General features: G+C 70.8%; 106 protein-coding genes (1 of these 106 running past the window's edge). 48 read left to right on the top strand and 58 right to left on the bottom strand.

Annotation, left to right across the window (positions count from 1 at the left end):
* Both B0I28_RS09330 and B0I28_RS09325 read left to right on the top strand, forming a co-directional pair.
* Nucleotides 1-1,803, top strand: partial view of a glycoside hydrolase family 2 protein gene (locus tag B0I28_RS09330; protein WP_106363556.1) — the 3' portion only. 279 nt of this gene lie to the left of the window's left edge; 1,803 of the gene's 2,082 nt are visible here — the last part of the coding sequence; the start codon falls outside the window, past its left edge; the stop codon is at nt 1,801-1,803.
* Nucleotides 1,804-1,942: 139 nt separating this feature from the next.
* Nucleotides 1,943-3,979: a beta-galactosidase gene (locus B0I28_RS09325; protein WP_106363555.1), complete on the top strand. Its 2,037-nt coding sequence runs from the start codon at nt 1,943-1,945 to the stop codon at nt 3,977-3,979.
* Nucleotides 3,980-4,033: 54 nt separating this feature from the next.
* Here B0I28_RS09325 and B0I28_RS09320 read toward each other — a convergent pair whose 3' ends face one another.
* From B0I28_RS09320 to B0I28_RS09300, 5 genes are all read right to left on the bottom strand, one after another.
* Entirely contained in the window at nt 4,034-7,348 is a 3,315-nt protein-coding gene (locus B0I28_RS09320) for a discoidin domain-containing protein (protein ID WP_342761203.1), read from the bottom strand.
* A 296-nt stretch (nt 7,349-7,644) separates the two neighbouring features.
* Nucleotides 7,645-9,690 carry a hypothetical protein gene (locus B0I28_RS27190; RefSeq protein ID WP_106363553.1) on the bottom strand — a complete coding sequence of 682 codons (2,046 nt, stop codon included), beginning with the start codon at nt 9,688-9,690 and terminating at the stop codon, nt 7,645-7,647.
* The gene (locus B0I28_RS09310) at nt 9,687-10,430 is read right to left on the bottom strand and encodes a hypothetical protein (protein ID WP_146148029.1); all 744 of its coding nucleotides are present in this window, start codon (nt 10,428-10,430) and stop codon (nt 9,687-9,689) included. Before B0I28_RS09310 ends, B0I28_RS27190 begins: the two co-directional genes overlap by 4 nt.
* A gap of 1 nt (nt 10,431) precedes the next feature.
* The gene (locus tag B0I28_RS09305; protein WP_106363551.1) at nt 10,432-10,755 is read right to left on the bottom strand and encodes a hypothetical protein; all 324 of its coding nucleotides are present in this window, start codon (nt 10,753-10,755) and stop codon (nt 10,432-10,434) included.
* Between the two features lie 294 nt (nt 10,756-11,049).
* A complete protein-coding gene (locus B0I28_RS09300) occupies nt 11,050-11,679 on the bottom strand; it encodes a TetR/AcrR family transcriptional regulator C-terminal domain-containing protein (RefSeq protein WP_106363550.1) in 630 nt (209 codons plus the stop codon).
* Nucleotides 11,680-11,772: 93 nt separating this feature from the next.
* On the opposite strand from B0I28_RS09300, the gene B0I28_RS09295 reads away from it, so the two are divergent.
* The 7 genes from B0I28_RS09295 to B0I28_RS09265 all read left to right on the top strand — a co-directional run bounded on the left by B0I28_RS09295 (nt 11,773) and on the right by B0I28_RS09265 (nt 18,678).
* A complete protein-coding gene (locus tag B0I28_RS09295) occupies nt 11,773-12,225 on the top strand; it encodes a hypothetical protein (RefSeq protein ID WP_106363549.1) in 453 nt (150 codons plus the stop codon).
* A 10-nt stretch (nt 12,226-12,235) separates the two neighbouring features.
* Complete coding sequence (locus tag B0I28_RS09290) at nt 12,236-13,021, top strand: protein phosphatase 2C domain-containing protein (protein WP_106363548.1); 786 nt, start codon at nt 12,236-12,238, stop codon at nt 13,019-13,021.
* Between the two features lie 25 nt (nt 13,022-13,046).
* Complete coding sequence (locus B0I28_RS09285) at nt 13,047-14,051, top strand: LacI family DNA-binding transcriptional regulator (RefSeq protein WP_106363547.1); 1,005 nt, start codon at nt 13,047-13,049, stop codon at nt 14,049-14,051.
* A gap of 244 nt (nt 14,052-14,295) precedes the next feature.
* On the top strand, nt 14,296-15,552 hold the full coding sequence (locus tag B0I28_RS09280; RefSeq protein WP_106363546.1) for an ABC transporter substrate-binding protein: 1,257 nt from the start codon (nt 14,296-14,298) through the stop codon (nt 15,550-15,552).
* A gap of 74 nt (nt 15,553-15,626) precedes the next feature.
* Nucleotides 15,627-16,580 (top strand): carbohydrate ABC transporter permease, encoded by a 954-nt coding sequence (locus B0I28_RS09275; protein WP_106363545.1) that lies wholly within the window; start codon nt 15,627-15,629, stop codon nt 16,578-16,580.
* A complete protein-coding gene (locus tag B0I28_RS09270; RefSeq protein ID WP_106363544.1) occupies nt 16,577-17,422 on the top strand; it encodes a carbohydrate ABC transporter permease in 846 nt (281 codons plus the stop codon). Before B0I28_RS09275 ends, B0I28_RS09270 begins: the two co-directional genes overlap by 4 nt.
* On the top strand, nt 17,419-18,678 hold the full coding sequence (locus B0I28_RS09265; RefSeq protein ID WP_106363543.1) for a family 1 glycosylhydrolase: 1,260 nt from the start codon (nt 17,419-17,421) through the stop codon (nt 18,676-18,678). Before B0I28_RS09270 ends, B0I28_RS09265 begins: the two co-directional genes overlap by 4 nt.
* A gap of 148 nt (nt 18,679-18,826) precedes the next feature.
* On the opposite strand, the gene B0I28_RS09260 is transcribed toward B0I28_RS09265, so the two are convergent.
* Nucleotides 18,827-19,663, bottom strand: coding sequence for a DMT family transporter (locus tag B0I28_RS09260; RefSeq protein ID WP_106363542.1), 837 nt, complete (start codon nt 19,661-19,663; stop codon nt 18,827-18,829).
* Between the two features lie 104 nt (nt 19,664-19,767).
* On the opposite strand from B0I28_RS09260, the gene B0I28_RS09255 reads away from it, so the two are divergent.
* The 4 genes from B0I28_RS09255 to B0I28_RS09240 all read left to right on the top strand — a co-directional run bounded on the left by B0I28_RS09255 (nt 19,768) and on the right by B0I28_RS09240 (nt 21,853).
* Nucleotides 19,768-20,379, top strand: a complete 612-nt coding sequence (locus tag B0I28_RS09255; RefSeq protein ID WP_106363541.1) for a helix-turn-helix domain-containing protein — start codon at nt 19,768-19,770, stop codon at nt 20,377-20,379.
* Between the two features lie 5 nt (nt 20,380-20,384).
* A complete protein-coding gene (clpS, locus tag B0I28_RS27860) occupies nt 20,385-20,690 on the top strand; it encodes an ATP-dependent Clp protease adapter ClpS (protein ID WP_342761202.1) in 306 nt (101 codons plus the stop codon).
* A complete protein-coding gene (locus tag B0I28_RS09245; RefSeq protein ID WP_106363539.1) occupies nt 20,690-21,235 on the top strand; it encodes a DUF2017 domain-containing protein in 546 nt (181 codons plus the stop codon). The genes clpS and B0I28_RS09245 overlap by 1 nt, the downstream gene beginning before the upstream one ends.
* A gap of 102 nt (nt 21,236-21,337) precedes the next feature.
* Entirely contained in the window at nt 21,338-21,853 is a 516-nt protein-coding gene (locus B0I28_RS09240; RefSeq protein ID WP_106363538.1) for a DUF4395 domain-containing protein, read from the top strand.
* An 8-nt stretch (nt 21,854-21,861) separates the two neighbouring features.
* Here the strand turns inward: B0I28_RS09240 and B0I28_RS09235 are convergent, their stop codons facing one another.
* The 10 genes from B0I28_RS09235 to B0I28_RS09190 form a co-directional block, all read right to left on the bottom strand.
* The gene (locus B0I28_RS09235; RefSeq protein WP_106363537.1) at nt 21,862-22,332 is read right to left on the bottom strand and encodes an SUKH-4 family immunity protein; all 471 of its coding nucleotides are present in this window, start codon (nt 22,330-22,332) and stop codon (nt 21,862-21,864) included.
* Nucleotides 22,333-22,339: 7 nt separating this feature from the next.
* Nucleotides 22,340-22,867: an SUKH-4 family immunity protein gene (locus tag B0I28_RS09230; protein WP_106363536.1), complete on the bottom strand. Its 528-nt coding sequence runs from the start codon at nt 22,865-22,867 to the stop codon at nt 22,340-22,342.
* Nucleotides 22,864-23,436, bottom strand: coding sequence for a hypothetical protein (locus tag B0I28_RS09225; protein WP_106363535.1), 573 nt, complete (start codon nt 23,434-23,436; stop codon nt 22,864-22,866). Before B0I28_RS09225 ends, B0I28_RS09230 begins: the two co-directional genes overlap by 4 nt.
* 34 nt (nt 23,437-23,470) lie before the next feature.
* Nucleotides 23,471-24,274, bottom strand: a complete 804-nt coding sequence (locus tag B0I28_RS09220) for a hypothetical protein (RefSeq protein ID WP_146148028.1) — start codon at nt 24,272-24,274, stop codon at nt 23,471-23,473.
* A gap of 5 nt (nt 24,275-24,279) precedes the next feature.
* On the bottom strand, nt 24,280-24,993 hold the full coding sequence (locus B0I28_RS09215; RefSeq protein ID WP_106363533.1) for a hypothetical protein: 714 nt from the start codon (nt 24,991-24,993) through the stop codon (nt 24,280-24,282).
* A gap of 12 nt (nt 24,994-25,005) precedes the next feature.
* Nucleotides 25,006-25,320, bottom strand: coding sequence for a type VII secretion target (locus tag B0I28_RS09210; protein WP_106363532.1), 315 nt, complete (start codon nt 25,318-25,320; stop codon nt 25,006-25,008).
* Nucleotides 25,317-25,724, bottom strand: a complete 408-nt coding sequence (locus B0I28_RS27180) for a hypothetical protein (protein ID WP_106363531.1) — start codon at nt 25,722-25,724, stop codon at nt 25,317-25,319. Before B0I28_RS27180 ends, B0I28_RS09210 begins: the two co-directional genes overlap by 4 nt.
* Before the next feature lie 166 nt (nt 25,725-25,890).
* Nucleotides 25,891-27,504 carry an acyl-CoA dehydrogenase family protein gene (locus B0I28_RS09200; RefSeq protein WP_106363530.1) on the bottom strand — a complete coding sequence of 538 codons (1,614 nt, stop codon included), beginning with the start codon at nt 27,502-27,504 and terminating at the stop codon, nt 25,891-25,893.
* A gap of 78 nt (nt 27,505-27,582) precedes the next feature.
* Entirely contained in the window at nt 27,583-29,103 is a 1,521-nt protein-coding gene (locus B0I28_RS09195; RefSeq protein ID WP_106363529.1) for an alpha/beta hydrolase, read from the bottom strand.
* A gap of 137 nt (nt 29,104-29,240) precedes the next feature.
* Entirely contained in the window at nt 29,241-30,422 is a 1,182-nt protein-coding gene (locus B0I28_RS09190; RefSeq protein ID WP_106363528.1) for a TetR/AcrR family transcriptional regulator, read from the bottom strand.
* A gap of 171 nt (nt 30,423-30,593) precedes the next feature.
* Here B0I28_RS09190 and B0I28_RS09185 point away from each other — a divergent pair, with 171 nt between their 5' ends.
* The 3 genes from B0I28_RS09185 (at nt 30,594) to B0I28_RS09175 (ending at nt 34,975) form a co-directional block, all read left to right on the top strand.
* On the top strand, nt 30,594-31,868 hold the full coding sequence (locus tag B0I28_RS09185; protein ID WP_106363527.1) for an MFS transporter: 1,275 nt from the start codon (nt 30,594-30,596) through the stop codon (nt 31,866-31,868).
* A gap of 14 nt (nt 31,869-31,882) precedes the next feature.
* Nucleotides 31,883-33,640 carry a glycoside hydrolase family 3 protein gene (locus B0I28_RS09180; protein WP_106363526.1) on the top strand — a complete coding sequence of 586 codons (1,758 nt, stop codon included), beginning with the start codon at nt 31,883-31,885 and terminating at the stop codon, nt 33,638-33,640.
* 240 nt (nt 33,641-33,880) lie between these two features.
* Nucleotides 33,881-34,975: a 3-deoxy-7-phosphoheptulonate synthase gene (locus tag B0I28_RS09175; protein ID WP_106363525.1), complete on the top strand. Its 1,095-nt coding sequence runs from the start codon at nt 33,881-33,883 to the stop codon at nt 34,973-34,975.
* Nucleotides 34,976-35,010: 35 nt separating this feature from the next.
* On the opposite strand, the gene B0I28_RS09170 is transcribed toward B0I28_RS09175, so the two are convergent.
* A complete protein-coding gene (locus B0I28_RS09170) occupies nt 35,011-35,532 on the bottom strand; it encodes a GNAT family N-acetyltransferase (protein ID WP_106363524.1) in 522 nt (173 codons plus the stop codon).
* An 11-nt stretch (nt 35,533-35,543) separates the two neighbouring features.
* On the bottom strand, nt 35,544-36,032 hold the full coding sequence (locus tag B0I28_RS09165; RefSeq protein WP_106363523.1) for a hypothetical protein: 489 nt from the start codon (nt 36,030-36,032) through the stop codon (nt 35,544-35,546).
* A gap of 82 nt (nt 36,033-36,114) precedes the next feature.
* On the opposite strand from B0I28_RS09165, the gene B0I28_RS09160 reads away from it, so the two are divergent.
* Nucleotides 36,115-37,263 carry a GyrI-like domain-containing protein gene (locus B0I28_RS09160; RefSeq protein ID WP_106363522.1) on the top strand — a complete coding sequence of 383 codons (1,149 nt, stop codon included), beginning with the start codon at nt 36,115-36,117 and terminating at the stop codon, nt 37,261-37,263.
* On the opposite strand, the gene B0I28_RS09155 is transcribed toward B0I28_RS09160, so the two are convergent.
* Complete coding sequence (locus tag B0I28_RS09155; protein WP_106363521.1) at nt 37,260-37,772, bottom strand: GNAT family N-acetyltransferase; 513 nt, start codon at nt 37,770-37,772, stop codon at nt 37,260-37,262. The two genes, B0I28_RS09160 and B0I28_RS09155, sit on opposite strands and share 4 nt — an antisense overlap.
* 53 nt (nt 37,773-37,825) lie before the next feature.
* On the opposite strand from B0I28_RS09155, the gene B0I28_RS09150 reads away from it, so the two are divergent.
* Nucleotides 37,826-38,587 carry a sulfite exporter TauE/SafE family protein gene (locus B0I28_RS09150; protein ID WP_219926660.1) on the top strand — a complete coding sequence of 254 codons (762 nt, stop codon included), beginning with the start codon at nt 37,826-37,828 and terminating at the stop codon, nt 38,585-38,587.
* On the opposite strand, the gene B0I28_RS09145 is transcribed toward B0I28_RS09150, so the two are convergent.
* Nucleotides 38,577-39,446, bottom strand: coding sequence for a LysR family transcriptional regulator (locus tag B0I28_RS09145; RefSeq protein WP_106363519.1), 870 nt, complete (start codon nt 39,444-39,446; stop codon nt 38,577-38,579). The genes B0I28_RS09150 and B0I28_RS09145 overlap by 11 nt on opposite strands.
* Nucleotides 39,447-39,520: 74 nt before the next feature.
* On the opposite strand from B0I28_RS09145, the gene B0I28_RS09140 reads away from it, so the two are divergent.
* Genes B0I28_RS09140 through B0I28_RS09125 form a run of 4 tightly spaced genes read left to right on the top strand, consistent with a single transcriptional unit; the run spans nt 39,521 to nt 42,608 of the window.
* Nucleotides 39,521-40,048, top strand: a complete 528-nt coding sequence (locus B0I28_RS09140) for a cysteine dioxygenase family protein (protein ID WP_219926659.1) — start codon at nt 39,521-39,523, stop codon at nt 40,046-40,048.
* Nucleotides 40,049-40,056: 8 nt separating this feature from the next.
* Nucleotides 40,057-40,629: a dihydrofolate reductase family protein gene (locus B0I28_RS09135; protein WP_106363518.1), complete on the top strand. Its 573-nt coding sequence runs from the start codon at nt 40,057-40,059 to the stop codon at nt 40,627-40,629.
* Nucleotides 40,630-40,648: 19 nt separating this feature from the next.
* Complete coding sequence (locus tag B0I28_RS09130; protein ID WP_106363517.1) at nt 40,649-41,767, top strand: NADH:flavin oxidoreductase; 1,119 nt, start codon at nt 40,649-40,651, stop codon at nt 41,765-41,767.
* 55 nt (nt 41,768-41,822) lie between these two features.
* Nucleotides 41,823-42,608 carry a hypothetical protein gene (locus B0I28_RS09125; protein ID WP_106363516.1) on the top strand — a complete coding sequence of 262 codons (786 nt, stop codon included), beginning with the start codon at nt 41,823-41,825 and terminating at the stop codon, nt 42,606-42,608.
* Here B0I28_RS09125 and B0I28_RS09120 read toward each other — a convergent pair.
* Nucleotides 42,605-43,444 carry a deoxyribonuclease IV gene (locus B0I28_RS09120; RefSeq protein ID WP_106363515.1) on the bottom strand — a complete coding sequence of 280 codons (840 nt, stop codon included), beginning with the start codon at nt 43,442-43,444 and terminating at the stop codon, nt 42,605-42,607. The two genes, B0I28_RS09125 and B0I28_RS09120, sit on opposite strands and share 4 nt — an antisense overlap.
* A gap of 67 nt (nt 43,445-43,511) precedes the next feature.
* Nucleotides 43,512-43,829 carry a DUF2218 domain-containing protein gene (locus B0I28_RS09115; RefSeq protein WP_106363514.1) on the bottom strand — a complete coding sequence of 106 codons (318 nt, stop codon included), beginning with the start codon at nt 43,827-43,829 and terminating at the stop codon, nt 43,512-43,514.
* Between the two features lie 192 nt (nt 43,830-44,021).
* Between B0I28_RS09115 and B0I28_RS09110 the strand changes: the two genes are divergently transcribed.
* Both B0I28_RS09110 and B0I28_RS09105 read left to right on the top strand, forming a co-directional pair.
* On the top strand, nt 44,022-46,751 hold the full coding sequence (locus B0I28_RS09110; RefSeq protein WP_106363513.1) for a beta-L-arabinofuranosidase domain-containing protein: 2,730 nt from the start codon (nt 44,022-44,024) through the stop codon (nt 46,749-46,751).
* Between the two features lie 94 nt (nt 46,752-46,845).
* The gene (locus B0I28_RS09105) at nt 46,846-47,847 is read left to right on the top strand and encodes a hypothetical protein (RefSeq protein ID WP_146148027.1); all 1,002 of its coding nucleotides are present in this window, start codon (nt 46,846-46,848) and stop codon (nt 47,845-47,847) included.
* 648 nt (nt 47,848-48,495) lie between these two features.
* On the opposite strand, the gene B0I28_RS09100 is transcribed toward B0I28_RS09105, so the two are convergent.
* Nucleotides 48,496-49,596: an alpha/beta hydrolase gene (locus tag B0I28_RS09100; protein ID WP_245888928.1), complete on the bottom strand. Its 1,101-nt coding sequence runs from the start codon at nt 49,594-49,596 to the stop codon at nt 48,496-48,498.
* Between the two features lie 40 nt (nt 49,597-49,636).
* On the opposite strand from B0I28_RS09100, the gene B0I28_RS09095 reads away from it, so the two are divergent.
* Nucleotides 49,637-50,083, top strand: coding sequence for a TetR-like C-terminal domain-containing protein (locus B0I28_RS09095; protein WP_245888927.1), 447 nt, complete (start codon nt 49,637-49,639; stop codon nt 50,081-50,083).
* Between the two features lie 3 nt (nt 50,084-50,086).
* Here B0I28_RS09095 and B0I28_RS09090 read toward each other — a convergent pair whose 3' ends face one another.
* The 4 genes from B0I28_RS09090 to B0I28_RS09075 all read right to left on the bottom strand — a co-directional run bounded on the left by B0I28_RS09090 (nt 50,087) and on the right by B0I28_RS09075 (nt 53,309).
* Nucleotides 50,087-51,412, bottom strand: coding sequence for a hypothetical protein (locus B0I28_RS09090; protein WP_106363509.1), 1,326 nt, complete (start codon nt 51,410-51,412; stop codon nt 50,087-50,089).
* A gap of 105 nt (nt 51,413-51,517) precedes the next feature.
* The gene (locus B0I28_RS09085) at nt 51,518-51,763 is read right to left on the bottom strand and encodes a DUF397 domain-containing protein (protein WP_106363508.1); all 246 of its coding nucleotides are present in this window, start codon (nt 51,761-51,763) and stop codon (nt 51,518-51,520) included.
* Nucleotides 51,738-52,565, bottom strand: a complete 828-nt coding sequence (locus B0I28_RS09080) for a Scr1 family TA system antitoxin-like transcriptional regulator (protein ID WP_106363507.1) — start codon at nt 52,563-52,565, stop codon at nt 51,738-51,740. The genes B0I28_RS09085 and B0I28_RS09080 overlap by 26 nt, the downstream gene beginning before the upstream one ends.
* A gap of 273 nt (nt 52,566-52,838) precedes the next feature.
* Nucleotides 52,839-53,309: a MarR family winged helix-turn-helix transcriptional regulator gene (locus B0I28_RS09075; protein WP_181245726.1), complete on the bottom strand. Its 471-nt coding sequence runs from the start codon at nt 53,307-53,309 to the stop codon at nt 52,839-52,841.
* 158 nt (nt 53,310-53,467) lie between these two features.
* Between B0I28_RS09075 and B0I28_RS09070 the strand changes: the two genes are divergently transcribed.
* On the top strand, nt 53,468-54,655 hold the full coding sequence (locus tag B0I28_RS09070; RefSeq protein ID WP_106363506.1) for an MFS transporter: 1,188 nt from the start codon (nt 53,468-53,470) through the stop codon (nt 54,653-54,655).
* A gap of 31 nt (nt 54,656-54,686) precedes the next feature.
* Here B0I28_RS09070 and B0I28_RS09065 read toward each other — a convergent pair whose 3' ends face one another.
* The 8 genes from B0I28_RS09065 to B0I28_RS09030 form a co-directional block, all read right to left on the bottom strand.
* Entirely contained in the window at nt 54,687-55,442 is a 756-nt protein-coding gene (locus tag B0I28_RS09065; protein WP_106363505.1) for an SIR2 family NAD-dependent protein deacylase, read from the bottom strand.
* Nucleotides 55,439-56,200, bottom strand: coding sequence for an ABC transporter permease (locus B0I28_RS09060; protein ID WP_106363504.1), 762 nt, complete (start codon nt 56,198-56,200; stop codon nt 55,439-55,441). The genes B0I28_RS09065 and B0I28_RS09060 overlap by 4 nt, the downstream gene beginning before the upstream one ends.
* Nucleotides 56,197-56,991, bottom strand: coding sequence for an ABC transporter ATP-binding protein (locus B0I28_RS09055; protein WP_106363503.1), 795 nt, complete (start codon nt 56,989-56,991; stop codon nt 56,197-56,199). The genes B0I28_RS09060 and B0I28_RS09055 overlap by 4 nt, the downstream gene beginning before the upstream one ends.
* Before the next feature lie 60 nt (nt 56,992-57,051).
* On the bottom strand, nt 57,052-57,468 hold the full coding sequence (locus B0I28_RS09050; RefSeq protein ID WP_106363502.1) for an SHOCT-like domain-containing protein: 417 nt from the start codon (nt 57,466-57,468) through the stop codon (nt 57,052-57,054).
* A 22-nt stretch (nt 57,469-57,490) separates the two neighbouring features.
* Nucleotides 57,491-57,751, bottom strand: coding sequence for a hypothetical protein (locus B0I28_RS09045; RefSeq protein ID WP_106363501.1), 261 nt, complete (start codon nt 57,749-57,751; stop codon nt 57,491-57,493).
* Complete coding sequence (locus B0I28_RS09040) at nt 57,748-58,110, bottom strand: DUF2089 domain-containing protein (protein ID WP_106363500.1); 363 nt, start codon at nt 58,108-58,110, stop codon at nt 57,748-57,750. Before B0I28_RS09040 ends, B0I28_RS09045 begins: the two co-directional genes overlap by 4 nt.
* Before the next feature lie 167 nt (nt 58,111-58,277).
* The gene (locus B0I28_RS09035; RefSeq protein WP_106363499.1) at nt 58,278-59,573 is read right to left on the bottom strand and encodes a PQQ-binding-like beta-propeller repeat protein; all 1,296 of its coding nucleotides are present in this window, start codon (nt 59,571-59,573) and stop codon (nt 58,278-58,280) included.
* A gap of 145 nt (nt 59,574-59,718) precedes the next feature.
* On the bottom strand, nt 59,719-62,463 hold the full coding sequence (locus B0I28_RS09030) for an exo-rhamnogalacturonan lyase family protein (RefSeq protein ID WP_106363498.1): 2,745 nt from the start codon (nt 62,461-62,463) through the stop codon (nt 59,719-59,721).
* Nucleotides 62,464-62,672: 209 nt separating this feature from the next.
* Here B0I28_RS09030 and B0I28_RS09025 point away from each other — a divergent pair, with 209 nt between their 5' ends.
* The 7 genes from B0I28_RS09025 to B0I28_RS08995 all read left to right on the top strand — a co-directional run bounded on the left by B0I28_RS09025 (nt 62,673) and on the right by B0I28_RS08995 (nt 71,684).
* Nucleotides 62,673-64,511: a rhamnogalacturonan lyase family protein gene (locus B0I28_RS09025; protein WP_181245725.1), complete on the top strand. Its 1,839-nt coding sequence runs from the start codon at nt 62,673-62,675 to the stop codon at nt 64,509-64,511.
* A gap of 57 nt (nt 64,512-64,568) precedes the next feature.
* Nucleotides 64,569-66,266 carry a DUF2264 domain-containing protein gene (locus tag B0I28_RS09020; RefSeq protein WP_181245723.1) on the top strand — a complete coding sequence of 566 codons (1,698 nt, stop codon included), beginning with the start codon at nt 64,569-64,571 and terminating at the stop codon, nt 66,264-66,266.
* Nucleotides 66,267-66,357: 91 nt separating this feature from the next.
* The gene (locus tag B0I28_RS09015; RefSeq protein ID WP_181245721.1) at nt 66,358-67,647 is read left to right on the top strand and encodes an ABC transporter substrate-binding protein; all 1,290 of its coding nucleotides are present in this window, start codon (nt 66,358-66,360) and stop codon (nt 67,645-67,647) included.
* Nucleotides 67,648-67,829: 182 nt separating this feature from the next.
* Complete coding sequence (locus tag B0I28_RS09010; RefSeq protein WP_106363495.1) at nt 67,830-68,897, top strand: LacI family DNA-binding transcriptional regulator; 1,068 nt, start codon at nt 67,830-67,832, stop codon at nt 68,895-68,897.
* A 91-nt stretch (nt 68,898-68,988) separates the two neighbouring features.
* Nucleotides 68,989-69,564, top strand: coding sequence for a TetR/AcrR family transcriptional regulator (locus B0I28_RS09005; protein ID WP_106363494.1), 576 nt, complete (start codon nt 68,989-68,991; stop codon nt 69,562-69,564).
* Nucleotides 69,548-71,005, top strand: a complete 1,458-nt coding sequence (locus B0I28_RS09000) for a nitrilase-related carbon-nitrogen hydrolase (protein WP_106363493.1) — start codon at nt 69,548-69,550, stop codon at nt 71,003-71,005. Before B0I28_RS09005 ends, B0I28_RS09000 begins: the two co-directional genes overlap by 17 nt.
* A 1-nt stretch (nt 71,006) precedes the next feature.
* Nucleotides 71,007-71,684, top strand: coding sequence for a haloacid dehalogenase type II (locus B0I28_RS08995; protein WP_106363492.1), 678 nt, complete (start codon nt 71,007-71,009; stop codon nt 71,682-71,684).
* 1 nt (nt 71,685) lies between these two features.
* Here B0I28_RS08995 and B0I28_RS08990 read toward each other — a convergent pair whose 3' ends face one another.
* The 6 genes from B0I28_RS08990 to B0I28_RS08965 all read right to left on the bottom strand — a co-directional run bounded on the left by B0I28_RS08990 (nt 71,686) and on the right by B0I28_RS08965 (nt 79,193).
* Nucleotides 71,686-72,153 carry an SRPBCC family protein gene (locus tag B0I28_RS08990; protein ID WP_106363491.1) on the bottom strand — a complete coding sequence of 156 codons (468 nt, stop codon included), beginning with the start codon at nt 72,151-72,153 and terminating at the stop codon, nt 71,686-71,688.
* An 84-nt stretch (nt 72,154-72,237) separates the two neighbouring features.
* Nucleotides 72,238-73,464 (bottom strand): ROK family transcriptional regulator, encoded by a 1,227-nt coding sequence (locus B0I28_RS08985; RefSeq protein WP_106363490.1) that lies wholly within the window; start codon nt 73,462-73,464, stop codon nt 72,238-72,240.
* A 23-nt stretch (nt 73,465-73,487) separates the two neighbouring features.
* On the bottom strand, nt 73,488-76,037 hold the full coding sequence (locus B0I28_RS08980) for a beta-galactosidase (protein WP_106363489.1): 2,550 nt from the start codon (nt 76,035-76,037) through the stop codon (nt 73,488-73,490).
* Entirely contained in the window at nt 76,037-76,954 is a 918-nt protein-coding gene (locus B0I28_RS08975) for a carbohydrate ABC transporter permease (protein WP_106363488.1), read from the bottom strand. The genes B0I28_RS08980 and B0I28_RS08975 overlap by 1 nt, the downstream gene beginning before the upstream one ends.
* The gene (locus B0I28_RS08970) at nt 76,951-77,838 is read right to left on the bottom strand and encodes a carbohydrate ABC transporter permease (RefSeq protein WP_425433440.1); all 888 of its coding nucleotides are present in this window, start codon (nt 77,836-77,838) and stop codon (nt 76,951-76,953) included. The genes B0I28_RS08975 and B0I28_RS08970 overlap by 4 nt, the downstream gene beginning before the upstream one ends.
* 80 nt (nt 77,839-77,918) lie before the next feature.
* Complete coding sequence (locus B0I28_RS08965) at nt 77,919-79,193, bottom strand: ABC transporter substrate-binding protein (RefSeq protein ID WP_106363486.1); 1,275 nt, start codon at nt 79,191-79,193, stop codon at nt 77,919-77,921.
* A gap of 277 nt (nt 79,194-79,470) precedes the next feature.
* On the opposite strand from B0I28_RS08965, the gene B0I28_RS08960 reads away from it, so the two are divergent.
* Nucleotides 79,471-80,634 carry a damage-control phosphatase ARMT1 family protein gene (locus B0I28_RS08960; RefSeq protein ID WP_219926657.1) on the top strand — a complete coding sequence of 388 codons (1,164 nt, stop codon included), beginning with the start codon at nt 79,471-79,473 and terminating at the stop codon, nt 80,632-80,634.
* On the opposite strand, the gene B0I28_RS08955 is transcribed toward B0I28_RS08960, so the two are convergent.
* The 5 genes from B0I28_RS08955 to B0I28_RS08935 are packed head-to-tail and all read right to left on the bottom strand — an operon-like array spanning nt 80,631 to nt 86,332.
* On the bottom strand, nt 80,631-81,491 hold the full coding sequence (locus B0I28_RS08955; protein ID WP_106363485.1) for a carbohydrate ABC transporter permease: 861 nt from the start codon (nt 81,489-81,491) through the stop codon (nt 80,631-80,633). The two genes, B0I28_RS08960 and B0I28_RS08955, sit on opposite strands and share 4 nt — an antisense overlap.
* Entirely contained in the window at nt 81,481-82,434 is a 954-nt protein-coding gene (locus tag B0I28_RS08950; RefSeq protein ID WP_106363484.1) for a carbohydrate ABC transporter permease, read from the bottom strand. Before B0I28_RS08950 ends, B0I28_RS08955 begins: the two co-directional genes overlap by 11 nt.
* The gene (locus B0I28_RS08945) at nt 82,434-83,693 is read right to left on the bottom strand and encodes an ABC transporter substrate-binding protein (RefSeq protein ID WP_106363483.1); all 1,260 of its coding nucleotides are present in this window, start codon (nt 83,691-83,693) and stop codon (nt 82,434-82,436) included. Before B0I28_RS08945 ends, B0I28_RS08950 begins: the two co-directional genes overlap by 1 nt.
* Before the next feature lie 12 nt (nt 83,694-83,705).
* Nucleotides 83,706-85,310, bottom strand: a complete 1,605-nt coding sequence (locus B0I28_RS08940) for an FAD-dependent oxidoreductase (RefSeq protein ID WP_181245717.1) — start codon at nt 85,308-85,310, stop codon at nt 83,706-83,708.
* The gene (locus tag B0I28_RS08935) at nt 85,307-86,332 is read right to left on the bottom strand and encodes a LacI family DNA-binding transcriptional regulator (protein WP_106363481.1); all 1,026 of its coding nucleotides are present in this window, start codon (nt 86,330-86,332) and stop codon (nt 85,307-85,309) included. The genes B0I28_RS08940 and B0I28_RS08935 overlap by 4 nt, the downstream gene beginning before the upstream one ends.
* Nucleotides 86,333-86,503: 171 nt before the next feature.
* On the opposite strand from B0I28_RS08935, the gene B0I28_RS08930 reads away from it, so the two are divergent.
* Nucleotides 86,504-88,813 (top strand): glycoside hydrolase 5 family protein, encoded by a 2,310-nt coding sequence (locus B0I28_RS08930; RefSeq protein WP_106363480.1) that lies wholly within the window; start codon nt 86,504-86,506, stop codon nt 88,811-88,813.
* 59 nt (nt 88,814-88,872) lie between these two features.
* Here the strand turns inward: B0I28_RS08930 and B0I28_RS08925 are convergent, their stop codons facing one another.
* From B0I28_RS08925 to B0I28_RS08910, 4 genes are all read right to left on the bottom strand, one after another.
* Complete coding sequence (locus tag B0I28_RS08925) at nt 88,873-89,715, bottom strand: ABC transporter permease (protein WP_219926655.1); 843 nt, start codon at nt 89,713-89,715, stop codon at nt 88,873-88,875.
* A complete protein-coding gene (locus B0I28_RS08920) occupies nt 89,712-90,638 on the bottom strand; it encodes an ABC transporter ATP-binding protein (protein WP_106363479.1) in 927 nt (308 codons plus the stop codon). The genes B0I28_RS08925 and B0I28_RS08920 overlap by 4 nt, the downstream gene beginning before the upstream one ends.
* 147 nt (nt 90,639-90,785) lie before the next feature.
* Nucleotides 90,786-91,598, bottom strand: coding sequence for a thioesterase family protein (locus B0I28_RS08915; protein ID WP_106363478.1), 813 nt, complete (start codon nt 91,596-91,598; stop codon nt 90,786-90,788).
* A 9-nt stretch (nt 91,599-91,607) separates the two neighbouring features.
* Complete coding sequence (locus B0I28_RS08910) at nt 91,608-92,468, bottom strand: sigma-70 family RNA polymerase sigma factor (protein ID WP_106363477.1); 861 nt, start codon at nt 92,466-92,468, stop codon at nt 91,608-91,610.
* Nucleotides 92,469-92,537: 69 nt separating this feature from the next.
* Here B0I28_RS08910 and B0I28_RS08905 point away from each other — a divergent pair, with 69 nt between their 5' ends.
* Together B0I28_RS08905 and B0I28_RS08900 are read left to right on the top strand one after the other, a co-directional pair.
* Nucleotides 92,538-93,281, top strand: a complete 744-nt coding sequence (locus B0I28_RS08905) for an SDR family oxidoreductase (RefSeq protein WP_106363476.1) — start codon at nt 92,538-92,540, stop codon at nt 93,279-93,281.
* 76 nt (nt 93,282-93,357) lie between these two features.
* A complete protein-coding gene (locus B0I28_RS08900; RefSeq protein WP_106363475.1) occupies nt 93,358-94,224 on the top strand; it encodes an alpha/beta hydrolase fold domain-containing protein in 867 nt (288 codons plus the stop codon).
* Between the two features lie 46 nt (nt 94,225-94,270).
* Here the strand turns inward: B0I28_RS08900 and B0I28_RS08895 are convergent, their stop codons facing one another.
* Nucleotides 94,271-94,927, bottom strand: coding sequence for a PaaI family thioesterase (locus B0I28_RS08895; RefSeq protein WP_106363474.1), 657 nt, complete (start codon nt 94,925-94,927; stop codon nt 94,271-94,273).
* A gap of 75 nt (nt 94,928-95,002) precedes the next feature.
* On the opposite strand from B0I28_RS08895, the gene B0I28_RS08890 reads away from it, so the two are divergent.
* From B0I28_RS08890 to B0I28_RS08880, 3 genes are all read left to right on the top strand, one after another.
* Nucleotides 95,003-95,587, top strand: a complete 585-nt coding sequence (locus B0I28_RS08890; protein ID WP_106363473.1) for a TetR/AcrR family transcriptional regulator — start codon at nt 95,003-95,005, stop codon at nt 95,585-95,587.
* A gap of 205 nt (nt 95,588-95,792) precedes the next feature.
* On the top strand, nt 95,793-97,157 hold the full coding sequence (locus tag B0I28_RS08885; RefSeq protein ID WP_106363472.1) for a hypothetical protein: 1,365 nt from the start codon (nt 95,793-95,795) through the stop codon (nt 97,155-97,157).
* Between the two features lie 11 nt (nt 97,158-97,168).
* The gene (locus B0I28_RS08880) at nt 97,169-97,666 is read left to right on the top strand and encodes an anthrone oxygenase family protein (RefSeq protein ID WP_106363471.1); all 498 of its coding nucleotides are present in this window, start codon (nt 97,169-97,171) and stop codon (nt 97,664-97,666) included.
* Here B0I28_RS08880 and B0I28_RS08875 read toward each other — a convergent pair.
* From B0I28_RS08875 to B0I28_RS08850, 6 genes are all read right to left on the bottom strand, one after another.
* A complete protein-coding gene (locus B0I28_RS08875) occupies nt 97,663-98,580 on the bottom strand; it encodes an ROK family protein (protein WP_106363470.1) in 918 nt (305 codons plus the stop codon). The two genes, B0I28_RS08880 and B0I28_RS08875, sit on opposite strands and share 4 nt — an antisense overlap.
* Before the next feature lie 27 nt (nt 98,581-98,607).
* Nucleotides 98,608-99,672, bottom strand: coding sequence for a tartrate dehydrogenase (locus tag B0I28_RS08870; protein WP_106363469.1), 1,065 nt, complete (start codon nt 99,670-99,672; stop codon nt 98,608-98,610).
* A gap of 97 nt (nt 99,673-99,769) precedes the next feature.
* Nucleotides 99,770-100,654, bottom strand: coding sequence for a LysR family transcriptional regulator (locus B0I28_RS08865; protein WP_106363468.1), 885 nt, complete (start codon nt 100,652-100,654; stop codon nt 99,770-99,772).
* A 119-nt stretch (nt 100,655-100,773) separates the two neighbouring features.
* On the bottom strand, nt 100,774-102,399 hold the full coding sequence (locus tag B0I28_RS08860) for an SLC13 family permease (protein ID WP_106363467.1): 1,626 nt from the start codon (nt 102,397-102,399) through the stop codon (nt 100,774-100,776).
* Between the two features lie 122 nt (nt 102,400-102,521).
* The gene (locus B0I28_RS08855; protein WP_106363466.1) at nt 102,522-103,574 is read right to left on the bottom strand and encodes a LacI family DNA-binding transcriptional regulator; all 1,053 of its coding nucleotides are present in this window, start codon (nt 103,572-103,574) and stop codon (nt 102,522-102,524) included.
* 15 nt (nt 103,575-103,589) lie between these two features.
* Entirely contained in the window at nt 103,590-104,549 is a 960-nt protein-coding gene (locus B0I28_RS08850) for a hydroxyacid dehydrogenase (protein ID WP_181245753.1), read from the bottom strand.
* Between the two features lie 297 nt (nt 104,550-104,846).
* Between B0I28_RS08850 and B0I28_RS08845 the strand changes: the two genes are divergently transcribed.
* The 8 genes from B0I28_RS08845 (at nt 104,847) to B0I28_RS08810 (ending at nt 110,883) form a co-directional block, all read left to right on the top strand.
* Nucleotides 104,847-106,217 (top strand): ABC transporter substrate-binding protein, encoded by a 1,371-nt coding sequence (locus B0I28_RS08845; protein WP_106363464.1) that lies wholly within the window; start codon nt 104,847-104,849, stop codon nt 106,215-106,217.
* Nucleotides 106,214-107,158, top strand: coding sequence for a carbohydrate ABC transporter permease (locus B0I28_RS08840; RefSeq protein WP_219926654.1), 945 nt, complete (start codon nt 106,214-106,216; stop codon nt 107,156-107,158). The genes B0I28_RS08845 and B0I28_RS08840 overlap by 4 nt, the downstream gene beginning before the upstream one ends.
* Nucleotides 107,155-108,009: a carbohydrate ABC transporter permease gene (locus B0I28_RS08835; RefSeq protein ID WP_219926653.1), complete on the top strand. Its 855-nt coding sequence runs from the start codon at nt 107,155-107,157 to the stop codon at nt 108,007-108,009. The genes B0I28_RS08840 and B0I28_RS08835 overlap by 4 nt, the downstream gene beginning before the upstream one ends.
* Nucleotides 108,006-108,668 (top strand): hypothetical protein, encoded by a 663-nt coding sequence (locus B0I28_RS08830; RefSeq protein WP_106363463.1) that lies wholly within the window; start codon nt 108,006-108,008, stop codon nt 108,666-108,668. The genes B0I28_RS08835 and B0I28_RS08830 overlap by 4 nt, the downstream gene beginning before the upstream one ends.
* Before the next feature lie 105 nt (nt 108,669-108,773).
* Nucleotides 108,774-109,118, top strand: a complete 345-nt coding sequence (locus B0I28_RS08825; protein WP_106363462.1) for a WXG100 family type VII secretion target — start codon at nt 108,774-108,776, stop codon at nt 109,116-109,118.
* 12 nt (nt 109,119-109,130) lie between these two features.
* Nucleotides 109,131-109,625, top strand: a complete 495-nt coding sequence (locus B0I28_RS08820; RefSeq protein WP_106363461.1) for a WXG100-like domain-containing protein — start codon at nt 109,131-109,133, stop codon at nt 109,623-109,625.
* Nucleotides 109,618-110,385 (top strand): YwqJ-related putative deaminase, encoded by a 768-nt coding sequence (locus B0I28_RS08815; protein ID WP_106363460.1) that lies wholly within the window; start codon nt 109,618-109,620, stop codon nt 110,383-110,385. The genes B0I28_RS08820 and B0I28_RS08815 overlap by 8 nt, the downstream gene beginning before the upstream one ends.
* Before the next feature lie 27 nt (nt 110,386-110,412).
* Nucleotides 110,413-110,883, top strand: coding sequence for a toxin-antitoxin system YwqK family antitoxin (locus tag B0I28_RS08810; protein ID WP_106363459.1), 471 nt, complete (start codon nt 110,413-110,415; stop codon nt 110,881-110,883).
* A gap of 11 nt (nt 110,884-110,894) precedes the next feature.
* Here B0I28_RS08810 and B0I28_RS08805 read toward each other — a convergent pair whose 3' ends face one another.
* Nucleotides 110,895-112,088, bottom strand: a complete 1,194-nt coding sequence (locus B0I28_RS08805) for an MFS transporter (protein WP_106363458.1) — start codon at nt 112,086-112,088, stop codon at nt 110,895-110,897.
* Nucleotides 112,089-112,283: the final 195 nt, after the last annotated feature.

Genomic DNA, 112,283 nt, shown 5'->3' with positions numbered 1-112,283 from the left:
ATCGACGGCACCGCGGTCGGCGAGCACACCGGCGGCTACGAGTCCTTCGAGTTCGACGTCACCGACGCCCTCGCCCCCGGCGTCCCGGCCGTCCTCGAAGTCGAGGTCCACGCACCCGCAGACAAGCGCGCCATCGCCCACGGCAAGCAGCGCTCGATCCCGCGCGACGACTACGACGGCGTCTCCTTCACGCCCACCTCCGGGATCTGGCAGACCGTGTGGCTCGAAGCCCGCGGCCGCACCTACGCCGAGTCCGTGGTCCTGCGCGGCGACAGCCTCACCGGCATCGACGTCACCGTGCGCCTCGCGGGCGACGTCCCCGCCGGGGCCGCTGTCACCGCGACCGCCGACACCGGCGAGACCGTCTCACTGACCGCCGACGCCGACGGGATCGCCAAGGGCCGCATCGAGATCCGCGACCCGCGCCTGTGGAGCCCCGCGCACCCGCATCTCTACCGCGTCGAGGTCCGCACCGGTGAGGGGGACACCGCCGACCTCGTCGCCGCCACCACCGGCCTGCGCCACTTCGAGACCCGCGGCGAGGAGCTCCACCTCAACGGCGAGCGGATCTACCTGCGCGGCGTCCTCGACCAGGGCTACTGGCCCGACACCGGCCTCACCGCCCCCGACGCCGCCGCGCTCCTGCGCGACCTCGAACTCGCCCGCGGCCTCGGCTACAACCTCGTGCGCAAGCACCTCAAGTTCGAAGAGCCCCTGTGGCTCCACGAGGCCGACCGCTCCGGCATGCTCGTGTGGGCCGAGCCCGCCTGCCCCAGCCGCTTCTCGCCCGAGGCCGCCGCCGCGTTCGAGGCCCAGCTCCCCGCCATGGTCGAACGCGACGGCAACCACCCCTCGATCGTCATCTGGGGCCTGTACAACGAGGAGTGGGGCCTCGACTGGGACATCCCCGGCAGCCCGGCCCGCGCCGAGGCCGCCGTCCACGCCTACGAGGCCCTGCGCGCCCTCGACGCGACCCGCCCCATCGTCGAGAACTCCGGCTGGTCCCACGTGCGCACCGACCTCCTCGACTGGCACTACTACGAGCCGAGCATCGCCGGATGGAAGGACGCCGTCGCGCGGCTCGCCTCCGGCGAGCAGGAGGACTTCCCGGTCCGCCTCGGCCCCGACTTCATCGTCGACAAGTCCCTCTACGGCCACGAGGACTTCCCGCGCGCGGGCGTCCCGATCGTCAACAGCGAGTACGGCGAGGGCTTCACCAGCCTCGAACGGGCCTGGCACCTGCGCTGGGAGACCCAGGAGCTGCGCCGCCACGACCGCTTCGCCGGGTACGTGTACACCGAGTTCGCCGACGTCGAGCACGAGGCCGCGGGCCTCCTCGACGCCGACCGGCGGCCCAAGGACTGGGGCGGGGCCGTCCCCGCCGACGTCAACGCCGACACCGTGCTCGTGCTCGACCTCGTGCCCCTCGCCGCGGGCGCGGACATCGAGCCGCCCGCCGCGCCCTTCGCGCTCGACGTGCACGTCTCGCACCACGGCCCCGGCGCCGCCTCCGGCACCGTCCAGGCCGCGTGGGTCCCCGCCGGGACCCCCGTCGGCACCGCCGTCCCGCAGCCGCAGACGGCCACCGACCCGGTCAAGGCCGAGCCGTTCCGGCTCTCACCGGCCGTGACCCTCACCGTCCCGGCCCGCCCCGGCCCCGGGCGCCTCCTCGTCTGGCTCGCCGACGACGAGGGCCGCACCCTCGCCCGCGCGTACCTCGACGCCGCCGAGACCGAGCCCCCGAACCGCCGCGGCGCCCGCCCCGGCGAATTCCAGGACGCCCCCGTCCCCGGCCTCGCCTGACCCCGACCGGGCCGACGCCGCGGCAGGCGTCGGCCCGGTCCGGACCCTGGGATTGCGTTGACACCCGGCCCCGGGCGACCTAGCTTGTACAGGCAAGGTTGTACCGGTAAAGCAGACCAGGCTCAAGGAGCACCCACCCGTGAATCGACCGATCGTTCGCCACGCGCCAATCGTCGGACGCGTCCCCCACCTCCTGCACGGCGGCGACTACAACCCCGACCAGTGGCTCCCCACCAAGGAAACCACCTGGAAGGAGGACATGCGGCTGGCCCGCCTCGCCGGGATCAACACCCTCTCCGTCGGCATCTTCTCCTGGGCCGCGCTCGAACCCGAAGAGGGCCGCTACGAGTTCGGCTGGCTCGACGAGATCCTCGACCTCATGGCCGAGAACGAGATCACCGCCGTCCTCGCCACCCCCACCGGCGCCCGCCCCGGGTGGATGAGCCGCAAGTACCCCGAGGTCCTGCGCGTCAACAGGGACCGCACCAAGAACCTTCACGGCGGCCGCCACAACCACTGCCTCACCTCGCCGGTCTACCGCGAGAAGACCACCGCGATCAACACCGCGCTCGCGGAGCGCTACAAGGACCACCCGGCCCTCGGCGTGTGGCACCTCTCCAACGAGTACGGCGGCGAATGCCACTGCGACCTGTGCCAAGAGCGCTTCCGCACCTACCTCCAGGGCCGCTTCGGCTCGCTCGACGAGCTGAACGAGGCGTGGTGGACCGGCTTCTGGGCCAAGACCTACACCGACTGGTCGCTCATCGAGTCGCCCTCCGAGCACGGGCGCGGCGAGCAGGACATCCACGGCCTCAACCTGGAGTGGATGCGGTTCACCACCGAGCAGTACGTGGACTTCTACCTCCACGAGACCGCCCCGCTCAAGGCGATCACCCCCGACGTGCCGCGCACGACGAACCTCATGGGCACCTACCCGGGCATCGACTACTACCGCCTCGCGCAGGTCCTCGACGTCGTCTCCTGGGACTCCTACCCCGAGTGGACCGGCACGGACAAGGACGCCGCCAAGGGCGCCCGCGCCTCCTTCCTCCACGACCTGACGCGCGGCCTCAAGGGCAAACCGTTCATGCTCATGGAGTCCTCGCCGTCGGCCACGAACTGGCGGCCCGTCGCCAAGCTCCACCGCCCCGGCGTGCACCTGCTCCAGTCGCTCCAGGCCGTCGCGCACGGCTCGGACACCGTGCAGTACTTCCAGTTCCGCAAGGGCCGCGGCGGCTCCGAGAAGTTCCACGGCGCCGTCGTCGACCACGAGGGCACCGAGAAGACCCGCGTCTTCAAGGACGTGGCCGAGGTCGGCGCCCGCCTCGCGGAGCTCGACGGCGTCGTCGGCACCGACACGCCCGCCGACGTCGCGGTGGTCTACGACTGGCACCTGCGCTGGGCCCTGGACGACCAGAAGGGCATGCTCCAGCAGCGGACCGCCTACGAGCGCACCGTGATCGACCACTACCGCGCGTTCTGGCAGCAGGGCGTCCCCACCGACGTCATCGACTCCTCGCTCATCGCCGCCCCGGGCTACCTGGACCGCTACAAGGTCCTCGTGGCGCCGATGCTGTACATGCTGCGTCCCGGGGTGCCCGAGGCGATCGAGGCGTTCGTGCAGCGCGGGGGCACCTTCGTCGCCACGTATGCGACCGGCTACGTGGACGAGCACGACCGCACCTTCCTCGGCGGCTTCCCCGGCCCGCTCCGCGAGACCCTCGGGATCTGGGCCGAGGAGATCGACGCCCTCTACCCCGAGGACCGCAACGCGATCGAGTGGGACGGCCGGTCCTATGAGGCCGTCGAGCTCTGCGAGCTGATCCACGCCGAGACCGCCGAGCCCTTGGGCGCGTACGGCGCCGACTTCTACGCGGGCCGCCCGGCCCTGACGGTGAACCGCCGCGGCGAGGGCAAGGCGTACTTCATCGCCGCCCGCACCGGGGACGACTTCCTCGCGGACTTCTACGCGCACATCGTGGCCGAGTCCGGTGTGGAGCGCGCCCTCGACGCGGACCTCCCGGCGGGCGTCACCGCCCAGGTCCGCACCGACGGGACCACCGATTACGTGTTCGTCCTCAACTTCACCCCGGAGGCCGTCGCATTCGAGGCCGGCGGCGAGACCGTCGAACTCGCCGCGTTCGGCACCGAGGTGATCGAGCGCCCGCGCGCGTAAGCACCGCGCGAAGGGCCCCGCCGAGGCGACTCGGCGGGGCCCTTCTCCCTTCCGCTAGTTGATGATCAGCTCGAACGTCGTCGTGTTGTTCCTGATGTCCTCGTGGTTCCCGCTCAGTTCGAGGCCGTTGAAGACCGCCTCGCCGACCGCCGGGCCCTGACCCGCCTCGGGCATCTCGTTGACCCAGATGCCGATGCCGGACTTGGACTGGAACTCGTCGCCGCTGAGCTGCGCCCCGGTGATCGTGATGTCGGTGAAGACCGTGTCCGCGACCGGGAACTCAGGCTGGCTGCCGGTGTACTTGGTCTGGAACATGATCCCCGCGTACGTCGGGTCCACGATGTCCACATCGCTCACCCTGATCCCCTGGAACACCTTGGACGCCGAGAACAGCCAGATCCCCGGGAACGTCTGCTGCCCCCAGAAGTGCCCGCCCGCGCGGACGACCGAGATGTTGTCGAAGTCCGTGGTCGGGCTCGACCCGAAGCCGTCCATCGGGTACCCGAAGTCCAGCGAGCTGATCGTGATCCCCGAGTACACGAGCGTGTCGGCGATGTGGATGTCGCGGAACGTGTTCCCGGTCCCGCCGTAGACCGCCAGGCCCGCGGCCCGCCACGTCAGGATCGAGGTCAGGTTCTCGTAGACGTTCCCGCTCTGGAGCCCGCCGCCGGAGTCGGTGGCGGCGAACAGCGCGAAGCTGTCGTCGCCCGAGGCCCGCGACTCGACGTTCTGCACCAGGTTGTCGGTGCTCCCGTTCGTCATGTTGATCGCGTCGGCGAACAGGTTGCGCGTCCTCGAATCCGTGATCCGAATACCGTCCATGTTGGAGCCCCAGAACATGCACACCTGGTGCTCGGTCCACGTGTTGTCGATCGTCATGTCCGACACGTTCTGCCAGTCGAAGACCTTCCCGGGCCCGTCGATGCGGCTGGTGTAGTTCCCGAAGTAGGCGAACCCGGAGAACGTCGAGCCGTTCGCGGTGGCCTCGGCGCGGAAGCCCACGTCGGTGTTCTCCTGATTCGTCGGCGCGTAGAACCTGGTGTACCAGGGCCCGGCGCCGATGACCTCGACCGCCTTGCCGTACACCTGGAACTTCTGCGCCGTCGAGTAGTCGCCCGCGGGCAGGTACACGCCGTCGAGGTTCCCGGTGGTGTCCATGCGGACCTGGTCGAGCGCGTTCTGCACGGCCTGGTGCGTGAACCCGCTGGGCTCGACGTACCGCGCCGGGTCCGGGTTCGCGATCGGCGCGACCTCTTCGAGGCTGATGAAGTCGATCGCGTAGTAGGCCGCGGTGTTCGCCGCGTCCTTCTGGAGCCGGATCGTGCTCCCCGCGGGGATCACGTCGTCGAGCAGCACGTTCGCCTCGTCGTAGATGTGCCTGGCCGGACCGGAGCTCGGCGAGTTGTTCGGGCTCGCCTCGGCCCCGTACAGCCACGCGTACTTCGAGGTGAGCGTGACCGGTTGCAGGTACTGGCCGTTGACGTACAGGCTCAGCGTCGCGGTGATGCCCCCGCCGCCCGCGGCGTCGGGGATCGCGAAGCGGGTCACCAGCGTGTTCGTGTCCGCGGTGGTCGTGAACTGGACGTACTCCCCGGTCCCGTCGAGGACCACGGCCTGGCGCCCGCTGGCCTCGCCCGCGAGGTCGCCGATCTTCCGGTTGGGGGCGAGGATCTGCGCGCCGCCGCCGGGCGTCGCGTGCTCCGCTTCGTCCAGCGTGTACGGCATGTCGGCGCCGCGCCCGACCGACAGGGTCCGGCTCGCGGTGTTGTTGCCCTGCTTCACTTCATGCTCGTTGCCGTCGACGGCCACCGCGACCTCCACGGCGTACTGGCCGTCGGCCGCGGTCCACGAGCCCAGGTCGATCGCCCCGGAGTCGCCGCCTGCCGCGATGACGCCGCTGTACGAGCCGGTGAAGGTCCGCACGACCGCGCCGGTGTCGCTGTTGACGAGCTTGAGCGTGACGCCGTGCGCGCCGCTCGCCGACGCCAGGCTGCCCTGGTTGCCGATCGTCACCGAGAAGTCGACGGTGTCGCCCGCGGACGGGCTGCTCGGCGACCACGTGACCGCCGAGGGCACGAGGTCCGAGGTGGCGATGGCGCTGACCGCCAGCGGGTCCGGGTGCGTGTACTCGTTGTCCTCTTCGTCGCTCTCGACCACGGTTCCGTTCGGGTCCACGGCGGCGCCCACCTCGTGGTCGCCCGCCGTCAGCGAGCCGATCGGCACGCTCACCGTCGCCGCCGCGCCGGCCGCGAGTCCCGGTACCGCTGCGCTGCCGATGATCTCGCCGTCCACCGTGAGGTCCACGGCGGTCGCGGGGGAGGACACCTCGCCGGTGTTCTCCACGCGGGCCGAGAGGGTCACCGCGTCGGTCTCGCTCGGCGCGGCCGGGCTCCACGACATGCCGGTGACGGCCAGGTCCGCGGCGGGCGCGGCCTCGCCGAACACCTGGAACTCGGCGACCTGCCCGTTCGGGGCGCCCGTGTTCCCGGTGAACTGCAACCGGATCTCGCCGTACGTGCCCGAGACGGGGATGGAGACGGTGTTGCCCGAGGCCGGGTCGAACGCGTACTGCGCCGACGCCTTGATCTGCGCGAAGTCCCCGCCCGCGGCGTCGCGTGCGAGCACCGAGAACGTCTGCGTCCGCGCGCCCCAGACCGGATCGGGGTTGAGCTTCACCACGATCCGGTCGAGCTCGGCGTTGAGCCCCAACGAAACCGTGAGGGTGCTCGGGTAGGCCCCGTTCGCGCCCTCCCAGTACGTGGTCACGTCGCCGTCGTTGGCGTTCGCCGCCGCGAACGTGTGCACTGTGGAGGACGCGGTGATCGGCTTGTGCACGGCCAGCTCGCCGGTCTGCGAGGGCGCGCCGGACTCGCCGTAGACCTCGAACTCGCTGATCTGCGCGGCGGGCCAGCCGGTGTTGGCGGTGACCACGAGCCGCACGTAGCGCACGTCGGCGGCGTCGAGGTCGATACTGACGGAGTTGCCGCTGTTCGGGTTGAACGTGTAGCCCTGCGCCGCGGCCAGGGTGGTGAAGCTCGACCCGTCGGCGCTGCCGCGCACCTCGATGGTCTGGGTCCGGGTCTGCCAGGCCGGGAGCGCGGGCAGTTCGAGGACCACCTCGCTCACGTCGGCGGCCGACCCGAGGTCCACCTGGATCCACTGCGGGAAGGCGCCGTTCGCGCTCTCCCAGTAGGTGCCCTGGTTGCCGTCGGCGGCGTTGGCGGCCGCATAGCCCTGCGTCTGGCTGCTGGCGGTCATCGTCCTTCCCGCCGCCAGGTTGTCGCCGCCTGCGGCCTGGACGGCCGCGGCGGGGACGAGCGCTGCCGCCGCGGCGACGACCGCAGTCGCCGCCGCGATGGCGAGGCGCATGAGTTTCATGATGACTCCTTGTTCGGGGGAGGCGCCTCCCGGTCCACTGCGGGCGCATTCCGCGCAGCACGCAATGGATCGACAAGCGTCGATCTCTTCGGGAGTTTGGAGGTATGAATCGGCTGGGTGAGATAGGTTTAGCGCTATACCTATTTCGTGATTCTAATCCGGAGAAATTACGCTTGTCAATACGTCGCTCTCGTCGTCCCCATGGGAGCGATGGGCAGAAATGACCGGGCCCCGGCGCCGCCTGCACGGTGGCGGTTCCGGGGCCCGGTCTGCTTTATCAAGCGGCGCTACGCGAAGGGGTCGTCGTCCTCGTCCTCCGGTCCGCCGCCCCAGGTGTCCTCTTCCTCGGCGAGCCAGTACTTCATCTCGTGGTCCTGGTCGTCGCCGGGACGGCCGCCGGGGGCGCCGCCGCCGACCATGCCGCCGCCGTGCGCGCCCGAAGCTCCCATGCCCTTGCCGCCGGCCGCACCGGCCGCGCCCGCGGCGCCGGCGCCCATGCCGCCGCGCAGGCCGGAGCCCGCACCGGTGCCGCCGACGCCGCCACCGCGCAGGCCCGAGCCGCCGGAGGAGCCGCCGAGGCCGCCGCCGCCCTTGAGGCCCGAGCCGCCGCCGAGGCTGCCGGGCTTGTTCCCGCCGAGCCCACCGGTGCCGCCGGGCTTGGAGCCGCCGGGGCCCGCGTTGCGGATCGAGGTGTAGCCGGGGATCTTGCCCGGTTTGGTGGTGCCGGTGGTCGAGCCGGGCTTCAGGCCGGTGCCGCCCGTGGGCGGGCGCAGGCTGCTGGGCACCAGGCTGGTCCCGCCGCCGTAGCCGCCCGGGATGCCGCCGCCCCCACCGCTGCCGGTGAGGCCGCCGCTGCCGCCGATGCTCCCCGGAGTGGAGCCGAGGCCGCCGCCGCCCCCGGCGAGGCCGCCGGAGACGTCGTCGAGGTCCGGAGGCGTGGGGGAGGAGTAGGACCCGTTGCCTCCGAGGCCGTCGAGGCCGCTGCCGCCGCTGATGCCGCCGGGAGGCGTCCCGGTGCTGCCGTAGCTGCCGAGGTCGTCGGGGTCCTGGCCGGAGTCGAACGGGTTCTCGTCGTTCAGGCCCTGGAGGTCGCTGCCGCCGCCGTAGCCGCCGGGCGGGTTCCCGGACCCGTTGATGGGGTTGCCGTTCGCGTCCAGGCCGCTCCCGTTGAGGCCGCTGCCGCCGGGGGTGTCGCTGAGCTTGGTGAGGTCGGTCGGGCCGGTCTGGCTGCCCAGGCCGGAGGTGTCGACGTCGGGCATCCCGCCCGGGCCGCCGCCGTCGTCGAGCCCGTCGGAGCCGGGGAAGTCGGTGTCCGGACCCTCGTTGAAGGTGGTCTGCTCACCGGGCTTCGAGTCGGGCGCGATCTCGGTGACCTGGGCCTCGACGTTGCTGTGCCGCTCGGTCACCTCCTCGTTGACGCGCGCGGCCTCCTCTTCGAGCTGGCTGGAGCCCTGGGTGCCGAGCGTGTCGAGCCGCTGCGTGGAGTACTCGTCCGCTTTGGACTCGGCCAGCGCCTGGCCCTTGAGGCCGTTCTCCTCGTAGTCGGGGTTGGCGGTGACGTACTCGTTCCACATGTCGTACGTCTGCTGGCGGCCCTCGCTGACCTCGTCCACGATCTGCGGGTCGAACCCGGCCAGCTCCAGGGCCGCCTTGGTCTCGTCGTTCTCGCGGATCTCGCAGTTGCGGAAGAACGGGGGGCGGATGTGGATGCGGTGGGAGCCGCAGCTGGTGCCCTCCATGTAGAACTTCGGCGCGGGGTACACGCACGCGGTGCCGCCCTGCTGCTCGAAGATCTCCGACTGCTTGGTGTCGAGGACCTTGATGACGCCGTCGGCGCCGTCCTCGCCGCCGATGTCGTTCCCGATGGTCTTGCAGTTCTTGAGGACGGTCTCGACCTGCTCCTCGAACGCGTCGAAGTCGTCGCCCTTCCAACCCGAGGCGAGGGTGGCGAGGCCCTGCTCCAGCTTGGGGCCGACGGTCCGGAAGTCCTCGTAGAAGTCGGTCCAGGCGTCGCGGATGGTGTCGAGCGCGTAGTCCGCCTCCGGCTGGGGCCGGATGGACTTGACCATGCTCTGGATCGTCTGGCCCTCGGGGAGCATCATGGTCCCCTCGCGGGCCGCGCGGAGGTTGTTGATCTGGGAGGCCTGCGGCACGGCCGACATGAGCTTGACCCAGGCCGCCTCGGCGGGCTCCTCCACTTTGCACGTGCAGTCGCCGGTCTCGCAGGAGGGCTTGACCAGCAGGCTGTTCTGCGCAGTGGTGAACTGCGAGCCCGACTGGCCCTCCTCGATGTCCCCGTAGTCTTCCTTCTCGATCTCGGCTGCTTCGGTCATGCGCCCGTCTCGCTCTCGGCTCGCTGGAGGATGTCGCTCTGGATCTGGGTGAGGTGCTCGCCGGTGACCCAGGCGACGAGATCCTCGGTGGTGAAGGGGTACACGGCCATCGCCTCGGCGCTGGAGTCCGGGTAGAACTCGGGCGCCGACTCGTAGGCGCTCGCGCCGGGGTCGTGCAGGAAGTCCACGGACAGGTAGACGACCCAGTCGCCCTTGCGTCCGTAGGCGTCCAGGTAGGTCCGCTTCTCGGTCTCGGCGGTGATGTAGAGGCTCTCGTCCCACTCGCCCGCCAGTTCGCCCTCGGTCTCGCCGGTGTAGGCGATCCCGGCGGCGTTCTCGCGGCGCTGGGCGACGCGGTCGGCGAAGTTCGCCTCCGCTTCGGCCTCGTCGTTCCAGGGGGCGAGGCCGCCGCGGATCGCGGCGTCGCCGGTCGAGGAGTACTCGAAGGTGCCCTGGACGTCTTCGAACGTGGCGAGGTCGAACAGCCCCGCGCACCCGGCGGCCTCGGCGTCGACGCCTTCCCCGACGGCGTCGCTCTGGAGCTCGCCGTCGACGGCGGTGACCCCCAGTTGTGCTTGGAGATCGGCGAAGTCCCCGAAGACCTCGCATCCGAGCCAGTCGCCCATGACGGCGTACGACCCGCTCGGCGCGTCTTCGTCGGTTGCAGTGCCGGTGGCCGAGCATCCGGCCAGGGCGAGGGCGGCGAGGGCCGCGGCCGCGCCGCGCATGCGTCGCGACACGCTACAGCTCGCCCTCGTAGCTGGTCATCTCGTTCACGGTGGCGTCGTCGGCCTCGTCGGAGAGGTCGATGGAGGACTGGAGGGTCTCCATCATGCCGCTCAGGGAGACGCGCAGGTTCTGGAGGTTGTCCCAAGTGGTCGAGTGGAAGGTCTCGTAGTTCGTGCGGGCCGTCGCCGAGGCGTCGAGCTGGCCGAAGGCGGGGAGCCGTCCGAGGACCTGGCCCTTCTTCAGCCGCGGGATGATGTCGTCGAGGTGGTCCAGCTGCTCCTGGATCAGGGTCTTGTACTCCTGGAGCGCTTCAGTATCGAGTGTCCGCTCAGCCATGGGGTCGCCGATCTGTGTGTCCGAAAGGGTATGAATACTCGGTATTTGATTACGGTTGTCCACCATACTGATCGACCGCCACACGACCGCGCAGGGGCAGAGAGCGTTCTCTCAGCTCGGCCCCGGTGCGCCCTACTCCGGGCGCGGGCGGGGCCGGATTGGTTGGCAGGCCAATATTATGCAGTCTTTTCGGAAGTATGGGACCGGCGGGCCCTGAAGTCAACGAGGGCGATCATTCGCTCACGGTGCGGTTACCGGAACGTCATCGCCGCTTCACGGGAGAGCGTGATCCGTTCACTCCCGCACCGCGCCTGCGAACCCGTCGAGGAGCGCGGCGAGCGCGAACTCGAAGCGCCCGTCGAGATCCGCGGCCCCGCCCTGCACCGCCGCGGCCAGCAGCGGGAACGCCTCGGCATCGACCGCGTCGGGCCCCAGCGGATCCGGTCCGGCGCCCGCCTGCACGGCGGCCTCGCCGATCGCCAGGCCGGTGATCGCGTGGATCATCCGCAGTCCCTGCGCGGGGGAGAAGCCCGCCTCCCGCAGCGTGCCCAGGACCGCCTCCACCGTGGACATGGTGTGCGCCGTCAGGGCCGGGCGGCCCGCCAGGAGCGGCACGACCTCGGGGTGCGCGAGCAGGGCGCGCCGCATCGCGAGCGCGTATCCGCGCAGCGCCTCCCGCCACGTGCCGCCCTCGGGTCCGGCATCGACCGCGCGCTCGACGACCCGCTCCACGAGCCCGTCGAGCAGGGCGTCCTTGTTCGGCACGTAGTGGTAGAGCGACATCGCCTCGATGTCCAGCTCGGCCGCGAGCCGCCGCATCGTCAAGGCGCCCAGGCCGTCCCGCTCGACCAGCCCGAGCGCCGCCTCCAGCACCCGCTCGCGGCTCAGGCCCGCGCGCTGCCCCCGGGTCCGCTTCGCGCCCATGTGGCTCCCGTCGCGTTGACGATTCTTACGTTGTAAGTCTAGCATTGCCCACAGAAAACTTACGTTGTAAGAATCCGGATTCCGGGAGGAACCATGACCACCGCGACCGCCCCCGCCGACACCCGCATGCGCCGAATTCGCCTGGCGCTCTGGACCGGCCTCGCCCTCCAGCTCGCCCTCGCCGCGCTGCCGCTGCTCGACCTCGCCACCCTCGACACGATCACCGGCCACGTCGAGGCCGCCTACCCCGACTGGAGCGCCGGAGACGTCGCCCTCGACCGCGACGCCATCACCTGGTCCCTCACCGGCATCGGCGTGCTCGGCGCGATCGGCTGGCTCACCGCGCTCGCCCGCGCCCGCCGCGGCGCCCCGCGCATCGCCGTGACCGTCCTCTTCGCACTCGGGCTCCTCACCTCGCTGACCGTCCTCTCCATGGGCGGCGAGCAGTACGACCTGATCGTGCCGCTCGGCTACGGCCTCCTCGGCCTGCTGCCGGTGCTCGCGGGGCTGGCGGCTCTGGTCGCGGTGTGGCGCAAGGACCGATAGGCTGGCGGCCATGATCGTGGCCGGAGCCGAATCCCGCCCGGGCTCGGCGGCGCCGAACGAGGACCTGCTCCTCGTCGCCGACGCCTGGGCCCTCGTCCTCGACGGCATCACCCGCTACCCCGACGACGGCTGCGTCCACGACGTCCCCTGGTACACCGCCGCCCTCGCCGAGGCCGTCGCCGTCCACATGTCGGGCCCGCCCCGCCCGCTCACCGAGGTCCTCACGGCCGCAATCGAAGCGGTGAACGCCCGCCACGCGCCCACCTGCGACCTCGCCAACCCCGTCACCCCCGGCGCCACCGCCGCCCTCGTCCGCTCCCGCGGCGACGCCCTCGACTGGCTCGTCCTCGGCGACTGCGCGATCACCTTTCGGGATCGGGACGGCAAGTGCCGCACCGAGACCGACGACCGCCTCGCGGCCGTCCCCAGCGCCCCCGCCGCGGACCTCGCCGGGGTCCGGCGCTGGCCCGTCGACCACGTCGCCCGCTTCCGCAACCGTGACGGCGGCTTCTGGGTCGCCGCCGCCGACCCCGCCGTCGCCTCGATGGCCCGCACCGGCACCGCCGAAGACGTCGCCGACCTTCTGCTCTGCACCGACGGCCTGACCCGCCTCGTCGAGCGCTACGGCCGCACCTGGCCCGATCTCATGTCCCTCGCCGCCGACCGCGGCGCGGGCGCCCTGCTCGATCTCGTCCGCGACTGCGAGGACCGCGACCCGAGCCCCCCGACGAAGCGCCACGACGACGCCACCGCCGTCCTCCTGCGCTTCGCCGACCACCGCTTTGCATCGTTGTAGAATCGCCACCGACTGAGGAGGTGCCATGGCGGTGACCCTGCGCGACGTCGCGGAACTCGCGGGCGTGTCGTTCAAGACGGTCTCGAACGTCGTCAACGGCTACCCCCACATCCGGCCCGCGACCCGCGAGAAGGTCGAGCGCGCCATCGCCCAGCTCGGCTACCAGCCCAACCTCAGCGCCCGCAGCCTGCGCTCGGGCCGCACCGACACGATCGCGCTGGCCGTCCCCGAGCTCAACCTGAGCTACTTCGCCGAGCTCGCGAGCTTCGTCATCGCCGCCGCCGAGGAAGCCGGGCTCGTGACCCTCGTCGAGCAGACCGGCGGCGACCGCGACCGCGAGCTGGCGCTCCTCCAGAGCCCCCGCCTCAACCGCACCGACGGCCTCATCCTCTCCCCGCTCGGGCTCGGCGCCGAGGACGCCGCGGCGCTGGCCGGGCCGCTCCCGGTCGTCATGCTCGGCGAGCGCACCTTCGAGTGGCCCTGCGACCACGTGACCATGCAGAACGTCGCGGCCGCGCGCGCCGCCACCGAGTACCTCGTCGACTCCGGCCGCCGCCGCATCGCCGTCATCGGCGAGAACGAGGCCGAGGTCATGGGCTCGGCCCGGCTGCGCCTGCGCGGCTACCGGGAGGCATTGGCCGCCAAGGGCATCGAGTACGACGAGCGCCTGGTCGCCCGCGCGACCCTGTGGCACCGGGCCGACGGCGCGCACGCCATGCACGACCTGCTCGACCGCGGCGTCGAGTTCGACGCGGTCTTCGGCTTCAACGACACCCTGGCCCTCGGCGCGATGCGCGTCCTCCAGGAGGCGGGCCTGCGCGTGCCGCAGGACGTGGCCGTGCTCGGCTTCGACGACCTCGACGAGGCCGCGTACGCGATCCCCTCGCTCACCACCGTCGACCCCGGCCGCGAGTGGATCGCCCGCACCGCGGTCGCCACCCTGCTCGCCCGCATCAGCGCCGACGGCGCCGACGCCGAGCCGCAGACCCGCGCCGCGGACTTCTCGGTCGTGGCGCGCGAGTCGGCCTGATCCGGGCGCGGAATCCCGTTTACAACGTTGTAGAAACACCGCCCGGGTTTAGCCTGTTCTGGTGTATCCGCAGGTGGCCGCCATGATCACGAAACGGGAAAGAATCGCGCCGAGTGCCCGCGCGGCGTTGACATCCGGAGGAGGATGTTCCTACGATCCTGAAGTTACAACGTTGTAGAACGAAGGTCTCCGGCGTTGGACCACGCGCAGACAGCGCAGTCTCGCTTTGAGAGGGAACTCCGAAATGACACGCAAGCGAATCCTCGCGGGGGCCGTCGGCGCGGCGCTCGCCATCACCGGCACGGCCGCCTGCTCCGGCGGCGACGACGGCGGACCCGTCGAGCTGACCTTCTGGCACGGGTACACCGAGGCCGACGGCGACGTCCTCCAGGGCATCGTGGACGACTTCAACGCCGCCCACGACGACGTCGAGATCAAGACCGAACTCAAGACCTGGGCCAGCATCGACGACACGCTCCTGACGGCCCTGTCGGCCGGCGAGGGCCCCGACATCGTCGCCATGCCCGCCGAGCGCCTCCCCGTCTACGCCGACAAGGGCGCGTTCGCCGAGCTCGACGACTTCTACGCCGACGAGTCCAGCAACACCGCGAACCTGAACCCGGGCGCGGTCGACATGGAGACCGTCGACGGCGTCAAGTACGGCGTGCCCACGGGCTTCGTGCCGCTCGCCGTCTACTACAACCAGGCGCTCTTCGACGCCGCGGGCGTCACCGAGTTCCCGCAGACGTGGGACGAGTGGGTCGCGACCTCGCAGCAGCTCACCGTGGACGAGGACGGCGACGGCACGCCCGAGCAGTACGGCGTCGTGCTCCCCGACCACGCGACCGTCGCGAACGGCCTGTGGCCGTCCTTGTTCTACGGCAACGGCGGCGGCATCGTCGAGGACGGCCAGGCCGTGGTCGACTCGCCCGAGAACGCCGAGACCCTGGAGTTCTGGAGCAACGCCATCGCCGGCGACCGGATCTCGCCCACCGGCGTCGACGGCGTCGGCGCGGACGAGCTGTTCAGCGGCAGCCAGGCGGCGATGACCGTCGGCGGCCCGTGGATGGCCTCGATCGCCACCGAGAACAACATCGACTACGGCATCGCCGCGCTCCCGGCCGGGCCGCAGGCCCAGGCCGCCTCCGCGATCGGCGTCTCCATGGCCGTCACCGTGGACACCTCCAGTGCGGAGCAGGAAGCCGCCGAGGAGTTCTTCTCATTCTTCCTCAACGACGACAACTCGGTCGCCTGGTCGCTGGGCTCCGGCTGGCCGCCGCTGCGCACCGACATCCCGGCCGAGGCCGTCGCGGAGAACCCGGTCGTCGCCTCGCTCACCGAGATCGCGGGCACCGGGCAGCCGCTCCTGCCGGGCGTCGTCAACACCACCGACGTGCTCAGCGCGGTCGACGAGCTGACCCAGCAGGCGGTCGCCGGAGGCGACATCGACGCCCTGCTGGCCGAGGCGCAGACGAAGGTCCAGGAAGCGCTCGACGAATAGCGGTCCGGCGGAGGCGCGTCCCCTTGGCGCCTCCGCCGCCCCTTCCCGCCTTCGTTCCGTCCGGAGAGGAAGCCATGTCCACCGAGAACCCGACCGCCCGCCGGTACCGGCCCCCGGCGCCGCTCGGCGGGCGCCGCCGCGCCACCGGCAGCCCGCTGGGCCGCAACGCGAAAGCCTGGGCGTTCCTGGCGCCCGCGCTCATCATCCTGGCCCTGTTCGTCGTCTGGCCCATGATCTCGGCCCTCCGACTGTCCTTCATGGACGCCAGCGGCTTCGGCCGCGAGGAGTTCATCGGCCTGGAGAACTACGTCACCGTCTTCACCGACCCCGACGTGCGCGACGCCGTCCTCAACACCCTGCTCTACACCGTCCTGTTCACGCCCACCGCCGTGATCGCCGCGCTCGCGCTGGCGCTGCTGCTCAACAGCCCGCGCATGCCGTTCCGGTCGTTCTTCCGCACGGCCCTGTTCGTGCCGTTCGTGGTCTCCTTCGCCGTCGCGGCGTTCGCCTGGAGCTACCTCATCGACCCGCAGGTCGGGCTCCTCAACTACTGGCTGCGCGGCATGGGGATCCAGATCGGGAACGTCCTCGAAGACCCCCGGCTCGCCATGCCGGCCGTCGCGCTCGTCGCCGTCTGGAAGCTCTTCGGGTTCTACTTCGTGATCTTCCTCGCCGGGCTCCAGGACATCCCGACCTCGCTCTACGAGGCCGCGCGCATGGACGGCGCCGGGCCCTGGAACCGCTTCCGGAACGTCACGCTCCCCTTGCTGTCCAACACGATGGCGTTCGTGCTCATCTTCGCGATGATCGCCGCGCTCCAGGCCTTCGACCAGATCTACGTCATGACCGGCGGCGGCCCCTACGGCCACACGCAGACCCTCGTCATGGAGATCTACGAGTCCGGCTTCCGCAAGCTCGACCTCGGGTTCGCGTCCGCACTGTCGTACGTGCTCCTCATCGCGACCCTGCTGCTCAGCCTCGTGCAATTCCTGTTCTTCGGCCGCAAGGAAAAGGACCTGTCCTCATGAGCGCCCTCCGCCTGCGCCTGCGCGAGACCAGGCCCTCCACCGTCCTCGCCGTGATCGCGCTCGTCGTCGTCTCCGCGATCGTGCTGCTGCCCATCGCGATCATCGTCCTCACCGCGTTCAAGCCCGCGGCCGAGGTCAACGCCTACCCGCCGAGCCTCCTGCCCGACCAGTGGACCCTCGACAACCTCAAGGAGGTCACCTCCGAGCTGCCGTTCGCGCGGCTGGTCGGCAACAGCTTCCTGTTCGCCGGGGGCGTCACCGCGTTCGCGCTCGTCTTCGACTCGCTCGCCGCGTACGCCCTGGCCCGCATCGACTTCGCCGGGCGCAAGGTCCTCCTCGTCGCGATCATCGCCACCCTGATGATCCCGTTCCAGGCCACCCTGATCCCGCTCTACCAGCTCGTGGCCGACTTCGGCTGGGTCAACACCTACGCCGGGCTCATCGCGCCCCGCGCCGCCGACGCGTTCGGGATCTTCTTCCTGCGCCAGTTCTTCCTCTCCCTGCCCCGCGACATCGACGCCGCGGCCCGCATCGACGGCGCCTCCGAGTTCCGGGTCTTCCGCTCGGTCGTGCTCCCCAACGCCGTCCCCGCCCTGCTCACCCTGGGGCTCTTCACGTTCGTCAACAACTGGAACGACCTGCTGTGGCCGCTGGTGTTCACCACCGACGCGGACATGGGCACCATCACCTCCGGCCTGACGCTCCTCACCGGACCCAGCGGCATCGTCCCCCACGGCGTGATGATGGCCGGATCGCTCATCGCGATCCTGCCGCTCGTCATCGCGTTCCTCCTCATCCAGCGCCGCTTCATCGAGAACATCGCAACGACAGGACTCAAATGACCTCCCACCCATGGCACCGCGACGGCAGGCTCCACTTCGCGGTCGGCGTCGAGGACACCTTCGTGCCGCAGTCGCGGCCCGGCGAGCGCGCGATCGACGAGTACGCGCTCACCGAGCACTACGACCGGTGGCACTCGGACCTCGCGCTGGCCGCCGACGCGGGCGCCGAGCTGGTGCGCTGGGGCGTGCCCTGGCACCGGATCGAGCCCGAGCAGGGCCGGTGGGACTGGGGCTGGCTCGACGCCGTGATGGACCGCTTCGCGGAGCTGCGGCTGCGGCCCGTCGTGGACCTCATGCACTACGGGACGCCGCTGTGGATGGAGCAGCAGTTCGCGAACCCCGACTACTCGAAGCGGGTCGCCGAGTACGCCGCCGCGGTCGCCGAACGCTATGCGCACCTTGGCGTCACGGACTACACGCCGGTGAACGAGCCGATGATCCACGCGCTGTTCACGGGGGAGTACGCGTACTGGCCGCCGTACCTGTCGGGTCCGGAGGGCCTGAGCGCCATGGTCGGGCAGCTCGCGCGCGGGTTCGTGCAGACCCAGCGCGCGGTCGCCGACGTCCTCGACGGCGCCGTGTTCGTCCACGTGGACGCGGGGATGCGCTTCACCGGCGACACCGACGCGCCCGAGCACCGCGAGCACGCCGCCCGCCTCAAGGAGCAGGTGTTCCTCGTGGAGGACCTGGTGACCGGCCGGGTCGGCGACGCGCACCCGCTCGCGCCGTTCCTGCGCGGCCACGGCTGGACCGACGCCGACTTCGCGTGGTTCGCCGAGGCGCCCGTGCACCCCGATGTCGTGGGCGTCAACTACTACCCGCTGCACTCCACGGAGGTCTTCGAGGCGGGCGTCTTCCACACCGGAGGCTTCCCCGACCCGCGGCCGGTCCAGGACGACGGCACCGCGGGCCTCGCCGAGCTGCTGCGCGGCGCCGCCGAGCGGTACGGCGCCCCGGTGATGCTCACCGAGACGTGCGTGACCGGCACCGTCGAGGCCCGGCTCGCCTGGCTCGACGAATCGGTCGCGGCACTGCACGACCTGCGCTCGTCCGGTGTGGACGTCGTCGGGTACACGTGGTGGCCGCTGTTCGACATGTACGAGTGGACCTACCGCCACTCAGAGGCCCCGCGCGAGGCCCACCGGCTCACCATGGGCCTGTGGGAGCTCCGGGAGCGCGAGGGCGGTCTCGCCCGGGTGCGCACCCCCATCGCCGACCGGTTCCGGTTCCATGCGCAAGCGGCGCAAAGAAACTGAGATAATTCGGCGTCCCCGTGCATAGTCCCGCGGGAGGCGGGTAGTCGCTTGTCGGAAGGACTTGCGTCCAGGGGACGAGGCCGTCGACCCGGCACCGGGGGGATTCGGGTCGGCGGCCTCATGTAACTGTCCCTCACGTAACAGCGCCTCACGCGACCGCGAGGAGCCCCACGGCGACCGCCGCGACCCCCAGCCCCGCGAGTTGACTGCGCTGCAACCGCTCCCCGAGGACGCGCCGTGCGAGCAGGACCGTCCCGGCCGGGTACAGCGCCACGATCACCGCCACCACCGCGAGGTCGCCGCTGCGCGCGGCCAGCAGGAACAGCAGGTTCGCGATCGAGTCCAGCGCGCCCGCCGTCGCCGACAGCGCGTATGCGGGCTTCTCGTCTCCGAGTCGCCGGTGCAGCAGCGCCGCGGCCGACAGCGTCAGCGCCGACGCCACGGCGCGGCCCGCGATGAGCGGCGCGACCCCGCTGTCGGCGGGCGCCTGGTGCAGGAACACCAGTTGCAGCGCGATGGCCGCGCCCGCGCCGACCGCGAGCAGCAGCGCTTTCCTTGCGGGCCTTGCCGACCGCGCGCCCGGCCCGGCGCTCACCAGGACCACCGCGGCGAGCGCCAGCGGCAGCCCGGCCAGGCCCGCCGCGCCCAGGTGCTCGCCCTGGACCAGGCCCACCGCGACCGGGAGCATTGCCGAGACGAGCGCGGTGACCGGCGACAGGACGTTCATCGGCCCGATCGCGAGCGTCCGGTACAGCAGCAGGAACGCCGCTGCCGACGCGACGCCCGAAGCCGCGCCCCACCCCAGGCTCGCCGGGGTGAACGTCGCGCCGAGCAGCGGCCACAGCGCCAGCTCCACGACGAGGCTCGCCGGGGCCGCCACCATCACCGTGCGCAGCACGTGCGCCTTCCGCGCGCCGAGCCCGCCGAGGAAGTCGGCGGCGCCGTACGCGAGGGAACTGCCCAGCGCGAGCACGAGTGCGATCAAGGCGACCTCCGGGTTGTACTATCGAAACGACCGGAACGAATACTAGACCGACCGAGGCGGTTCATCAAACCGACCGCACGGACCATTCGAGCGAGGAACGCCACATGGCCGATGCCGACGCCGCGCTGCGCACCGTCGCGCACAACGTCAAGACCGCCCGCACCCGCGCCGGGCTCTCCCTCGACGAGCTCGGCCGCCGCGCCCAGGTCAGCAAGGGCGCCCTCGTCGCCCTCGAAAAGGCCCAAGGGAACCCCAACCTCGCCACCCTCGTGCGCCTCGCCGACACCCTCGGTCTGTCCGTCTCCGCGCTCATGCAAGGGCCCCAAGCCGACCGCGTGCGCATCGCCGACGCCGCCGACACCGCGCCCCTCTGGACCGGCGCCCACGGCGGCGAGGCCCGCCTCATGCTCACCACCCCCGGCCCCGCCCCCGTCGAGGTCTGGCGCTGGCGCCTCGAACCCGGCGACGCCTACCCCAGCCACCCCCACCAGGCCGGCGTCCACGAAACCGTCAACATCCTCACTGGCGCCATGACCCTCGTCCTCGACGGCGCCGAGCACCCTCTCCGCGCGGGCCAGACCGCCGCGTTCCCCGCCGACGTCCCCCACGCCTACCTCGGCGCCGGCACCGGGACCTGCACGCTCCTCATGACCGTCCACCTCCCTCCGGGGCCCGCCTCCGCCCCGGCCGCTCTCGATGGCAGCATTGGGGAGTGATCAACTTGCCGCAACTCGGCGGCGCCGGGGCCCCGGCCGAGACGGCCGGCACGGCGACGCACGAGGCCGCCGCGCCCGACGTCCCGTGGACGACGATCGTGCACAACGACCCCGTCAACCTCATGAGCTACGTGTCGTACGTCTTCCGCACCTACTTCGGCTACACCGAGTCGATGGCCGAGAAGCTCATGCTCGACGTCCACAACAAGGGCCGCGCCGCCGTCTCCAGCGGCAGCCGCGAGGAGATGGAGCGCGACGTCCACGCCATGCACGGCTACGGCCTCTGGGCCACCCTGACGCAGGACAAGTGATGCAGGGCTTCGAACCGTTCCCCGGCGGCGCCGCGATCCGCCTCGGCGACGCCGAGACGAGCATCCTCCGCGGCCTCGCCGACCAGCTCACCGACCTCCTCGCCACCCGCGGCGAGCCCGCCGACGACCCGATCGCCGCGATCTTCGAGCCCGGCCCCAGCCGGCCGCCCGCCGACCCCGTCCTGGCCCGGCTCTTCCCCGACGCCTACGACGGCCACAGCGAGTACTCGGCCGAGTTCCGCCGCTTCACCGAGAACGACCTCCTCGCCCGCAAGCGGGCCGACGCCCGCGCCCTCGTCGCCGACATCGACGCCCTCGGCCCCGGCGGCGGCGTCCTCAGCCTCGACGCCGACGACTGCCGCCACTGGCTCGGCGCCCTCAACGACCTGCGCCTGGCGCTGGCCGTGCGGCTCGGCATCGAGACCGAGGAGGACGCGGACGCGCTGTTCGACCTGCCCGAGGACGACGACCGGGTGCCCACGGTGATCGTCTACTCCTGGCTCAATCTGCTCCAGGACACGCTGGTCGAGACGATGACGCCGTAGGCCGTCCCAGATCCCGGACCAAGATTGCTTTAAACCTATCGAAGACGTAGGATTCGCAGGCTGCCCCCTATGCCCGAGCCGAATCCAGGGAGTGACCGCCCGATGCGCCGACTCTTCAGCTTCCCGAACCCGGTGAACGAGGTCGCCGCGCGCCTCGTCGCCGCGGGCGTCGTCCTCATGAGCGTCGCCGCCCTGGTCTTCCAGGCCGAGTGGCTCGTCGTGGTCATCGCCCTGGGCTTCATCGCCCGCGTCGCCACCGGCCCCACCCTGAGCGTCCTCGGCCAGCTCGTCACCCGCGTGATCGTCCCGCGCCTCCCGGTCGAGCCGAAGCCCGTCCCGGGCCCGCCCAAGCGCTTCGCGCAGGGCATCGGCGTCGCCTTCTCGGTGGCCTCGGCGCTCCTGCTCCTCGTCTTCGACGCCGACCTCGCGGGCTGGATCGTCCTCGCCGCCCTCGCCGCGGCCGCGACCCTCGAATCCGCCTTCGCGTTCTGCCTCGGCTGCAAGATGTTCGCGCTCCTGACGAAGGCCGGCCTCATCCCCGCCTCGGTCTGCGAAGCCTGCAACGACATCACCGCCCGCACCGAAGCGAACCTCCGCCGCAAGGCCGCGGCCGTCTGACGCCGGTCCTAACCGCCGATGGTGCTGAACACCTTCGGCCACCAGGCCCCGTCCTCGAACGCCCGCTCGTCCACCGCGCGGAGGGTGAACCGCATGCCCTGGTTGAAGACCGCCCTCGCGTCCCGGGCGCCGGTCGCCTCGACGGCCGCGCCGATCCGGCGCAGGAACTCCACGAACCACCGGTAGTTCGAGTTCACCCCGCGGACGGCCGTGTTCGCGGCGTCGAACTGGAGGACTTCGGCGGTCCCCGGATCGAGCACGTACAGGAGGCCCGACCCCGGCCCGACGGCGCCGAGCACGATGAACCGCACGTCGAGGTCGGTGCCGTCGGCGCTGAGCCGGATCTGGTCGAACACCTTGAGGCCGTCGGGCAGCTCGGTCGAGAACACTTCGGGGAGGCTTTCGGGGACGTCGAGGTCGTCGGGGAGCGACGCCGCCGGTATCCCCTTCGCGATCCAGGCGTCGCGCGGGTACTTCATCGCACGCTCACCTCAGGGTTCCTTCGAGCTGCATGAGGGCGATCGACCACCAGGACTCCCGGTCGGCGAGGGCCGCGGGGTCGACGGCGTGCAGGGCGGCGCGCAGGGCCTTGGCCCGCGCGGGGCGCCCGGCGGCGCCGGAGTCCGCGTCCACGAACCGCGCGAAGTGGTACAGGAACTCGGTCAGGGCCTTGAACGTGGAGTTGACGAGTTCGAGCGTGCCCTCCGCGACCCCGAGGAGCAGGACGCGCCCGGAGGCGGTGTCGAAGCAGAACAGCATGTTGTCCCGGTCGGAGGGGACGCCGCCGATCACCTTGAGCTGCAACGCGCCGTCGCCGCCGAGGTTGACCGTGTCGTAGAGCTCGAACCTGCCGGTGAGGTAGGCCGTGTACACGGCCGACATCTCGACGGGGAGGAAGTCCACGTCGGGGTAGGCGGCCGCCGGGGCGGCGAACTCCCGCATCCACTGGTCCCGCGGGAAGCGGATGATGTTGTCGGGCTCCCACGCCCGCACGTACGCGCCGCGGTCGGTCACTGCCCCTCCTCGACGAATCCGGCCTCGACCAGGTACAGGTACCAGGGGTCCGTCTCCCACCAGGGCTCGCGCTGGCGGTCCACTGGGCCGCGGATCTCCTTGTGGCGCGGGCCGATCGCCACCGTGTCGATGAACTCGGGGACGTCAGCGCAGGTGAGCGCCGCGGGTGAGTCCCAGCCGTACTTGAAGTACGAGCCGACGTACACCATGACCTCGCCGGACTCCGCGTCCATGAGGAGGGCGTCCTCATAGCCGATGTCGCCGATCCGCACCCACTGCCGGTCGTCGATCGGCTCGCCGGCCGAGTCGACGGGCCGCTGGGCGGCGATCTGGTCCTCGGGCCTGACGTCGACCCCGCCGAAGCTCGCCGCGGCCGTCAGCCGGTAGAAGTCGCCCAGGCCGCCGGGCCACTCCCGCTCCGGCTCGGCGCCCTCCGCGATCTCCACGACGACGTAGGTCGCGTACGGCGGGTCCTCGTCGGCGTCCTCCCAGCGGCGTTCGAGCTCCTCGACCGCCCCGGTCGAGCGCAGCAGCCCGATCTTGCGCGCCATCGCGTCGCGGTGGTTCATGTTGCGCCTCCTTCAGGGTTCGCGGCTCCGGACTTCACTCTACGATGTTGATTCTGATCTTCGCCCCGTCCGGGACCTGCCGCAGCTGCGAGTTGATCTGCCCGCCCATCCCGTGGTTGGTGACCGAGTCGATGGCCCACATGTTGGCCTTCTCGTCCTTGCCGCCGAGCTGGAGCTCCTGCGCGTGGTCGATCTGCTGCTGGTCCAGTTCCTGGAGCCGCCGGTTGACCTCCGCCTGGTTCTCGGAGGTGTGGAGGATCTCGTACTCCTTGTCGCGGCGCCACTGGTCGACGGTGCTGCCCCGGTCGTCGCCGTCGCCGGTCTTCTTGGTCAGCTCGCCGCCCTCGCCGAGCTGCTGGAGGTGGTTGGCCTTCGCGTCGAAGTCGGCCTGGTCCCAGTCGTCGTGCTTGCGCAGGTTGATGGTCCACGAGCCGTCGTCGTTCTTCGTCGGGGCGTCGAGGCCGTCGGTGAAGCCCGAGGAGTAGTCGGGGGTCTGCTTCGGGCGCTCGGGCGTGCCCTTCTTCGGGATCTCCAGGACGGTCCCGTCGTCCAGCTTGCGCTTGCGCCGGTGGGGGTGCGCCTCCGGCGCGCCCGGCTGCTTCGGCCGGGCCGCGGTCGCCCGGGTGCGCGTGTCGGCGGCGTCGGAGGCGTGGCCGCGCCCGGCCAGGGGGCTGCGGCGGCGGGTGCCGCCGCCGTCGGAGTCCGAGTCGGAGTCCGTGCGGGGGCGGCTGGTGTCCACGTCGACGTCGACGTCCACATTGGTGTGGTGGCGGGTGTGGAGCCCGATGAGCCCGAACAGGATCGGGAGGAGGACGGCTTGGCGGAGGAGTCGGCGCAAGGGGATCACCCGAACAGGAGGTCGCGGAGGGCGGAGATGGAGTCGATGAGGCCGGTGATCCAGCCGAAGATCTTGCCGACCCACTCGGTGATCTTCATGACCGCCTTGGGGATGACCCAGGCGGCGCCGATGCCGACGGTGAAGGCGACTTCGGCGGCCCAGGCGATGAGGGAGCCGATGCATTCGGCGACGAAGTCGCGCACGAACTCGCGGACCATGGTGACGAGCTGGCCCGCGCCGCGGGTGGCGGTGGCGAGGGAGAGGGCGGTGCCGCCGACGCAGGCCACGACGTCGGCGTTCGCGTCGCCCATGCCGTGGTAGGCGGTGGAGGCCGCGCCGGTCCAGGTGGTGAGGTCGGCCTGGACCGCGGCCGCGAGCTGCTCGGACATCTCGAAGCACGCGTTGGCGACGTTGTCCCAGGTCATGGCGTGGGACTCGACGAGGGTGGGGTTGCCCGCGAGCATGTCGAGGGCGTCCTGGAGGGGCTGGACGTGCTCGATGAGCCAGCCGACGCCCGCGGAGGCGAGGGTGCCGATGGGGTCGATGACGGCGCCGACGGTCTCCAGCGCGACGCCGAGGCCCGCGACGGACGCGTCGATCCAGGAGCCGGAGTCGATCGCCATCGCGAGCCCCGCATAGGACTCGACGATGCCCGCTCCGGCGAAGGCGGCGCCGGGCTGGGCCGGGACGTCGCCCTCGGTCGCAACAAGGTCGTTCACGGAAGCCGCCCCCTAGATCTCCGCTTGGATGGTGCCGTAGTCGCCCGCGACCGCCTCGTCGGCGGCCTCGTAGTCGTCGGCGGTGGCGCGCACGGCGTCGGCGAGCAGCTGGAGGTTCTCCTCGGCCATGGTGGTGAGCTCCTTCTGCTCGTCCTGGCGCCCCGCGAGGATCGGCGGCAGGAACTGGCAGATGATCCCGTACGCCTCGTTGTCCTGCGCGATGGTGTCGATCGCGGAGAGGACGTCGGCGAAGCGCTCGCGCACGGCGTCGATGTTGGCCGCGTGGGCGCGGAGGTCGTCGGGGACGACGCCGAAGCGGTCGCTCATATCTGCTCGTCCTCCGCAGGCTGCTCCGGAAAGCGCATCTTGATGGAGTCGACCAGGGCCCGCGCGGTGGGGGAGGACTCGGAGAGGCGCTCGTTGACGGCGGCCTTGGCGGCTTCGAGGAGGTTCCGGCCCGCGGCCTGGTACGCCTCCATGAACTGGCGTTCGGCGTGGCGCAGCTGCATGCGCTGCATGTCGGTGGAGAACTGGACGCCGATGACGGCCCCGGAGGAGTTCAGCTTGACGGCCACGACCCCGTTGCGGTCGGTGCCGACCGCGGTCAGCTCCTGGACGGCCTCGGAGGCCGCGACGGCGTCGGCCGCCATCTTGTCGGCCTTCTCCTTCCAGTTGGCGAGCGCCGCGCGCGCATCGTCCGGACTGGAGATGTTCGCGTAAGGGTTGTCCATTGCTGCTCCGATCCGGTTGGGGGCCCAACACAGAAATATAAGCCTTGCTCACCATCTGTGGGGAACTGGGCGTGGCGCAATGGAATCAGCGAGTGCGATTGGGGCTGGTGGGGAGGAACGGATCGGCGGCTTGGCATGAAATGGGGATAAAACGCGGTCCGCGGTCTCATACCTCCGGGAGGTGCCTCGACACGATGTCCCCGGCCGCCTTGACGGGCACGGCGCCGTAGGCGAGGCCGCGGTCCGAGCCGAGGCGGGTGGCGCAGAAGGCGTCGGCGACCTCGGCGGGGGCGTGGGCGATGAGGAGCGACGCCTGGAGAGCCAAACCCAGGTCCTCGGTGAGGCGCCGGGCGGAGCTCTGGTCCGCTCCGGACCTGAGGAGGCGCTTGACGCCGTCGAGGTGGGCGGCGAGGCGGGCGTCCGCCGCGGCGGCCGGTTCGACCTCGGCGAGGAACACCTCCGCGGACTGCGGCGAGGTCGAGAGGGCGCGGAGCACGTCGAGGCAGATGACGTTGCCCGATCCCTCCCAGATGGACAGGAGCGGCTGCTCGCGGTAGCGGCGCGCGAGCGGCGCCTCCTCGATGTATCCGTTGCCGCCCAGGCATTCCAGGGCCTCGGCGGCGTGGCCGGGGCCGCGCTTGCACACCCAGTACTTGGCGACGGCGGTGGCGAGGCGGCGGAACGCGGCGTCGCCGGGGGTGTCGTAGGCCGACGCGAGGCGCATCATGACCGCGGTGGCGGCCTCCGACTCGACGCAGAGGTCGGCGAGGACCTGCGTCATGAGCGGCTGGTCGACCAGGCGCGCGCCGAACGCACTCCGGTGCGCCGCATGCCAGGTCGCCTCGGCCGCGGACTGCCGCATCCCCGCGGCGGTGGCGATGACGCAGTCGAGGCGGGTGTGGTTGACCATCTCGATGATGACGGAGACGCCGCGGCCCTCCTCGCCGACGCGGTGCGCGAGGGCGTCGTGGAGTTCGATCTCCGCGGAGGCGTTGGACCTGTTGCCGAGCTTGTCCTTCAAGCGCTGCAAGCGGATCGCGTTCAACGTCCCATCGGGCAGCACGCGGGGGAGCAGGAAGCAGGTGAGCCCGCCGGGCGCCTGGGCGAGGACCAGGAACGCGTCGTTCATCGGCGCCGAGCAGAACCACTTGTGCCCGCGCAGCGCGTACATGCCGTCCGCGGTCGGCGTCGCCCGCGTCGTGTTCGCGCGTACGTCGGAGCCGCCCTGCTTCTCGGTCATCGCCATGCCGACGAGGACGCCCGCCTTGTCGGCGGCGGGCCGCAGCCCGAAATCATAGGTGCGCGAAGTGATCCGCGGCTCCCACTCGGCGGCGAGCGCGGGTTCGGCGCGCAGGGCCGGGACGGCCGCATAGGTCATCGAAATCGGGCAGCAGTGCCCCGGTTCGATCTGCGCGAGCAGGGAGAGGATCACGGCGCGGGCGGCGTGCGCGCCCGGTCGCGTGTCGGCCCAGGGCATCGCGTGGGCGCCGTGCTCGACGGCCAGGCCCATGAACCGGTGCCAGGAGGGGTGGAAGTCGACCTCGTCGGCGCGGTTGCCGTACCGGTCGTGGGTGCGCAGCACGGGCGGGTAGCGGTGCGCCTCCTCGGCCCAGCGGGCCGCTTCAGCGCCGGCGAGGACCTCGCCGAGCGCCCGCGCGTCGTCGCCGATCCAGGCCGCGCCCGTGCGCGCCGCGGCCTCGACGAGCGGCCGGTTGGCGTCGAAGAGGTTGCGGCCCACCAGGGGCGGGGGCTGGTTGACGACGGTGTGGGTCTCGGTCATGGCGCGCTCCAGGCTCGGCGGTTCCCACATGGTAGTACGGCGGCCGGGCCCCGGGCCCGGCCGCCGCGGCTCGTCCGTCTAGTAGGGACCGACCGGGAACCGCCGCGCCGAAAGCGCGGAAGTCTCCGGGAAGTCGAGGTTCGGGCAGCTCAGGCCCTGCTCCGGCTTTTCGCGTTCGACGAAGTACGCGTTCACCGCGTCGTCGACGCAGGCCGAGAACCCGCCGTAGACGGTGTGGAAGTAGCCCTCGTACGTGATGAGGTGCCCGTCGGCCTGGTCGGCCGCGGCCAGCGTCCACGGGTAGACCGTGGCCGGGTCGTGCTCATTGCCGATGAAGACGATCGGCGGCGCGGAGCGGGGGATGTCGAGCTCGTCGCGCTCGTTGGTGTAGTCGATGTCCGAGCCGATGCAGGTGAGCGCGTGCTGGTTGTACGGCGTCCACTCGACGTTCGGCGAGTCCGCGGCAAGGTCGCCCAGGAGCGACTCGAACTCGTCGTAGTCCTCGATCTCCCAGCCCCAGTCCTGGCACCAGGCGGGGTAGTAGAGGTACTCGAACAGCTCGGGCTCCTCCTGGAGCAGCCCGGGCTCGGAGGGCAGCACGACGCCGTCGCGCATGGCCTCGTACTCGATCGCGAGGGTCGGCCAGCCCTGCGGGTAGTTGGCGGTGAAGGTGTAGAGCTCCGACAGAGTGATGAAGTCGAGCGGCAGGCCCTCGTACGGGTCCTTCAGCTCTCCGGCCCGCGCCTTGTCCTTGATCCCGGCGTAGACGGTCTCGACGTCCTCGCCGTAGAGCGCGCACTCGGGGGTCGACTCGCACCAGGCGGCGAACTCGGTGAAGTTCTGCTCGACGGCCGCGGTCTCGGTCCGCATGAAGTCCCAAGTGGACTCCAGGCTGTGGTCCATGTTGCCGTCCAGGACCATCGTGCGGATGTTCCGCGGGTACTGCTCGGCGTACTGCTGGCCCATGATGGTGCCGTACGAGTAGCCGAGGTAGTTGAGCTTGCCCTCGCCGAGCGCCCGGCGGATGCGCTCCATGTCCTCCACGGTCTCCAGGTTCGAGACGTGGTCGAACAGGCGGCCGGTGTGCTCGCGGCAGTCCTCGGTGAGCGCCGCGTTGGCGTTCTCGCGGGCCTCCCAGCTGGCCTGGTCGGTGGGGAAGGGCGCCTCGACGGCGTCGAGGAGCGCGTCCTCGCTGCACAGCACCTGCGTGCTGGTGTTGATCCCGCGCGGGTCGAAGCCGACGATGTCGAACCGCTCGGCGGCCTCGCCGGTGAGCGGGCTGCCGTTCATGATGGACCCGGCGCCGGAGCCGCCCGGCCCGCCCGGGTCCATGAGGATGGTCCCGATCTTCTCGTCGGGGTTCAGGGCCTCGCGCTTGGCGAGGCCGATCTCGATGGTGCCGCGCCAGGGCCGGTCGTAGTCGAGCGGCACATTGATGTGGGCGCATTCGACGGGTTCGGCCGGGTCGACCTCGGGGCACGGGCCCCAGTCGATGCCGCCGCGGTTCGCATTGGCGGCCAGCGGGGACGCGGCGAGGAGGGTGAGCGTGAGCGCGGCGGCCGAAGCGGCCGCCGCGAGGATGCGGGTGCGTGGTCTCAAGCCGGAGTTCCTTCCGATCGAGGGGGTCCGAGAGCGTGGTTCGCTCGGTTCCTCTCAGGATTGTAAGGAACGCACCGAATTGTCGGGGCCCGCAGTCGACATCCCTTTAGTCCGTCAAAGCCCTTGCGTCCCAACACTCACGGCAGCAGCATCCGCTCCAGATGGGACTTCAGCTCCGCGTCGATGTCCACTGACGCCGGGTCGTAGAGCCACTGCACCTGGAGGCCGTCCCACAGGGCGACGAACCAGACGGCCTCGCGTTGCGGGTCGCGGTGGGCGCCGATCTGCCCGCTCTCCTTCAGCATCGCGAACACGGACGCGAAGTGCGCCACGACCCATTCGAAGCGCCGCTTGAAGTACCCGTGCGCCGGGTGCGCGAGCGCGGTCGCCTCGCCCGACAGGACCGTGTACAGCTCGATGAGGCCCGGCCGGGCGGCGTCGCCGCGCGCGCCCTCCACGACCTCGCGCAGGAACGCCCTGGGCGCCAAGGGCTCCCGGATGCGCTCGTTGACGCGCTCGTCGCGGCGGGTGAGCACCGCGGTCAGCAGCGCGTCCTTCGACCCGAAGTGGTGCAGGAGCGTCGACTTGGAGGAGCCGACCCGGGAGGCGATGTCGCTCAAGGAGGTCGAGGAGTACCCGCGCTCGGCGAACAGCTCGGTGGCCGAGTCGAGGATCTTCGCGCGCCGCTCGCGCCCCGGCGCGTACCCCGACTCCTCGGCCTCCGGGCCGTCGAGGACCGGCACGGCCATGCCCGCCTCCGCGTCCGGCGCTTCGGCCGAGAGGTCGCCGCCGGGCCCGGCGGGCCGCGCGTAGTACGCCTCCAGCTCGGTCGGCACGTCGAGGCCGTCGAGGTACAGGGACATGATCTGGAGCCCGTCCCACACGGCGATGAGCGCCGAGTCCACAGTGTGCTCGCCGTGGCTGAGGGTCCGCAGCTGCGCGTAGCGGCGCCGCACGTGCTCGTGGGCCGGATGGGACGCCGAGGCCGCGTCGCCGGTGAGGGCCGCGAACAGCTCCACGTACCCGGTGACCTCCGCGTTCCGGCGGGCCAGCGCCGGGACCGCGGTCTGCGGCGGCAGGTCGGCGTGGGCCGCGTACCAGTCCTGGTTGGCGTCCTCCCAGCGCCCGAGCAGCGCCAGGAGCAGCTCGTCCTTCGAGGCGAAGTAGCGCAGGAGCGAGGCGTGCGAGATCCCGGCCTTCGCGGCGATGCCGCGCAGCGAGACGCCGCCGAACCCCTCGGCGGCGAACAGGTCGCGGGCCGCGTCGAGCAGCTCCTCGCGGCGGGCGAGGCCGGGGGCGTAGCGGCGCACTTCGGGCACGCGGGCTCCTTTCGGGCGGTACCGCCTGGAAGCGGCACGGATGCGCCGCGCCGCCAAGCCTATACGTCCTTGAGGAAATTCCGAGGCCAAAAAGCTAACCAGTCGGTCAGGATTCGAGCTACAGTCCAGTCAGCGGGGGCGATGGCGCCCCCTCTGGAGAAAGGTCCCCCGATGACGACGATGTCACCTACGGCCGCCGAAGCGCCCCTCGCTCCCGCCCGTGAACCGCGCTCGTACCCCTTCGCGCTCGCCGGAGCCAACTTCGGGCTCTACGTCGCGCTCCTGACCCCGGTCATGGTCTCCATGGCCTTCAAGGTCCAGCACCTCACCGCCACGCCCGGGGAGGCCGCCTCCTCGCTCGGCCTGGTCCTCGGCGTCGGCGCGTTCTTCGCCCTCGTCGCCAACCCCCTCGTCGGCCGCCTGTCCGACCGCACGACCTCCCGCTTCGGCATGCGCCGCCCCTGGATCCTCGGCGGCGTCGCCACCGGCTTCCTCGCCCTCGCCCTCATCGGCGCCGCCCAGTCGGTGTGGCTCGTCCTCCTCGGCTGGTGCGTCGCCCAGGCCGCCCTGAACGCCGTCATGGCCGCCGCCAACGCCACCCTCCCCGACCAGGTCCCGGCCGAGCGCCGCGGCAAGACCTCCGGGATCGTCGGCATCACCACCCCGCTGGGCATCCTCGGCGGCTCGTTCCTGGTGAACTTCATCGACGGCGACTTCGCCCGCTTCACCGTCCCGGCCGCCCTCGCCGCCGTCCTCTGCACGCTCTTCGCGCTGACCCTCAAGGACCGCGTGCTCACCGAGAAGCCCGCCCAGCGCCTCACCTTCGGCCAGTTCCTCGGCTCGTTCGTGTTCAACCCGGTCAAGCACCCCGACTTCGGCTGGACCTGGCTCACCAAGTTCCTCGTCATGTTCGGGTACGCCGGGATCGCCGCCTACCTGCCGTACTACCTCACCGAGAGCTTCCACCTCAGCGAGTCCGAGGCCGTCTCGACGATCCTGCTCGCCAACATCGCCTCGATGGTCATGATGGCCCTGTCCAGCCCCATCGGCGGGATCATCTCGGACCGCCTCGGCAGGCGCCGCGCCCCCGTCGCCTTCGCCGGGATCGTCATGGCCCTCGGCCTCGCGATCCTCGCGTTCGCCCCGAACACCGGCGTCGTGATCCTCGCCCAGGGCGTGATCGGCCTCGGCGCCGGCGCGTTCTTCTCCGTGGACCTCGCGCTCGCCACCCAGGTCCTGCCCAATCCGGACGACACCGCGAAGGACCTCGGCGTCCTCAACATCGCGAACGCCCTGCCGCAGTCGATCGCCCCGGCCATCGCCCCCGCGATCCTCGCCGTCGGCGGCGCGACCCCTCTCGGCGGCTACCCGTTCTGGTACCTGTTCGGCGCGGTCGTCGCGCTGGCGGGCGCCGTCCTGGTCTACCGCATCAAAGCCGTGAAGTAGGAAGGGAAACCGCAATGTCCGATCCAGACACCCGCTACCGGGACGCCGCGCTGCCCGTGGAGGACCGCGTCGAGATCCTCCTCTCCCAGATGACCCTGGAGGAGAAGGCCGGGCTGTTCTTCCACACCATGATCGTCCCCAGCCAGGACGGCGAGCTGGCCGGACCCGACCCGATGTTCGGCGGGCCGTCCAACGAGGAGTACGTGAACGGGCTCCTCATGAGCCACTTCAACCTCCTCGGCGGCATGCCCTCCGCGCGCCTCGGCGCGCGCTGGCACAACCGCCTCCAGGAGGCGGCCCTGAAGACCCGCCTGGGCATCCCGGTCACCATCTCGACCGACCCGCGGCACGCCTTCAGTGACAACCCCTTGGCCGCGCTGGCCTCCGGCGCGTTCTCGCAGTGGCCCGACATGCTCGGCTTCGGCGCACTCGGCGACGAGGGCCTGGTGGAGCGCTTCGGCGACATCGCCCGCCGCGAGTACACGGCCGTCGGCATCCGCGTGGCCCTCCACCCGCAGATCGACATCGCCACGGACTCGCGCTGGGCCCGCCAGCTCAACACCTTCGGCGAGGACCCGGCCACCGTCGCGCGCCTCGGCGCCGCCTACATCCGCGGCTTCCAGGGCCCCGAGCTCGGCCCGGAGTCCGTGGCCGCCATGGCGAAGCACTTCCCCGGCGGCGGCCCGCAGAAGGACGGCGAGGACCCGCACTTCCAGTACGGGCGCGAGCAGGTCTACCCCGGCGGGCGCTTCGAGACCCACCTGGAGCCGTTCGAGGCCGCGTTCGCGGCGAAGGTCTCGCAGATCATGCCGTACTACGGGATGCCCGTGGGCACCGAGTACGAGGAGGTCGGCTTCGGCTTCAACAAGTCCGTCATCACCGGGCTCCTGCGCGAGCGGTACGGCTTCGACGGGATCGTCTGCACCGACTGGGGCCTCATCTCCGATTCGGAGATCATGGGCCAGCCGTTCCCGGCCCGCGCCTGGGGCGTCGAGCACCTGAGCCCGCGCGAGCGGATGATCAAGATCCTCGACGCGGGCGCCGACCAGTTCGGCGGCGAAGCGATCCCCGACCTCCTGGTCGACATCGTCAAGGCCGGGGAGGTGAGCGAGGACCGCCTCGACGTGTCCGCGCGCCGCCTCCTGCGCGAGAAGTTCGTGCTCGGCCTGTTCGACCGCCCGTTCGTCGACGAGGACGCTGCCGAGCGCACCGTCGGCTCGTCGGAGTTCACCGCCGCCGGGGAGGCCGCCCAGCGCGCCTCCGTGACGCTGCTGACCAACGACGGCATCCTCCCGCTCCCCAAGGGCCGCAAGCTGTACGTCGAAGGCATCGACCCCGAGACCGCCGCCGCGTACGGCACCGTCGTCGCCGCCCCCGAGGAGGCCGACGCCGCCGTCATCCGGCTCCAGGCGCCCTTCGAGGAGCGCGGCACCGTGTTCGAGAACTTCTTCCACGCCGGGTCGCTCGACTTCCCGGACGAGACCCTCGCGCACCTCGCGAAGGTCGCCGCCGCCGTCCCCACCGTGGTGGACGTGTTCCTCGACCGGCCCGCGATCCTCGGCCCCGTCGCCGACACCGCCGCCGCCCTCACCGCCACCTACGGCACCGGCGCGGCGGCCCTCCTCGACGTCCTCACCGGGAAGGACCGGCCGCGCGGGAGGCTCCCGTTCGACGTCCCGTCGTCCACCGAAGCCGTCGCCGCCAGCCGCCCGGACGTGCCCTTCGACACGAAGGACCCCCGTTTCCGCTTCGGCCACGGCCTCTCTTACTAGTCGAGTTCGCGGCATGCGGGGACCGTGTGCTACGGTTCCCGCATGTCCGCCGTCCGCTGGTATCAGCGCTTTACGCAGGCTCCGGGTGGAGCCCGCGGTCACTTGCGCTGACCACACGGACACCCGGAGCCACGCGGCAGAGACATCCGTCTCTGCCGTTCGTCGTTGAGGCGGGCCGGCACCGGGCAGCTCTGAGTGGATTTCCACCCGCCTCTGCACACCAGAGGAGACTTCCGCTCGATGAGCACGCCTGCCGAACACACCACCGGCGACGCCCCGCAGACCAGCGACCTGCGCATCCGCGGCTTCCAGCCGCTCGTCGCCCCGGCCGTCCTCCGCGGCGAGCTGCCGCTGGGACCCGACCGCGCCGCCCTCGTCGCCGACAGCCGCGCCGCCGTCAAGGACGTCCTCGCCGGCGACGACGACCGGCTCCTCCTCGTCGTGGGCCCCTGCTCGGTCCACGACCCGGCCGCCGCCCGCGACTACGCGCAGCGCCTCGCCGCCGCCGCGGCCCCGCTCGCGGACGACCTGCTCGTCGTCATGCGCGTGTACTTCGAGAAGCCCCGCACCACCGTCGGCTGGAAGGGCCTCATCAACGACCCGCACCTCAACGGCACCCACGACATCGCGACCGGCCTGCGCCTCGCCCGCCAGGTCCTCCTCGACGTCCTCGACACGGGCCTGCCGGTCGGCTGCGAGTTCCTGGAGCCGCTGAGCCCGCAGCACATCGCCGACGCCGTCTCCTGGGGCGCGATCGGCGCCCGCACGACCGAGTCGCAGGTCCACCGCCAGCTCGCCTCCGGGCTTTCGATGCCCATCGGCTTCAAGAACTCCACCGACGGCGACCTCGGCGGCGCGATCGACGGCTGCCGCTCGGCCGCCGGGGAGCACACGTTCTTCGGCGTCGACGAGGACGGCCGCGCCTCCATCGTCTCCACCAGCGGCAACCCCGACTGCCACATCATCCTGCGCGGCGGGCGCGGCGGCCCGAACTACGGGCCCGCCGACGTGCGCGACGCGCTGGCGCTCCTCGCCAAGCACGGCATGACCGAGTCGCTCGTGGTCGACGCCAGCCACGCCAACTCCGGCAAGGACCACGTGCGCCAGGCCGAGGTCGTGCGCGAGGTCCGCGACCGGATCGCCGCGGGGGAGCGGGGCATCGCGGGCGTCATGATCGAGAGCTTCATCGAGCCGGGCCGCCAGGAGCCCGCCCCGCTCGACACGCTCGTCTACGGCAAGTCCGTCACCGACGCGTGCATCGGCTGGGACGAGACCGAGCGGCTGCTGAACGAACTGGCCGCCGCGGTCCGCGCCGGCCGCGAGCGCCGCGCGTAACGGCCCGGGACGGCGCGCCCGCACGGGCGCGCCGTTCACTCCGCGTCGGGGTTGATCACCTGGTACAGGGCGTGGTCCTGCCAGCGCCCGGCGATCCTGAGGTACGAGGGCGCGAGCCCGTACCGCACGAACCCGTTGCGCTCCAGCACCTTCTGCGACCCGGTGTTGTGGACGAGCGTCTCGCCCTGGATGCGGTGGAGCCCGAGCTCGCCGAACGCCACGCCCTTCGCGAGCCGCACGGCCTCGGTGGCGACGCCTTTCCCGTTGGCGCGCTTGTCGACCCAGTACGCGATGCTGCACGACTGGAACGCGCCGAGAATGATCGAGTTGAGCTGCACCTGCCCGGTGATCCGGCCGTCGTCGAGGATGACGAGACTCCGCCCGGTCCCGATCTCCGCGCCCGCGATCGCATTGGCGATCACCTCGGCCGTGCCGCGCTCCGTGAAGTGCTCGTCCGACCGCAGCGGCTCCCACGGCGCCAGGTGGTCGCGGTTCTCGCGCCGCAGCTCCGCGACGGCGGCGGCGTCGCTCAGATGCACGGGCCTGATCGAGATCATGCGGGCGGCTCCTAGCGCTGGGGCGGGTATCCGGGCGGGGGCTGCTGCTGCCACTGGCCGGGCTGCTGCGGGTACTGCTGGGGCTGTTGGCCCGGTTGAGGGTACTGCTGCTGCGGGTAGGCGCCGGGCGGCGGGTACTGGCCGGGCTGGTGGGGGTAGGCGGCCTGCTGGGGGTACTGGCCGGGCTGGGGCTGGTGCATGGCGACGGCCGGGTTCTGGCGACCGCGGGCGATCTGGACGACGGTGAAGACGCCGAAGGCGGCCATGCCGACGCCGACGATGAGCAGGATGACGCCGGTGCCCTTGTTGTCGCTGCGCTGCTCCTCGATCGTGCGGTCGGTCGAGCTGCCGTCGTCGTACGTGGTGCAGATGTCGCCTTCGGCCATCGTCTGGCCGCCGCAGTCCACCTCGTCGGAGGTGGTCATCGTGATGCCGCCGTAGAACATGAACGGGGCCATGATGAGCGCGATGATGCCGTAGAACTTGGTCCTGCCGGACACGGGTGCTCCTCGCAGGGGTAGGGAAATGGACGAGGGCGACTCTATACGCGCGATGCAAGAATTCTAGTACTAGAATAGCGGCATGGACGCCCTCACCGACGCCGAGCTGACCATCCTCGGCCTGCTCGTGGAGCACCCGCGCCACGGCTACGAGCTGGAGCACGTGATCGAGGAGCGCGGGGTGCGCAACTGGACCGCGCTCGGGTTCTCCTCGATCTACTACGTGCTCGACAAGCTCGCCAAGCGCGGCCTCATCGAGGCGATCGGGCCGCGCACCTCGGCGAAGTCACGGGTCCCCTTCGCGGCCACCGAAGCCGGGCGCGAGCAGTGCGCCGCCGCCACCCGCGAAGCGCTCGCGGAGCCCTCGCCGGTGCGCGCCCGCGTGCTCGTGGCGATGGCGAACAGCGCCGCGCTCCCGGACGCCGAGGTCGCCGCGGGCCTGGCCGAGCGCCGCGCGGCCCTGCGCGGGCGCCTCGCCGAACTGCGCGCGATCCGCGCCGCGCAGGAGCCGCTCCCCACCGCCGCCCGCGGGATCTTCGACTACAGCGAAGCGATGCTCGAAGCCGAGATCGCCTGGGCCGACACCACGTTGACGACCTACGACCAGGAGACCGCCATGGAGAAGTACGACGTCAAGCAGGCCCGCAAGGACCTCTACGCCCCCTCGGCGAAGCACTTCGCCGTGGTCGAGGTGCCCGAACTGCGCTACCTCGCGGTCGACGGCCACGGCGACCCCAACGCCGACACCGCCTACAGCGACGCCGTCGAAGCCCTCTACAGCACCGCCTACACCCTCAAGTTCGCGAGCAAGGCCGACGGCCGCGACTTCACCGTCGGCCCGCTCGAAGGACTCTGGCGCGCAGACGACCTCTCGGCCTTCGTGCAGCGCCGCAAGGAGGACTGGGACTGGACGATGCTCATCAGCCTCCCCGAATGGATCACCGACGACCAGGTCCGGGCCGCGGTCGCCAAGGCCGCCGAGAAGAAGGACAACCCGGCCCTCGCGAAGCTCCGCGTCCTCACCCTGCACGAAGGCGCCAGCGTCCAGATCCTCCACCGCGGCCCCTACGACGACGAGGCCCCCACCCTCGACCGCCTCCACAACACCTACATGCCCGCTAACGGCCTCGCCTTCAACGGCGACCACCACGAGATCTACCTCAACGACCCCCGCCGCACCGAGCCCGCCAAGCTCAAAACGGTGCTGCGCCAACCGGTCCGCCCGGTCTAGGACTCCTCGGTCCGGTAGACGCGGAAGCCCCGGGACTCGTAGTTGCGGAGGGCCACGGGGGAGTCGTCGGTACAGGTGTGGCCCCAGACCCGCTGCGGGGATTCGATTGCGGGCCAGCGGGTGTGGAGCGTCCAGGCTTTGGCGATGGCTTCGGTGAGGAGGTGGCCGCCGAAGCCCCTGCCGATGAAGTCGGGGAGCAGGCCGAAGTAGGCGAGTTCGACCTCATGCGGGCTGGTGCCGTCGAGTTCGGCGAAGCCGATCGGGGTGCCGCGGACGTAGCCGACCCAGGTCTCGACGCCGGGGCGTTCCAAGTAGGCGCGCCATTCGGCCTCGGACCATACGAGGCGGTCCGTCCAGTTCCAGTCGCCGCCGACGGCCGTGTAGAGGAACCGGCTGAACGCGGTGCTCGGGATCTCGGCGCGCACCAGGGACACCGGCTCGGCCGGGGCCTTCGCCGGGTTGAGGCCGACGCGGTCGCGCATCTCGAAGTACCAGGTGGTCAATGTCATGCGGTCCCTTTCTCGCGGTCGCCGGATGATCGCACATGCGAGGATCGGGAACCGTGACCGCCCTACCGCACGACGCCCTCGCCTGGACCGCGCTCGCGGTCGGCGCGCTCTTCATCGGCTTCGCGAAGGCGGGGATCAGCGGCACCTCCTCGATCGCGATCGTGCTCTTCGCGGCCGTCATGCCCGCCAAGGAGTCGACCGGCGCGATGCTCCTGTGCCTCATCCTCGGCGACCTCTTCGCGATCCGCTACTACTCCCGCCACGTCGAGTGGCGCATCCTCGCCCGGCTCGCCCCGTGGACCGTCATCGGGGTCGTCGCGGGCGCGCTGGTCCTCGACGCCGTGAACGACGCGGTCGTGCGCCCGCTCATCGGCGTCATCCTCCTCGCGCTCCTCGGCCTCCAGCTCGCCATGAAGTACGCCCGCCGCGGCAAGGACGACGTCCCCGAACTCCCGCCGCTCCTGCGCCACGGCGCGTCGGCCGCAACAGGGACGGCCGCGGGCGCGGCCACGATGCTCGCGAACGCCGCCGGGCCGGTCATGGTCCTCTACCTGTTCCTCGCCGGGTTCTCGAAGCTCCAGTTCCTGGGGACGATGGCCTGGTTCTTCCTGGCGGTCAACCTCTTCAAGGTCCCGTTCAGCGTGGGCCTGGGCATCATCGACTGGGGCACCGCGCTCCTCGCCGCCTGCCTCCTCCCGGCCGTGGCCGTCGGCGCGCTGGCGGGCCGGGCGGTCGTCAAGCGGGTCGAGCAGCGCCAGTTCGAGATCGCGACGCTCGCGATGACCGCGGTCGGCGCGGCGCTCCTCATCGTGTGAGGCGGCCCGCCGCGGCTTTGAGTGCGGCGGCGAACGCCGCGGTCGCGGGCGGGTCCGGCGGCTCGCCGTAGGTGAGAAGGTGGATGCGCCTGCGGAAGCCGGGGATCTCGGTCGCCTGCACGCCCTCGCGGTGGTGGGTGCGCAGCGCCAGGCCCGGGTTCGCGGTCACGCCCAGTCCCGCGGCGATGAGGGCGTGCTGGACGACGATGTCGTCGCTGGTGTACGCGATGTCGGGCGTGAAGCCGACCGCCGCGCAGGCGTCCAGGAGCTCCTTGCGGCACCGCGGGCAGCCGCCGATCCAGGCGGAGTCGCGGTTGCCGAGCAGCGTCTGGTCGGGTTCGACGCTGGTCAGGTACATCGGGTCGTCGAAGAGGTGCACGCCGCGCACGTCAGCGGGGAGGTCGTCGTCGTACCGGAAGACGATCGCGGCGTCGACCTCGCCGTCGCGCAGCAGCCCCAGCGAGATCTCCGGATGGGCCTCGACCAGATTGACCTCGATCCCGGCGTGTTCGCGGCGCATCGCGGCCACGGCCTCGGGGACGATGGTGCTCAGCACCGACTGGAACCCGGCGAGCCGCACCCGCCCGGTCCGCAGGCCGACCATCGCTTCGAGCTCGGCCTCGGCGGCGTCGACGCGGCCGATGATCTCGCTCGCCCGCCGGGCCAGCATCTCGCCCTCGGGAGTGAGCCGGATGCCGCGGCCGACGCGCTGGACGAGCCTCGCGCCGGTCTCGGCCTCCAGCCGGGAGAGGTGGTGGCTCACCGAAGGCTGTGCATAGTGGAGGCGCTTGGCGGCCTTGGTGACCGAGCCGTGGGCGGCCACCGCCGCGAGGACCCGGAGCCGCACGATATCGAGCATTCATCAATCCTATCGATCGGTTTCCACGGAATCCGGCATTGGACTGATGGAACGATCCGGGGGAGGCTGGAGCCATGACCACCACGATGATCACCACGCCCGGCCTGGCCGACGTCACCACCGGCATCCGGTACGCGCTCCGCAGCGCCGCCGACTGGACCGACGCGGCCCGCCTCGTCGCCGACGAACTCCGCGGCCGCCTCCCCGACATCGCCGTCCTCACTCCCGAGCAGCGCCTCGGCGACCCGGACAAGCCGACCGGCCACCTCCTCCACGCCGAGCCCGACGGGAGCTTCTCCGTCACCGCCGTCGTCTGGCGGCCCGGCCAGGCCACCCGCATCCACGACCACATCACCTGGTGCGTCGTCGTCGTCCTCCAGGGCGTCGAGCACGAGGAGCTCTTCGACGCCGACCTCAACCCGATCGGCGTCAACGACAACCGCCCCGGCGAGGTCACCGGCTTCGCCCCGCCCGGCGACATCCACCGGATCGTCAACACCGGCACCGAGACCGCGATCTCGCTGCACGTCTACGGCACCGACCTCAGCCGGGTCGGCAGCAGCGCCCGCCGCTACTACGAGCCCGCGAACGCGGAGAACTGAGGAATCGCATGGCGACTCGCGAACTCATCGTCCAGCAGTGGACCACCGTCGACAACATCGTCGCCGAGGAGGACGGCGGGCTGAGCTTCGTCTCCGGAGAGCCCTTCGACGACGAGGTCCAGAGCCCGTTCAAGGACAGCGTGATGGGGCTGATCGACTCGGTCGACACCCTGATCCTCGGGGCCAACACGTACAACATGTCCAAGGGCTACTGGCCGTACGCCGAGGACCAGGGCGAGTACGGGCGCAAGCTCAACGCCCTCACCAAGTACGTCGCCTCCTCCACACTGGAGGAAGCCCCGTGGGGCGGCTTCCCGGCCGCGACCGTCACCCGCGACGCGGCCGCCACGATCCGCGAGCTCAAGCAGCATGACGGCAAGCACCTGTGGCTGTGGGGGAGCCTGACGCTCATGCGCTCGCTCATGGACGAGGGCGTGGTCGACCGGTTCCGGCTGATGGTCTGCCCGGCCTGCCGAGGCAAGGGCGTCCGCCTGTTCGAGGACCGGCACGACCTGGAGCTGGTCGGGGCGGCCGGGTTCGACAACGGCGTGGTCGTGCTGGACTACGCGGTCAAGCAGTGAACGAGGCAGGAGACTTCCCATGAGCGACAACGCCACCGCCCAACGGGCGACCCGGCTGCTCACGCGGCCGTACACGATCAACGGGCTCGACCTGCGCAACCGCGTCGTCATGGCGCCAATGACCAGGGGGCAGTCGCCCGGCGGCGTGCCCGGCGAGAACGTCGCCGCCTACTACGCCCGGCGGGCCGCGGGCGGGGTCGGGCTCATCGTCACCGAAGGGACCTACGTCGGGCACGCCTCGACCTGGGCCAGCGACAGCGTGCCGCGGTTCCACGGCGAGGCGCCGCTCGCGGGCTGGCGGCGGGTCGCCGAGGCCGTCCACGCGGCGGGCGGCCGGATCTTCCCGCAGCTGTGGCACGTCGGCGCCGACCGCGACCCCGGCACCGGGCCGGTGCCCGACGCCGACGTCCTCAGCCCCTCCGGCCTCGGCGCCGACGGCGAGCCGAAGGGCCGCGCGATGACCCGGGCCGACATCGACGCGGTGATCGCGGCCTACGCCGAGAGCGCTGCCGCCGCTGAGCGCCTCGGGTTCGACGGCGTCGAAATCCATGGGGCCCACGGGTATCTCATCGACGAGTTCCTGTGGGCGCACACGAACCGGCGCACCGACGCCTACGGCGGCGACCTGTCCTCGCGCGCCCGCTTCGCCGCCGAGACCGTCGCGGCCGTCCGCGCGGCCGTCTCCCCGGACTTCCCGGTGAACTTCCGCTTCTCCCAATGGAAGGGCGGCGCCTACGACGCCAAGCTCGCCGCCGGCCCGCGCGAACTCGAACAGCTCCTCTCGCCGCTCGCCGACGCCGGAGTCGACGCGTTCCACGCCTCCACCCGCCGCTACTGGCTCCCCGAGTTCGACGGCAGCGACCTCAACCTCGCGGGCTGGACGAAGAAGCTCACCGGCAAACCTGTGATCTCCGTCGGCTCGGTGGGCCTCGACAAGGAGTTCATAGGCCCGGAGGGCATGGCGTTCACGCCCGGCACCACCGGCATCGACCGGCTCCTCGACCGCATGGAGCACGACGAGTTCGACCTGATCGCCGTGGGCCGCAGCCTCATCGCCGACCCCGACTGGCCGCGCCGCATCACCAGGGGCGAGCCCACCAACCCGTTCACCGCCGAACTCCTCGGCTCCCTCGTTTGACGCCTAGCGAAACGCCAGCTCGGAAGGGCTGGAACGGCATTGGTAGCATCGCGAAATGACCTCCTCCGGACAAAACAGGCCTGAAGCGAAGCAGAGCCGCGGCTGGCTCGCGGCGAACTACAGCATCCCGGCGCGGATCGTGACGGTCGTCGGGGTGCTCGCGAGCGCGTGGGGCCTGGCGGCCGCGGTCGGCGACACCGAGGGGGAGAACCCCGTCAGCTGGCTCATGTTCATCGGGCCCGCGCTCGCGGGCGCGTTCCCTACGATCGAACTCGCGTGGCGCCGCGACCGGGACCTGTCGATGGCGACGGTCAAGCCGCGCTGGTTCGTGTTCCCGCTGTTCGGGGCGCTCGGGGCCGTGATCGTCATGGGCGCCACCGAGATCGTCATGCGGGCCTCGGGCGCGGTCGCGGCCGCGCAGGCGCAGGACAAGTGGCACTACTGGTTCGCCGCCGACGGCCCGCCCGCTCCGTCGATCATGTTCGGCCTGCTCGGGTACGTCGCCGGGCTGCTGCTGGCGGTCGCCGTCTACGTCGTGGTGCTGTGGCCGCTCCAGATCCTCCTTCGCCCGCGCCAGGCGATCGACGAGAACATGATGGACACCTCGGAGGAGCACTTCCGCCGCAACCGCGCGGCCCTGGCCCTCATGCCGATCATCGTGGTCGTCGCCGTCCTGATCGCCATCGGCCTGACGTCGGAGAACACCGTGCTCGCGGTGGTGTCGATCGCGGTTGAAGTCGGCCTGGTCGTCGCCGGGATGGCGCTTCAGCGGGTCGACAGGAAACGGCGTGCCGCGGCGGGCGTCGGCACGGGCGTCGAGATCGGGCGGAAGCGCTCCTAGCCTCTGGCGAGCTTCTTCGCGTAGGCCACGTCGTGCTCGCGGGTGTCCGTCTCGGTGACGAGCGGGATGTCCTTGAGCAGGGGAGTGCGGGCGGCCGCACGGAGTCCCCTGTCTCCCAAGAGGCCCTCGCCGAGGGTGGCGTGGCGGTCGCGGCGGGAGCCTTGCGGGTCGCGGCTGTCGTTGTAGTGGACGAGGCCGATGCGGCCGGGGCCGATGTCGTCGGTGAGGGTCTTGAGGGACGCGGCGAGGGCCTTGGCGTCGGCGAGCGGTTCACCGGCGGCGTGCAGGTGGCACGTGTCGAGGCACAGGCCGACCTCCCTGATGCCAACGGCGTCAAGGTATTCGGCGGTGGTCTCGAAGGTGTGGGCCATCGCGTTCGAGGCCCCCGCGGTCGGCTCCACGAGGAGCCGCACCGAGTCGGGGGCGTTGTCGAGGACCGCCCGGTACGCGGGGCCGATCCGGCGGAGGGCCGCGTCGCGGTCGCCGTCTTTCGAGGAGCCCGCGTGGACCACCACGCCCACCGCGCCCAGCTTCGCGGACTCGACCAGCGCCGCCCGCAGGTGCTCGACGGACTTCTGAAGCGCGTCCTTGTCCGGCGACGCCAGATTCAGCAGATATGAGGCGTGGACGTACACCGGGAGCTTCCGCTCCGCGCACTCGTTGCGGAAGCGCTCGGCCAGCGACGCCTCGACCCGCGGGAGCGCCCAGCCCCGCGGGGAGCCGATGAAGATCTGGATGACCTCCGCGCCGATCGCGTCGGCCTCGGCCAGGCCCTTCTTGACCAGGCCCCCGCCGACCGGCACGTGCGCGCCGATCGGCCGCTTCTTGGCTGCCACCGCTCTGTCCCCCTTCGTCGCCCCACATTGTTCCGCATCGGGGGCGCGGGCGGCGGGGGTTCCCCGGTCAGCGCCAGACGACGCGCAGGTTGTCGCGGTGGCCGAGGCGTTCGAGGTTGACGGCGAGGGCGTCGCGGAGGTTGGAGAGCGACGCGCCGTCGTCGGCGGTCACGAGCAGTGAGAGGGACTCGGGGCCGAAGTTGAGCAGGCCCTCGCCGATGCCGAAGTGGAGCCGGTAGCCGCCGGGCAGCGGCTCGACGGGGACCTTGCGGCCCAAGTGCTCCGCGAGGAGGTCGGCGTAGCTGGCCGATCGCTGGGTCGCGACCTCGGCGGTGGAGACCAGCAGGCCGCCCTGGTCGTTGCGGATGGTGGTCGTCTCGATCATGCGTTCCCCTCCGAGAACTGCGTTCCGTTGCCCCGTCCCGTCGCCGTTCGGGTACTCCCGCAGGCTAATCACCGGGAGGCCTATTTGTCAATGACGACAACAAATCCGGCGGGGACCAGGTTGACACAGTTGTTATCGATAAATATATTGGTATCAATGTGACCGTGCACATACTCCAGATAGGAGCACTCTATGCCGTCCTCACCTCTGAGTCGACGCCGCCTCTTCCAAGCGGCCGGAGCGGCCGCCGTCGCGACCGCCGTGGCCGCTCCCGGCACCGCCCACGCCGCCGTCGCCCCCGTGCGCACCGACATCGGGAACCTCACGCAGCCCTTCGCGCTCGGCCGCGTCAGACTCAACGCCGGGCGCTGGCTCGACAATCAGAACCGCACCCTCTCATACCTCCGCGACGTCGACGTCAACCGCCTCCTCTACAACTTCCGCGCCAACCACGGCCTCTCCACCGGCGGCGCCGCCGCCAACGGCGGCTGGGACGCTCCCGACTTCCCCTTCCGCACCCACATGCAGGGCCACTTCCTCACCGCCTGGGCCCAGGCCTGGGCCGTCCTCGGCGACACCACCAGCCGCGACAAGGCCAACACGATGGTCGCAGAACTCGCCAAGTGCCAGGCCAACAACGCCGCCAAGGGGTTCGCCGCCGGATACCTCTGCGGCTTCCCCGAATCCGACTTCACCGCCCTCGAAAACGGCACCCTCTCCAACGGCAACGTGCCCTACTACGTGATCCACAAAACCCTCGCCGGGCTCCTCGACGTGTGGCGCCTGATCGAGAACACCCAGGCCCGGGACGTGCTCCTCGCCTTCGCCGGATGGGTCGACACCCGCACTGCCCGCCTCACCACCACCCAGATGCAGAACGTGCTGCGCACCGAGTTCGGCGGCATGAACGCCGTCCTCGCCGACCTCTACCAGCAGACGGGCACCGCGCGCTGGCTCACCGCGGCCCAGCGCTTCGACCACGCGTCGGTCTTCGACCCGCTCGCGAACGGCACCGACGCGCTCAACGGCCTGCACGCGAACACCCAGGTGCCCAAGGCGATCGGCGCCGCCCGCGAGTACAAGGCCACCGGCACCACGCGGTACCGGAACATCGCGGACAACTTCTGGTCGATCGTCACCAGCGCCCACACGTACGCCATCGGCGGGAACTCCGAGGCCGAGCACTTCCGCCCGGCGAACGCCATCGCGTCCTACCTGGACACCGACACCTGCGAGGGCTGCAACTCCTACAACATGCTCAAGCTGACCCGCGAACTCTGGCAGCTCGACCCCGAGGACGCCTCCTACTTCGACTTCTACGAGCGCGCCCTCCTCAACCACCTCATCGGCTGGCAGGACCCGGGCAGCGCCCACGGCCACATCACCTACTTCACGCCCCTGAAAGCGGGCGGGCGCCGCGGCGTCGGCCCGGCGTGGGGCGGCGGCACCTGGTCGACCGACTACAACTCGTTCTGGTGCTGCCAGGGCACCGGCATCGAGACCTTCACCAAGCTCATGGACTCGGTGTACTGGTACGCTGGAACCACCTTGTGGGTCAACCTCTTCACCCCCTCCACTCTCACCTGGTCCGAGCGCGGCATCACCGTCGCCCAGTCCACGACCTACCCCGTCTCCGACACGACCACCCTCACCGTCACCGGCTCCACCAGCGGCTCCTGGACGATGCGCCTGCGCATCCCCGCCTGGACGCAGGGGGCCACCGTCGCCGTCAACGGCGCCGTCCAGAGCATCGACACCACCCCCGGCACGTACGCCACCCTCACCCGCACCTGGGCCTCCGGCGACACGGTGACCCTCAAGCTCCCCATGCGGCTCGTCGTCGAGCCCTCGAATGACAACGCTGAAGTCGCTGCCGCGATCTACGGCCCCACCGTCCTCTCCGGCAACTACGGGTCCACGACCCTGAGCGCCCTCCCCGTCCTCGAACCCGAGTCGATCCAGCGCACGAGCACCTCCTCGCTCGCGTTCACCGCGACCGCCAACGGCGCCAACGTGAACCTCGGCCCGTTCTACGACGCCCACGGCCACAACTACACCGTCTACTGGAACACCGGCGGCGGCAGCACCGACGCCCCCGCCTACAAGCTCTACAACGCGAACTCGAACCTCGTCCTCGGCGTGCGCGACATGTCCACCGCCGACGGCGGCCTCGCCGTGCAGTGGAACGACACCAGCACCGCCGACCACTTCTGGGAGCTGGTCGTCTCCGGCTCGGCCCTGAAGATCCGCAACCGCAACAGCGGCAGGGTCCTCGGCATCCAGGACATGTCGACCGCCGACAACGCCGCGGCCCTCCAATGGGCCGACAACGGCACCGCCGACCACCTCTGGACCCCCGTCGACCAAGGCGACGGCACCCACAAGCTCCGCAACTCGAACAGCTCCAAGCTCCTCGGGATCTCCGGCGCCTCCACCGCCGCCGGAGCCCAGGCAGTCCAGGCGCCCGACGACGGCACCGCCGACAACCGCTGGCGCTTCGTCCCGGCCGGGGCCCGCCGCATCCAGAACGTCAACAGCGGCCTGGTCATCGGCATCCAGAACATGTCCACCGCCAACGGGGGCCTCGCGATCCAGTGGGCCGACAGCGGCACCGCCGACCACTTGTGGACCGCGGTCCTCGACACCGGCGGCTACTTCAAGCTCCGCAACTCCAACAGCGGCAAGGTCCTCGGCGTCGAGAACGCCGCCACCGCCAACGGCTCCCGCGTCCTGCAGTGGGACGACAACGGCACCGCCGACCACCGCTGGCGCCTGCGCTGGGGCAGCGGCAACGCCTTCCGCATCCAGTGCGCGAACGGCGGCCGGGTCCTCGGCGTCACGAACGCCTCGACCGCCTCCGGCGCGCAGATCGTCCTCTGGGACGACAACGGCACCGCCGATCACCTGTGGAGGTTCATCTAGCATCGAAGGCGTCGGCGGGACCGGTCTCCGCTGGACCGGCCCCGCCGCCGCGCGTCCGCCTCGGAGCCCGGACGATCGGGGAGGCCCAGCAGTGGTGTACGGCAAGACGGACCAGGAACGCTACGAGCAGAAGACCGCTCAGCTCAAGGCGTTCGCGAGCGACGACGACGAGCACGGCCACACGGTCTCGCCCCGCACCCGCGCCCGCGCCGCGGGCCGCGCCCTCAACGCCGCCGAGTCCCACCTCTCCCGCCTCGACCCGCTCCTGACCGACATCCGCTCCCGGTACGCCGAAGCCCTCTTCCGGGCCGGAACGGGCGCCAGGCGCCTGCGCGACCACCTCGGCTACGTCATCCGCGAAGCGAGCGTGGTCCACGGCCCCGACTCCCCGGAGGTCCGCAGGCTCAAGACCATCCAGGCCGAGGAGCGCCCCATCGGGGGCGCCCGCGCGCTCCGCAAGATCGAGCGCATCCGCGCTCAGACCGACGAGCTGCGCGAGACCGGCGGCCTCCCGTACGCCTTCGCCATGCAGGACCTCGCCGAACGCCAGCGCGCCGCGGGCCGGCATGCGGATTTTCAAGAGACGGTCGGTTCCCTGGTGCGGGACCGGAACGCCTTGGGCCTCACCGATGACGAGCAGCTGCTCTTCGCCCAGCTCGCGGGCGCCGCGCTCATGGAGGCCGGAGAGGTCGAGCTCGCGCTCCCGCTCCTGGAGGAGGCCCAGCGGCAGCCCGGCCGGCCTGCCGAGGTCATCCCCGGCACCGGCGACTGGGAGACCCTGTTCCTCGCCGTCACCACGGCTGCGTGCCAACTCGCCAACGGCAAGGCCAAGGCCGCAGAGGACGTGCTGCGCGGCGCGCTCACCTCGTTTACGGATGATGCCGACGACCCGGACAAGCACCTCGTCAAACTCCGGCATCGCACGGTGTTCGAACTCGGCACCGCGGCCTTCCTCCAGGGCCGGACTGGTGAGGCCGTCGAGCGCTTCCAGGAGGCCTGCGATCTCATCGCCCGCACGGCGAGTCCGCAGGAGGCTACCTTCACGGCCTACCGCAATACCAGGGTCTATGCGGAGATTCGCGCCCGCGGCGAGTGACCCTATATCCTATAGGAAATAGGATATAGGGCTCTGATGCTCGTTCCTGGCCGGTGGTGGTGGGGGTTAGATCGGGCGGCGACGATGGGGTGCGTTGGCGAGTGGGGTCGGGTCGGTTGCCATGGGGCGGTTGGGGGTGCGGCGGGTCCGGGTGCGGAATGTGAGGGTATTGCCCACCTGTGGGTGATGACAGTGGTTGGAGGGGCGGGGGATACTTGTGGTACGCACAAGGACAGGGAAATCGTACAGGTGTCGAGTAGGTGCAAGCAGACTAAGCCAAGCCTCTGGCCTACTGGCAAACCGGACTTCTTCCGAGGCAGCGCCCCCGTTGCGAGATGTCGGACCAGGCGGATCTCATCCTCGCAGTGCTATCGCGACCCGCAGCAGTCAACCATCCCGCAGGGGACATGGTGATCGGGCGGCAGACCCCCGGGAGGGATCACCCCGACCGGAGGCAGTGCTCCTTACGAGGCACACGACCGGACCGCCACCGCGACCGACCACACCAAGGCCACCAGCGCGAACCAGAGCGTGAACGCGGGCAGCAGCGCCACCCGGCCGGGCAACAGAGGACCCGGCACCGACGCCACCGCCCACGATGCACCGCTGCGATCGCACGCATACCGGCCACTGTCCGGACCGCCACCGCTATCTACTGTGCGCGCGCTCCCGCAGTCGCTCGGCGAGGAACGAGACCACCTCGGCCCGCGCCGGCTTCGCCGCAGGGACGAGGCCCGGGGTACTGATGAACCCGTGAGTCGCCCTGGGGTACACCGCGATCCGCGCATCCACGCCATCCTCGCGCAACCGGTCCACGTACCGCTGTCCATGGTCGAGGGCCATGTCGAGGCCGCCGACGACCACCAGTGCCGGCGGCGCGCTCGCAAGGCTCGCGAACGTGACAGGGGAGTACGCGCCCCGGTCGACGTGGGGAGGGAAGGCGAGGTCCGCCGACCGGCGGAACTTCGGGACCGACAGCCCCGGCTGATGCGCATTGCGCTCGACAGAAGGGTAGTCAGTGAAGGACACGGACCAGTCAGTGGCGGGATTGGCGAGCACCTGGGCCCGGATCTTCGGACCCTCCTCGCGGGAACGCAGCGCCATCATCTCGGCGATGGTCCCGCCCGCCGACTCGCCGAACACCGCGATCGACTCGGGGGCCACACCCCAGCCGAACGGGTCCGATGCGAGCGCGTCGAGGGTCTCGATGCCGTCTTCGACCGGAGCCGGGATCGGGTGCTCAGGGGCGAGCCGGTAGTCCACGCCGACCACGACCGCGCCCAGCGCGGCCGACATGCCGCTGTTCACGAAGTCGTTCTGCTCAGGGGCACCGCCGATGAACCCGCCGCCGTGGAACGACAGCACCAGCGGCAGCGGCCCCTCCGCATGCACCGGCCGGAACACGCGCAGGCGCAGCCGCCGCCCGGGCAGGTCGAGGAACCGCTCCTCGATGCGCGCGCCCGGATCGGGCCGCCCGGTCACCAGCCGCAGCAGCGGCGAGGCCGTGAGCTTCTCGGCCTTCGCGCGCATCGCGACGACCTCTTCAGGGCCGACCGCCTCCCAGTCGACCTTGTCCTTCATCAGAATCCGGACGCCGAGGTGGGGTTTCAGGGACATGGCTTCCTCCGATCTCGAATACGCTACTCGAAGTAGCGTAATTTCAGGATAGCCTGTCCGGGTGCCAGCATCTACTTCGTCGTCGGCCGGACGGCCGCGCGCCGACCTGAACGCCGTCGTCTTCGCGGCCACGCTCCGCACGGTCGACGAACTCGGCTACGCGGGAGCGACCATGGACCGCATCGCGGCGGCGGCCGGGACCGCGAAGACCACGCTCTACCGGCGCTGGCCTTCAAAAGGGGCGTTGATCATTGACTGTCTACTCGACGTCTTCAGCCCGATGCCCGAGCTGGGGGAGGACCGCACGGCCGCGCTCGCGGGGGCGGTGCGCTGGCTCGCCGGGAAAATCGGAGAGCCGGGTGTCGGCGCCGCCTTCGCCGGGGTCTTCAGCGACGCGGTCAACGACCCGGCTCTGCGGGAACTGCTGAGCACCCGTTTCCAAGCGCCCTATCTTGAGATGCTGAAGGACTACCTCGGCGAATCCGAACAGCGGATCCTGATGTTCATCGACGTCATCACCGGCACCTTGCTCCACCGCCTGGGCATGATCGGCCGTCCTATGGACGACGAGGATGTCGAGATTCTGATCCCTATGGCGCTCAGAGCGTTCGAAGCCTGAACCCTAAGCAGGGTTCTTGACGTTCGCGAGGTAGGCCGAGCCTGCGAGGCAGTCGCGGAACTCGTAGCGTCCGGTGGTGCCGGTCCAGCGCAGGAAGCCTGCGGCGGTCGTCTGGTCGATGAGACGGCAGCCGTCGTAGAGGATTTTTCCCATGGTCATCGCGCCTGTGCCGCCGGTGGCTTGGTGGTATCCCATGAGCTGGCAGTCGGTGTAGCGGACCATGGGTCCGCGCGAGCCGCCACCGGTGGTGAAGTCGTAGGCGTGGGTGCGGGCCTCGGGCGCCCAGGACTGGAACGAGTGGGCGGTGTCATCGCAGGAGACGAAGGTGATGGCGCCCTTGTACCACTTGGAGTCGATCACCTTGTGGCCCGTGCCCCGCAGCTCGAAGCGGATGCCCTCGGCGTACAGGCGCATCACGGAGTCGTTGCGGCTGGTGGTGGCGTTCGTCAGTTCGAAGAACGTGCCGGTCCCGGCGGTGTCGGTGAGAATGTAGGACCCACCGGTGAAGTTCATCGAGCCGCCGCGGTTGTTGCGCACGAACACGCCCGAGGCGAACTCGATCTTGCAGTCGCGGAACCAGTAGTTGAGGAACTGGTCCTGCTGGCTCTCTGCGGGGGTCATGCCGATGACCAGGAACGCTTCGGCGTAGGTGCCGCCGACCTGGCAGTGGTCCCAGCCCATCTCGCTGTTGAGATTCGAGGTGGACGCGGGCCCGTCGAGGCCGATGCCGCGCTTCCAGGAACCGCGCCACTCCACGTCGGTGTACCAGGTGTCCTGGACGCCGTGCGTGGCCGAAGAGTACGCGTAGTTGAAGCTGGAGGTGGCGTTGGTGCTGGTGAAGGTGAGACCGGAGATCCGGATGTTCTTGTACCGCTGGTTGTTCGTCCACAGCGTGGTGTCGTTCGCGCTCGGCGAGTACACGATCCGCGAGAGGCGCTTGCCGTACCCGGTGATGGTCACGCCGTCGATGATTCCTCCGCCGCCGTTGCCGTTGACGTTCGGCAGCAGCGAGTCCGGCTGGGTCAGCAGGTAGTTGCCGGGCGGAATGACCAGGACCTTCTTGGGGATCGACCCGGAGATGGCCCCGGGCTGGAACGAGGCGAGCAGAGCTGCGGCGGCGTCGCGGAACGCCTGGTCGCTGGCGACGGCGCCGGTCGGGTCGGCGCCGTAGGCGGTGACGTCGACACTGTAGGGGTCGTCTCCGGCCCCGGCCGCGGCGGCGGGATTCGCGGCCAGCGCGCCGGCGAGCACACCGGCGGCGCCGGCCGCGCCCAGCAGCAGCGAGCGGCGCCCGCGCGCGGATTCGTTGGGAGGGGGGTGCAGAGTCATGTCGCTCTTCCAATCGTGAAGGCGCGATCGGCGCCGTCCTGATCGGAACATATCGCATGCCACGTGAGACACCAACGGCGACAAGGAGTCTCGTTGAGATGGCGCTCAGAGCGTTCGAATAAGCGCGGAGAAGTCCTGCTCGCTCAGGTCGAACATCGGAGAGCCGTCGCCGAGCTTCGAGTCGCGAACGTGGAAACCGGCTTCCTCGCAGGGGGCGATTTCCACGCACTCGTTGGTGCCAGCAGAATTGCTTCGATTGCTCTTCCTCCAGGAACGGCGCAGCTCGACACAGTTAGAACTGCCGCCGCCGCCGCTGCGGGTGCTTTTACGCCAAGCGGTTACGTTCTGCATCAAGGAATTCCTCCAGGTAAGTGCTGCGGGTCCAGTTCCTCTTGATGCGCTCATGGTATCCCTCAACCCGCTCCAGCTCCTCGATGCACCAGCTGCGGTCATGGATCTCGACATAGGCGAACGGGGGGCCCGCGGTCTTGCTCTTTCCGGGGACATAGACGTCGAACGGGTTGCCGAGGTTACTCGGGCCGTTCATGACCCGGATCTCCCAGTTGGGCAGGGAGTTCCACTCCCGGATCGCCTCAATCTGCTCACGGCGGGCGGCGGCGCCCATGACCTTGAGGTCGTAGAGGCAGGTCGCACCCATGATGATGCTCATTCGGTACGGGTCGGAGCGGAGCTTGATCTCTTCCTGCCGCTCCTGCTTGAAGTCGGCACCGAACTCGGTCTCCTCATCGGTCATGCCCTCGGTTGGCTGCAACACCTGCTTGTCGTACTCGCGGATTTGGAGGATGCCCGGGACGAGGTTCGACTCGTACTTCCAGATCGAGCCGTAGTGAAGTTCGGCCTTCGCAAGCCCCAGCGCGTTGTACCGCGGCACGTTCTCCAGGTTGAGGCTTAGCTTGTCGCGGGCGATGTTCGCCAGGAACTGGCTGATCTCCTCACCCATCCCGAGCTCCTTGCCGATGCCGATCATCTCGGCGTAGGTCGGGATCGTCGCGCTCTTCTCCCAGTTGCGCACCGTCTGCTCGCTGATGCCGAGGATGCCCGCAAGGCGCTTCGGCGTGAGGTTCTGCTTGATCCGCGCATCGGCGAGATGGGTGCGGATATTCCAGCTTGTAAGCGGCGAGGGATCGGCCATGTGCACCTCCGTCGTACCTGGTGGGACATTTAGGTTCCCATGTCCCCAGGGCAAACGAGAACCGCCACGGGCGGTTACTTCCTTTGTGCTTTCAGCGGTCCCAAAACTTGCGCGCAAAAAATCGGCCAAAAAATTTTGGGTCTGCCTGCGACAGAGTCAGATCAACGACAAATCCGCTCGAAACCGTTGCGGGGCAGGTAGCATCCGCTGCCCCGCCAACCACGCACTCGCCGAGACGGTGTTCAGCTTGGGCCGCATCGCGACCGAGCGGCGTTAAGCCTTGCCGTCCGCTTCGAGGGACTTCGCGAGCGGGCGCTCGACTTCGGGGGAGCCGGCGGCCTCGGCGAGGTGCTCGCGGAGCACCCGCAGGTAGGTCGGCCGCGCCTCCTCCACTTTGGCCCGGCCCGCCTCGGTGATCTGGGTGTAGACGCCGCGCCGGTCGTTCGGGCAGACGTACCGCTCGGTGAGGCCGAGCTTCTCCAGGCGTCCGACCAGGCGGCTCAGCGAGCTCTGGTTCAGCGGGATGGCGTCGGCGAGGATCTGCTGGCGCAGGTGGCCGTCGTCGTCTGAGAAGTGCAGCGCCGCAAGGGCGTTGTACTCCGAGAGCGAGAGGCCGTGCTCGGCGGTCAAGGCGCGGTTCGCGGCGTCGTCCACGGCGCCCTGGAGGATGCGCATCGACTGCCAGTGCCGCTCCAGCTCCGAGGGGAGCAGGATGCTCGGACTCACCGTGGTGACTAGTGGCATGCCATCGACCTCCTGGACTCGCGGCGCGTAACGGCGCTGAAACCACTTTATCATGCACCTCCATAACTTGCGCTTGCAACTCATGCATAGACGTATTATGCTTGTGCATAGAATGGCCCGCGAGTCCAAGCATTCCCAGAGAAGGGGTCCGGAGCGCCATGCCTCTAGCACTCTTCGCGCTGATGATCAGCGCATTCGGTATCGGCACCACGGAATTCGTGGTGTCGGGCCTGCTGCCCGAGATCGCCGACGAGATGAAGGTGAGCCTGCCGACCGCGGGGCTCCTCATCTCCGGCTACGCCCTCGGCGTCGTGGTCGGCGGTCCGATCGCCACCGCCGCCGGGACCCGCCTGCCGCGCAAGAACATGCTCATCGTGCTCATGGTGCTGTTCATCGCGGGCAACATGATCGCCGCCGTCGGGGTCTCCTACGGCCTGTTGATGACCGGCCGCATCGTGGCCGCCGTCTGCCACGGCGCGTTCTTCGGCGTGGCCTCCGTGGTCGCCGCCGACCTCGTCGACGAGTCGAAGCGCTCGCGCGCCATCTCCATGGTCTTCACCGGCCTCACCGTCGCGAACGTGGTCGGCTCGCCGCTCGGCACCTGGGTCGGGCAGGGCTACGGCTGGCGCGCGACCTTCTGGATGATCACCGTGTTCGGCCTGGTCAGCCTGGTCGGCATCGTGTTCCTCGTGCCGCGCCAGCCGCGCCCGGAGGAGACCAGCCTGCGGCGCGAGCTCGCCGAGTTCAAGAGCCTGCAAGTGTGGCTCGCCGTGGCCATCGCGGGCCTGAGCATCGGGGCCCTGTTCGCGGCCTACAGCTACGTCGCGCCGCTCATGACCGAGGTCGCCGGGTACTCGCCCGCCGCGCTCACGCCGCTGCTGGTCCTGTTCGGCGTGGGCCTGGTCATCGGCAACCTCCTCGGCGGCCGGTTCGCCGACCGCGCGCAGGTGCCGACGCTGCTGGTAACGACGGCGCTCCTGGCGGTCGTGCTCGTGGCGTTCACGTTCACCGCGCACTTCCAGATCGCCGCGGCCGTCACGCTCATGCTCGTGGGCGGCGCCGGGTTCGCCACGGTGCCGGGCTTCATGACCCGCGCCATCGACAAGGCCAAGGGCGCGCCGACGCTCGCGTCCGCGGTCGCCTCGTCCGGTGCGAACCTGGGCATCTCGATCGGCGCGTACGTCGGCGGCCTCACCATCGGCGCAGGGCTCGGCTACACCTCGCCGGTGTGGGTCGGCGCGGCCATGGCGGTGCTCGCGTTCGGCGTCACGGCCTGGTCCGGGGCGCTCGACGGGCGTCCGAACCGCGTTGCGCCGCAGCCGGTACCGGTCCACGAACCGGCCTGAACGAAGGGACCGGCCGCGCCCGCGCGGCCGGTCACCGGGCCCCGGCCACGAGCCGGGGGAGCACCTCGCCGATCGGCTCGCGCAGCACCGCGTCGGCGTCCCCGTCGTACGGCGTGGGCTCGGCGTTGACGATGACGAGCCTGATCCCGCGGGCCACCGCGTAGTCGCACAGCCCGGCCGCGGGGTACACGCCGAGCGAGGTGCCGATCGCGACGAACAGGTCTGCGCCCCTCGTCGCGGCCACCGCCGCCTCGATCACCTCGGGCACCAGCTCCTGGCCGAACGAGATGGTCGCGGACTTGAGGATGCCGCCGCACTCCAGGCAGGCCGGGTCCGCCTCGCCCGCTTCGATGCGCGGCAGCACCTCCTGCATCGGGTTGCGGTCGCCGCAGTCGAGGCACACGACCTCCCGGACCGTGCCGTGCAGCTCCACCACCCGCGACTCGGCCGACCCGGCGGCCTGGTGCAGGCCGTCGATGTTCTGCGTGAGGATCGCCCGCAGGCGCCCTGTCGCCTCGTAGTCGACCAGCGCCCGGTGCCCCGCGTTCGGCTCGGCCGTCCACACCGGACTCGCGAGCCGCGCCTCCCACGCCTGCCTCCGCACGCCCGGGTCGGCCAGGTAGTTGTCGATGGTGAACATGAACTGGGCCTTGGGGTTCTTCGTCCAGACCCCTTGCGGCCCTCGGAAGTCCGGAATCCCGGACTCGGTGGAGATGCCGGCGCCGGTCAGCACCACGGCGGCCTGGGCCTCCGCGAACCAACCGGCGACGGCGTCGATATCGGTCATGCGATCTTGCGGTGATAGGCGGCCATGGCGAAAGCGTAGGCGACGACGAGAATGCCGACCAGCCAGGCGAGGGCCACCCAGATGTCGTCTCCGACCGGCTGTTCGGCGAACAGGGCCCGGATCGTGTTCGCGATCGAGGTCACCGGCTGGTGCTGGGCGAACCACTCCACCGGCGCGGGCATCGTGTCCGTGGGCACGAACGCCGAGCTGATGAACGGCAGGAAGATCAGCGGGTAGGAGAACGCGGACGCGCCGTCGGGCGACGAGGCCGTGAGCCCCGCGATCACCGCGAGCCACGTGAGGGCCAGCGTGAACAGGATCAGGATGCCGGCCACCGCGAGCCACGCGAGCGGGCCCGCCGAGGTGCGGAAGCCCATGAGCAGGCCCACGAGGACGATGACCACCACCGAGATCAGGTTCGACACCAGCGAGGTCAGCACGTGTCCCCACAGGACGGCCGACCGCGCGATCGGCATGGAGTGGAACCGCTCGAAGATCCCGGACTGGAGGTCGCCGTACAGGCGGTACGCGGTGTAGGCGATGCCGCTGGCGATGGCGATCAGGAGGATGCCGGGCAGCAGGTAGTTCACGTAGTTGTCGGTGCCCGCCTGGATGGCGCCGCCGAAGACGTACACGAACAGGAGCATCAGGGCGATCGGCGTGATCGTCACGGTGATGATCGTGTCCAGGCTGCGGGTGATGTGGCGCATCGAGCGCCCGAGCATGACGCCCGCGTTGCTGACGGTGTGCGCACTCATGACCGCTCCTCCTTGTCCTGCTTGCCGTTCGGGGTCTTGTCGCCGACGAGCGCGAGGAAGACCTCTTCCAGGCTCGGCTGGCGCTCCACGTACTCCACCGTCGCGGAGGGCAGCAGCGCGCGCAGTTCGGCGAGCGTGCCGTTCACGATGATGACGCCCTGGTGGAGGATCGCGATCCGGTCGGCGAGCTTCTCGGCCTCGTCGAGGTACTGGGTGGTCAGCAGGACCGTGGTCCCGTTGTCGGCGAGGTTCTGGACGATGCCCCACACCTCGATTCGGGCCTCGGGGTCGAGCCCGGTGGTGGGCTCGTCGAGGAAGATCACCGGCGGGTCGCCGATGAGGCTCATCGCGATGTCGAGGCGGCGGCGCATGCCTCCGGAGTAGGTGGCGACGCGCCGCCCGCCGGCCTCGGTGAGGCCGAAGCGCTCCAGGAGGCCGTCGGCGACCTCCTTGGGGCGCTCGACCTGCCGGAGCTTGGCGATCATGACGAGGTTCTCGCGTCCGGTGAGGATCGGGTCGACCGCCGCGAACTGCCCGGTGAGGCTGATGGACTCCCGGACCTTGCCGGGCTCGGCGGCGACGTCGAAGCCGTTGACGGCGGCGGTGCCCGCGTCGGCCTTGAGCAGGGTCGAGAGGATGCGGACGACGGTGGTCTTGCCCGCGCCGTTCGATCCGAGCAGCGCGAAGATGCTGCCGCGGGCGACGTCGAAGTCGACGCCCTTGAGGACGTGGAGGTCCTTGTAGGACTTCTGGAGTCCGCTGATGCGGATTGCCGGTTCAGGGGTGTTCATGGCTCCTCGGTTCATCGGTGGATAGAGGGTGAGCAGCAGGCCCAGGTCGAGCACGGCCGGTCACTCGCAGAAGATGCGGACCTTTGTGTCGGTCTGGTCGACGTCGAGGGTGAGGTCGTCGAGCGCGTCGACGAGGTCTTCGAGCTGGTTCGGCTTGATCTCGGTCAGGTCGATCGGGACGCCCTGCTTGACGAGCTCCTCGTTGGCGCGTTCGAGCGCCTGCGGCGGCACGAAGACCGCGAGGCGCATCCCGGCGCGCAGCAGCTTGAGCGGCACGCGGATGTTCACCTTGGTCTCGCCGCTGTGCTCGTCGTTCGCGTCCACGATGAGGCGCAGGAACTTCGGGCGCTTCCCGCGGACCGCGGGCGCGGTCTCGGGCTCCTCGGTCTCGACGGCGGTGAGGAGGCGCTCGGCCTCGTCGGCGGTGATCTTGCCTTCTGCCAGCATCTGGAGGATCTGGCGGCGCTGTTCGTTCATGGTTTCCTGGTTTCCTTTGCTGTTACCTGATGGAGAGGAGCAGGTCCGTGCGGCCCTGCTCGACCTCGATGCGGGCGCCCGGCAGCGCCCAGAAGAGCCGCCCCACGCCGGCGAGTGTTCTGAAGGGCGGCAGGTCGTACATGAGGCACGCGATCACCCCGCCGATGACGGCGAGCACGAGCAGCGGCGAGAGCAGCAGCACGATGGGGATCACGGGCAGGAAGAGCCGCCGGCAGCGGCCGTCGCGGCGGCGCCAGCGCGCCGTCACCAGCTGGGGGATCATCGGGACCTCTCAAGTTCGGCGAGTGCCTCGTCGACGCTGATGTCCCCTTGGCGCAGACGCTCGATGACGTCTGCGCCCGAGGGGGCCGGGTCGGTTTCGACGAAGTCGAAGTGCCCGGCGATGCGGTTGAGCCGGGCCTTGACCGTCGGGTAGCTGATCCCGAAGATCCGCTCCATCTCCTTGATCGAGCCGTGCGACTTGACGAAGGCGATCACGAAGACCTGGTCCTCGGCGCTGAGCTGGGCCAGTTGCGGCGGCTCGAACTCGCCTTCGACGGCGATCCCGCTCTCGGTGAGGCGGACGCGCTCGACGACGAATTCCTGACCTCGGGTCAGGTCCGTCAGCTCCTGCCAGTCCATCTCGGCCCCTTCTGGTCGGTGGTGTGTTCCTTCTTCATTTGTACTTTGAGATTCTCAAGGTGTCAACTCCAGAATCTTAATTTTCTTAAGTTCGGGTTTGAAGGCATGAAAAAACCGCCCCCGAAGGGGGCGGTTCGTCCTGCTATGTGTAGTTGTGGTGCGGCGGTCTAGCCGATCGCGGGGTAGGCGGCGACGCCGCCGCCGTCGCCCCACGTGCCCGCGACGGTGTCGGCGACCGCGGTGTACTCGTTGACGACGTACGGTGCGACGCCCGGGGAGGTCCCGGTCGGCTGGCCGGTGCGCACGTCGAGGGCGGCCGGGGTGGTGTTGTCGGCCAGGCCGTACGCGATGCCGTGCCACACGGCGGTGACGTTGATGCCGGGTTCGGCCTCGGTGGTCTCCCAGATCCATTCGCCGGTCGCGGCGTCCAGTGCGCCCATCCAGAAGCCCGGGGCGCGGACGAAGCAGACGACGGTCTCCTGGCCGTCGAAGCGGCACTCGTGGCTGCTGAAGTCCCGGTCCTCCTGGCGCACGACGTTCCCGGTCGCGGTCTCGAACAGCATGTTGTACGGCTCCTGGCCGTTCTCCAGGGAGATGTGGGAGCCGAGCGCCACGAAGAAGTTCGGGCCCGCGGCCTGGAGCTCGTACATGCCCTCGATGGCGAGGTCCTTGTTCGCCCACTTGGGGGTGCCGTCGGCGATGAGGAGCCCGTCGTAGTTGGAGCTGGTCTCCGTCGACGGCGCGACCACGACGTCGCCGCTCACGAGGTAGGGGGCCAGTTCGGCCTCCCATGCGACCGACTGCGTCGCCGTGTCGAAGGCGACGGTGTACACGTCGAAGACCTTGATGAGGACGACGCCTCCGGACTCGCCCATGGCCTCGGCGTGCTCGTAGCCGCCGTAGGCCAGCGCGGGCAGCTCGACCGGGACGTCGAACACGACTTCGCCGGTGGCCCCGTCGACCGCGACGACGTCGAGGTCGTAGTTGTATTCGGCGTCTTGGACGATGAACGGCGCGATGACCAGCGTCGTGCCGCCGGACTCGATGACGAGCGGGGCCTCGAACGGGTTCTCGCCGACCATGCCGGTCGTCTGCATCGGCGGCATCGGCGTGCCGGAGGCGGGCACGACGTCGGGCAGGGCCTCGCCTGTCGCGGTGTCCACGACCTGGAGGCGCTCGGCGGAGGCGATGAACGCCTTCGTCCCGACGAGGGCCACCGGGAGCGCCTGGACGTTGGAGCCGGTGGTGTTCATCTTAGAGGCCACGGCCTCGGGCGGGAGCGCCACGCCCGCTTCGAAGTCGAACTCCTTGGGCGGGTCGTACGCCTGGGCCTCGGTCTCCTCTTCCGCCGCGGCGGAAGTCGCGGCCTCATCGGGTTCGTCGATGGTGCCGCTGTCGTCGCTGCACCCGCTCAGGAGCAGTCCCGAGGCGGCGAGGCAGCACAAGGCCGCTCTGATCTTCATGGTGGATGCGTTCACTTTCCTGCCGGGCAATGACGGAGAAACGCGGTCATTGTAGGTGCGGACCACCACCGCTCCCTGAGACGCGCCGAGGCCGCGGCGCCGTCTCCGGCGGCGCCGCGGCCCGTGACTCCTCTGCTCGCCCGGCCTACTCGTCAGGGACGAAGTCGCCCACGAGGTGGAGGTTCTGGATGGCGGCCATGCCCCACTGGGCGGCGTCGTTGGTCGCCATGCGCGGCCACCAGTCGGTCGGGTTCAGCGTGGTGTCGACGCGTTCGAACGCGGGCCAGTCGGGGGAGTCGCCGCGCCAGTACTCGGCCTGGGTGCGGAAGACCTTCCAGGTGTGGCGGGCCTGGTCCTCGTCGCCGGTGCGGGCGTAGACCTGGGCGTTGCCCCGCGAATACGCCCACAGGAACAGGTCGCCGAAGCGCGAGCCGTACTCGGCCTCCTGCTCGGCGCGGGTCGCGGTGTAGAAGCGGCTGTAGCGGAGCCAGTCGGCCTCGAAGGCGGGCATGTCGACCTGCTGGAGCAGCTCGGCGACGATCTCGAAGCGGCCGAAGCCGCTGGAGAGGTTCGAGCGCTCGACCACGGGGGTCTCCGCGATGGCGTACCGGCCGGTCTCGGTGTTGTAGGGCGCGCTGCCCTGCGCGAAGCCGTTCGGCTGCGCCGCAATGGTCTCCATCGTGCCGAGGACCTTGTCGCGGCAGAACTCCCAGTCGGGGCCGCGCCGCTCCCACTCGGTGAGCCAGGCGGCGGCGAGCGGCGCCCAGCTGGTGCCGAAGCCGATGTCGACCGCCGTGGGGTCGGGGTCCCACGGGTCGGTCTCGGGGTCGCGGATCTTGCGGCCGGTGTCGAGGACGAGGGCGGTCATCTCCGAGTCGTGCAGGGAGTGGAGGATGTCGCCCACGCGCTCGTCGGCGGTCAGGTAGTAGAAGTACCGCCAGTAGTTCGCGTTGGAGATGCGCACCTGCTTGGACGAGTCGCCCCAGTGCATGACGCCGTGCCGCGTGCCGAGCCCCGCCCAGTCGCCGATGTGGTAGGTGTTCACCTCGGTCGTCTTGCGGGTCATCGCTTCTGCGAAGCGGAACGACTCGGCGGTGCCGGTGTGCAGGTAGTACTGCCACAGCCACTGGTCGGTGGAGAACTCGGAGTTGTCCCACGCGTAGCCGCCGACGTCGTAGCGCCAGACCTTCCGGTCGCCGTCCTGGGAGTGCATGACGTCGCCGTAGTCCCAGAAGCCGTACCAGTGGCGCTGGTCCTGGGCCGCCTTGTAGTACTGGAAGTTCGCGTCGAGCACGTCCTCGGTGAACTCCTTGAACGGGTGCGAGCGGTCCACGGGTCCGACGAGCCCGCCGAACGCGCCCGCGGCCGCCAGGTGCTCGGGCGGGGCGGCGACCTGCGGCTGGGCGCGGACCGCGTCGGCCATGGCGCCCAGGCGATCGCGGCTCGGGGTGGCGTCGAGGGCCCAGAACAGGAGCTCGGTGGTGCGGGCGACGCCGTAGGGGGTGTCGAAGCCGGCCTCCCAGTCCTCGTAGGTGATCTCCAGGGCGTCGAGCTGCTTCGCGTAGGTGTCCTGGCCGAGGCCGTCGTGGTAGAACCGGTTGTCCATCGGCTGGGCCTCGGGGGACCACATCCACACCGTCACGGAGGCTTCGTCGGTGTGCGCGCCCCGGATGTCGAGCCCGGAGGGGTGGCGCTGCCAGAAGTCCTTCATGCCGAACGCGAACCCGCCGGAGACGCCGCCGACGTATCCGAACCCGGAGGAGCGGCGGCCCTGGTCGACGGGGACCCAGGCGTGGCCCTCCTTGGTGCGCTTCTTGATCTGGTAGCCCTCGGAGGTGAGCTGGGTGAGCGAGTAGTCGCCCCAGTCGGGGATCCATTGCAGGCGCGTGGTGACGCGCTGGTCCCATGTGGACGGATCGGGGAGCGCGGTGCCCGCGATCTGCGCTTCCCGCACGGCCGCGCCGGGGTCGCGGCGCATGCCGGTGACGGCCTTGACGGCCTCGGTGAGCTGGCCGTGGCCTTCGCCGACGAACCGCACGTGCCGGTCGTACATCGCGTCGGACATGGCGACCTTGAAGCGGACGCCGAGCCCGGCGATGAACGCGTCGTCGCCGTCGGAGTCGTAGACGAACGTGTGGACCATGCGGAACGACTCGCCGCCCGCGTAGAAGTACAGGCGCACGGTGTACGGCAGCCAGGAGCGGCCCCTGCCGCGGGTCTTGCGGTGGGTGCCGTCGATGCGGATCACGGCGCGCAGCGGGCCCTCCTGCTCGACGCTCACCTCGTCGATGTCGCTGGCGTAGCGGTCGCGGGTGACCGAGCCGGTCTCGGGGTCGGGGGCCTCGGCCTGGGTGATGTTCACCAGGTGGCCGGAAGACGCGATGGTGCGGTCGCCGCGCTTGACGTGCTTGATGAGGTCGGTGCCGGACTTGCCGATGCGGACCGAGATGACGCCCGTGGAGACGTCGATGTGGCTGCGGGACTTCGAGACCGACATGACGTGCGCGGACTCGGCGGGCGCGCCCGCTTCGAGCGTGAAGGACTCCTGCCGGGCGTCGGGGCCGATGGCGTGGGCGGTCCACTTCAGGGAGCCGTCGGGCCAGTAGGCGAGGGGCCAGGTCTGGACGGGGACGGCGGCGCCGTCGGCGCCGGTGAGCTTGAACTGCTGGTCCTCGGTGAAGCGGCCCGGGCCCCACGGGACGCCCCAGGTCGAGCCGGGGGACTCGGCGGGGGCGCCTTCGAGCCAGTCGAGCCGCACCGAATCCGGCCCGGCGTCGGTCGAGGGGCCGGTCTGGGCGTGCGCGGGCGCGGCCTCGAACAGGGCGGCCGCCGCCGCGACCCCCGCGCCGGCGGCGAGGACGCCGCGGCGGCTGAAGCCGGTGCTGGACATGGGTTCCGGAGCGGGTGAAGGGCTGGTCACGTTGCCTCCAAGAGGGGGAGCGGACGGGTCTGACTTAAATCGTTTTAACTCAGGGGGTTCAATATAGTCACACATCGATGTATCGTCAACCGATCGAGGCTAAGCCGCATCCGGCCGACGCGAATGTCGGGTACGGGGTCTGGCGGCGCGCCCATTCCACCGGCATACTTGGAGCGATCATGAAAACGTTTAAGCGACTCCCGGCGATCGGGGCGGTGATCGGCCTCGCGGCCGCCACCGCCTTCGCCGTGGGCGCCACCACCACCCACGCCGAGGAGCCCGACGTCGGAGCCCAGCAGACCGTGCGCGCCATGGAGGACCTCGGCCGCAGCGTCGTCGCCGTGCGCAACGGCTCCAGCGTCTTCGTCAGCTGGCGCCTCCTCGGCCTCGACCCGAGCGGCATCGGCTTCAACGTCTACCGGTCCGCGAACGGCGGCGCCTGGACCAAGCTCAACTCCTCCGTGCTCACCGGCGGCACCAACTACACCGACACCGCCGCGAACCTCGCGCAGGCCAACGCCTACCGCGTCGTCCCCGTCGTCGGCGGCGCCGAGCAGACCCCCAGCGGCTCGTTCACCCTGACCGCCAACCACGCCGACGAGCCCGTCGTCCGCATCCCCATGCGCGCCGGCGGCCCCGTCAAGTTCACCTGGACCGGCGACCTCGACGGCGACGGCGAGTACGACTACGTGGTCGACCGCCAGACCTCACCCCAGTCGATCGAGGCGTACACGAGCAAGGGCCAGTTCCTGTGGTCGGTGAACCTCGGCCCCAACTCCACCAACCAGGACAACATCGAACCGGGCTCGGCGACCATCGACGTCGGGCACTGGGACGGCGTCACCGTCTACGACTTCAACACCGACGGCTTCGCCGACGTCGCCCTCAAGTTCGCCGACGGCACCGTCTTCGGCGACGGCCAGACCTGGACCCACGCCGACGACGACCGGCAGTGGATCGGCATCCTCGACGGCCGCACCGGGGCCCTGCGCAACTACGCGAGCATCGCCCAGGACTACCTCGCCGACGGGCCCATGGCCGCCCAGTTCGGCGTCGGCTACCTCGACGGGCAGCGCCCGTCCCTCATCGCTTCCATGAAGAACCGCCAGGACAGCGGCGGGTTCAACATGATGATCGCCGCCTACTCCTGGTCGGGGCAGAACCTCACCCAGCAGTGGAAGTGGAACCGCGGCTCAACGAACGCCGCCGACGGCCACAACATCCGCATCGTCGACGTCGACGGCAACGGCACCGACGAAATCGCCCACATCGGGCTCGTCCTCAACGGCAACGGCACCCTCCGCTACTCCCTCGCCGGCCAGGGCATCCAGCACGGCGACCGGTTCCACATCGCCGACATCGACCCCGCCAACCCCGGCCTCGAAGGCTACGGCGTGCAGCAGGACAACGCCTCCGGCCTGCGCGAGTACTACTACGACGCCGCCAACGGCCAGATGATCTGGCAGCACACCCTCTCGGGCACCGCCGACGTCGGCCGCGGCATGGCCGGCGACGTCGACCCCCGCTACCCCGGCATGGAGGTCTGGTCCTTCGACGGCCTCTACAACGCCTCCACCAACCGCCTCACCGAACCCGACACGTCCCTGCGCCCCTGGCCCCAGCTCGGCCTGTGGTGGGACGGCGACACCTCAATCGAACTGCTCAACGACGGCAAGCTCGAAGAATGGGACCCCCTCAACCCCAAACCCACCAACAGCCTGCCGCGCATCGAGACCGTCACGAACTACGGCGCCGTCAAGGCCGCCCAAGGCGGGCCCACCCTCGTCGGCGACCTCCTCGGCGACTGGCGCGAAGAGGCCGTCTACACCAACGCCTCCTACGACCAGCTCATCATCTTCACCACCGACAAGCCCACCACCACCCGCCTGTACACGCTCGCGCACAACCCCGAGTACCGCAACTGCATGACCGTCCACGGCTACATGCAGTCCCACCACGTCGACTACTACCTCGGCTCGGGCATGACCACCCCGCCTGCGCCGCCGATCACCTACTAGCGCCGCACCGCGGGGCCGCTCCGGCGGCCCCGCCCGACCCCATGGATTGAACCGACTGTGACCACTCCCTTGCGGGCCTTCGGCCCGCTCGACCAGACCCGCACCGGCTGGCAGCGCGCCGCCCTCGCCATCGGACGACCCGGCCTCGACCTCGCCGTCCAAGGCCCCGACGCGATGCCCGTGACCATGTCGAACCACACCCACAACGAGAACTGGTTCGAACAGCTCATGCGCCCGCTCTGGGGCCTGGCCGCGGCCGCCGACGCCGTCCCCGACGACCTCTGGGACGCCGTCACCGCCACCATCGCCCGCGCCGTCGACCCCGGCGACGACTGGTACGCCGGGGACTTCCACGACGGCGCCCAGCGCTGCGTCGAGGCCGCCGCCCTCGGATGGGCCCTCGCCACCGTCCCCGAGCGGCTCTGGGAACCCCTGGCCCCCAAAGCGAAGGACCACGCCATCGCCTGGCTCGCCCAGGCGTACACGACCGGAGTGGTCGACAACAACTGGCACTACTTCCCGGTGCTCGTGGGCCACGGCCTCGACGCGATCGGCGCCGACCGCGACCCGTCCATCGCGCGGGCCCACCTCGACCGGATCGCGGAGTTCGACCTCGGCGGCGGCGTCTTCAAGGACGGACCCCAAGGGCGCGTGGACTACTACAACCCCTTCGCGTTCCACACCTACGCGCTCCTGCACTACCGCCTCGGCGGCGACGACCGCTTCGTTGAGCCCGCCGCCGAGTTCGCCCGGAGCTTCCGCTCCTGGTTCGCCGCCGACGGCGCGGCCGTCCCCTACGGGCGCAGCATGGGCTACCGGTTCGCGCAAGGGTCCTTGTGGGGCGCGTTGGCCGCCGCCGACGTGGAGGCCGTGCCGTGGGGCGAGGCCGCCGGGTTCAGCCGCCGCCTCCTCGAATGGTGGTGGGACAAGCCGATCCTCACCCCGGACCACCGGCTGAGCGTGGGGTACGGCTACCCGAACGACGCGCTGGTCGAGCAGTACCTGACGGCCGGATCACCGTGGTGGGCCTCGAAGGTCTTCACGGGTCTCCTCGCCCCGGAGGACCATCCCTTCTGGAACTCTGAACCCACGGACCTCGAACCCGAGACCGCGGTGTTTCCGGCGGCGAAGACCATCCACATCAGGGGCCACGACGGCGACGTGATGCGCCTCAACGGCCAGGACTGGCGCGAGAAGATGCGCGGGGGCAAGGACACGTATGCGCGCCTCGCCTACTCCTCGCTCGCGGGGTTCTCGCGCTCGGTGGACGGCCCCGGCCTCGAAGCGGCCGCGCCGGACGGCGCGCTCATGCTCTCCGACGACGGCGTCCACTGGCGCGGCCGCGAGGACTCCGTGGATTCCCGAGTGGGGGAGCAGGGCCTCACGGTCGCCTGGTGCCCTTGGGAAGACGTCACGATCATCTCCGAGGTGGAGGCGTTCTGGAGCGGATGGCAGGTGCGCACTCACACGATCGAGACCGCGCGGCGCCTCCACACCGGCGAGGGCGCCTGGTGCGTCCCGCGCGACGGCGCCGAGACGATCGCCGGCGAGTTCGCGGCGATCGCGACCTCGCGGGGCATCCGCAGTTCGGTCATTCCCGAGGACGGGCGCGAGCGCAGTGTCATCTACCCGGTGCCCGGCACCCACATGTACTGGCCCGCAACGGTTCTGCCGGTCGTCACCGGCGTGCTCGAACCGGGGACCCACGTTCTCAAGGCCCGCTTCTACGTCGGCAGGCACGAGCGACCCGCTTGACAGGCTTCGAAACCGCGATCTAAGGTGACCGCGACACAAGTTAAAACGATTTAACCCCCACGACCCCATCCCCTCACGAAGGAGTTCAATGATGAGCCGCAACCCGATCCGCCGCCGGACCCTCCTCACCGGCGCCACCGCCTCCGCCGCCCTCGCCGCCGCCGCGGCCTGCGGCGACGACGGCCCCGCCGGGACCGCCGACGACCCCGTCGAGATCAGCTTCGAATGGTGGGGCGACGAGGCGCGGGCCGACATCACCAAGCAGGCCGTCGACCTCTTCATGGAGAAGAACGAGGGCATCAAGGTCGCCGCCAACTTCGCCGACTACCCCGCCTACTGGGAGAGCCTCACCGGCCGCATGGCCTCGCGCGACCTGCCCGACGTGTTCCAGATGGACTACCCGCGCCTGCGCCAGTTCGGCGCCTCCGGGATGCTCCTGCCGCTCGACGGCCTCGTGGACACCGCCGACTTCCGCGAGGGCGTGCTCGACACCGCCAAGCTCGACGGACAGCTCATCGCCGTCCCCGTGGGCACCAACGTGTTCGGCCTCATCTACCGGCCCGACTGGTTCGAGGAGCACGGCATCGCCGTGCCCGAGGCCGGCTACTCGTGGGACGACTACACCGAGCTCATCCGCACCCTCACCACCGCGCTCGGCGACGGGAAGTGGGGCGGCAGCGACTGGACCGGGTCCTACCTCCTCGCGGAGCTGTGGCTGCGCCAGCAGGGCGACAGCTTCTACTCCGACGACGCCGCGAGCCTCAACTTCACCAAGGAGCAGCTCGTGGAGTGGTGGTCGATCGCCGCGCCGCTCCAGGCCGACGGGTCCGTGCCCTCCCCGGAGGAGACCGCCGCCGAGAACGCCCCCGGCGTCGCCGCGGGCACCATCGCCACCGAGATGCGCTGGGACACCGCCGTCAACGGCTACTGGTCCACCGTCACCGACGGCGGCGGCACCCTCGGGATCATCGCCCCTCCCACCGCCGACCCCGCCAACCTCGCGCTCCACCTGCGCCCCGCGATGCAGTACGTCGTCGGCGCGAACTCCGAGCAGCCCGAGGCCGCAGCGAAGCTCATCGAGTTCCTGCTCGGCGACCCCGACGCCGCGAAGATTCTCGGCACCAACCGCGGCATCCCCGCCACCAAGACCGCCCTCGACAACGTCGAACTCGACGCGGCCTCCCAGGCCGTCATCGACTACGAGGCCACCGTCGAGGGCCACCTCGCGGGCGCACCCGTCGTCCCGCCCGCCGCCGCGGGCGCCGTCGAGGCGAAGTTCACCGAGATCTACCAGCAGGTCCAGTACGCGACCATGACCGCGGCCGAGGCCGCCGACCTGTTCTTCACCGAGGCGGAGACCCTCTTCGCCAGCGAGCAGTAACTCCGGCCGCGGGCCCTATATCCTATATCCTATAGGATATGCGATCCGCGGGGGCGGGGGCGTCTGAGGGGTCGCCCCCGCCCCCGCCCCCGCCCTTGACACCCGCGCGCCAGGCGGCGATCATTGTTTCAGGAACCGTTTGCAGAAACTCTGAAACTGCACCTGAAACCGAGGCGGACAGCTTGGCGCGCAAGGCGAGCGACAACAACGGCGGCAAACGCCAGACCACCATCCGCGAAGTCGCCGAGCGCGCGGGCGTCTCCGTCGCCACCGTCTCGCGCATTCTCTCCGGCACCTACCCCGCCGCCCCCGCCACCCGCAGCAAGGTCATGCGCGCCGTCGAGGAACTCGACTACGTCGCCAACCACCACGCCCGCGCCCTCCAGGGGACCACCCGCAAGAGCATCGCCATCATCGTCAACTCGGTGATCTCGCCCCACTACGCCCATGTGGCCCAAGGCGTCCAGACCCAGGCCGCCGAGGACGGGCGCCTCTGCCAGATCGGCACCAGCGGCGGCGACGCCGAACGCGAACTCGCCATGGTCCAGTTCATGCGCGAGCAGCACCCCGAGGCCGTGATCCTCGTCGGCAACGTCAACGCCGACGACGAGTACAAGGCCCGCATGAGCCGGTACGCCCACGCGCTGGCCTCCGTCGGCTCCCGGCTCGTCCTGTGCGGGCGCCCGCCGCTCGGGCCCGACGCGCCCGCGGTCGTCGTGGAGTACGACAACACCGGCGGCGCGTTCGCCGCCACCAGCCACCTGCTCTCCAACGGCCACAAGCGCATCCTGTTCCTCGGCCGCCGCCCCGGCTACACCACCCCCGACGCGCGGATCGCCGGGTACCGCAACGCCCTCGCCGCCCACGGCGTCCCCCACGACCCCTCGCTGGAGGTCGACGGCACGTTCGAACGCTACGAGGGCTACCGGATGATGCGGTCCCGTCTCGCCGCGGGCCCGCCCGACTTCACGGCCGCGTTCGCCGCCAACGACCAGATCGCCGCGGGCGCTCGCCAGGCCCTGGTCGAGCACGGCCTCTCGATTCCCGGCGACGTCTCGCTCATCGGCTTCGACGACCTCCCGCCCGCCGCCGACATCGACCTCACCACCGTCTACCAGCCCCACGAGGAGCTCGGCCGCACCTCTGTGCGCCTCGCCCTCGAACACGCCCGCAACGGCGGCCCGCCCCCGCACACCACCCTCGGCGCGCACCTCGTCATCCGCGGGTCCGTGGCCCCGCTCGTCAAGTAGCGCAGCACGTCAGCGCCCGACCGCATGCGGCCGGGCGCTTCTTCGCGCCCCGCGAGTTTACGCCGTAAACACGATTGTGTATGGTGTAAACATGACCACGACCCTCGACCGGATCGTCGCCGTCGCAAAGGAACTCGTCGCCGACGGTGGCAGCGCCTCGGTGAGCATGCGGAAGATCGGCGACGCCGTCGGCCTCTCGCCCATGGCCGTCTACCGGCACTTCCCGAGCCGCGAAGCGCTCCTCGACCGCGTCGCCGACGACCTCTTCACCGAGACCTACGAGCGCTTGAGCCGCAAGCACATCCCCGACGACACCGTCGAAGCCCTCCACGGCGCCGTCGACGACCTCGTGGACCTCGCGCTGGCGCGGCCCCACCAGTTCGCGTTCATGTTCATCGAGCCCCGCGAAGGCGCCCGCGTCTACCCCGCCGACTTCTCATCCGGCCGCTCCCGCCTGTTCGGCCTGCTCACCGGCATCATCGAATCCGGCCTGGCGAAAGGCGACCTCGCACCCGCCGAACCCTGGGCCCTCGGCCTCGCGGTCACCTCCGGCCTCTACGGCCTCGTCGCCCTCTACCAAGGCGGGCGCATCGCCCCCGACCCCGACGCGTTCCGCACCCTCTGCCACGACACCCTCGAAAGGCTCCTCCATGGCATCCTCGCCTAGACCCCTCCCGTGGATCCTCTTCGGCGCCTTCGGGACCGCCGCCATGCTCGCCCTCGGCTTCTGGCTCGACCCCGTGTGGTGGCTCATGTGGACCGCCCCGATCCCGATGCTCCTCGCCGTCCCGCGGCTCGGGTTCCGGGCCGCGCTCCTCACCGCCGAAGCCGCCTGGCTCGGCGGCACCGCCCGCATCTGGTGGTACCTCGCCGACTCCCTGGAGATGGCGCCGGTCTTCATCGTCGTCTCGGTCGTCGTCTTCACCGGCCTCTACACCGCCGCGACCCTCCTGTACCGGGCCCTGATGCGCCGCGGCCGCCACTGGGCCGCGTTCCTCGCCTTCCCCGCGGGCATCGTGGCCGTCGAGTACCTCGGGTCCGTCATCAACGCCGACGCGGGCGGCGAATGGTGGAGCCTCGCCTACACCCAGGCCGGGCAGACCGCCGTCCTCCAGCTCGCGTCCGTCACCGGCATCTGGGGGATCACCTTCCTGCTCATGGCAATCCCCTCGGCCATCGCCACGATCCTCGCCCCCGGCGCCCGCCGCCGACGCGCCATCGGCATCGGCGCGACCGCCGCGGCCTGCCTCGCCGCAGTCCTCGCCTTCGGCCTCGCCCGCCCCGTCGACCAGGGCCCCACCGTTCGCGCAGGTGCGCTCGCGCTCCCCACCGACGAGGACTCCATCCCCGTCGACACCGGCAAGGCCGAAGCCCTCTTCGCCGACTACACCGCCGAGATCGAGCGCATCGCCGCCGCCGACGACCTCGACGTGCTCGTACTCCCCGAGAAGGTCTTCCTCGTCTCCTCGGACGAGTCCGGCGCCTACCTCGACCGCTGGTCCGCCCTCGCCGCCGGCACCGGCATCGACCTCGTGCTCGGCATCGCGATCCAGACCGACCGCGACGTCCTCAACTCCGCAATCTGGATCCGCGCCGACGGGGGTACGGGCAGCCAGTACGACAAGCACCACCTCATCCCCGGCCTTGAGGACTGGATGACCCCCTCCACCGAAGACGTCATCCTGATCCCCGGCCCCGAAGGGAACTGGGCCCTGGCGATCTGCAAGGACCTCGACCACGCCGGGTACATGGCTGAGTACGGCGACAACGGCACCGGCCTGGTCCTCGCCCCCGCCCTCGACTTCACGATCGACGGCTGGTGGCACTCCCGCGTCGCCGTCACCCGCGGCGTCGAACAGGGCTTCTCACTCGTGCGCGCCGGGCAGATCGGCCTCATGACCGTCAGCGACGCCCGCGGGACCGTGCTCGCCGAAGACGCCCGCTTCGCCGTCGCCGACGTCCCCGTCGAAGCCGTGCGGACCGTCTACGACTATCTCGGCAACTGGTTCCTCTTCCCCGTGTTCACGATCCTCCTTGCGGGTACCGTTCTCGCCGTGGTCCCGCGCCGCCGGGATGTGGCAGCATCGGACCCCGACACCAAGGAGTGACATGACCGCACCCATCGACGCTGTCGTCTTCGACGTCCTCGGCACCATGGTCGACGAGCCCCGCGGCCTCGCCGCCGCCATCCGCGAAGCCGCGCCCGGCGGCGACACCGATGCGCTGCTCGCCCTGTGGCAGCGGCACATCGAACGCGAACAGGACCGGATCGTCAAGGGCGAGCGCCCCTTCGCGACCGCCGACGCCCTCGACGCCGAAGCCGCCGCCGCGGTCGCCGAGCAGGCCGGAGTGACGGACGCGGCCGTCATCGCCCGCCTCGCCGGCGCGGGGCGCCGCCACACCGCCTGGGACGACGCGGCCGCGGGCCTCGAACGCCTCGCCTGCACGTTCCCCGTCCTCGCCCTGTCCAACGCCAACCGGGCCGCGCTGCTCCACCTGACCGCGCACGCGGGTCTGCGCTGGCACCAGGCGCTCTCGGCCGAGGACGCGCAGACGTACAAGCCCGCGCCCGGGGTCTACCGGCTCGCCGTGGAGGCGGTCGGCAGCCCGCCGGAGCGGCTGCTCATGGTCGCCGCGCACGCGTGGGACCTCCGCGGCGCGCAGGCGATCGGGATGCGGACGGCGTACGTGCGCCGCCCCATCGGCGACCCGCCCGGGCCGGAGGACGCGTTCGACTGGCAGTGCGAGAGCCTCGGCGAACTCGCCGAGGCCCTCGAACAGGATTGAGTTACAGCGGCAGGCCGGGCGGTTCGACCTCGCCGCGCCAGCCGCCGGACTCCGTGCCGCGGTCCTCGATGTAGAACTTGAACCGCTGCATGTCGCCCTTGACGCGGTGCGTCAGGAACCCGGCCTTGTCAGCGACGGTCTCGGCGAACCCGTCGGGGTCGATGTCCATCTGCGCGGTGACGCGGGTGTGGTCGTCGTCCAGGCGGTGGAACGTGACCACGCCCGCGTGCGAGGGACCGGAGATGGACTTCCAGGCGACCCGCTCGTCGGGATGCTGCTCGGTGATCGCGGCGTCGAACTCGCGGGCGACGCCGCCGATGCTCATGCGCCAGTGGGTGAGCGTCTCGCCGATCTGCTGGACCTCGTCGACACCCTCCATGAAGGACGGGAAGGTCTCGAACTGGGTCCACTGGTTGTACGCCGTGGAGACCGGGACTTCGACGTCGACTGATTCGGTGATGCTGCTCAAGGCAGACCTCCTTCGGTCGCGGAACGCGCCGGTCGGCGCGTCGTCTTCCGCCCTCCGGTTACCCGGGAAGGCGGCCCGCACACCTCAGAGGGCGGTGGGAACCCGCGTGGTGACGAGGCCGACGTCGCTGAGGAAGCGTTCGAGCGCGATCGTGGCGATGCCGGTGGCGACCGAGTTCCCGCGCACCGTGGACACCTCGACCTCCAGGTCGGCGGCCGAATCGCCGGGCGCCTCCTCGACCACGCTGCGGCGCACCGCGGGCACGAGGTGGTCGCCCAGCGCCCACACCGTCCATCCGGTGAGCGTGATGGTCTCGGGGTTGACGATCGCGACGAGGTCGGCGAGCGCGGCCCCCAGGTAGCGGGCGGTGCGCTCGATCGTCTCGGTGACGGCCGGGTCGGGTTCGGGCGGCTCCAGCGCGGTCGCCAAGGCGCCGATGAAGTCCCGCTGGTGCGTGACCGAGGCGAGCCGGTGCTCGGGGTTGATCGCTCCCAGGGTCCGCTGGATGCCGTCGGCGCCCACGTACGCCTCGACGCAGCCGCGCCTCCCGCACCGGCACGGCCGCCCGTCGAGGGCGAGGAGGCTGTGGCCCCATTCGCCCGCGAAGTTGGTGGCGCCGCGCAGGATCGCGCCGTTGAGGATGATCCCGGCGCCGACGCCGGTGCCGAGGTTCACGGTGATGGTGCTGGAGTGCTTGCGGCCCTGGCCGAACCACAGTTCGGCGGTGGCGATGGCCTTGAGCGGGTTGTCGAGCACCACGGGCAGGCCGAGGCGCTCGTGGATGCGGTCGAGGTGGCGCCACGCGGCGTTCGGCATGACGGGGGAGGCCCCGCCCCAGCGCTGCATGGAGCCCGGGAGCGAGATGCCCACGCCGAGCACTTCGCCGCGCGGCGTGCCCGCCTCGGCCAGGGCGGCGTCGACGGCGCGCGCGATGCCGTCGACGACCTCTTCCGTCTCGTCGTGCCGCTCGTCGGCGGCGACCTCGGCGGAGGCGACTTCATCGAGGGCGGCGTCGAACACGACCGCCCTGATGTACGTCTCCGCGACGTCGACGCCGACGATGCGGCCGCGATCCTGGTTGAGCCGCAGGAGTGTCGTGGGCCGCCCGACCCGTCCGCTGGCGACGCGCGCTTCGGTGACGATCCCGCCCGAGAGCAGGTCGCTGACGACCGTCGCCACGGTCGCGGTGCTCAGTCCCGTGGTGCGCGCGAGGTCGTTGCGGGTGGTCTCGCCCGCGGTGAGCAGTGCGTGCAGGACGTCGAGCCGCGACTCGCTGCGGATGTCGCGTGAAGTGCGCCTGGTGGGGGCCATGTCGGTACTCCTGGGGCTCGGATCTACTCCGGTGCGGGGGCTGCGGTGACGCGTGAGAGGCGCGGCTGGACGCCTCCGGCGGTGCCGCGGGCCAGCACTCTGACGGTACCGGAGTTCCACTCGGCGGGGATCCACAGTCGACCCGGATCGCCGCCGGTGAACCGGGGCCGGTGCGGGTCGTCGAGCCAGACCCGGCCGAGCAGTTCGCCGTTGGCGAAGGCGCTCAGGCGGACCTGCTCGCCTTCGAACCGGAGCGACTGCCCGCCTTGGGGGACGGGCACGTCGAGCCACGCCTCCTCGCCGGGGGCGAGGTCGAGCGGCAGTTCGACGGCGAGCCCTTCGGCGTCCTGGCCCGCGAGCGCGATGATCGCCGCGTCGTTCTGGGCCTCGACCTGCCAGCCGCGCACGGCTTCGAGCCGGAGCAGTTCCACAGGGCCGGAACCGGAGCCGGGCCAGTGCGGCGCGGTGACCGCCACTTCGCGGCCCTGTCCGGGCTCCAGGTGGACCCACGGGTCGAGCGGGCTGACGGTCCGCGCATGGCCGTCCACGGCGACCTCGACCGGGAGGGTCAGTTCGCCGAGGTGGAAGGCGTAGTGGGAGACGCCGTCGACCGGGAGCGCGCGGCGGTAGGTCGCCGGGCGGCCGATGCGGGTGCTGCTCCAGCCGCCGAGGCCGCGCACGGGCGCGGGGTCCCCGGCCCACTGCGAGCCGCCGTCGACGGTCCACAGTGCGTGGACGTCCTCGCGGTCGACTACCGCCCAGACCTTCCCGAGGCCGCGGAGCGACCCGAGCGCGAGGCCCGGGAGCCGCGCGTCGTCGAAGTTGGCGTGGCCCCAGGTCTCCACCGTGGCGTCGAGCCGGGACTTGCCCGCGGCCTGCACGGTGATGGTGGCGCCGTAGACGACCCGCGTCGGCAGGCTCTCGCCGTCGAGCGCGAGGTCGACGATGTCGGCCGCGCCCTCGATGAGCAGTTCGCCGATCCCGTCGATGTCCGCGCGGTAGTGGGTGCGCCCGCGGTGGACGCCCACGGCCTCGGAGACCGGCGGCAGGTCGTGCGCCTCGGTCCGGCCCGAGCGGGTCGGCAGCGCGCGACGGTACGCGGCGGTGAGCTCCGCGGCTTCCCCTGCGGGGCCGTGGATGACGCCCTGCGCGCCGTCGGCGTCGGGCACGTCCTCCGGGTGCAGCACGACGACCTGGACCTTGCCCACGGTGCGCCGCACCGGGTTCCCGGTCTCGGGGGTCTCGAACGCGGCGATCTCGCTGTTCACGACGACGGTGCTCGGCGCGCGCGAGGCGAACACGAGCCCGTTCGCGGTGGCGCTCACCAGGTCCGCGGAGGCGAACCCGAGCACGCCGGACAGGCCGAAGCCCTCCAGCGGCAGGTCCTGCACGATGAGCGCGGTCGAGCGCGGCGCGAGCGCCACTTCGATCCCGCCGACCTGTGCGGTTCCGGGCTTCTCGGTGAGGTTCGGGACGCCGGTGACCGTGCCGCCGCCGTCGAGGAGGAGCCGCGACGGGGACGAGCTGGTGGTCACCGAGACCGCTTCGACGCCTTCGGCTTCGGTGGTCCGGGCCTTCGCCAGGGCCGGTCCGAGCGTGCGCGCGAGCGCGGTGAGCACGCGGGCCTCGGCCGTCTCCGGACGCGCCTCGCCCACGGGGGAGAGGTAGCCGCCGAAGTCGTAGTCGTGGGTCATGAACCCGCCCGGGTCGCCCCAGTTGCCGACCGACGGCGTGTACCCGAAGTCGTAGCCGGAGCCCTGGAGGTACGGCGCGATCAGGGTCGCGCCGGAGACGAGCAGGCGGCGGAGCGTGGCGTGGCTGCGGTTGGTCTCGGTGACCAGCAGCGGCAGGCCGCGCGAGGCCACCAGGTCGGCGTAGCGGCGGACCTCGGCCTCGACGAACGGCGAGCGGTCGTCGGGGTAGAAGTTGAACGCGGGCGCCACGCCTTCGACGTCGCCGTTGGCGCCGACCAGGTCGCCCTGGCCGGCGCACGCGATGAGCGGCACGTCGATCCCGTGGCCGGTCGCCATGTCCCGCAGGGCGGTGATGTAGGCGTGCCGGTCGGCGGTGTCGAAGAAGTCGAGCTCGTTCTCCAGCTGCACGGCCACGACGGACCCGCCGCGGCCCCACTGGCGCTCCGCGAGGAGCGGCATCGCCCGGTCGAACCAGCCGCGGACCTGTTCCAGGAACCGCGGTTCGGCCTGGCGCACACGCAAGTCCGGGTCCAGGCCCAGCCATGCCGGCAGCGCCCCGCCGTCCCACTCGGAGCAGATGTACGGTCCGGGCCGCGCGATCACGGCGAGGCCGGCCTCATGCGCGAGGTCGAGGAACGCCCCGACGTCGCGCCGTCCTTCGAAGTCCCACACGCCGGGGGCGGTCTCGTGGAAGTTCCACGGCAGGTAGACGTCGATCGCGCGGTAGCCGGTGGCGCGGACCGCGGCGAGCCGCGCCTCCCAGGTCTCCCGAGGGAGCCGGAAGTAGAACAGCGACGCGCACAGCAGCGCCTCCTCGCGGCCGTCGAGCACGAGCCCGGTGGGGTCGAGCCGCACGGCCGAAGTGGACAGATCGGTCACTACTTCACCCCTGCACTTCCGCCTTGGAGGTTCATCTCGTAGAGGTACTTCTGGCCGAGGTAGTAGATCGCGATCATCGGCAGTGTGAGGATGATCGACCCGACCATGACCAGGTTCCACGGTGGCAGCTGCATCTCATTGCTCGTCCCCGTCATGTACTGGAGGCCGAGCGCCAGCGGCATCGACTCCTCGGAGTTGAGGTAGATGAGCGGGCCCATGAAGTCGCCCCACGCGTGCGTGAGCGTGAAGATCGCGATGGCGGTGAGGATCGGCCACATCATCGGCAGGATGATGCGCCGGTAGATCCCGAAGTACCCCAGGCCGTCCATCTGCGCCGCCTCATCCAGCTCGCCCGAGATGCGGGAGACGAACTGCCGTACCAGGAACACGTTGAACGCGTTGGTGAAGAAGTTCGGGATGATGAGCGGCAGGTACGTGTTCACCCAGCCGAGCTCCTTGAACAGCAGGAACTGCGGGATCATCGTGATCTGCGCGGGGATCATCATCGTGGCGAGCACGATCATGAACATGACGCCCTTGCCCGGGGCCCGCAGGCGCGCGAACGCGTACCCGACGAGCGAGGACGAGAGCACCTGGCCGACCGCCGAGAGCGTGGCGATGAGGACCGAATTGAGCACGAACCGCCCGACCGGCAGGCCGGTCGCGGTGAACACCTCGGTGAAGTTGCGCCACTCGAACTCGGTCGGGATCACGGTGAACGCGTTCTGCGCGCTCGTCTGGTCGCTTGCGAGCGAGATCGACACCATGAGGATGAACGGCACGAAGAAGATCGCGGAGACGATCAGGAGCACCGCGTACGTGGCGGGCGAGGCTTTGAACACCGACAGCAGGCGCGGCTCGCGCTCGCCGGTGAGCTTCTTGCGCCCGGCGCGGGGCTTGGTGGCCAGAGCGGTCATCGGACCTCCTGCTCGTAGAAGACCCAGCTGCGGGACGTGCGGAACGCGATGAGCGTGAACGCCATGATGACGATGAACAGCAGCCAGGCGACGGCCGACGCGTAACCGAAGTGGTAGAACGAGAACGCCTCGCGGAACAGCAGCGGCACCATCATCTGGCTCGCGTTGTCCGGGCCGCCCGCGGTCAGGATGTACACCTGCGAGAAGATCTGGAACGAGCCGATGAGGCCCATGATCAGGTTGAAGAAGATCACCGGGGTGATCTGCGGGAACGTGACCGACCAGAACTGGCGCCAGGCGCTGGCGCCGTCGATCTCGGCGGCCTCGTACAGCTCGCGCGGGATGCCGTTCATGGCCGACAGCAGGAGCACGGTGGCCCCGCCGGCGCCCCAGGCGGACAGCACGATCAGCGCGGGCTTGACCCAGGTCGGGTCGAGGAGCCAGTTCGGCCCTTCGATCCCGAACCACCCGAGCAGTTCGTTCAGCGGGCCCGAGGGCGCCAGCACCATCTTGAAGACCATCGCGGTCGCCACGAGCGGCACCAGCGTCGGCAGGTAGATGAAGGTGCGGAAGAGCTTGCGGCCGCGCACCCGCTTGTTCAGCAGGTTCGCCAGCCACACGCCGATCACCAGGCCCAGCGGGACCGAGATGAGCGCGTAGTAGAACGTGTTCCCCAGCGCCTTCCAGAACACCGGGTCCCCGGTGAGCGCCTTGACGTAGTTGTCCAGGCCCACCCATTCGGGCGGCGTGAACGAGTCCCACTCGGTGAACGAGATGTACACGGAGGCGATCATCGGGCCGAGGAGGAATCCCACGAACCCGATCAGCCACGGCGAGATGAAGAGCCAGAAGTAGAAGGCTTCCTTCTTGCTGCGCGACGACATTCTGCGCCTCCCGGCGCGGCGCGCAGAGCGCACCGCGCCGGGGGCTTCGTCGATGGTCTTCGACATCGTTGAGGCCCTAATTAATCGGTGATGATCGATTCGAGCTGCGTCTGGATCTTGTCCAGCTCGGTCTGGGCGTCGCCGCCCTCGTTCCAGAAAGTGCCCAGGTTGTCGTCGAAGGCCGCCTGCATCTCGTTCCACTGCGGGATGAACGGCGCGCGGAAGATGAAGTCCGCGGACTCGCCGAACGCGGCCATGTTCAGGGGCTTGGTGGCCCACGACGGGGTCAGGAACGCGTCGGACTGCTGCACTTCGAGGTTGGCCGGGACGTCCTGGGCCTTGTCGATGATGACCTCCTGCGCGTCGGCGCTCGTCAGGAACTCGATCGCCTTGAACGCGCGCTCGGGGTTCTTGCAGTCGCGGGAGATCGCCAGGCCTGAGCCGAAGGCCGAGACGGCCTGGTCGGCGCCGCGCCACAGCGGCGCGATGTCCCAGTTGAAGTCCACTTCGAGGAGGCCGCCGATGGCCCAGAAGCCGGTCGTGTTGATCGCGACCTTCTGCGCCGCGAAGGCCGGGTCGCCGCCCATGTCCGGGCCCATGTCCGCGTACTCGGCGGCGGTCGGCACGACGTGGTCCTTGTGCGCCAGGTCGTTCGCCCACTGGAGGGCCTTGACGACCTCGGGCGAGTTCGCGGTCGGCTGGCCCGAGTCGTCGATGATCTGCCCGCCGTTCTGGTAGGCGAAGGACCACCACTGCGGCCACCAGCCGGCGCCGCCGTAGCCCCACTGGGTGCCCGAGATAGTCAGCTTCTCCATGGCCGCCTGGGCGTCCTCCTGGGTCCACTCGGCGGTCGGGTACTCGACGCCCGCGGCGTCGAAGAGGTCCTTGTTGTAGTAGACGATCATCGCGCCGGAGCGGTCGGGGATCGCGTAGACCTTGTCCTCGTAGCTGTAGAGGGTGCCGACGGCGCCGAAGCGCTCCTCCAGGTCGAGGCCGGCGTCCTTGGCGTAGTCGTCGAGCGGCAGGATCTGGCTCTTCGAAGAGTAGGTGTTGACGCCCTCGGCGACCTGCATGATGTCGGGGCCGTCGCCGCCGGCGATCATCGTCTGGACCTTCTGCTCGTACTGGTCCGAGGGGATCAGCTGGAGCTCGATCTTGACGTCGGGGTTCGCCTTCTCGAACAAGTCGATGCGGGCCTGGTAGGTCTCCTTGTCGAGGTCGCCGCCCCAGACGACCATCTTCAGGGGGCCGTTGCCGTCGTCGTCGCCGCCTCCGCACGCCGCAAGGACGGGAACCGCGACGCCCGCGGTGGCCGCGGCCTGGACCAGTGTGCGCCGGCGAATCTTGTTCTCCATTGTCTCGGCCTTCCTCGGTCTTGCGCCGACTACACCGTCGGCACGGGGTTGAGACGGGGGTAAATCTAACCCATAGATAAATGGTTGGATAGACCGGCGTAGATAACAATTCGAGCAACGTCGCCCCAGGTGGGGGACCGATTGACCGATAAAAGTGTTATCGGTAAGATGCAGTGCGTCACAACCCAAGGGGGACACGGACGTCCGAACGGCCGCACAACACCGCACCACGGGATGGCATCATTGCCGCGTACCGCGAGCGAACGGAGTGGTGGACGTGCCCGACCTGCCCCCGCACATCGGCATCGACCGGCCCGGCTCCTTCAGCCGGTCGGTCTTCCACGAGCGCCACCCCGTGCTCATCGCCAACCTCCTCGCCGACCACCCCTACCCGCCGCACATCGCCGAGGCCCTCGAAGCGCTCCTCGCCGAGTCCCTCGCCGGAACCGTCCCGCCCCGCACCCCCGGCGGCCCGGAAATCCACACCTGGCACCTCGAAATCGCCGCCCACGCGGGCCGCCCCTGGGACTCCCTGCCGTTCCTGTGGGCCGAGGCGTACTTCTACCGGCGCCTCCTCCGCGCCGTCGAGTTCCACCACTACGAGAGCCCCTGGTGCGGCGTCGACCCCTTCGCGCCCCAGAAGCGCGCCCAGCTCGACGGCCCCGAACTGCGCACCGACCTCGACGCCTACGCCTCGCTCGAAGGCGCCGCGCCCGACGACCGCCGCCGCGCCCTCCTCCTCGCCGCCCTCTGGGGCAACCAGGCCGACCTGGGCTTCCGCACGAACAACCCCGACGCCGACACCGCCAACGGCGACCTCGTCGCCGACGACTCCGACGCACTGTGGGCGCTGGCCGACGCGCCCGGCGACGCCCCCGTCATCGTGGTCGCCGACAACGCCGGACGCGAGATCACCGCCGACCTCGCGCTCGTGGACCACCTGCTGGAGACCGGCACCGGGCCCGTCGAGCTGCACCTCAAGCCGCACCCGTACTTCGTCTCCGACGCGACCGGCCGCGACGTCGTGGACACGCTCGACGCCCTCGACCGCGACCCGCACCAGGCCGTGCGCGACCTCGCCGGGCGCCTGCGGGACGCGATCCGGCTCGGCTGGCTGCGGCTGCGGTCCCACGGCGCGTACGTCCACCCCACCGACTACCGGACCCTGCCCTCGGACCTCGCCGAGGAGTTCGCGGCCGCGAAGCTCGTGATCCTCAAGGGCGACCTGAACTACCGCCGCCTCGTGGGCGACCGGCAATGGGACCCGACGACCCCCTTCGCGCAGGCCGCCGGGTACTTCCCGGGCCCGGTGGCGGCCCTGCGGACCGCCAAGTCCGACCTGGCCGTCGGCGTCGACCCCGCCCGCCTCGCGAAGCTCGACGCCGACGCGCCCGACTGGCGCCTCACCGGCACCCGCGCCTTCATCCAGGTGAAGGCTTAACCCTTGAGCCCCGAGTGGGCCAGGCTCTCCACGAACTGGCGCTGCGCGATCAGGAAGACCACCAGGACCGGGACGACGGTCATCGTCGCCGCCGCGAGCTGGGTGTTCCACATCTCCCCGCCATAGGGGTCGGTGAACCGGGTGAGCGCCTGCGGGAGCGTGAACAGCTCCGGCGACGTCAGGTACACCGTCGGCTCCAGGTACAGGTTCCACGAGGACAGGAACGTCAGGATCGCCACCGCCGACAGCGCGGGCCGCGCCAAAGGCAGGCAGATACGCCGCCAGATCCCGAAGCGGCCCAGGCCGTCCAGGCGCGCGGCCTCCTCCAGCTCCACCGGCAGCGCGATGAAGAACTGCCGCATGATGAACGTCGCGAGCACGCACGGCGCCGCGAACGCGGTCACCAGGATCAGCGGCCAGTGCGTGTTCACCATCCCCGCCTGCTTGAACATCTGGAACAGCGGCACGATCGTCACCTCGCTCGGCACGAGCAGGCCGATGAGCACCACCACGAACAGCAGGTTCCGGCCGGGGAAGCGGATGCGCGCGAACGCGTACCCGGCGAGCCCCGACACCAGCAGCACGATGAGCGTCACCACGAGCGCGATGTACACGCTGTTGAAGTACTGCCGCGCGAACGGCTGGAACGCGAACGCCTCGCCGTAGGCCGCGGCCGTGGGGGAGTCGGTGAAGAACGACGGCGGCGACGCGAAGATCTCGCTCAGCGGCTTGAACGACGAGGCGACCATCCACAGCGTGGGGATCACGAACGGCGCGGCCAGCACGATCAGCGCGGCGTACAGCGCGATCCGGCGCGCGAGCGGACCGAACGGCCGCGGCGCGGTCTCAGTCCTCATAGAACACCCACTTCCTGCGCAGCTGCCACTGGATCACCGTCAGCACCATCACGAACGTGAGGAGCATCAGCGCGAGCGTCGAACCGTACCCGATGTCGTTGAAGCTGAACGCCTGCTGGAACACGTAGTAGACGAGCACCGTCGTCGACAGCCCCGGCCCGCCCTCGGTGAGCACCGCGATCTGCGCGAACGACTGGAGCGCCCCGACGATCGTGATGATCGCCGTCAGCAGCAGCGTCGGCGAGATGAGCGGCAGGGTGATCCGGAAGAAGATCCGCCGCGGGTCCGCGCCGTCGAGGCGCGCGGCCTCGTACAGCTCCCCGGGGACCCCTTGCAGCGCCGCCAGGAACAGGACCATGTTGATGCCGACGCTGCGCACCACCTGCGTGAACGTCACCGCGACCATCGCGGTCGGGCCGTTCTGGAGCCAGTTCGGGCCGTCCACGCCGACCAGCGCGAGGACCCCGTTGACGCCGCCGTTGTCCTGGAGCAGGAAGCCCCACACCAGGGTCCAGGCGACCACCGAGACCACTACGGGCGAGAAGAACAGCGTCCGGAACAGCACCGCGCCCTTGAAGCGCCGGTTGAGCATCACCGCGAGCGCCAGGCCCAGCACGATGTTCAGCGCCACCACGCCCCCGGAGAACACCGCGGTCGCGCCGAGCACGCTCGGCAGCGCCGGGTCGTCAAGGGCCGCCTGGTAGTTGCCGCCGCCGACGTACGTCAGCTGGCCGGTGAAGATGTTCCAGTCGTTGAGGCTGTACCAGATCGCCAGCCCCACCGGAACGATCACGAACACCAGCACGCCGACCAGCTGCGGCGCGATGAACAGGTAGCCCGTCGCCGCGTCGGCGCGGCCCATCGTCCACCACCGCCGGGGCCGCGCGGGAGCTCCCGGGGCGGCCGCGGCCGCCCCGGGAGCGGGTCGGGTCCCGACCGCCATTACTTCGCGACCAGCAGCGGGTCGACGGCCGAGCACACCGAGGCGAGCACGCCCGGGATGTCGGCGTCGGGCGCCCACATCGCGTCGAGCTCGGTCTTCGCCTTCTGTGCGATCTCGGCCGGGTTCGTGTGGTTCGGCAGCGTTACCGCGTCGGCGATCTGGTCGACCACGACGGTCTGGAGCTGCTCGGCCGTGAACTTCTCGTTGTTGGCCGCGAGCGCCTCGCCGGTCAGGAGCGACTGGCGCGGCGGCGGGAAGTACTGGGCGAGCTGCGCCGCGTTCTCGGGGTTCGTCAGGTACGCGAGGAACCCGGTGGCCGCCTCCGCGTTCGGGCTGGAGGCGAGGACGCCCATGCCGGCCTGGCCGATCACCGAGTAGTCGCCCGCGGGGCCCGCGGGCAGCGGCGCGATGTCGTACGCGAAGGACCCGTCGAGGTTCCCGGCGCGCGAGACCTGCGCGACGGCGAAGGCCGCGTCGCCGGCGAAGAAGTCGGCGGTCGTGCCGGGGCCGGGCATCGACTCGTCGGTGTAGATCGCCTTGTGCAGGAACGTGAACGCCTCGGTCATCTCAGGCGAGGTGAACCCGCACTCGGTGCCGTCTGTGTCCCAGGCGGTGGCGCCGAACCCGGTCCAGATCGTGGCGAGGGTGTTCCAGGAGGAGTAGTTGAAGTCGTTGACGACGAAGCCGCCCTTGCCGGTGGCGTCGTGGACGGCCGCGCCGATCTCGGACACCTTGTCCCAGGTGAGGCCCGCGGGGTCGAAGGTCTGCCCGGCCTCGGCGAGGAGGTCGGTGTTCACGTACAAGGCGAAGGGCGAGTTGGAGAACGGGTAGGCGTACAGCTCGCCGTCCCGACTGAACTCGCCGGTGACGCTCGGCAGCAGATCCCCGTAGTCCCAGCCTTCGGTGCCTTCAAGGGCGTCGGTGAGGGGGACCAGTGCGCCGGAGTCGATGAGGTCGGCCGAGAGGTCGCCCATCCACGCCAGGTCGGGGGCGTTGCCGCCCGCGATCTGCGTGGTCAGGGTGGTGTTGTACTCCTCGAACGGGAGGCTCTCGAACGTGATCGACGTGATCTCGGGGTGGTCGGCGATGTAGGCGTCGGCGATCGAGTCGAAGAGCGCGAGCTGGTCCTCGTTGGAGGTCCAGACGGACATGCGCAGCTCGATGTCCTCCGTGGCGGCGTCAGTGCCGCCGCAGGCGGCCGTGGTCGCGAATGTTCCCAATGCGAGGGCGCTGACCAGCTTCTTTGCTGTCGTGGGCATGATGTGTTCCTTTTAGTAGCCGATGATCTCGGGCCAGTGGATTTCTACGCCGGCCTCGGTGAGGGCGGCCTGGAACCGGCGGACCAGTTCGGGTTTCGCGAGGACGTCCCCGGGGTGCAGGGAGCGGTCGAGGCAGAACGCGGCGAGCTCGCCGGCGGATTCGCCGACGTTCCACTCGACGGGGTGGAGCCGGTAGGCGCCGTTGGTGATGTGCGTGGTGCCGATGTTCTTCGCGGCGGGCAGGAGGTTGCGGGTCTCGATCGGCACGAGGGCCCCGAGCGGGATCTCGAAGGGGGCGCACTCGACGTCGATGTAGTTGTCGCCGCCGGTGGAGGGGTGCAGATCGATGCGGTACATGCCGACGCCCACGGAGTCCTCGAACGTCGCCGGGCGGCCGTGGCCGCGGACGGCGACGGCCACGTCCTGCTCGACAACCGTGCGCATGGCGCGGATGCGGCGGGACTCGCGGATGTACGGCGCCTGCGCGAAGCCGTCGTCGGTGCCGACGACGTCGCCGCGCAGGCGCAGCCCGGGCCACCCGGTCCCCCCGTCGGGCCGGGGCGCCTCGGTCTGGAGCCAGTACACGAACGAGCGCGACTGGGCCTTGGCGGCGCGCAGGTGCTCGTCCCGGTCGGGCGTGTCGATGACGTTGCCGCCCAGGTAGTCCAGCTGCGGCCAGTTCGCGAGCACGATGTCGCTGTCGAGGCTGCCGGGCAGGAACGTCTCGCGGGCGGCGATGCGGCGGAACACCCACAGGTCGAGGTCGCCGGGGTCGTCGCCGTGCGCCTCCTTGCCGCCGACGGTGTCGTACGGCGGGTTGACGTTGAAGGTGCGGGTCTCGGGTTCGAGCGTGCGCGGGCTGGGCGCGGTGAACGACAGCATCGCGTCGCCCCAGAACTCCGGCGCGAGCGAGCGCCAGTGGTCGTAGTCGGCGGGCCGCTCGATCGTGTGGTCCCCGTCGACGTGGTCGAACACGAAGCACCAGGCGATCGACTGCATGTTCGCCGGGTCCGCGGTCTCGGGGGCGCTGGGCTCGCCGGTCTCGCCGCGGCCCTCGGCGCCGGTGACGTACGCGGTGCCGGTGAGGGGGAGCAGGTCCCCGGTCTCGGTCGCGTCGAGCACGAACGCCGCCTCCACCACGGTGTCCTCCCCGGTGTCCTGGTGCCGCAGCGTCACCGATCGGACGAGGCCGTCGACGGTCTCGGCGGCGACGGGCACGTGGGGTTGGAGGACGGTGAGCCGCCCGCTCGACAGGTGCGGGGCGAGCATCTTCGTGATGACGGCGAGGGCCACGCGCGGCTCGTGGCAGAGGCGGCTGACGCGCCCGCGCCCGGGGTTGAGCTGCGGGTCGCGGCGGGCGGCGTCGGTGAGCGGGTAGGCGTCGCGGTAGTACGCGCGGATGCCTTCGCGCAGTCGCCGGTAGGTGGCGGTGATCCCGAACTGCTCGACCCAGACGTGTTCGTCGGGCGGCACGGCCTGGCTGGTGAGCTGGCCGCCGAGCCACGGGTACTCCTCGGAGAGCACGACCCGGCGGCCGCGGCGCAGGGCCGCGAGCGCCGCGGCGACGCCGCCGAGCCCGCCGCCGACGACCGCGATGTCGGTCTGCAATCGCCTCATCGGGTGCCGCCGCGCAGGATGAGGGTCTCGCCGAGCGCGACCTCGCCTTGCAGGAGCCGCTGGATCTCGATGCCGCCGTGCTCTTCCGCGGGCGTGGAGATGAGCTGCTGGAGGAGCGCGAGCGCTTCGGCCGCGACCTGCTGGCGCGGGGTGTGGAAGCCGGAGAGGGTGCGGCCGCCGATGCGGTGGCCGCGCACTTCGGCGAGGGCCGCGAGCGACAGGCTCGGGTCGGCGAGGACCAGGGCGGCGTCCTCCACGAGGAACGCGTCCTCGGCGAACACGGCGGTCGCGCCGGAGCGGGCGACGACCTGCGGGAGGTCCGAGAGGTCGTCGCCGACGATGAAGGGCGCCACGGCGAGCGCGCCGGGGGCCCGCCCGATCGCGGCGAGGCGGTCCCTCGCGGTGGGGCTGTTCAGGTCCCGGTGCAGGTAGAGGACCTTCTCGTGGCCGAGCTCTGCGGCGCGGTCCAGCAGCCGTCCGGTGAGGGCGCCGTAGTCGATCCCCACGTACGGCACGGGCGCGTCGGTCTCGTCGCGGCGGCCGACCGCGACGAACGGGAACGACTCGGCGACGAGCCGTTCGAGGTCCTCGCCGTCCATCTGCTGGCCGAGCAGCACGCAGCCGTCGGCCAGGCGCAGCCGCGTGTTCCGGTGGAACAGGCGCCTGCGGCCCTCCTCGACGGGGGAGGAGGTGAAGAACAGCAGGTCGCAGCCGAGGCTCTCGGCGGCGCGCTCGATGCCGTTGAGCAGCGGGCCGTAGAAGTCCATCGACTCGGGGCTGAGCGCCGACTCGTACGTGAAGACCCCGAGGATCTTGTTATCGAGTCCGGCGAGGCGGCGGGCGGCGGGGTCGGCGACGTACGTCGACTGCTCGATGGCGCGGCGCACGCGCTCGCGGGTGGCGTCGGGGATGCGGATGTTCGACCCGTCCCGGTCGTTGAGCACCATCGAGACGGTCGTCTGGCTGACTCCGGCGATGCGCGCGATCTCGCGCTGCGTCACCTTGCCGGGCTTCCCTGTCATCTGTCGTTGTCCCATCGATCTCGATAATGCGCATTAGCAGCGCGGTCCTCGGAACGATAATACGTAACATCAAAATCCGCAAGACCCCTTGACACGCCCAGGTCCGGCCCGGCACGATGAGCGGCACTCGCAGATAATGCGAATTATCAGAACCAGCATGGGAGACAGACGATGACGTCTGACCGATCAGCGTTGACCCGGCGCGGCCTCCTCGGCGCCACCTTCGCCGCGGGAGTCCTGCTCGCAGCCGAAGCGAGCCCCGTCGAAGCCTGGGCCGCCGAGGGCGACGTGACCCTGAGTGCGAGCGGCGTGAGCGTCCTCGCGTCCGTCGGCGGCCGCGTCGCCATCCGCGACGGCAGCGGCACCACCCGCTCGGCGGGCTCGAAGTTCCAGATCAAGGACTCCGCCGCGGGCATCCAGCTCTCCACCGGCGGCACCCCGGTCCTCACCGCCCTCGCCGACGGCACCCCCGCGATCCGGATGGACTACACGATGCCCGCCGCCGCGGGCGCCGTCACGGTCGCCGGGTACTTCACCGTGTCCACCAACCACGTGCACCTCGAATGGCACGTCACCGGCCCGTCCACCCTCATCCCCGACGGGTTCCTCTTCAGCCGCGCCATCCAGGCCCCCACCGAGGCGGACGCGTACGTGCCCGTCACCGAATGGGTCCGCGACGCCGGCGGCGGCATCCCCTACGAGCACACGACGGGCATCGCCCACGCCTCCACCTGGGGGAGCCTCCACGGCATGTTCCTCCTCGCCGACTCCCGGCAGGCCTGGACCAACGCCACCTGGATCCATGCCCCTGGCGTCGTCCAGTCCGACGGCTCGATCGTCTCGACCGCGGACTTCTTCTTCAGCGACAAGCGGCCCTCCGCGACCGCGTCCATCGGCACCGCCCAGGACCTCGGCATCGAGATCTGGACCGAGCAGCCGTTCAACCTCTGGGCCGCCGCGGGGGCGACCGCGAGCATCCACGTCCAGGTCGCCAACGGCGCCGCCGCGACCCGTGCCGTCGACCTCGACTGGTGGGTCAAGGACTTCAACGGCACCCAGCTGACCGGCGGGAACCTCACCGGGTCCGTCCCGGCGGGCGGCACGTGGGACCACGTCATCAGCGTCCCGACCCCGGCCGCGGGCATCGCCACCGCCGAGGTGATCGCCTCCTACGGCGGCCAGGAGGCGTTCGCGCGCACCAACATCGGCGTCCTCGGCGCCCACACCTACCAGTCCGGGTCCGAGAGCATGTTCGGCATGGCGAACTACCCGTGGCTCCAGGTGCCTTCGGCGGACGCGCTGCTGGACCTGTGGCAGCTCGCGGGCGTCAACCGCGTGCGCATCGCCTACGACGGCGGGCCCGGTCTGCCGCCCGCCGAGTTCGACGCCCGCGGCATGGCCCACAACATCGAGCTCCAGCCCGACCTCACCGTCGACGACGCCGCCGCGGCCACCTGGGCCCAGGCCAACACCGACAAGGCCGTCGCCGCCGGGGCCGAGTACTTCGAGGTCGGCAACGAGCTCAACCGGCCCTTCAACACCGGCGACGCCGCCCAGGCCTACATCGACAAGGCGCTGCGGCCCGTGCGCGACTACGCGGCCTCCATCGGCGCCGACGTGAAGCTCCTCAACAACGGCCTCGCGGGCATGGACGAGCCGTGGGTCGAGAACTTCATCGCGGGCGGCGGCTGGGACCTCATCGACGGGTTCGCCTACCACCCCGGGCGCGGCAACTTCACGCCCGACTACATCCCCGACGGCGACGACTGGGACGCGGGCGCCACCGGCACCTACTGGAACTTCCTCGGCGGCCTCCGGAAGCTCCAGGCGATCATGGCCGTCCACGGCGAGAAGGAGATCTGGCTGACCGAGGCGTACGCCTGCACCCGCCCGAACGGCTGGTGGAACGACACCTACCGGGCCGCCGCCGAGAACGTCTTCCTCACCCTCGCGCTCGCCAAGGCCGAAGGCATCCGCAACGTCTGCTGGTACCAGTTCCACGACTCCGTCCTCGGCCGCCCGCAGGTCGCCGACCCCGAGAACGTCGAGTACCACTTCGGGCTCGTCAACCGCGACACCAGCCCCAAGCCCTCGCTGCTCGCCTACGCCACGGCCGCAAGGGAACTCGACCAGGCCACCCCGCGCGGCTGGCTCGCGTTCGCCGACCCGCTCGCCAAGGGCCTCCTGTTCGACACGCCCGCAGGCGAAGCCGCCGTCCTGTGGCACCGCGCCGACGGCTACATCCTCAACCCCGACCACGACCCCGCCGACCGCAACTTCCCCGCCCCCGAGGTGTGGGAGGACCACTGGCCCACCAAGACCGGCCTGTCCGTCAAGGCCGCCGGGTCGTCCCTCACCCGCGTCGACTGCATCGGCCAGCGCGCCGCCATGCCCGTGTCGAACGGCCGCGCCACCGTCGTGCTCGACGGCGCCCCGCGCCTGTTCCTCGGGACCGACCTCGCGGCGAACCTCGCTGCGTGACATACCGAAAAGGCCGCCCCCGGGGGAGTGTTTCCCCGGGGGCGGCCCCTCTCTCCCGATCACACGTCGGTCTTCTTCAGGCGGAACGCCGCCGCGGCGAGCGTCACCGCCACCCATCCGGCGAACACCGCGATCCCCGCGCCCGGTGAGAGCCGGTCCGACGTCTCGGTGAGCGCGTAGACCGCGCCGCCCGCGTTCGACGGGAAGTACGGGTTGAGCGCGTCGTACCAGGAGTCGGGGAGCAGCATCGCCAGGCCCGGCAGGATGAGCAGGATGCTCACCAGCGCGGCGATCCCGCCCGCCGGGGACCGCAGCAGCGCGCCGAGCGCCACCCCGAACACCGCCACGAGCCCCAGGTACAGGGCCGCGCCGAACAGCGCCCGGAGCACGCCGTCGTCGGTGAACGACAGGGAGATCGCCTCGCCGTCGAGCCCGACCGAGCCGATCAGGAACGCCGCGAACACGCCGACCGCGCTGATCGCGAACACCGCGCCGCCCGCCAGGATCGCCTTGGCCCACAGGACCGGGAGGCGCTTCGGCACTGCCGCGAGCGTTGAGCGGATCGTCCCGGTCGAGTACTCGCCCGCGGTCGACAGGACCCCGAACACGCCCACGACCAGCGACGCGAACGACAGGCCCATGAGGGCCAGGCTCACCGCGTCGAGCGGGCGCCCGGAGATGCCGGGCGGGCCGTCGGTGACCCCGGCGCCGTCGTACGTGAACGCGCCGATCGAGCCGAACAGTCCGAGCAGGACCAGGCCGAGCGCGAGGCAGATCCACGTGGACCTGATCGTGCGGAACTTCGTGGTCTCCGAGAGCAGGACCCGCCGGAACCGCACCGGCTTCACCGGGGTCCGCGTCTTGTTGCCGCCCTCCGCGGGGCGTTCGAGTGCGATGGTCATCGCGCGCTCCTTCCGTCCGCCGGGGCACTGCGGTACTCCAGCTCGTCAGTGGTCAAGTCCATGAACGCCTCCTCCAGGGAGGCCCCGAGCGGCGTCAGCTCGTGCAGCGGCACGCCGTGGCGCAGCGCCACCTGCCCGATCGCGCGGGCGTCGAGCCCCGACACCAGCAGCTCCGTCTCGTTCGAGGCGGTCACCGCGACGTCGGGCCCGGCCAGGAGCGCCTGCAGCTTCGCGGCCTCGTCCGAGGCCACCTTCACCGCGCCCGCACCGGACTCGCGCACGAAGTCCGCGACCGTCGTGTCGGCGAGCAGCCGTCCGCGGCCGATGATGACGAGGTGGTCGGCGATCTGCGCGGTCTCGCTCATCAGGTGCGATGACAGGAGCACCGCCCGGCCCTCCGCGGCCAGGTCGGCAAGGAGGTTCCTGATCCACAGCACCCCTTCGGGGTCGAGGCCGTTCACCGGCTCGTCGAGCATGACGACCTCCGGGTCGCCGAGCAGCGCAGCGGCGATGCCGAGGCGCTGGCCCATGCCGAGCGAGAACGCGCCGACCCGCTTGTGGGCGACGCTGCCGAGCCCGGCGAGCTCGATGACCTCGTCGACGCGCTTGCGGGCGATGCCGTGGGTCTGCGCGAGCGCCGTCAGGTGCCCGACCGCGGAGCGGCCGGGGTGGACGGACTTGGCCTCCAGGAGCGCGCCGATCTCGTGGAGCGGGGCGCCGTGCCCGGCGTAGGCGCGGCCGTTGACGGTGACCGTCCCGGCGGTGGGGGCGTCCAGGCCCAGGACCATCCGCATGGTCGTGGACTTCCCGGCCCCGTTGGGGCCCAGGAACCCGGTGACCTCGCCGGGCTTCACGGTGAAGCTCAGGCGGTCGACCACGGTCTTGTCCCCGTAGCGTTTGGTCAGTTCGCGTGCCTCGATCATCGCGGTTCCCTCGTTCCCTGTAGCGCCGCGTTCTGCTCGCGGCCTCATGGGAACGACGCTACGGACGGGAACCTCTCACCGCGTGGGCCTGAACGCGGGTCTTTCGCGGGCCCGGGTCGTACCTGGGTCGTACCCGGGCCTACGCGCTCACGCTGAGGCGGGCCTGGGACGGATGGTGAGCGTCTGCTGCGCGTGCCCGAAATGCCCGGCCGTGTCGTGGAGGGCGCTGGACGTGGTGCCCAGGCCCGAGGGCCCGAAGACGACCGTGGTGTCGAGGCCGAGCCAGTGCCCGACGGGCTGGCGGAACAGGTGGATCGTGAGGTCCACGTTCGGGAACAGCCACGCCTGCGGGCTCTCGCGCACTGAAGCGCCGTTCGCGGTGTCGACCAGGCCGGAGAGCCTCGCGAGGCTGCTCGCGTCCTCGCCGGCGGCGACCGGGACCTTCGCCCTGATCCACGCCGTGACCCGCCCCGGCTCGGGCGTGCCGACCGGGCGGGCCTCGATCGACCGGATGTACCCGCCCGGCCAGACCTGTTCGAGGTCGACGGGCGCCGCGGTCTCCGGACCCGGCAGCGGCGCGTCCTCGCCGCCCGCGATCTTCTCCGTGTCGAGCACGACCGCCCGCCACACCCGCGCCCGCACGGCCGCGCGCCCGCCCGAGACCACCGTGGCCTCCAGGAGCTCGATGGTGCGGCCCGGCCGGACCACCGCCACCTCGACCTCGAACGGGTCCAGCGGCAGCACCCCGAGGATGTCGACGCTGATGCGGCTCACCGCCATCCCGTCGGGCCCGCGCCGGGCGCAGAACCGCTCGACCTCGTGGACGATGAGCCCGTTCATGGGGCTGATGTGCTGCTCGCGGACGTTCCAGGCGCCGCCCGTGTGGGGCGTGGGCTGAAACCGGGCGGAGTCGCCGCTCTGGTCGAGCCGGACGAAGTAGCCGTCGTGCTGTTCGGTCATGCAGTGAATCTAGGGGACGTGGAGTTCGAGCGCAGTGAGCGCCGCCTCGTCGCCGATCGCGCGGATCTCCGCGATGCGGTCGCCCTCGAAGCGGAGCGTGAAGACCATGAGGAGGTTGCCGCGCGGGACCACGGCCACCGCGACCTCGCCGTCCAGCAGGACCGCCCGCGCGAGCCGCGCCTGGCCCGAGAACGCCTCCGCGACCGCCTGCGCGCCGACCAGATGGGTGCCGCCGCTGAGCCGGAGCGCCCGCTCGTCGAGGCGCATCGTGACGCTCGGGTCGAGGAGCGTCAGGAGGGTGGCGAACTCGCCGTCCCTGGCGGCCTGGAGGAACGCCTCCACCGCCCGGTGCCGCCGCGCCAGGTCGCCGTCCACTTTCGACGTGCCGCGGACGCGCAGGCGGGCCCGGCTCGCGATGCGCTGCGTCGTCTCCGGGCTGCGCTCCACGATCGGCGCGATCTCCGCGAACGGCACCGCGAACAGGTCGTGGAGCACGAATGCGAGCCGCTCGACCGGCGACAGCGCGTCGAGGACCACGAGCATCGCCAACCCCACCGAGTCGGCGAGCACCGCCTCCTCCTCGGGGTCGACCCGCCGCGCCAGCCGTACCTGCGGCTCTTGGCCGTCGAAGGGGTCCTCGCGCCGCGACTGGCGCGAGCGCAGCAGGTCCAGGCACACCCGGCCCGTCACCGTCGTCAGCCAGCCCGCGAGGTTCTCCACCTCCGAGACGTCCGCGCGCGACGCCTTCAACCAGGCGTCCTGCACCGCGTCCTCGGCCTCGCTGAGCGAGCCGAGCATCCGGTACGCCACCGCCCGCAGATGGGGCCGGTGGGCCTCGAACTCGAATTCCGAGATTTTTTCTTCGCGCATCCGTCTGGTTCCTTCGCCGCCGTCCGTCAGAGCAGTAGAAGCAACCCCGACAGGAAGCAGATGGTAGCCATGGAAACTCCGATCACCCAAACCGCTCTGGTCACCGGCGCCAACAAGGGCCTCGGCCTGGAGACCGCCCGCCGCCTCGGCGCCGAAGGCTGGAAGGTCTTCCTCGGCGCCCGCGACGAGTCCCGCGGCCGCGCCGCCGCCGAGAAGCTCGCCGCCGACGGCATCGACGTGGTCTTCGTGCAGCTCGACGTCACCGACGACGCATCGGTCGCCGCCGCCGAACGGCTCGTCCGCGAGCACACCGACCACCTCGACGTCCTCGTCAACAACGCCGGAGCGCCCGGCGCGATCGTCCACCCGAGCGAAGCCACCGTCGCCGACATCACGCCCGCCTTCGAGGTCAACGTCTACGGCACGGTCCGCGTCACCCACGCGTTCCTGCCGCTCCTCCAGGCGGCCGAGCACCCGCGCGTGGTCAACGTCTCCAGCGGCGTCGGCGCCTTCTCCGTCGTCACCGACCCGAACCAGGCCGCCTCGAAACTCCACGAACTCGGCTACAGCACTTCGAAAGCCGCCGTGAACATGCTCACCGTCCGCTACGCCCAGGCGTTCCCGGACATCAAGTTCAACGTGGTCACCCCCGGCGAGGTCGCCACCGGCAGGTTCGCCGCCACCGACATGAACGGCCACCGCGGCGAACTCACCGTCACTGAAGGCACCGACCCCTTCATCCGCCTCGCCACGATCGGCGCCGACGGCCCCACCGGCACGTTCTCCGACCGCCTCGGCCACGTCGACTGGTGAGACGACCCGGACCGGCATGGAAGCGATTGCCCCCGATGCGGCAGACTACGGTCACCCGCGAACCGAGGAGGCCTCCATGCCGGTCCACCCCTACTTCACCGCCATCTTCAGCGGCGAGGGCGAGCCCTTCGCCGAAGCAGCATGGGACACCAGCGGAGTCGCCACCGAGGACACGGCGGTCGAAGGCCCGCACGGGCCCGTGCCGATCCGCACCTACCGGCCCGAAGGCGCCCTGAGCGGCGCAATCCTGTGGGCCCACGGCGGCGGGTTCTCGCACGGGGACCTCGACATGCCCGAAGGGCACGTCGTCGCCGTCGAACTCGCCCGCCGCGCCCAGGCGTTCGTCGTCTCCGTGGACTACCGGCTCGCCGACGGCGAGCAGACCCGCTACCCCGTGCCGATCGACGACGTCCACGCCGCCTGGACCTGGCTCGCCGGGCAGGCCGAGTTCGCGGACGCGCCGATCGGCATCGGCGGGGCCAGCGCGGGCGGCGCGCTGGCGATCTCGGCCGCCTTGCGCGCCAGGGACATCGGGCCGCGGCCGGCGGACGCGCTGCTGCTCGCCTACCCGTTCGCGCACTACCCGAACCCGTCGCTCGACTGGAGCCTGTACCCGGAGATGGCGACGATCCCGGCCCGGTTCGACACGGCGAGCGTCGAAGGCATGGTCCGCAACTACGTGGGCCGCATCAGCGACGTGCCCGCCGACGCCCTCCCGGGCGCGGCCCGGCTCGACGGGCTGCCCGCGACCCGCATCCTCGTCTCCGAGTACGACGACCTGCGCGCCTCCGGGGAGCTGCTGGAGCGCCAGCTCGCCGAGCTGGGCGTCCCGGTCGAGCTGTGGGTCGCACCGGGGATGACGCACGGGCACCTGAACCACCCGCCGCACCTGCCCGAGATCGACGAGTCGATCAGCTTCCTCGCCAAGGGCCTCAACGGCTGAAGCGGGTCCGCAGCACGTACGGCGACGGTGTCCGGCGAGCGTCCGTCTAGTCCGTGAACTTGGCGTAGGTGCCCGCCTTCGGGAACAGCGACCGCGCCCGGTCGAGGTCAGGGGCCACGAAGCGGCCCTCGGCCGCCACGAGGATCGTCTCGGGGTCGTCCTCGGGGCACACGCTCCCGGCCACGGTGATCTTGCGGCCCTCGATCCCGGTGACCCGGGCCTTGAGCAGCAGCGGCATCTCCACCGGCACCGGGCGCTGGTACCGCACGTCGAGGCCGATCGTCATGGCGGGCAGGCCCTTCGCCGCGCACGCCCAGCCCATCAGCTCGTCCAGGAGCATCGCGCTCAGGCCGCCGTGCGCGTACCCGGGCGGGCCCTCGTGGACGACACCCAGGACGCACCGCCCGACCATGCCGTCGCAGTCGGTCTCCTCGATGTCCATCGGCGGCGCGATCGGGCTGCCGTGGCCGGTCGCGGGGCTGAACATGCGCAGCCCGAACGGGAACACGTCGACGTCCGGGACCTCGGCGCGCTCCCTGCGCCGCCCCGTGAACCGCGCCTCGAGCCGCTTGACCTCCCCGGCCAGCTCCTCCAGGACCGCAGTGGGGGTCTCGGTGCGCGCCATGGTCTCCACGAGCGCGCGCATCTCGCGCCCGAGCTCGGCGACCGCCCTGCGGCGCAGTTCGAGGTCCTCGCTGGACATCCGCGCTCCTCCTGTATATGACGACCGTTATAATCGGAGGCCAGGCTACCACGAGACCGTGAACGGAGTCCGACCGTGACGCGCGCCGACCCGCCCTCCCGCGAGCGCATCGTCGCCGGGGCCGCCGACCTCATCGCCCGCCGCGGCCTCAGCGCCGCCAGCATCCGCGAGACCGCCCGGCACGCCAACGCGCCCCTCGGCTCCACGTACCACTACTTCCCTGAAGGCAAGGCCCAGTTGGCGACCGAGGCCGTCCAGTACGCCGCGGCCTCCGTCGAGCGGCACATGCGCGCGGCCATGGACGCCGGGCCCGCCGCGGGCCTCGCCGCCTACCTCAAGCGCTGGCGGGACATCGTGGTCGGCAGCGGGTTCCGCACCGGCTGCCCGGTGCTCGCCGTCGCCGTCGAGGAGCCCCCGGAGGACGAGTTCCCGCCCGCGCTGCGCGCCGCCGCCGCGGCCTTCGACCGCTGGGAGCGGCTGTTCGCCGAGTCCCTCGAAGCGCACGGCGCCGACCCCGAGGAGGCCCGCGACCTCGCCACGCTCGCCGTCGCCGCCGTCGAGGGGACCGTGGCGATGTGCCGCGCCAAGCAGACCGCCGAGCCGCTCGACCGGGTCGCGCGCCGCCTCGAAGCGCTCGTCGCGGCCGCCGTCGCGCACTGACGTCCGTCGCGGACGGTGACCGGTCCGTCCATATCGGTGCAACTCGCCGACCTGGGCGTTGACCGCTCACCAGGGTCAGTAGGGTCGGTTCCCACGACCCTTTGCCGCCGCCCGCGCGTGCGCGGTGGCGGCCGTCTGAAGGACGAAACCGGCAATGAGTAGACCTTCACCCCGAACGAGCATCCATGCGCACCGGATGCCCCCGATGACGAACTGGCGTCGCGTCTTCATCGTGGGCGGCACCGCGATCGGCCTGATCGCGGCCACCACGATCGGCGCCGCAGTCGCCATGACCGGAGGCGGCTCCGGCGGCGGCGACAGCGCCGACGGCGCCGAGCCCACCGCGGGCTCCCCAACGGCCGCAGCCGAAACGGTCGCCTCCCCGACCCCGTCGCCCTCGCCGACCGAGGCCGCGACCTCCGCCGCCTCCGAGGGCGACGGCATGTGCGACCGCGCCCCCGCGGCGGGCCCCGAGGTCACGGTGACCACAGTGGACGCGAATGTGATCGGCGCCGGGGGAGAAGGCGACACCGACCCGCTCCCCGCGGCCATCGCCGCCACCCCCGACGGCCGGTCCTGGCTCGCCTGGGACGGCACCGACGACCGCATCCACCTCGCCCGCCTCGACTGCGGCGACGCGATCGACGGCGATCCCCTCGACCTCGAAGGGATCGACCTCCAAGACGTCATCGCCGACGCCGACGGCGTCACCGTCCTCGTCACCCGCGAAGGGGACTGCGGCGACGGGCCCCTGTGCGGTGGCGAGTCCAGCCCCTGCCGCACGATGCACATGGTGCGCTTCGACAACGCGGGATCACAGGTGTGGGAGCGCCAGGTGACCAACCTCGGTGACGGGCGCTCCGGCTACGACGACGGCGCCCGCTTCGTGTGGTGGTACCAGCACCACGGCCGCCTCGCCTCCGACGGCGCCAACACCGCCGCGTACTTCGGCGTCGCCATCACCGTCGCCAACGGCGACTGCGTCGACATCCACGAAGGCGACCGCATGCAGGTCGTCGACTCCGGCGGCGGCCTCGCCGACCACCCCGACGCGTTCGCCGTGGGGTGCAGCCACTCCTGGACCGCGCGCATCGCCTGGAACGCCGACCGCGACGAGTTCGGCATGGTCTGCGCCACCGACAACCAGTGCCGCATCGCGATCCCCGCGTACACCACCGTCGCCCCCGGCGAATGCGACGGGAGCCTGTTCGGCGGCGACCTCGTCGCCGTCGGCGACGGCTACTGGACCGCCTGGAGCCAAGGGGGACGGGCCCGCCTGGAGCACTTCACCGACGGGCCCTCCGACGCCACCGTGGACACCGGCGCCGACACGAGCCACCCGCACCTCGTGGCGTACGGCGACGACCTGCTCCTGGCCTGGGAGACCGGGGACGGCATGACCGCGCAGGTCCGCGACGCCGGGTCCGGCTCGCCCATCGGGGACCCGTTCGACATCGACGTCCCGGACCACGACTACCAGGCGTTCAAGGCATATCCTGACGGCAGCGCCGCCTACCCGGCGGCCGACGACGGCGCGATCCGCATCGCCCGGGTGATGCCCCTCGGCTAGAAAGGCCCCTCATGGCACCGCTGCACCTCATCGCCCTGATCGCCGCGCTGCTCAGCGCGGGGCTCATGGCCGGGCTGTTCACCGGCTACTCGTACTCGGTGATGCCCGGCCTGAAGATCCTCGACGACCGCGCGTGGATCGCCGCACTCCAGCACATCAACCGGGTCATCATCAACGGCCGCTTCATGACCGCGTTCCTCGGCTCGGTCGTCTTCGCCCTCGCCGCCGTGATCCTCGGCTGCTTCCTCGACGACAAGTCGGCACTGCCGTGGACGATCGCCGGACTCGTGTGCAACCTCGTCATGTTCATCGGGACCATGGCGAAGAACGTCCCCCTCAACGACCGCCTCGAAGCCGCAGGCGACCCCGCCGCCATCGAGGACCCCGCCGCGCTCCGCGGCGACGTCGAGGAGCCGTGGATCAAGTGGAACCACGTGCGCGGCATCGCGTCCCTCCTCGGCCTCGCGGCCCTCGCGTGGGCGCTCTACACGACCGGGCTGAACGCCTAGAGCAGATCGGCGCGGTGGACCAGGGCCGCCGCGCCGATCAGCGGCGCGTCCCCGCCGAGCTCGGCGCGCACCACCTTCAGGTCCGCCGCGTAGGCGTTGACGGCGTGCTCGCGGACCGCCGCGGCCACCAGGTCCGGATAGTCGTCGGCCACGAACGAGAACCCGCCGCCGATCACCGCGACCTCCAGATCCAGCAGCGTCGCGGCGTTCACCAAGCCCAGCCCCACCGCCCGCGCCGACCGGCGCACCGCCGCGACCGCCACCTCGACGCCCGCGGCGTAGTCGCGCGCCAAGTCCTCACCGCTCGCCCCGTCCCAGCCCTCGCCCTGCGCCCACCGCACCGTGCTCGGCCCCGACGCGATCCCCTCCACCGTCGCGTCGTGCGCCGACGAGGCGATCCGGTCGACCACGACCTGCCCGAGATGGCCCGCGTTCCCGCCGCCGCCCGAGACGATCCGCCCGTCGCTGACCAGGCCCCCGCCCACGCCCGTCGACACCACCATGACCAGCGCGTTCCGGACCCCGCGCGCCGCGCCGAGCCACGACTCCGCGAGCGCGATGCACGTGCCGTCGAGCCGCAGCGACACCTCCTCCAGGCCGCTGACCTCCCGCACGAACCCGGTGATCCCGAAGCCCTGCATCGCCGGCAGGTTGATCGGCCCGATCGTGCCCGCGCCGAGGTCCACCGGCCCGGCCGAACCGATCCCGGCCCCCGACACCGACGCCCACTCCGGGGCCGCCGCGCAATGGCGCACCACCTGCGCGATCGCCCGCTCCCCGGCGGCCCGGTCGGCGGCCGCGGCCGCACCCGTGGCCGCCCGCGAGCGCGTCCCCTCGACCACGGTCCCGTCCGCGCGCACCAGCGCGGCCTCCACCTTGGTGCCGCCCAGGTCGAGCGCCATCGTCACGTTCATGCCGCGAGCCTACCGAGCGGTCACGCCTCACAGACGCGCGGTGATCGCCGCCGTCACCTCGTCGGTCGACGCGGTCCCGCCGACGTCGCGGGTGAGCACGCCCGCCGCCGACGCCGCCTCGATCGCCCGCTCGATCCGCGCCGCCTCCTCCGGCAGCCCCAGGTGCGCGAGCATCAGCGCGGCGCTCCCGATGGCGCCCACCGGATTCGCGGCCCCCCGGCCCGCGATGTCCGGGGCCGAGCCGTGGACCGGCTCGAACATCGACGGGAACCGCCCCTCGGGGTTCAGGTTCGCGCTGGCGGCCAGGCCCAGGCTCCCCGCCAGGGCCGAGCCGAGATCGGAGAGGATGTCCGCGTTCAGGTTCGAGGCCACCACCACCGACAGGTCCTCGGGGCGCAGCACGAACTTCGCGGCCATCGCGTCCACCAGGACGCTCTCGGTCTCCACGTCGGGGTAGTCGGCGGCCACGCGGCGGAACACGTCGTCCCACAGGACCATCCCGTACTGCTGCGCGTTGCTCTTGGTGACGCTGGAGACCTTCCGGCGGGACCTGGTGCGCGCCAGGTCGAACGCGAAGCGCATGATCCGCTCGCACCCGGCCTCGGTGAACAGCGCCGACTGGATCGCCACCTCGGCGCCCTCGCCGCGCGAGGCGAGGTTCCGGCCCCCGATCCCGGCGTACTCGCCCTCGGAGTTCTCCCGCACCACCACCCAGTCCAGCTCGGCGTCGTCGGCCTTGCGCAGGGGGCTCACCACGCCCGGCAGGAAGTGCACGGGCCGCACGTTCGCCCACTGGTCGAAGCCCTGGCAGATCCGCAGCCGCAGCCCCCACAGGCTCACGTGGTCGGGGACCGTCGGCCACCCCACCGCCCCGAAGTAGATCGCGTCGAAGCCCCTGAGGACCTCCAGGCCGTCCTCGGGCATCATCCGGCCGTGCTCGGCGTAGTAGTCCGAGCCCCACGGGAACTCCTCCCACTGTAGGGAGAACCGCCCCTCGGCCTGCAACTTGTCGAGCACGGCCCGGCCCGCGGCCACCACCTCCCGCCCGATGCCGTCGGCGGGGATGGCGGCGATGCGCAGCGGCCGGTCCATGGAAGCTCCTTCGTGCCTGGGACGGTTCGCATCGAGTCAACACCCGGTCACGCCCCTGAGTCCAAGACCGGTTCGCGATGGCGCCCATCGGGAAGCCCTATCGGTCGCGCCAGTCCTCGGCCATCGCCACGAACGCGCGGGCCGCCGGGCTCAGCCCCTCGGGGCGGCACACGAGCGACACGTGCAGGTGCCAGGCGGGCTCGATCCGCCGCACCGCGGCGCCGGTCCGCTCCGCGAGGGGCGTCCACGACGCGGGCATGACCGCGTGGCCGAACCCGGCCAGCACCAGCGGCAGGATCGAGGTCCGGTGCGCGATCTCCGCGGCCAGGCGCACGCCGTCGACGTCGGCGAGCAGGTCGTCCACGAAGCGGCGCATGATGCTCCCGCGCTGGGAGGCGATGAGCCGCAGGCCCCGGAAGTCCTCGCGGCCGACCGTCCCGCCCGGAGGCAGGTCGGCGCCGGGCGGGGAGATGAGGACCAGCGGCTGGCTCTCGATCGGCACCATCCGCAGCTCGGCGGTGCGCAGGTCCTCGGCCGACCCGAGCAGGCCGACCTCGCTCGCGCCGGTCCTGACGTGCGCCACGACCTCGTCGGCGGTGAACGCGCCCTCGACGTTCACGACGATGCCCGGGTACCGCTCCACGAAGCGGGTCATCATCGCGGTGAGCGGCTCGATCCCGGGGGAGGGCATCGACACCATGTCGAGGCGGCCGCGTTCGAGCTCGCGCACCGACAGCGCTGCGTCGCGGGCGGTCTCCAGGTCCCGCAGGACCTGCCGCGCGGGCTCGACCAGGCGCCGCCCCGCGTCCGAGAGGACCACGCCGCGCCCGACCCGGTGAAACAGCTCGACGCCCAGGCTCCGTTCGAGGTTCGCGATGGCCTGCGACAGGGACGGCTGCGCGATGTGGATCTGCTCCGCGGCCTTCCCGAACCCGCCGTGGTCGACCACGGCGAGGAAGTACCCGAGCTGGCGTGCGTCCAATGCGGCTCCGCGACTGGATCGTAGATCCTATAGGAAATAGGATATAGGGTTCCGGGCGCCCGACACCGGACGCCGTTCCCCGGAGTCTAGTGTCGAGCGCCCGATTTGCGCTAGTTCGTTCAGCTCCCGATGCCGGTGAACACGACCATCAGCGGCATGAGCGCGATGATGACGACCGCGCCGATGAGGTCGAACGTGACCCCGGAGCGGATCATCTTCGTCATCGGCACGCAGCCGGTGCCGTAGACGATCGCGTTCTGCGGCGTCGAGACCGGCAGCATGAACCCGAGCGAGGCCGCGAACGTCGCCGCCAAAGCGGGCACCAGCGGATCGACCCCGGCCGCGGCGGCGAGCGGGATGATGATCGGGACCACGACCGCCGCCGACGCCGTGTTCGACGTCGTCTCGGAGATGAGCACCGCGAGGATCACGGCGAACGCGGTGATCGCGAACGCGCTGGTGATGCCGAGAGCGTCGGAGGCGCCGTTGCCGATGGTCTCGGCCAGGCCGGTCGAGGAGAGCATGGCGCCGAAGATGATCCCGGTGCCGAACAGGAGGATCGTGCCCCAGTCGATCTGGGCGGCGTCCTTCCACGTCAGGGTCGCCTGCTGCTTCGACCAGTTGACGGGCAGCACGAACAGGAGCGCGGCGCCGATGACGGCGGCGACGCCCTCGTCGAGCCGGTCGCTGACCGTGGCGTACGCGCTGGAGTCGGTGCCCGAGACGAGGCCGACGACCGCGGGCACGAGCCACAGCGCCACGGTGACGCCGAAGGCGATCACGGTGTTCTTCTCGGCGCGGCTCATCGGGCCCTGCTCGGCGCGGCGCTCGCGGATGAACTCCTCGACGCCTTCGATGCGGCGGATCTCCGGCTTGTTGACCAGGAGCAGCACGGTCGCGAGGACCGCGAACATGATGAGGCAGATCGGGAGCGCGGCGAGCATCCACTGCCCGAAGGAGATCCGCTCGCCCGTGGCCTCCTCGATGAGGCCACGGCCGATGAGGTTCGGCGGCGAGCCGACGGGCGTCATGAGCCCGCCGACGCTGGCGCCGTAGGCGAGCATGAGCATGAGCGCGGTGCCCACGCGCAGGCGCATCGGGTCGAAGTCGGGCCGCACGGCGCCCTGGCTCTGCATGAGCTTGGCGATGACGGCGAGGATGCCCAGGGCCGTGGGCATCAGCATCGCGACGGTGGCGGTGTTGGAGATGAACGCCGACAGGACGCAGGTGATGGCGCCGAAGGCGATGATGGTGCGGAACGTGGACCGCCCGACCCCGGGCAGGCCCAGCACGAAGTACGCGACGCGCTGCGCCACACCGTGCTTGAGCATGGCTTGAGCCAGAATGAACGCGCCGATGAACGTGAAGATCGTGGTGGACCCGAAGGGCGCCAGCACGTCGTCGCCGGGGGCGACGCCGAGGACCACGATCGCGGCGACACCGATGAGGCCGCCGACGGGAATCGGGATGGGCTCGCAGATCCACAGGACGACGACGCCGAGGAGCACCGCGGCCAGGGTCTGCTGGTCGCCGGGCATGTCGAGCGGCAGGAATCCGAACACGAGGCTGACGAGGGGCGCGAGGAACCAGCCGACGAGGCGCCGGCCCTTCTCGAACTTCTCCTCGGCGCCCGAGCCGAGCTCGGAGAGGCTGCGGTAGGTGGACCCGCCCAGCAGGGCCTTGTCCACATCGGTGCGAGGGGATTCGGAGGGCGCTGCCGCTCCGTGCTCGGCTGTTGAAGCCATGCCTCCTCCTTGAGGGATTGACTGTGGCCACTGTCTCACCCGGGAGGGGATACGTCCAAGAGTCGTGTCCTTTGCGGCATATAGGCTTCGCCTATGGCTCAGGGTCCCACGGGGACTCCCGGTCAGGGCCGCAGCGGCGCGGCGGAGTCCCTGACGACGATGTGCGTGCCCAGCACGACCCTGTCATCGAGGTCCGGTCCCCTGTGGAGCGCGAGGCGCACGGCCTCGCGCCCCAGCTGCTCGTGGGGGACGTGGACCGTGGTCAGCGCCGGGGTGAGGTCGGAGGCCAGGGGGATGTCGTCGAAGCCGACCACCGAGACGTCTTCGGGGACGCGGACGCCCCGCCCGCGCAGGGCCTTGAGGACCCCGGCGGCGACCATGTCGGTGGCGGCGAAGACCGCGGTGGCGTCGCCGCGCTCGTCCCACAGCGCCTCCGTGGCCGCCGCGCCGCTCTCGCGCGTGAACGTGCCGGGCCGGATGAGCCCTTCGTCAACGGCCACACCGTGGTCGGCGTGCGCCCTCCGGTAGCCGCGGACGCGCTCGTCGGTGGTGGACAGGCCGGGCTCGCGCCCCACGTACGCGATCCTGCGGTGCCCGTTGGCGAGCAGGTACGCGGTCATCGCGTACGCCCCGCCCTCGTTGTCGTACTCCACCACCGTGGCGGGCACGTCGGGCCCGGGGGAGGGGCGGCCGCACAGGACCAGGCGCGACCCCGACTTGTCCAGGGCGCGCGCGAAGGACGCCATCCGCTCGGTGTACGTGTCGGTGTCCTGGGCGCCGCCGACGAGGATCACCGCCTCGGCGCGCTGCTCGCGCAGCAGCTCCACGACCGCCAGCTCCCGCTCCGGGTCGCCGTGCGTGGTGCACAGGAGGCACAGGCGCCCTTCGGAGGCGGCCTGCTGCTCCACGCCGCGGGCGATGAACGCGAAGAACGGGCCCGTCGCGTCGTCCAGGACCAGCGCGACGGTCTTCGTGGTCGCGCCCGCGAGCGCGCGGGCGTGCGCGTTGACGACGTAGTCGAGGTCGCGCATGGCGCGCAGCACTTTTGAGCGGGTCGGCGGGGCGACCGGGTAGTTCCCGGCGATGACCCGGGAGACGGTCATGGCCGACACGCCCGCGCGCTCGGCAACGTCGGCCAGCGTGGGGCGCTTGCCCGGCTCGCTCCGTCTGGGCACTGAAGGCCTCCGTCTCTACGCCTGGCGCCAGCGCAGGTCGCCGTCGACGAGGTGCGCGAGCGGGCGGCCCGCGGCCAGCCGCTCGGCCTCCTCCACGATGTACAGTCCCATGCGCGCCAGCTCGTTGCCCTGCGACCCGGCGACGTGCGGGGTCAGGAACACGTTGGGCAGCGAGAATAGCGGCGAGTCCGCGGGGAGCGGCTCGGGGTGCGTGACGTCGAGGACCGCGGAGATCCGGCCCGTCGCCAGCTCCGCGATGAGCGCGTCGGTGTCCACGAGCCGCCCGCGCGCGGTGTTGATGACGACCGCGCCGTCCTTCATGGCCGCGAACCGCTCGGCCCCCAGCAGTCCGGCGGTCTCGGCGAGGTCGGGCGCGTGCAGGCTCACGATGTCCGCCTCGGCCACGAGGAGGTCCAGGTCCACCAGCTCGGCGCCGAGGACTCCGGCGTCCTCCACGTACGGGTCGGCCAGGAGAATGCGGAAGTCGAAGGGCCGCAGCAGCTCCAGGACCCGCCGCCCGATCCGCGACGCGCCCACGATCCCCACGGTCCGGCCGAAGTTCCCGACCTCGGGGTGGATGTAGCCCAAGGCGAACGACCGGTCGGCGCGGAACGCCTCCCGCAGCGCGAAGACCCCCTTGCCCGCCAGGAGGATCGCCGCGAGCGTGTACTCCGCCACCGGCAGCGCGTTCGCGTCCGCCGCGGAGGAGACCGCCAGGCGCTCCCATCCGGCGTCGGCCACGAGCGGTTTCACCGACCCGGCGGCGTGGAGCACGGTGTGCAGCCGCGGCGCCCGCTCCAGCGCGGCGGCGTCGAGTCGCGGTGCGCCCCAGCCGGAGACGACGACCTCGGCGTCCGCGAGCGGCGCGAAGCCCTCGTACCGCTCGGCCACCAGCGCCGGGTCGATGTCGAGCACCGCGCGCAGCCGCCGCATGAGCGGCTCGGGGAACAGCCGCGGCAGGTGGACGGGGTCCATGGCGAACAGCGCGGGCAGGCGATCGGCCACCGGAGGGCTCCTTCAATAGTGAAGAACAGTTATCGGTTTCTACCATAGAAGTCGAACGCCGACTTGTCGAGCCTCGCTCCCGAGCCTCCGCTCGGCCGCGATGCTCTGTGTCTGACCTGCTAATTCTCCGGCTGGGGCAACCTGACCGACCGATTCCGGTAACGATTCGGCAACGTCGGCTTGTGTTCGCGAGCGCTTGCTCCTAGCATCGCAGATAGCGGTATCTATGCGATGCCCGACAGCCTCTCACCGCTTGAAGGAGAAGACATGCGAAACGCAAGGGCGCGTTCGTCGGCCAAGCCGGCGCGCGGACTCTCACGCCGTTCGCTCATGCAGTCCGCCGGGGGTCTCTCGATCGCGGCCGCCGTCCCCCTCGCGCTCGCCGGTTGCGGGACCGCGGGCGGCACGACCGGCGGCAAGACCGCGATCCGGTTCCTGTACGCCACGGGCGACGAGACCTGGAACTCCGTGGCGAAGGCCGTCGCCGACGCGTTCAACGCCAAGAGCGCCAGCGCGGTCGTCGAACTCGACCCGCTCCCCGCGGGCACCGACTACCCGACGGCCATGAAGACCATGGACGCCACCGGGAACTGGCCCGCGCTCGTCGACATGCGCGACACCCTCACCTACCTGGAGGCCGGGAAGCTCGCCCCCATCCCCGAGAGCGTCTCCAGCCTGCTCAACGACGAGGTCTACGCCCCCGCCGAGGACGGCGACGTGTACATCGTCCCCACCACCGCCCTCAACGGCGAGCTCGGCTTCAACATGGTCTACGACAAGGACTACTTCGAGGAGCACGGCCTCGCCGTCCCGACCACGTACGCCGAGTTCATCGCCCTCCTCGACGCGATCCAGGCCAACGGCGACGCGCCCCTGGCGACCGCCGCGGGCGAGATCTGGCCCTCCGACCAGCTGTGGAAGCCCCTCGCCGCCCCCACGTTCGCCCAGTACTCCGAGGCCGGGGGCTTCTGGAACGCCGTGCGCGCCGGGGACGCCTCGATCGAGGACCTGCGCGAGCCCCTCCAGCGGCTCAAGGACATCACCGACACGTACGTCCTCGAAGGCTGGCAGTCCACGCAGGACGCCCAGACCACGACGCTCCTGGTCAACCGCCAGGCCGTCATGTCCACCTCCTCGGCCGGGATCGGTCGCCTCAACGACGTCAACAAGGTCGACCCCGACTTCAACGCCGGAATCTTCTACGTGCCCGCCGACGACGGGAAGCTCAACGTCCTCAAGGACGACGTCAACGGCGACTCCGCCTCCGGGTTCGCGATCTCCTCGCAGGCGAAGGAGAACGGCGGCAAAGAATATGACGCGGCCGTGGAGTTCCTGGAGTTCTACTACTCGGTCGACGCCTGCAACCTCATGGAGGAGACCGGGATGATCGCCCCGAACGTCAAGGCCTCCGACGAGATCGCGCGCAACTCCACCATCCCCGGCGCGGGCGACTACTTCGCGCTGCTGGAGAACCCTAATCTCAACTTCTTCCAGAACCCGACCGCGTGGGCCGGGTTCAGCACCTTCCACACGTTCTTCCGGCAGGCGCGCATCGAGATGCAGGACGGCCAGACCACCATCGACGAGTGCATCGCCAAGTCCCAGGAGGAGTTCGACAACCAGGCGGAGCACGAGTGACCGCGCAGCTCGCCGAACGCCCGGCCGCCGTCTCCGGCGGCCGGGCGCCCGCCCGCGCCCGGCGCTTCACGCGCCACCGGGCCGTGATGCTCCTGTTCATCGCGCCCGCGCTGATCGTCTACGTGCTCATGGTGATCGCGCCGTCGGTCCAGTCGATCCAGCTCAGCCTCACCAACTGGGACGGCATCAACCCGGCCTACGACTACGTGGGCCTGGCGAACTACCGGGACATCCTCACCAGCGACCGGTTCTGGAACGCCACCAGGAACACCCTGATCCTCGGCCTCGGCTCCGCGGTGATCGTCAACGCGATCGCCCTCGGCGTCGCGCTCCTGCTCGACAAGCTCCACCACGCGCAGGGCTTCTTCCGCACCATCGTGTACCTCCCGGCGCTCGTCTCGGGCTTCATCGCCGCGACGATCTGGAAGTACATGCTCAACTTCAACTTCGGGGCCGTGAACACGATCCTGCGCGACCTCGGCTTCGACGACGCCGCCATGGACTGGCTGGGCGACAACGAGATCGTCGTCGGGGTCCTGCTGTTCATCATCTGCTTCACGCTCGGCGGCAACACCGCCCTCATCTACCTGGCGAACCTCCAGTCCGTGCCGCAGGACCTCGTGGAGGCCGCGAAGATCGACGGCGCCTCCCGCGGGCAGGTCTTCCGGTACGTCACCTGGCCGATGCTCGCCGGGGCCGTCACCGTCAACATGACCCTCATGATGATCGCCGGGTGGACGATCTTCGACCAGGTCATGGTCCTCACCGCGGGCGGACCCGGGTTCGTCTCCGAGACCATGGCGTTCTTCATCTACAAGGTCGGCTTCGGCGAGTACCGCGCCGGGTACGGCTCGGCCGCCGCCATCGTCCTGTTCATCGTCGTCATGGCGACCACGGTGCTCGCCAACCGGTACATGCGCAGCAGGGAGGTCCAGGCATGAGCGAGTCCAAGCGCCGCAAGGAGAAGCGGCGGCTCACCCCCGGAGAGGTCGTCGTCATGGCGGTCCTGTCGGTCCTCGTCCTCGCCGTGTCCTTCCCGGTCCTGTACGCGCTGCTCAACTCCTTCCGCAGCTACGCCGAGATCACCAAGGACCCCATGGGCCTGCCGACCGGCCTGAGCTTCGAGAACTACGCGCGGCTGTTCCAGACCACCGACTACGGCGAGGCGCTCGTCAACACGCTCGTCATCACCGTCGGCACCCTCGTGCTCCTCATCGCGATCGTCCCCATGGCCGCGTGGGGCATCGAGCGGATCGGCGGGCGCTCCTCGCGCTGGATCTACCTGCTGTTCATCGCCGGGCTCATGATCCCCTTCCAGGTCCGCATGATCCCGCTCGTCTCCTCCATGAACCAGATCGGCCTGTACTCGACGCTCACCAGCGTCATCCTCGTGCACCTCGGCGGCGCCGCCTCGTTCGGCATCCTCCTGTACTGCTCCTTCATCAAGGGCGTGCCGCGCGAGGTCGAAGAGGCCGCCGAAGTGGACGGCGCGGGGAGGCTCCGCACGTTCTGGTCCATCGTCTTCCCGATGCTCCTGCCCGTCACCTCGGCGTTCGTCATCATCCAGGCCCTGTCGCTGTGGAACGACTTCTTCATCCCCCTGGTGTTCCTCGACTCGTCCTCGGCGGGCACCATCAACGTCGCCCTCAGCCGCATGGTCGGGCTCCTCACCTCCCAGTGGGAGCTCATCTACACCGGCGCGATCCTCGCGATCGTCCCCTCGGTGATCCTCTTCGCGGCGTTCCAGCGGTACTTCATCAAGGGCATGTCCATCGGGGCGGTGAAGGGATGACCTCCTGGCTCGCCTACGACTCGCGGCTCTCGCGCACGCTCCTCGCCGTGTTCTGGTGGTTCGCGACCTCCGTGCAGCTCTTGGCGACGGCGATCCCGTTCGCGTTCGCCGGGCAGCTCGGCCTCACCCACCTCGGGCTGTGGGCCGGGGCCGCCGCCGCGCTCCCCGCCGGGCCCGGCCTGTACGCGGCCCTGAAGTGCATGCGCGACTTCGCCGCCCACGGCTACCCGGGCGCGCCCTTCCGCACGTTCTGGACCGCCTGGGCCCGGGGCTGGAACCGCCTGTGGCGCATCTGGACCGGCGCGGCCGTCCTCGGCCTCCTCCTCGCCTACAACGCCGTCCTCTACGGCTCCGGCGACGCCGCGTTCGCCGCGGTCTGCGCCGCCGCCGCGCTCATCCTCGCCGCGCTCATCGCCACCGCGAGCGCCTCCCTCGCCGGAGCCGAGGGCCCCGCGCTGGCGGTCCTCACCGCGGCCCTGCGCGCGGCGGCCCGCCGCCCCCAGGCCCCGGCCGCGTGGCTCGCGGTCGCGGCCCTCGCGTACGCCGCCGCGCTCATCCCGGTGATCGGCCCCAACCTCGCGCTCTTCACGCCCGCGGCCGCGGCCTGGGCGATCCTGATCGTCAACGCCGCCACCGGCTTCGACCGACAGGCGGCCTGAGCCGGGGCGCGCGGTCACATGAGGACACCTCCGGTAGGGTGGCGGTTCGGACAGCCGTAAGGTTTGTTCTGAGAAGACCGGATTGCTACACGGAGGTCGGTGACCATGGGCGGCTTTAACGTCTCCCCGGAGACCATTCGCCAAGCGGCTGACCAGCTCGACGCGGGCATCGAAGAAGTGCAGGCGCTCTACGACCAGTTCACCGCCTCCGTCGAGCAGTACGCCGACGCGTTCGGCGGCGACATCATCGGCACCGCGGGCGGTATCGGCCACCAGGTGCTCATGGACGCCGCCGACGGGTGCTTCACCACCAACATCGAGGACCTGACCACCATCTCGCAGGCCCTGCGGGACATGGCCGACGACCACGAGGTCTCCGACGACGAGATCGCCGCGGTCTTCTCCAAGCTCCAGGGCGACCTCCAGTCCGGCCCGGCCCAGTCCGCTTAGGAGCCCGCTCGCATGGGAATGCAACTGCCCTCGGAGCTGATCACGCTCCTCGGCGTCCTCGGATACGAATGGCCCGAGTCCGACGAGGAGTCGATGTTCAAGCTCGGCGGCGAGTGGACCGCCATGGCCGACCAGCTCGACGCCAAGATCGAGTCGCTCCAGGTCGCCGCCCGCACCGTCGTCGAGAACAACACCGGCGCCCACATCGACGCGTTCCAGACCGAGTGGGAGGGCGAGGAGTCCTCCGCATCCAACCTCGCCGACGCCGGGGACCCGGCGAACAAGGTCAACATCGCCCTGACCGTGATGGCCGGGATCGTGCTCGCCCTGAAGATCCAGATCATCGTGCAGCTCGCGATCCTCGCCGTCCAGATCGCCTGGGCCATCGCCACCGCGCCGGTCACCTTCGGCGCCTCCCTCGCGCAGATCCCCATCTTCAAGGAGATCGCCGGGATCATCATCGAGCAGCTGCTCGACATGGCCATCGGGAGGGTCCTCAATGGGTAGGAGCGTCGTCGGAGGCAGGAAGAACAGCGACCGCGACGGCGGCGCGGGCATCCTCACCAAGCTCCTCAACGACCCCAAGTCGTTCAAAGAAGCGCAGAAGAAGGTCCGCCAGGCCCAGGGCGGCGGCAAGAAGTCCAAGGGGCCCGAGACGTTCCCGAACCTGGACCCGCCCCTGAAGCGCGGCCCGAACCACATGACGCCGAGCGGCGACAAGGATCTCGACCGCCAGCGACTGCGCGAGGCGCTGCACGACAAGATCGACGAGGTGTCGGACGGGCGCGACCCGACGACGTTCTGGTCCGGCGCCCAGCGCCGCCCGTGCATGAGCGCGGTCTGGGACCGCGAGTCGGGCCGGGTCTATTACAACCACAACACCAAGGGGAAGGTCCTTGAGGACCCCGACGGGCTCCACCCGATCCTGAAGGACCGGTACGACGAGTACAAGAAGGGCGACGGCGGGACCTGGAAGCAGTACGAGCCCAACCAGAAGGACCACGGCGAGCCGGGCACGCACTCCGAGACCCGGGCCACCAACGAAGCCCTCCTGGACGCCGAGACGGACTACGCCAAAGGGGAGCGGCGCGACAAGCCGAAGCTCGACGACTTCATGGTCGACAATGCCAACCCCTCCAACAAGGACTTCATGCCGTGCTGCCCCCAGTGCACGCAGATGATCGACGGCGTCGACGGCGCCGACGCCGGCTGGGACAAGGACGAGCAGGGCAACAAGAAGCACCGCACCGGCAAGACGGGCCTCTAGAGTGATGACGACGCTAAGGTGGGACTGGTGAGACCGCATTACGACCCCGTCGGGGCGACCGTGCCGGAGCAGTCGCTCCGCCTCGACCTCGACCAGGTGTACTGGCACGGCTCCGAGCGGTTCACCGGATTCCTCGGCGAGACGGTCCCGAGCGGCAACTACGAGTTCCAGGGCTTCCGCGACGGCGTGCTCGAAGGCCCCAGCGGCGAGCTCTCTCCCGACGGAGACCTGGTCTTCGAGGAGTGGTACCAGCGCAACACCCTGCACGGCATCACCCGGCGGTTCAGGCCCGACGGCACCCTGGCGAACGCCACCGGGTACGAGTACGGGGTCGCGATCTGGACCGTCCGGTTCGACGTCGACGGGCGCACCGTCCTGTCCACCGATCGCACCGAGCTCACCCCGGGAGTCGTGAGGTCGCTGGAGATGATGCGCGCCGACGTCCCGCTGCCGCCGCTCCTCGGCCCCGAGTACGCCGCGGACCTGAACCGGCACTGACCCCGAGCCCCTCACGCGCCCGCTCCGGGCCGCTTCGAGGGGAACCCGTGGGCGCGGGCGCCGATGACGACCGCCGCGACCGGGGCCATGAGGACCAGGACGCCCCACGGGAACGAGCCGGGCCCGAGGAGGCCGAGCATGAGGCCGCCGACGGCCCCGCCCGCGGCCATCGAGGAGTTCCAGGTCGTCACCAGGAGCGCCTGGCCCCTGTCGCCGCCCGCGTCGTTGACGGCGGTCTGGAGGAGCGTCGGCACGCCGCCCCAGCCCAGCCCCCACAGGACGACCGCGGCGAACAGCGGCGCGGGCTGATCGGCCCAGGCCGTGAGCGCCGCCCCCGCGACGAGGAACAGCCCCGCGCTAGCGATCGTGAGGACCCGCAGGTGCCGGTCCACGAGCGTCCCGGTGACGACGATGCTCACCGCCGAGGCGACGCCGAAGACGAACAGCACGGTCTCGCGCCGCGCGTTCATGCCGTTGGCGTCCAGGAACGTCGCGATGTAGGTGTACAGGATGTTGTGCGCGAGGACGTAGGCCGCGACGGTGAACAGGACCGGGACGACCCCGGGGAGCCTGAGCGCGGCGAGGATCGGCTCGCGCTTCCCGGCCTTCCGGCCCGGGAACTCGGGGACGGAGGCGCGGATCCAGATCGCCAGGAGCGCGGAGACGGCGGCGACGAGCCCGAACGTGAGGCGCCAGCCGAGGAGGTCGCCCATGAAGGTGCCCAAGGGGATGCCGAGGGAGAGCGCGAGCGGCACGCCCGCCATGGTGAAGGCGATGGCGCGGCCCTGGAGGTGCGGCGGGGCGAGCCTGCGGGCGTAGGCGACGAGCTCGGCCCACACGACCGCGGCGGCGACGCCCGCGGCGAGGCGCAAGGCCATGGTGAGCGCGTACGAGTCGGAGACGGCGGTGACGAGGTTCGCGACGGCGAACGTCAGGGCCGCGGCCAGGAGCAGGCGGCGCCGGTGCCAGGCGGCGGTGGCGGCCATGACCGGGATCGCCGAGACGCCGGTGGCGATGGCGTAGACGGTGAGGGTCTGCCCGGCGGCGGCCTCGCTGACGCGGAGGTCCGCGGCCATCTCGGGGAGGACGCCGGCCGGGAGCGCTTCGGTGACGATCGCCATGAACGCGGCGGTGGCGAGGGCCAGGAGCGGCACGACCGGGAGGGTCTGCCGGACGGGCGGAGTGTCGACTCGGGTTGCGGTCATGACCGGAAGCCTCCAACCTTGACACCTATGTCAGGGTCAAGGCGGCGTGGCCGGGGTCATACGGGTGCGGGCCCCGACTTCCGCCGAGGCCCGCGTCCACTAGGTCGTGTTTACGAAGTCGGTTTCCAGTCGAGGATGATCGCGACTTGGATGGTGGCCTGGTATCGGACGGCGAGTTTGTCGAACCTTGTCGAG

This window comes from Glycomyces artemisiae (genome assembly GCF_003002955.1).
Taxonomy (GTDB): Bacteria; Actinomycetota; Actinomycetes; order Mycobacteriales; family Micromonosporaceae; genus Glycomyces; species Glycomyces artemisiae.
Note: the sequence above shows the minus strand (reverse complement) of the source record. Positions and strands in the feature narration are given on the sequence as shown.

Coding starts and splice junctions, on each gene's coding strand:
- B0I28_RS09155 (WP_106363521.1), bottom strand. CDS start 37,772: ATGACATTGACCACCTGGTACTTCGAGATGCGCGACCGCGTCGGCCTC.
- B0I28_RS09290 (WP_106363548.1), top strand. CDS start 12,236: ATGATCGTGGCCGGAGCCGAATCCCGCCCGGGCTCGGCGGCGCCGAAC.
- B0I28_RS09210 (WP_106363532.1), bottom strand. CDS start 25,320: ATGAGCGACCGCTTCGGCGTCGTCCCCGACGACCTCCGCGCCCACGCG.
- B0I28_RS09115 (WP_106363514.1), bottom strand. CDS start 43,829: ATGATCGAGACGACCACCATCCGCAACGACCAGGGCGGCCTGCTGGTC.
- B0I28_RS09065 (WP_106363505.1), bottom strand. CDS start 55,442: ATGACCGATATCGACGCCGTCGCCGGTTGGTTCGCGGAGGCCCAGGCC.
- B0I28_RS08950 (WP_106363484.1), bottom strand. CDS start 82,434: ATGGCGGTCGGGACCCGACCCGCTCCCGGGGCGGCCGCGGCCGCCCCG.
- B0I28_RS09040 (WP_106363500.1), bottom strand. CDS start 58,110: ATGGACTGGCAGGAGCTGACGGACCTGACCCGAGGTCAGGAATTCGTC.
- B0I28_RS09080 (WP_106363507.1), bottom strand. CDS start 52,565: ATGGCCGATCCCTCGCCGCTTACAAGCTGGAATATCCGCACCCATCTC.
- B0I28_RS09280 (WP_106363546.1), top strand. CDS start 14,296: ATGACACGCAAGCGAATCCTCGCGGGGGCCGTCGGCGCGGCGCTCGCC.
- B0I28_RS09135 (WP_106363518.1), top strand. CDS start 40,057: ATGGCGACTCGCGAACTCATCGTCCAGCAGTGGACCACCGTCGACAAC.
- B0I28_RS09270 (WP_106363544.1), top strand. CDS start 16,577: ATGAGCGCCCTCCGCCTGCGCCTGCGCGAGACCAGGCCCTCCACCGTC.
- B0I28_RS09235 (WP_106363537.1), bottom strand. CDS start 22,332: ATGAAGTACCCGCGCGACGCCTGGATCGCGAAGGGGATACCGGCGGCG.
- B0I28_RS08905 (WP_106363476.1), top strand. CDS start 92,538: ATGGAAACTCCGATCACCCAAACCGCTCTGGTCACCGGCGCCAACAAG.
- B0I28_RS08975 (WP_106363488.1), bottom strand. CDS start 76,954: ATGACCGCTCTGGCCACCAAGCCCCGCGCCGGGCGCAAGAAGCTCACC.
- B0I28_RS09005 (WP_106363494.1), top strand. CDS start 68,989: ATGACCACGACCCTCGACCGGATCGTCGCCGTCGCAAAGGAACTCGTC.
- B0I28_RS08900 (WP_106363475.1), top strand. CDS start 93,358: ATGCCGGTCCACCCCTACTTCACCGCCATCTTCAGCGGCGAGGGCGAG.
- B0I28_RS08935 (WP_106363481.1), bottom strand. CDS start 86,332: ATGACAGGGAAGCCCGGCAAGGTGACGCAGCGCGAGATCGCGCGCATC.
- B0I28_RS09140 (WP_219926659.1), top strand. CDS start 39,521: ATGACCACCACGATGATCACCACGCCCGGCCTGGCCGACGTCACCACC.
- B0I28_RS08885 (WP_106363472.1), top strand. CDS start 95,793: ATGACGAACTGGCGTCGCGTCTTCATCGTGGGCGGCACCGCGATCGGC.
- B0I28_RS08965 (WP_106363486.1), bottom strand. CDS start 79,193: ATGGAGAACAAGATTCGCCGGCGCACACTGGTCCAGGCCGCGGCCACC.
- B0I28_RS09055 (WP_106363503.1), bottom strand. CDS start 56,991: ATGAACACCCCTGAACCGGCAATCCGCATCAGCGGACTCCAGAAGTCC.
- B0I28_RS09075 (WP_181245726.1), bottom strand. CDS start 53,309: ATGCCACTAGTCACCACGGTGAGTCCGAGCATCCTGCTCCCCTCGGAG.
- B0I28_RS08850 (WP_181245753.1), bottom strand. CDS start 104,549: ATGGACCCCGTCCACCTGCCGCGGCTGTTCCCCGAGCCGCTCATGCGG.
- B0I28_RS09025 (WP_181245725.1), top strand. CDS start 62,673: ATGAAAACGTTTAAGCGACTCCCGGCGATCGGGGCGGTGATCGGCCTC.
- B0I28_RS08995 (WP_106363492.1), top strand. CDS start 71,007: ATGACCGCACCCATCGACGCTGTCGTCTTCGACGTCCTCGGCACCATG.
- B0I28_RS09170 (WP_106363524.1), bottom strand. CDS start 35,532: ATGATCTCGATCAGGCCCGTGCATCTGAGCGACGCCGCCGCCGTCGCG.
- B0I28_RS09130 (WP_106363517.1), top strand. CDS start 40,649: ATGAGCGACAACGCCACCGCCCAACGGGCGACCCGGCTGCTCACGCGG.
- B0I28_RS09070 (WP_106363506.1), top strand. CDS start 53,468: ATGCCTCTAGCACTCTTCGCGCTGATGATCAGCGCATTCGGTATCGGC.
- B0I28_RS09110 (WP_106363513.1), top strand. CDS start 44,022: ATGCCGTCCTCACCTCTGAGTCGACGCCGCCTCTTCCAAGCGGCCGGA.
- B0I28_RS09050 (WP_106363502.1), bottom strand. CDS start 57,468: ATGAACGAACAGCGCCGCCAGATCCTCCAGATGCTGGCAGAAGGCAAG.
- B0I28_RS09095 (WP_245888927.1), top strand. CDS start 49,637: ATGGACCGCATCGCGGCGGCGGCCGGGACCGCGAAGACCACGCTCTAC.
- B0I28_RS08970 (WP_425433440.1), bottom strand. CDS start 77,838: ATGTCGTCGCGCAGCAAGAAGGAAGCCTTCTACTTCTGGCTCTTCATC.
- B0I28_RS09000 (WP_106363493.1), top strand. CDS start 69,548: ATGGCATCCTCGCCTAGACCCCTCCCGTGGATCCTCTTCGGCGCCTTC.
- B0I28_RS27190 (WP_106363553.1), bottom strand. CDS start 9,690: ATGACCGAAGCAGCCGAGATCGAGAAGGAAGACTACGGGGACATCGAG.
- B0I28_RS08875 (WP_106363470.1), bottom strand. CDS start 98,580: ATGAACGTGACGATGGCGCTCGACCTGGGCGGCACCAAGGTGGAGGCC.
- B0I28_RS09015 (WP_181245721.1), top strand. CDS start 66,358: ATGAGCCGCAACCCGATCCGCCGCCGGACCCTCCTCACCGGCGCCACC.
- B0I28_RS09300 (WP_106363550.1), bottom strand. CDS start 11,679: ATGGGCGCGAAGCGGACCCGGGGGCAGCGCGCGGGCCTGAGCCGCGAG.
- B0I28_RS08910 (WP_106363477.1), bottom strand. CDS start 92,468: ATGCGCGAAGAAAAAATCTCGGAATTCGAGTTCGAGGCCCACCGGCCC.
- B0I28_RS09265 (WP_106363543.1), top strand. CDS start 17,419: ATGACCTCCCACCCATGGCACCGCGACGGCAGGCTCCACTTCGCGGTC.
- B0I28_RS08805 (WP_106363458.1), bottom strand. CDS start 112,088: ATGACCGCAACCCGAGTCGACACTCCGCCCGTCCGGCAGACCCTCCCG.
- B0I28_RS09180 (WP_106363526.1), top strand. CDS start 31,883: ATGTCCGATCCAGACACCCGCTACCGGGACGCCGCGCTGCCCGTGGAG.
- B0I28_RS09285 (WP_106363547.1), top strand. CDS start 13,047: ATGGCGGTGACCCTGCGCGACGTCGCGGAACTCGCGGGCGTGTCGTTC.
- B0I28_RS09225 (WP_106363535.1), bottom strand. CDS start 23,436: ATGAACCACCGCGACGCGATGGCGCGCAAGATCGGGCTGCTGCGCTCG.
- B0I28_RS09060 (WP_106363504.1), bottom strand. CDS start 56,200: ATGAGTGCGCACACCGTCAGCAACGCGGGCGTCATGCTCGGGCGCTCG.
- B0I28_RS08880 (WP_106363471.1), top strand. CDS start 97,169: ATGGCACCGCTGCACCTCATCGCCCTGATCGCCGCGCTGCTCAGCGCG.
- B0I28_RS08815 (WP_106363460.1), top strand. CDS start 109,618: ATGGGTAGGAGCGTCGTCGGAGGCAGGAAGAACAGCGACCGCGACGGC.
- B0I28_RS09245 (WP_106363539.1), top strand. CDS start 20,690: ATGCAGGGCTTCGAACCGTTCCCCGGCGGCGCCGCGATCCGCCTCGGC.
- B0I28_RS09320 (WP_342761203.1), bottom strand. CDS start 7,348: ATGCGCCTCGCCATCGCGGCGGCGACTGCGGTCGTCGCCGCGGCGGCA.
- B0I28_RS09200 (WP_106363530.1), bottom strand. CDS start 27,504: ATGACCGAGACCCACACCGTCGTCAACCAGCCCCCGCCCCTGGTGGGC.
- B0I28_RS09085 (WP_106363508.1), bottom strand. CDS start 51,763: ATGCAGAACGTAACCGCTTGGCGTAAAAGCACCCGCAGCGGCGGCGGC.
- B0I28_RS08845 (WP_106363464.1), top strand. CDS start 104,847: ATGCGAAACGCAAGGGCGCGTTCGTCGGCCAAGCCGGCGCGCGGACTC.
- B0I28_RS09240 (WP_106363538.1), top strand. CDS start 21,338: ATGCGCCGACTCTTCAGCTTCCCGAACCCGGTGAACGAGGTCGCCGCG.
- B0I28_RS09160 (WP_106363522.1), top strand. CDS start 36,115: ATGGACGCCCTCACCGACGCCGAGCTGACCATCCTCGGCCTGCTCGTG.
- B0I28_RS08915 (WP_106363478.1), bottom strand. CDS start 91,598: ATGACCGAACAGCACGACGGCTACTTCGTCCGGCTCGACCAGAGCGGC.
- B0I28_RS09295 (WP_106363549.1), top strand. CDS start 11,773: ATGACCACCGCGACCGCCCCCGCCGACACCCGCATGCGCCGAATTCGC.
- B0I28_RS08925 (WP_219926655.1), bottom strand. CDS start 89,715: ATGACCATCGCACTCGAACGCCCCGCGGAGGGCGGCAACAAGACGCGG.
- B0I28_RS09035 (WP_106363499.1), bottom strand. CDS start 59,573: ATGAAGATCAGAGCGGCCTTGTGCTGCCTCGCCGCCTCGGGACTGCTC.
- B0I28_RS08830 (WP_106363463.1), top strand. CDS start 108,006: ATGACCTCCTGGCTCGCCTACGACTCGCGGCTCTCGCGCACGCTCCTC.
- B0I28_RS09125 (WP_106363516.1), top strand. CDS start 41,823: ATGACCTCCTCCGGACAAAACAGGCCTGAAGCGAAGCAGAGCCGCGGC.
- B0I28_RS08895 (WP_106363474.1), bottom strand. CDS start 94,927: ATGTCCAGCGAGGACCTCGAACTGCGCCGCAGGGCGGTCGCCGAGCTC.
- B0I28_RS08820 (WP_106363461.1), top strand. CDS start 109,131: ATGGGAATGCAACTGCCCTCGGAGCTGATCACGCTCCTCGGCGTCCTC.
- B0I28_RS27180 (WP_106363531.1), bottom strand. CDS start 25,724: ATGGACAACCCTTACGCGAACATCTCCAGTCCGGACGATGCGCGCGCG.
- B0I28_RS08870 (WP_106363469.1), bottom strand. CDS start 99,672: ATGGACCGGCCGCTGCGCATCGCCGCCATCCCCGCCGACGGCATCGGG.
- B0I28_RS09185 (WP_106363527.1), top strand. CDS start 30,594: ATGACGACGATGTCACCTACGGCCGCCGAAGCGCCCCTCGCTCCCGCC.
- B0I28_RS08945 (WP_106363483.1), bottom strand. CDS start 83,693: ATGCCCACGACAGCAAAGAAGCTGGTCAGCGCCCTCGCATTGGGAACA.
- B0I28_RS09145 (WP_106363519.1), bottom strand. CDS start 39,446: ATGCTCGATATCGTGCGGCTCCGGGTCCTCGCGGCGGTGGCCGCCCAC.
- B0I28_RS09305 (WP_106363551.1), bottom strand. CDS start 10,755: ATGGCTGAGCGGACACTCGATACTGAAGCGCTCCAGGAGTACAAGACC.
- B0I28_RS08825 (WP_106363462.1), top strand. CDS start 108,774: ATGGGCGGCTTTAACGTCTCCCCGGAGACCATTCGCCAAGCGGCTGAC.
- B0I28_RS08940 (WP_181245717.1), bottom strand. CDS start 85,310: ATGAGGCGATTGCAGACCGACATCGCGGTCGTCGGCGGCGGGCTCGGC.
- B0I28_RS09275 (WP_106363545.1), top strand. CDS start 15,627: ATGTCCACCGAGAACCCGACCGCCCGCCGGTACCGGCCCCCGGCGCCG.
- B0I28_RS08955 (WP_106363485.1), bottom strand. CDS start 81,491: ATGAGGACTGAGACCGCGCCGCGGCCGTTCGGTCCGCTCGCGCGCCGG.
- B0I28_RS09255 (WP_106363541.1), top strand. CDS start 19,768: ATGGCCGATGCCGACGCCGCGCTGCGCACCGTCGCGCACAACGTCAAG.
- B0I28_RS08860 (WP_106363467.1), bottom strand. CDS start 102,399: ATGGCTTCAACAGCCGAGCACGGAGCGGCAGCGCCCTCCGAATCCCCT.
- B0I28_RS08930 (WP_106363480.1), top strand. CDS start 86,504: ATGACGTCTGACCGATCAGCGTTGACCCGGCGCGGCCTCCTCGGCGCC.
- B0I28_RS08985 (WP_106363490.1), bottom strand. CDS start 73,464: ATGGCCCCCACCAGGCGCACTTCACGCGACATCCGCAGCGAGTCGCGG.
- B0I28_RS09090 (WP_106363509.1), bottom strand. CDS start 51,412: ATGACTCTGCACCCCCCTCCCAACGAATCCGCGCGCGGGCGCCGCTCG.
- B0I28_RS09030 (WP_106363498.1), bottom strand. CDS start 62,463: ATGTCCAGCACCGGCTTCAGCCGCCGCGGCGTCCTCGCCGCCGGCGCG.
- B0I28_RS08920 (WP_106363479.1), bottom strand. CDS start 90,638: ATGATCGAGGCACGCGAACTGACCAAACGCTACGGGGACAAGACCGTG.
- B0I28_RS08835 (WP_219926653.1), top strand. CDS start 107,155: ATGAGCGAGTCCAAGCGCCGCAAGGAGAAGCGGCGGCTCACCCCCGGA.
- B0I28_RS09045 (WP_106363501.1), bottom strand. CDS start 57,751: ATGATCCCCCAGCTGGTGACGGCGCGCTGGCGCCGCCGCGACGGCCGC.
- B0I28_RS09175 (WP_106363525.1), top strand. CDS start 33,881: ATGAGCACGCCTGCCGAACACACCACCGGCGACGCCCCGCAGACCAGC.